At 59.5% G+C, this 115,343-nt stretch carries 88 protein-coding genes and 1 tRNA gene (2 of these 89 cut by a window edge); 49 read left to right on the top strand and 40 right to left on the bottom strand.

Translation table 11 applies throughout. From position 1 onward, the window contains the following. The 11 genes from J0G10_RS16705 to J0G10_RS16655 all read right to left on the bottom strand — a co-directional run. Nucleotides 1-400, bottom strand: the 5' portion of a protein-coding gene (locus tag J0G10_RS16705; RefSeq protein ID WP_007912129.1) for a transglycosylase SLT domain-containing protein. The gene continues 221 nt to the left of window position 1, outside the view; only the first 400 of its 621 coding nucleotides appear in the window; it begins with the start codon at nt 398-400; the stop codon falls past the left edge of the window. A 45-nt stretch (nt 401-445) separates the two neighbouring features. Beyond that, nucleotides 446-1,384: a carbohydrate kinase family protein gene (locus J0G10_RS16700; protein WP_220556270.1), complete on the bottom strand. Its 939-nt coding sequence runs from the start codon at nt 1,382-1,384 to the stop codon at nt 446-448. 13 nt (nt 1,385-1,397) lie between these two features. Next, entirely contained in the window at nt 1,398-2,894 is a 1,497-nt protein-coding gene (gene xylB / locus J0G10_RS16695) for a xylulokinase (protein WP_220556269.1), read from the bottom strand. 124 nt (nt 2,895-3,018) lie between these two features. After that, entirely contained in the window at nt 3,019-4,494 is a 1,476-nt protein-coding gene (locus tag J0G10_RS16690; protein WP_220556268.1) for a mannitol dehydrogenase family protein, read from the bottom strand. Between the two features lie 15 nt (nt 4,495-4,509). Then, on the bottom strand, nt 4,510-5,613 hold the full coding sequence (locus tag J0G10_RS16685) for an ABC transporter ATP-binding protein (protein ID WP_095050861.1): 1,104 nt from the start codon (nt 5,611-5,613) through the stop codon (nt 4,510-4,512). Between the two features lie 126 nt (nt 5,614-5,739). Further along, entirely contained in the window at nt 5,740-6,570 is an 831-nt protein-coding gene (locus J0G10_RS16680) for a carbohydrate ABC transporter permease (RefSeq protein ID WP_034154211.1), read from the bottom strand. Between the two features lie 8 nt (nt 6,571-6,578). Further along, on the bottom strand, nt 6,579-7,505 hold the full coding sequence (locus tag J0G10_RS16675) for a carbohydrate ABC transporter permease (protein WP_220556267.1): 927 nt from the start codon (nt 7,503-7,505) through the stop codon (nt 6,579-6,581). Between the two features lie 154 nt (nt 7,506-7,659). Continuing rightward, complete coding sequence (locus tag J0G10_RS16670) at nt 7,660-8,970, bottom strand: ABC transporter substrate-binding protein (protein ID WP_095126073.1); 1,311 nt, start codon at nt 8,968-8,970, stop codon at nt 7,660-7,662. 345 nt (nt 8,971-9,315) lie between these two features. Continuing rightward, nucleotides 9,316-10,221, bottom strand: a complete 906-nt coding sequence (locus tag J0G10_RS16665; RefSeq protein WP_095050859.1) for an AraC family transcriptional regulator — start codon at nt 10,219-10,221, stop codon at nt 9,316-9,318. A 68-nt stretch (nt 10,222-10,289) separates the two neighbouring features. Next, on the bottom strand, nt 10,290-11,174 hold the full coding sequence (locus J0G10_RS16660; RefSeq protein ID WP_220556266.1) for a PI-PLC domain-containing protein: 885 nt from the start codon (nt 11,172-11,174) through the stop codon (nt 10,290-10,292). 103 nt (nt 11,175-11,277) lie between these two features. Continuing rightward, entirely contained in the window at nt 11,278-12,603 is a 1,326-nt protein-coding gene (locus J0G10_RS16655) for a glycosyltransferase (RefSeq protein WP_095050857.1), read from the bottom strand. Nucleotides 12,604-12,874: 271 nt separating this feature from the next. On the opposite strand from J0G10_RS16655, the gene J0G10_RS16650 reads away from it, so the two are divergent. Next, complete coding sequence (locus J0G10_RS16650; RefSeq protein WP_220556265.1) at nt 12,875-15,214, top strand: hypothetical protein; 2,340 nt, start codon at nt 12,875-12,877, stop codon at nt 15,212-15,214. A gap of 192 nt (nt 15,215-15,406) precedes the next feature. Here J0G10_RS16650 and J0G10_RS16645 read toward each other — a convergent pair whose 3' ends face one another. Beyond that, entirely contained in the window at nt 15,407-15,766 is a 360-nt protein-coding gene (locus tag J0G10_RS16645) for a response regulator (RefSeq protein WP_220556264.1), read from the bottom strand. Nucleotides 15,767-16,029: 263 nt separating this feature from the next. Here J0G10_RS16645 and J0G10_RS16640 point away from each other — a divergent pair, with 263 nt between their 5' ends. From J0G10_RS16640 to J0G10_RS16620, 5 genes are read left to right on the top strand one after another with little or no spacing between them, the layout of a single operon-like run. Next, a complete protein-coding gene (locus J0G10_RS16640) occupies nt 16,030-19,521 on the top strand; it encodes a response regulator (protein ID WP_220556263.1) in 3,492 nt (1,163 codons plus the stop codon). Further along, nucleotides 19,521-20,354, top strand: a complete 834-nt coding sequence (locus tag J0G10_RS16635) for a CheR family methyltransferase (RefSeq protein WP_093431257.1) — start codon at nt 19,521-19,523, stop codon at nt 20,352-20,354. Before J0G10_RS16640 ends, J0G10_RS16635 begins: the two co-directional genes overlap by 1 nt. Then, entirely contained in the window at nt 20,351-20,944 is a 594-nt protein-coding gene (locus J0G10_RS16630) for a chemotaxis protein CheB (protein ID WP_220556262.1), read from the top strand. The genes J0G10_RS16635 and J0G10_RS16630 overlap by 4 nt, the downstream gene beginning before the upstream one ends. Further along, nucleotides 20,938-22,152 carry a hybrid sensor histidine kinase/response regulator gene (locus tag J0G10_RS16625; RefSeq protein WP_095050852.1) on the top strand — a complete coding sequence of 405 codons (1,215 nt, stop codon included), beginning with the start codon at nt 20,938-20,940 and terminating at the stop codon, nt 22,150-22,152. Before J0G10_RS16630 ends, J0G10_RS16625 begins: the two co-directional genes overlap by 7 nt. 44 nt (nt 22,153-22,196) lie before the next feature. Beyond that, entirely contained in the window at nt 22,197-22,574 is a 378-nt protein-coding gene (locus J0G10_RS16620) for a response regulator (protein WP_003225116.1), read from the top strand. A gap of 101 nt (nt 22,575-22,675) precedes the next feature. Here the strand turns inward: J0G10_RS16620 and J0G10_RS16615 are convergent, their stop codons facing one another. The 3 genes from J0G10_RS16615 to J0G10_RS16605 all read right to left on the bottom strand — a co-directional run bounded on the left by J0G10_RS16615 (nt 22,676) and on the right by J0G10_RS16605 (nt 27,032). Beyond that, nucleotides 22,676-24,346 carry an ATP-binding protein gene (locus J0G10_RS16615; protein WP_220556261.1) on the bottom strand — a complete coding sequence of 557 codons (1,671 nt, stop codon included), beginning with the start codon at nt 24,344-24,346 and terminating at the stop codon, nt 22,676-22,678. Then, the gene (locus J0G10_RS16610; RefSeq protein WP_220556260.1) at nt 24,343-25,845 is read right to left on the bottom strand and encodes an ATPase domain-containing protein; all 1,503 of its coding nucleotides are present in this window, start codon (nt 25,843-25,845) and stop codon (nt 24,343-24,345) included. The genes J0G10_RS16615 and J0G10_RS16610 overlap by 4 nt, the downstream gene beginning before the upstream one ends. A gap of 131 nt (nt 25,846-25,976) precedes the next feature. Next, nucleotides 25,977-27,032 (bottom strand): tetratricopeptide repeat protein, encoded by a 1,056-nt coding sequence (locus J0G10_RS16605; protein WP_220556259.1) that lies wholly within the window; start codon nt 27,030-27,032, stop codon nt 25,977-25,979. Nucleotides 27,033-27,202: 170 nt separating this feature from the next. On the opposite strand from J0G10_RS16605, the gene J0G10_RS16600 reads away from it, so the two are divergent. Genes J0G10_RS16600 through J0G10_RS16590 form a run of 3 tightly spaced genes read left to right on the top strand, consistent with a single transcriptional unit; the run spans nt 27,203 to nt 30,477 of the window. After that, entirely contained in the window at nt 27,203-29,338 is a 2,136-nt protein-coding gene (locus tag J0G10_RS16600; RefSeq protein ID WP_220558874.1) for an FUSC family protein, read from the top strand. Continuing rightward, nucleotides 29,328-29,528 carry a DUF1656 domain-containing protein gene (locus J0G10_RS16595; RefSeq protein ID WP_007914938.1) on the top strand — a complete coding sequence of 67 codons (201 nt, stop codon included), beginning with the start codon at nt 29,328-29,330 and terminating at the stop codon, nt 29,526-29,528. Before J0G10_RS16600 ends, J0G10_RS16595 begins: the two co-directional genes overlap by 11 nt. Before the next feature lie 4 nt (nt 29,529-29,532). Beyond that, on the top strand, nt 29,533-30,477 hold the full coding sequence (locus tag J0G10_RS16590; RefSeq protein ID WP_095050848.1) for a biotin/lipoyl-binding protein: 945 nt from the start codon (nt 29,533-29,535) through the stop codon (nt 30,475-30,477). A gap of 206 nt (nt 30,478-30,683) precedes the next feature. On the opposite strand, the gene J0G10_RS16585 is transcribed toward J0G10_RS16590, so the two are convergent. The 8 genes from J0G10_RS16585 to J0G10_RS16550 all read right to left on the bottom strand — a co-directional run bounded on the left by J0G10_RS16585 (nt 30,684) and on the right by J0G10_RS16550 (nt 41,806). Beyond that, nucleotides 30,684-32,105, bottom strand: a complete 1,422-nt coding sequence (locus tag J0G10_RS16585) for an efflux transporter outer membrane subunit (protein WP_220556258.1) — start codon at nt 32,103-32,105, stop codon at nt 30,684-30,686. Further along, a complete protein-coding gene (locus J0G10_RS16580; RefSeq protein WP_220556257.1) occupies nt 32,102-35,281 on the bottom strand; it encodes an efflux RND transporter permease subunit in 3,180 nt (1,059 codons plus the stop codon). Before J0G10_RS16580 ends, J0G10_RS16585 begins: the two co-directional genes overlap by 4 nt. A gap of 15 nt (nt 35,282-35,296) precedes the next feature. Next, on the bottom strand, nt 35,297-36,550 hold the full coding sequence (mexE, locus tag J0G10_RS16575) for a multidrug efflux RND transporter periplasmic adaptor subunit MexE (RefSeq protein WP_077573018.1): 1,254 nt from the start codon (nt 36,548-36,550) through the stop codon (nt 35,297-35,299). Between the two features lie 272 nt (nt 36,551-36,822). After that, nucleotides 36,823-38,562: a dipeptidase gene (locus tag J0G10_RS16570; protein WP_220556256.1), complete on the bottom strand. Its 1,740-nt coding sequence runs from the start codon at nt 38,560-38,562 to the stop codon at nt 36,823-36,825. Nucleotides 38,563-38,804: 242 nt separating this feature from the next. Continuing rightward, nucleotides 38,805-39,320 (bottom strand): hypothetical protein, encoded by a 516-nt coding sequence (locus tag J0G10_RS16565; RefSeq protein ID WP_220556255.1) that lies wholly within the window; start codon nt 39,318-39,320, stop codon nt 38,805-38,807. Further along, entirely contained in the window at nt 39,317-40,051 is a 735-nt protein-coding gene (locus tag J0G10_RS16560; RefSeq protein WP_220556254.1) for an alpha/beta hydrolase, read from the bottom strand. The genes J0G10_RS16565 and J0G10_RS16560 overlap by 4 nt, the downstream gene beginning before the upstream one ends. A 4-nt stretch (nt 40,052-40,055) precedes the next feature. Continuing rightward, complete coding sequence (locus J0G10_RS16555) at nt 40,056-40,553, bottom strand: PAAR domain-containing protein (RefSeq protein ID WP_007914923.1); 498 nt, start codon at nt 40,551-40,553, stop codon at nt 40,056-40,058. A gap of 338 nt (nt 40,554-40,891) precedes the next feature. Then, nucleotides 40,892-41,806 (bottom strand): LysR family transcriptional regulator, encoded by a 915-nt coding sequence (locus tag J0G10_RS16550; protein ID WP_093431295.1) that lies wholly within the window; start codon nt 41,804-41,806, stop codon nt 40,892-40,894. Nucleotides 41,807-42,076: 270 nt separating this feature from the next. Here J0G10_RS16550 and J0G10_RS16545 point away from each other — a divergent pair, with 270 nt between their 5' ends. The 4 genes from J0G10_RS16545 (at nt 42,077) to pgm (ending at nt 48,314) form a co-directional block, all read left to right on the top strand. Continuing rightward, nucleotides 42,077-43,099: a zinc-dependent alcohol dehydrogenase family protein gene (locus J0G10_RS16545; protein WP_007914918.1), complete on the top strand. Its 1,023-nt coding sequence runs from the start codon at nt 42,077-42,079 to the stop codon at nt 43,097-43,099. Nucleotides 43,100-43,648: 549 nt separating this feature from the next. Continuing rightward, on the top strand, nt 43,649-45,115 hold the full coding sequence (locus tag J0G10_RS16540; protein WP_220556253.1) for a hypothetical protein: 1,467 nt from the start codon (nt 43,649-43,651) through the stop codon (nt 45,113-45,115). Nucleotides 45,116-45,164: 49 nt separating this feature from the next. Next, a complete protein-coding gene (locus J0G10_RS16535; RefSeq protein WP_220556252.1) occupies nt 45,165-46,565 on the top strand; it encodes an aminotransferase-like domain-containing protein in 1,401 nt (466 codons plus the stop codon). A gap of 105 nt (nt 46,566-46,670) precedes the next feature. Then, entirely contained in the window at nt 46,671-48,314 is a 1,644-nt protein-coding gene (gene pgm, locus J0G10_RS16530; protein WP_095126062.1) for a phosphoglucomutase (alpha-D-glucose-1,6-bisphosphate-dependent), read from the top strand. A gap of 72 nt (nt 48,315-48,386) precedes the next feature. Here pgm and J0G10_RS16525 read toward each other — a convergent pair whose 3' ends face one another. After that, a complete protein-coding gene (locus J0G10_RS16525; RefSeq protein WP_220556251.1) occupies nt 48,387-49,082 on the bottom strand; it encodes a pirin family protein in 696 nt (231 codons plus the stop codon). Nucleotides 49,083-49,359: 277 nt separating this feature from the next. Between J0G10_RS16525 and J0G10_RS16520 the strand changes: the two genes are divergently transcribed. After that, the gene (locus tag J0G10_RS16520) at nt 49,360-51,834 is read left to right on the top strand and encodes a UvrD-helicase domain-containing protein (protein WP_220556250.1); all 2,475 of its coding nucleotides are present in this window, start codon (nt 49,360-49,362) and stop codon (nt 51,832-51,834) included. 49 nt (nt 51,835-51,883) lie between these two features. Here J0G10_RS16520 and J0G10_RS16515 read toward each other — a convergent pair whose 3' ends face one another. Beyond that, the gene (locus J0G10_RS16515) at nt 51,884-52,156 is read right to left on the bottom strand and encodes a DUF1652 domain-containing protein (RefSeq protein ID WP_025109621.1); all 273 of its coding nucleotides are present in this window, start codon (nt 52,154-52,156) and stop codon (nt 51,884-51,886) included. A 263-nt stretch (nt 52,157-52,419) separates the two neighbouring features. Here J0G10_RS16515 and J0G10_RS16510 point away from each other — a divergent pair, with 263 nt between their 5' ends. The 14 genes from J0G10_RS16510 to J0G10_RS16445 all read left to right on the top strand — a co-directional run bounded on the left by J0G10_RS16510 (nt 52,420) and on the right by J0G10_RS16445 (nt 74,255). Further along, on the top strand, nt 52,420-53,235 hold the full coding sequence (locus J0G10_RS16510; protein ID WP_095049085.1) for a helix-turn-helix domain-containing protein: 816 nt from the start codon (nt 52,420-52,422) through the stop codon (nt 53,233-53,235). Between the two features lie 52 nt (nt 53,236-53,287). Next, on the top strand, nt 53,288-54,694 hold the full coding sequence (locus J0G10_RS16505; protein ID WP_220556249.1) for an NAD(P)/FAD-dependent oxidoreductase: 1,407 nt from the start codon (nt 53,288-53,290) through the stop codon (nt 54,692-54,694). A gap of 42 nt (nt 54,695-54,736) precedes the next feature. Next, a complete protein-coding gene (locus J0G10_RS16500) occupies nt 54,737-55,081 on the top strand; it encodes a cupin domain-containing protein (protein ID WP_034154173.1) in 345 nt (114 codons plus the stop codon). 58 nt (nt 55,082-55,139) lie between these two features. After that, the gene (locus J0G10_RS16495) at nt 55,140-56,225 is read left to right on the top strand and encodes a polyamine ABC transporter substrate-binding protein (RefSeq protein WP_095049083.1); all 1,086 of its coding nucleotides are present in this window, start codon (nt 55,140-55,142) and stop codon (nt 56,223-56,225) included. A gap of 456 nt (nt 56,226-56,681) precedes the next feature. After that, nucleotides 56,682-58,127 carry a serralysin family metalloprotease gene (locus tag J0G10_RS16490; protein WP_095049082.1) on the top strand — a complete coding sequence of 482 codons (1,446 nt, stop codon included), beginning with the start codon at nt 56,682-56,684 and terminating at the stop codon, nt 58,125-58,127. Between the two features lie 93 nt (nt 58,128-58,220). Beyond that, entirely contained in the window at nt 58,221-58,649 is a 429-nt protein-coding gene (locus J0G10_RS16485) for an AprI/Inh family metalloprotease inhibitor (protein WP_220556248.1), read from the top strand. Nucleotides 58,650-58,852: 203 nt separating this feature from the next. After that, a complete protein-coding gene (locus J0G10_RS16480) occupies nt 58,853-60,628 on the top strand; it encodes a type I secretion system permease/ATPase (RefSeq protein WP_220556247.1) in 1,776 nt (591 codons plus the stop codon). Beyond that, on the top strand, nt 60,625-61,974 hold the full coding sequence (locus J0G10_RS16475) for an HlyD family type I secretion periplasmic adaptor subunit (protein WP_220556246.1): 1,350 nt from the start codon (nt 60,625-60,627) through the stop codon (nt 61,972-61,974). Before J0G10_RS16480 ends, J0G10_RS16475 begins: the two co-directional genes overlap by 4 nt. A 2-nt stretch (nt 61,975-61,976) precedes the next feature. Then, nucleotides 61,977-63,347, top strand: coding sequence for a TolC family outer membrane protein (locus J0G10_RS16470; RefSeq protein ID WP_220556245.1), 1,371 nt, complete (start codon nt 61,977-61,979; stop codon nt 63,345-63,347). Nucleotides 63,348-63,610: 263 nt separating this feature from the next. After that, nucleotides 63,611-66,562: an autotransporter serine peptidase EprS gene (eprS, locus tag J0G10_RS16465; RefSeq protein WP_220556244.1), complete on the top strand. Its 2,952-nt coding sequence runs from the start codon at nt 63,611-63,613 to the stop codon at nt 66,560-66,562. A 192-nt stretch (nt 66,563-66,754) separates the two neighbouring features. After that, nucleotides 66,755-69,832, top strand: a complete 3,078-nt coding sequence (locus tag J0G10_RS16460) for an autotransporter serine protease (protein WP_220556243.1) — start codon at nt 66,755-66,757, stop codon at nt 69,830-69,832. Between the two features lie 55 nt (nt 69,833-69,887). Then, nucleotides 69,888-71,576 (top strand): polyurethane esterase, encoded by a 1,689-nt coding sequence (locus J0G10_RS16455; RefSeq protein WP_220556242.1) that lies wholly within the window; start codon nt 69,888-69,890, stop codon nt 71,574-71,576. A gap of 209 nt (nt 71,577-71,785) precedes the next feature. Next, entirely contained in the window at nt 71,786-73,639 is a 1,854-nt protein-coding gene (locus J0G10_RS16450; RefSeq protein ID WP_095049076.1) for a polyurethane esterase, read from the top strand. A gap of 241 nt (nt 73,640-73,880) precedes the next feature. Then, nucleotides 73,881-74,255, top strand: coding sequence for a hypothetical protein (locus J0G10_RS16445; protein ID WP_095049075.1), 375 nt, complete (start codon nt 73,881-73,883; stop codon nt 74,253-74,255). A gap of 138 nt (nt 74,256-74,393) precedes the next feature. On the opposite strand, the gene J0G10_RS16440 is transcribed toward J0G10_RS16445, so the two are convergent. After that, nucleotides 74,394-74,618 (bottom strand): YgdI/YgdR family lipoprotein, encoded by a 225-nt coding sequence (locus tag J0G10_RS16440; protein WP_095049074.1) that lies wholly within the window; start codon nt 74,616-74,618, stop codon nt 74,394-74,396. Nucleotides 74,619-74,812: 194 nt separating this feature from the next. Between J0G10_RS16440 and J0G10_RS16435 the strand changes: the two genes are divergently transcribed. The 4 genes from J0G10_RS16435 to J0G10_RS16420 are packed head-to-tail and all read left to right on the top strand — an operon-like array spanning nt 74,813 to nt 81,319. Continuing rightward, nucleotides 74,813-76,465, top strand: coding sequence for a VRR-NUC domain-containing protein (locus tag J0G10_RS16435; RefSeq protein ID WP_220556241.1), 1,653 nt, complete (start codon nt 74,813-74,815; stop codon nt 76,463-76,465). After that, the gene (locus J0G10_RS16430) at nt 76,462-78,780 is read left to right on the top strand and encodes an ATP-dependent DNA helicase (RefSeq protein WP_095126050.1); all 2,319 of its coding nucleotides are present in this window, start codon (nt 76,462-76,464) and stop codon (nt 78,778-78,780) included. The genes J0G10_RS16435 and J0G10_RS16430 overlap by 4 nt, the downstream gene beginning before the upstream one ends. 5 nt (nt 78,781-78,785) lie before the next feature. Next, complete coding sequence (locus J0G10_RS16425) at nt 78,786-80,726, top strand: hybrid sensor histidine kinase/response regulator (RefSeq protein WP_095126049.1); 1,941 nt, start codon at nt 78,786-78,788, stop codon at nt 80,724-80,726. A 56-nt stretch (nt 80,727-80,782) separates the two neighbouring features. Next, the gene (locus J0G10_RS16420; RefSeq protein ID WP_016983364.1) at nt 80,783-81,319 is read left to right on the top strand and encodes a hypothetical protein; all 537 of its coding nucleotides are present in this window, start codon (nt 80,783-80,785) and stop codon (nt 81,317-81,319) included. Nucleotides 81,320-81,608: 289 nt separating this feature from the next. On the opposite strand, the gene J0G10_RS16415 is transcribed toward J0G10_RS16420, so the two are convergent. The 4 genes from J0G10_RS16415 to J0G10_RS16400 form a co-directional block, all read right to left on the bottom strand. After that, nucleotides 81,609-81,905 (bottom strand): hypothetical protein, encoded by a 297-nt coding sequence (locus J0G10_RS16415; protein WP_095049070.1) that lies wholly within the window; start codon nt 81,903-81,905, stop codon nt 81,609-81,611. Between the two features lie 188 nt (nt 81,906-82,093). Further along, nucleotides 82,094-83,437 carry a cation:proton antiporter gene (locus J0G10_RS16410; RefSeq protein ID WP_095126048.1) on the bottom strand — a complete coding sequence of 448 codons (1,344 nt, stop codon included), beginning with the start codon at nt 83,435-83,437 and terminating at the stop codon, nt 82,094-82,096. Nucleotides 83,438-83,527: 90 nt separating this feature from the next. Further along, nucleotides 83,528-84,385 carry a glucose 1-dehydrogenase gene (locus J0G10_RS16405; protein WP_095126047.1) on the bottom strand — a complete coding sequence of 286 codons (858 nt, stop codon included), beginning with the start codon at nt 84,383-84,385 and terminating at the stop codon, nt 83,528-83,530. A gap of 208 nt (nt 84,386-84,593) precedes the next feature. Beyond that, a complete protein-coding gene (locus J0G10_RS16400) occupies nt 84,594-85,748 on the bottom strand; it encodes a MalY/PatB family protein (RefSeq protein ID WP_220556240.1) in 1,155 nt (384 codons plus the stop codon). A 334-nt stretch (nt 85,749-86,082) separates the two neighbouring features. Here J0G10_RS16400 and fdnG point away from each other — a divergent pair, with 334 nt between their 5' ends. The 7 genes from fdnG to J0G10_RS16365 all read left to right on the top strand — a co-directional run bounded on the left by fdnG (nt 86,083) and on the right by J0G10_RS16365 (nt 95,155). Then, complete coding sequence (gene fdnG / locus J0G10_RS16395) at nt 86,083-89,148, top strand: formate dehydrogenase-N subunit alpha (RefSeq protein WP_139213394.1); 3,066 nt, start codon at nt 86,083-86,085, stop codon at nt 89,146-89,148. Continuing rightward, nucleotides 89,149-90,084, top strand: coding sequence for a formate dehydrogenase subunit beta (gene fdxH, locus J0G10_RS16390; RefSeq protein ID WP_093431371.1), 936 nt, complete (start codon nt 89,149-89,151; stop codon nt 90,082-90,084). Then, a complete protein-coding gene (locus tag J0G10_RS16385) occupies nt 90,081-90,746 on the top strand; it encodes a formate dehydrogenase subunit gamma (RefSeq protein WP_095049065.1) in 666 nt (221 codons plus the stop codon). The genes fdxH and J0G10_RS16385 overlap by 4 nt, the downstream gene beginning before the upstream one ends. Before the next feature lie 3 nt (nt 90,747-90,749). After that, nucleotides 90,750-91,676, top strand: a complete 927-nt coding sequence (gene fdhE, locus J0G10_RS16380) for a formate dehydrogenase accessory protein FdhE (protein WP_220556239.1) — start codon at nt 90,750-90,752, stop codon at nt 91,674-91,676. A 60-nt stretch (nt 91,677-91,736) separates the two neighbouring features. Further along, nucleotides 91,737-93,140 (top strand): L-seryl-tRNA(Sec) selenium transferase, encoded by a 1,404-nt coding sequence (gene selA, locus J0G10_RS16375; RefSeq protein ID WP_220558873.1) that lies wholly within the window; start codon nt 91,737-91,739, stop codon nt 93,138-93,140. Further along, complete coding sequence (selB, locus tag J0G10_RS16370) at nt 93,137-95,053, top strand: selenocysteine-specific translation elongation factor (protein ID WP_220558872.1); 1,917 nt, start codon at nt 93,137-93,139, stop codon at nt 95,051-95,053. The genes selA and selB overlap by 4 nt, the downstream gene beginning before the upstream one ends. A gap of 6 nt (nt 95,054-95,059) precedes the next feature. Further along, nucleotides 95,060-95,155: transfer RNA gene (locus tag J0G10_RS16365), tRNA-Sec, on the top strand. A gap of 156 nt (nt 95,156-95,311) precedes the next feature. Here J0G10_RS16365 and J0G10_RS16360 read toward each other — a convergent pair. The 5 genes from J0G10_RS16360 to J0G10_RS16340 all read right to left on the bottom strand — a co-directional run bounded on the left by J0G10_RS16360 (nt 95,312) and on the right by J0G10_RS16340 (nt 102,258). Continuing rightward, complete coding sequence (locus J0G10_RS16360) at nt 95,312-95,671, bottom strand: DUF6124 family protein (protein WP_220556238.1); 360 nt, start codon at nt 95,669-95,671, stop codon at nt 95,312-95,314. Nucleotides 95,672-96,290: 619 nt separating this feature from the next. Further along, nucleotides 96,291-96,650, bottom strand: coding sequence for a DUF6124 family protein (locus tag J0G10_RS16355; protein ID WP_095049060.1), 360 nt, complete (start codon nt 96,648-96,650; stop codon nt 96,291-96,293). A 579-nt stretch (nt 96,651-97,229) separates the two neighbouring features. Beyond that, nucleotides 97,230-98,525, bottom strand: coding sequence for an OprD family porin (locus J0G10_RS16350; protein WP_220556237.1), 1,296 nt, complete (start codon nt 98,523-98,525; stop codon nt 97,230-97,232). A gap of 334 nt (nt 98,526-98,859) precedes the next feature. Next, entirely contained in the window at nt 98,860-100,563 is a 1,704-nt protein-coding gene (locus tag J0G10_RS16345; protein WP_220556236.1) for an amidase, read from the bottom strand. Between the two features lie 312 nt (nt 100,564-100,875). After that, nucleotides 100,876-102,258 carry an aspartate aminotransferase family protein gene (locus J0G10_RS16340; protein ID WP_220556235.1) on the bottom strand — a complete coding sequence of 461 codons (1,383 nt, stop codon included), beginning with the start codon at nt 102,256-102,258 and terminating at the stop codon, nt 100,876-100,878. A gap of 157 nt (nt 102,259-102,415) precedes the next feature. Between J0G10_RS16340 and J0G10_RS16335 the strand changes: the two genes are divergently transcribed. From J0G10_RS16335 to J0G10_RS16320, 4 genes are all read left to right on the top strand, one after another. Continuing rightward, on the top strand, nt 102,416-103,021 hold the full coding sequence (locus tag J0G10_RS16335; RefSeq protein WP_095049055.1) for a TetR/AcrR family transcriptional regulator: 606 nt from the start codon (nt 102,416-102,418) through the stop codon (nt 103,019-103,021). Nucleotides 103,022-103,094: 73 nt separating this feature from the next. Next, nucleotides 103,095-104,210, top strand: a complete 1,116-nt coding sequence (locus tag J0G10_RS16330; protein WP_095126038.1) for an AI-2E family transporter — start codon at nt 103,095-103,097, stop codon at nt 104,208-104,210. 108 nt (nt 104,211-104,318) lie between these two features. After that, nucleotides 104,319-105,107, top strand: coding sequence for a DUF2092 domain-containing protein (locus J0G10_RS16325; protein ID WP_220556234.1), 789 nt, complete (start codon nt 104,319-104,321; stop codon nt 105,105-105,107). A 1-nt stretch (nt 105,108) separates the two neighbouring features. Next, the gene (locus J0G10_RS16320) at nt 105,109-105,714 is read left to right on the top strand and encodes a hypothetical protein (protein WP_220556233.1); all 606 of its coding nucleotides are present in this window, start codon (nt 105,109-105,111) and stop codon (nt 105,712-105,714) included. On the opposite strand, the gene J0G10_RS16315 is transcribed toward J0G10_RS16320, so the two are convergent. Continuing rightward, complete coding sequence (locus J0G10_RS16315) at nt 105,715-106,308, bottom strand: DUF502 domain-containing protein (protein WP_095126035.1); 594 nt, start codon at nt 106,306-106,308, stop codon at nt 105,715-105,717. 124 nt (nt 106,309-106,432) lie between these two features. On the opposite strand from J0G10_RS16315, the gene J0G10_RS16310 reads away from it, so the two are divergent. Continuing rightward, nucleotides 106,433-107,077, top strand: a complete 645-nt coding sequence (locus tag J0G10_RS16310) for a nucleotidyltransferase domain-containing protein (protein ID WP_095049050.1) — start codon at nt 106,433-106,435, stop codon at nt 107,075-107,077. Here the strand turns inward: J0G10_RS16310 and J0G10_RS16305 are convergent. After that, complete coding sequence (locus tag J0G10_RS16305) at nt 107,051-107,713, bottom strand: NADPH-dependent F420 reductase (RefSeq protein ID WP_220556232.1); 663 nt, start codon at nt 107,711-107,713, stop codon at nt 107,051-107,053. The genes J0G10_RS16310 and J0G10_RS16305 overlap by 27 nt on opposite strands. Before the next feature lie 99 nt (nt 107,714-107,812). On the opposite strand from J0G10_RS16305, the gene J0G10_RS16300 reads away from it, so the two are divergent. Continuing rightward, nucleotides 107,813-108,700 (top strand): LysR family transcriptional regulator, encoded by an 888-nt coding sequence (locus J0G10_RS16300; RefSeq protein WP_095049048.1) that lies wholly within the window; start codon nt 107,813-107,815, stop codon nt 108,698-108,700. Nucleotides 108,701-108,731: 31 nt separating this feature from the next. On the opposite strand, the gene proP is transcribed toward J0G10_RS16300, so the two are convergent. The 3 genes from proP to J0G10_RS16285 all read right to left on the bottom strand — a co-directional run bounded on the left by proP (nt 108,732) and on the right by J0G10_RS16285 (nt 111,461). Then, the gene (proP, locus tag J0G10_RS16295) at nt 108,732-110,234 is read right to left on the bottom strand and encodes a glycine betaine/L-proline transporter ProP (protein WP_093431427.1); all 1,503 of its coding nucleotides are present in this window, start codon (nt 110,232-110,234) and stop codon (nt 108,732-108,734) included. Between the two features lie 250 nt (nt 110,235-110,484). After that, entirely contained in the window at nt 110,485-111,144 is a 660-nt protein-coding gene (locus J0G10_RS16290; RefSeq protein ID WP_220556231.1) for a DUF3313 domain-containing protein, read from the bottom strand. Further along, a complete protein-coding gene (locus tag J0G10_RS16285; protein ID WP_220556230.1) occupies nt 111,144-111,461 on the bottom strand; it encodes a hypothetical protein in 318 nt (105 codons plus the stop codon). The genes J0G10_RS16290 and J0G10_RS16285 overlap by 1 nt, the downstream gene beginning before the upstream one ends. A 148-nt stretch (nt 111,462-111,609) precedes the next feature. Between J0G10_RS16285 and J0G10_RS16280 the strand changes: the two genes are divergently transcribed. The 4 genes in view from J0G10_RS16280 to J0G10_RS16265 are tightly spaced (at most 56 nt apart) and all read left to right on the top strand, a layout consistent with a single transcriptional unit that may run on beyond the window. Further along, nucleotides 111,610-112,332: a response regulator gene (locus J0G10_RS16280; RefSeq protein WP_095049046.1), complete on the top strand. Its 723-nt coding sequence runs from the start codon at nt 111,610-111,612 to the stop codon at nt 112,330-112,332. Beyond that, nucleotides 112,329-113,657 (top strand): ATP-binding protein, encoded by a 1,329-nt coding sequence (locus tag J0G10_RS16275; protein WP_220556229.1) that lies wholly within the window; start codon nt 112,329-112,331, stop codon nt 113,655-113,657. Before J0G10_RS16280 ends, J0G10_RS16275 begins: the two co-directional genes overlap by 4 nt. Nucleotides 113,658-113,713: 56 nt before the next feature. Continuing rightward, on the top strand, nt 113,714-115,003 hold the full coding sequence (locus tag J0G10_RS16270) for an NAD(P)/FAD-dependent oxidoreductase (RefSeq protein ID WP_220556228.1): 1,290 nt from the start codon (nt 113,714-113,716) through the stop codon (nt 115,001-115,003). 25 nt (nt 115,004-115,028) lie between these two features. Continuing rightward, nucleotides 115,029-115,343, top strand: partial view of a helix-turn-helix domain-containing protein gene (locus tag J0G10_RS16265; RefSeq protein ID WP_220556227.1) — the 5' portion only. The gene runs 243 nt beyond the window's last position; the window shows 315 of its 558 coding nt (coding positions 1-315); its start codon is at nt 115,029-115,031; its stop codon lies off the right edge, out of view.

Genomic DNA, 115,343 nt, shown 5'->3' with positions numbered 1-115,343 from the left:
AGGTCTTGTCCATGTACCAGCCGACAAAGTCGATGGCGTCGTCGAAGTCTTCGCGGTCGGCGCCGCTGCGGCCGGTGCTTTTCTGGTAATCGGCCCACACTTCATCTTTGGCTTGCGCATAACCCGAGGCGGTTGAGACGCGGCCCCACGGGATTACCCAGAGCAAGTATTTGCGCGGAGTCTTGGCGTCATAGCGGTAGCCGGATTCCTGATACATGATCGCGAAGGGCACCTGAATCGGTACGCCCCAGCGTTTTTGCGTGACTTGCGCAGCGTCGTACCAGTCGCTTTTTTCGCGGAAGATTTCACAGATGTCTTCCGGCGAACGGGGCGGCGAGGTGCCGCACCCGCTCAGTAGCGTTGCCAGTGTCAGTAGTCCAAGCGTCTGCCTGTAATTCAAAAGCCGTTATCCCGTCGTGCGCAAAAAGGCCGACAGTTTACGCGCTCAGCTCAATTGATGACGATAGGGCAGATCCGGGCCGGTCTTGCTGCAGGTCAGCGCGGCCGCTTGTACGGCGAACTTGAGCATGGCGTCGATCTGCTCGCGAGCGAGTTGCTGCACGCCTTCAACCGAATCCAGACCGTGCTCGGTCAGCCAGGTGATCAGCGCGGCCTGGAAGGTGTCACCGGCGCCAACGGTGTCGGCGATCTTTATCGAGGCTGCCGGGACTGACCATGTGCCGTGCTGGCGGCTGAACACAGTAGCGCCATCGCCGCCCCGGGTGAGGAAGACGATCTGGCAGCGATGTTCGAGCCAGCCTTCGATCACCCGTTGCGGGTCCTGTTCGGGGTAGAGCAGGCTCAAGTCTTCGTCGCTGACCTTGATCAGATCGGCCAGTGGCACCAGCGTCGCGATGCGTTCGCGCCACAGGTCGATATTCGGCTGGGGATTGAGGCGCACGTTCGGGTCGAGGGTGATCAGGCGTTTGCCACTTTCACGCTGTACCAGTGTCAGCAAGGTATCGCCGATCGGTTGCACCACCAGCGAGAACGAGCCAATGTGCAAGCCGCGCACCTCAGGACCCAGCGCTGGCAGATGCGCCAGACTCAGCTGCCGGTCGGCGCAGCCTTCACCGCGAAAGCTGTAGTGCGGCGAGCCATTGGCACCGACGGCGACCATGGCCAGTGTGGTCGGCGCGGCGAAATCCACCAGATAGTCCGGGCGCACACCTTCATCCTGCAGCACTCGCTGCAAGCGGCGGCCGAGGTAGTCGGTGGACAGCCCGCCAAACAAGGCCGAGTCCACGCCCAAACGGCGCAAACCGACGGCGACGTTGAACGGCGAGCCGCCAGCAATCGCCTTGAAATTTACCTTCGAGGCCAGACCGCTGGCGTCGTCTTCACTGAAAAAATCAAACAGGGCTTCGCCACACACCAAATACATAATTGTTTGCTCTTTATAGGGTTGCGACATGCTGTTGATAGCGTTCATAGGCCTGCTGGAACGCCGCGACGTTGGCGGCAATCGGCAGGGTTTCACTGCTTGAATCGAGTTTCACGCAGCGCTGGCACAGATCGGCGAGGGTGTCTTCGTGGCCGTTCGACCAGGATTTGCACCACGCCGCTTGAATCGCTGCGCCCAAGGCTGCGGCTTCACTTTGTTCGGTACAGATCACCGGGGTGTTCATGATGTCGGCGACGATCTGCCGCCACACCGCACTTTTCGAACCGCCGCCGATCAGGCAAATGCTGCGGCTTTGTAAACCATTCTGGCGGAGCAAATCCAGCCCGTAGCGCAAACCGAAGGTGGTGCCTTCGACGGCGGCGCGGCACAGATTGGCCTGGGTCAGGTTGTCCAGCGTCAAGCCGTGCAGGCTGCCGGTGGCGTGGGGCAAGGCGGGGACGCGTTCGCCGTTGAGAAACGGCAGCATGCTCACGCCGTCGGCACCGATGGGGGCTTGCGCGACGAGGTCGTTGAACTGTTGCAGGTCGAGGTCGAACAGCTCGCGGATCGCGCCGGTGGCGTTGGTCAGGTTCATGGTGCAGATCAGCGGCAACCATCCGCCGCTGGACGAGCAGAACGTCGCGACCGAAGCGTCCGGGCTGACTTTCGGCACCTCGGAATAGGCGCACACCGTGCCGGAAGAACCGAGGCTCATGGTGATCGCGCCGGGCTGAATGTTGCCGGTGCCGATGGCGCCCATCATGTTGTCGCCGCCACCGCTGGAGACCAGCGCATTGGGGTTGATGCCGAGGTGTTCGGCGATGGCCGGGAGGAGGGTGCCGACCGATTGATGTGCATCGATCAGCTCAGGCAGCGCCGCTTGCAGGCGTCCGCTGGCGTCGATGTCGCGCAGCAGTTGCAAGTCCCATTGGCGGGTGCGCACGTTGAAATAGCCGGTGCCGGAGGCGTCGCCGTATTCGCTGCAGGCGCGGCCGGTGAGCCAGAAGTTCAGGTAGTCGTGGGGCAGCAGAGTGCGTGCGATGCGTGAGAACACCACGGGGTGCTGTTCTTTGGTCCAGAGCAGTTTCGACACCGTGTAGCCCGGCGCGATGACCACGCCGAGGCGTTCCAGCGAGCCTTTTTCACCGCCCAGATGAGTGAGCAGACGCTCGTTTTCGGCGCTGGTTTCGGTGTCGCACCAGAGCTTGGCCGGGCGCAGCACTTCACCTTGATCATCGAGCAGGACCAGACCGTGCTGCTGGCCGGAGACGCCGATGCCGAGGATCGCCTGACCGTCGACATTCGCCGCCAGCAATGCCTGGCGGGTAGCGATGGCGAAGGCGTCCAGCCATTGCTGGGGGTCTTGTTCGCGGCGACCGTTGGCGCCGCTGATCATCGTGTGGGCGGCGGCGCCCTGGCCGAGCACTTGGCCGCTGGCGGCGTCGAGGATGATGGCTTTGGTGCCTTGGGTGCCGCAGTCGATGCCTAGGAAGAGTTGTTGTTTTGTCATTAGCACTCCAGGACCGCTCGTTCCCACGCTCTGCGTGGGAATGCCTCATTGGACGCTCTGCGTCTGCTGTTGGATGGGACGCGGAGCGTCCCGGGCTGCATTCCCACGCAGAGCGTGGGAACGATCAGGCTGCGAGAATCTTTTCCAGCGTCCGCGTCACACCTTCTTCGCGCAAGCTGTCGCAGCACCACTCAAACGCCGCGACAAACTCCGCCGAACGCGGTATCGCCGTGCCGAAAATCTCTTCGACCGCCAACAACCGCTGAGTGATTAAAGCATCGTCCGCCACCAACGCCTGACAAAACGCCGCGCGCGGATCAGGAATCGAATAGGTGTCACCATTCTCATCCACCCCCTTCAAATACAACGCCCACGCCGCCACCACCAACGCCGCACGTTTAGTCTCCTGCCCATCAGCAATCAAGCGGTTGATGGTAGGAATAGTGAACTTGGGAAACTTCGACGAGCCGTCCGAACACACTCGCTCCAACTGATCGGCAATCGCCTGATTGGAAAACCGCGCCACCAGCGTGTTTTTGTAATCCGTCAGATCAATGCCGGGCACCGGCGCCAGTTGCGGGGTCACGTCCAGATCCATATAAGCGCGCATGTAGCGCACGAACAGCGGGTCGTTCATGGTCTCGTGAACAAACCGGTAACCCTTCAAAAAGCCCAGATAGGTCAGCGCCAGGTGGCTGCCGTTGAGCAGTTTGATTTTCATCTCTTCGTAGGGCGAAACATCGTCGGTGAACTGCACACCGACCTTTTCCCACGCCGGGCGGCCATTGACGAATTTATCCTCCAGCACCCATTGCACAAACGGCTCGCAGACCACCGGCCAAGCATCGTCGACGCCGTGTTTATCGGCCAGTTGCAGGCGATGCGCGGTGCTGGTCATCGGCGTGATGCGGTCGACCATGGCGTTGGGGAAACTGACGTTGGCGTCGATCCAGCTGCACAGATTGCTGTTACGCAGCGTGGCAAAGGCCAGCAGCGCCTTGCGGGTCACGGCGCCGTTGTGCGGCAGGTTATCGCAGGACATCACGGTAAATGCCGGAATGCCCGCCGCCCGGCGCTTTTCCAGGGCCGCACACAGGAAACCGAATACGGTTTTCGGTGCGTTCGGATGGGTAAGGTCATGCTGAATTTGCGGCAAGTGCGCCATGAACTCGCCGTTGCTGTCGTCGATGCAATAACCGCCCTCGGTGATGGTCAGCGAGACGATGCGGATTTGCGGATCGGCGAGTTTGTCGATCAATGCCTGAGCGCCGTCCTCGGCCAGCAGCATGTCGCGAATCGCGCCGATCACGCGGACTTCGGTGTCGTCGCTGTCGCCGAGTTCGAACAGCGTGAACAGGTAATCCTGCTCCTTGAGATCGTCGCGGGCGCGGCGGTCTTCGGCGCGCAGGCCGACGCCGCAAATCGCCCAGTCGAGCGCTTCGCCGGTGTTCATCAGGGCATCGGTGTAATACGCCTGATGTGCGCGATGGAAGCCGCCGACGCCGATGTGGGCGATGCCCTGGCGGGTCTCGCTGAGGCTGTACGCCGGTAGTTGTACTTCGGCGGCCAGACGATGGAGATTCTGTTGGTTGAGTTTCATCGGGAATTCTCGAAGTCAGGCCGCAGCGCGCAGCGGACGGGTCAATGCGACACCTTCGGCATCGAATAAATGGCACTGGGCCGCGTCGAGGTGCAGGCTCAGTTGTTCGCCGTAACGGCTGGCCAGATCCCCGCGCACGCGCATGGTCAGGGCTTCGCCAGCGTTGGTGGTGACGTGGCAGAAGGTGTCGCTGCCCAAGCGTTCGCTAACGTCGGCGGTGACTTGCAGGCTGCAATCGCCGGGTTGCGCCAGCTCCAGATGCTCCGGGCGAATACCGAGGGTCACGGCGCTGCCGACACTCAGATTGCCGGCGTTGAACGGCAGGGTGATGCGCGTGCCGGCATCCAGCGAGACTTCGCAGCTCTGGCCATCGATGCGGGCAATCTTGCCTTTGAGGAAACCCATTTTCGGCGTGCCGAGGAACCCCGCGACGAACAGGTTCGCCGGGTTGTGATACAGGTCCAGTGGCGAGCCGACCTGTTCGATCTTGCCGCCATTGAGTACCACGACTTTGTCGGCCATGGTCATCGCTTCGACCTGATCGTGGGTCACGTAGATCATCGTCGCTTGCAGGTCTTTGTGCAGGCGCAGCAGTTCCAGGCGCATCTGCACGCGCAGCGCGGCGTCGAGGTTGGACAGCGGTTCGTCGAAGAGGAAGATTTTTGGATTACGCACGATGGCGCGACCGATCGCAACGCGCTGACGCTGGCCACCGGAGAGCTGCTTCGGCTTGCGTTCAAGCATCGGCCCGAGTTCGAGAATCCGCGCCGCTTCGCCGACTTTCTTCTCGACTTCGGCTTTCGGCACGCCGGCCAGATCGAGGGCGAACGACATGTTCTTTTTCACGGTCATGTGCGGGTACAGCGCGTAGGTCTGGAACACCATCGCCAGATCGCGCTTGGCCGGGCTGACTTCGGTGATGTCACGGCCATCCAGTTCGATGGTGCCGTCGCTGACTTCTTCCAGACCGGCGATCAGGCGCAGCAGGGTGGATTTGCCGCAACCCGACGGGCCGACGAAGACCACGAATTCCTTGTCGTTCACTTCAAGGTCGATGCCTTTGATGATGGAGAAACCTTCGAAGCCTTTTTGCAGATTCTTGATTTTCAGGTTGGCCATGATGATGGGCCTCCGCATTGTTGTTTTTTTAAGATCAAAAGATCGCAGCCTGCGGCAGCTCCTACAGGAGGACGGCATGCTTTATGTAGGAGCTGCCGAAGGCTGCGATCTTTTGCTTTTCAATGTTCATTTCACGGCGCCGAACGAGAGGCCGCGCACCAGTTGCTTCTGGCTGATCCAGCCGAAGATCAGGATCGGCGCACACGCCAGGGTCGAGACCGCCGACAACTTGGCCCAGAACAAACCTTCCGGGCTTGAATACGAAGCGATCAGCGCGGTCAGTGGCGCGGCTTTCGACGAGGTCAGGTTCAGCGACCAGAACGCCTCGTTCCAGCACAGGATCAGCGAAAGCAGCACGGTCGAGGCGAGGCCACCCTTGGCGATCGGCAGCAGCACGCGAACCATTTCCTGCCACAGCGTGGCGCCGTCGAGGCGGGCGGCTTCGAGGATGTCTTTGGGGATGTCCTTGAAGTAGGTGTAAACCATCCACACCACGATCGGCAGGTTGATCAGCGTGTAGATCACGATCAGTGCGATGCGCGTGTCGAGCAGGCCGAAGCTTTTCGCCAGCAAGTAGATTGGCATCAGCACGCCCACCGGCGGCAGCATCTTGGTCGAGAGCATCCACAGCAGCGTGCCTTTGGTGCGCTGGGTTTCGTAGAACGCCATCGAGTACGCCGCCGGCACCGCGATCAGCAGACAAAGGGCCGTAGCACTGAAAGAAATCACCACCGAGTTCCAGGCGAAACTGAAGTAATCGCTGCGCTCATTGATGTGCAGGTAGTTCTCCAGCGTCGGCGTGAAGATGAATTGCGGCGGCGTGGCGAACGCGTCGATTTCGGTTTTGAAACTGGTCATCACCATCCAGAAGATCGGGAAGAAAATCACGATCGCGATGGCCCAGGCCAGGGTGCCGAGCAGCAGGCTTTGCAGCCGGCGGGATTGTTGAAGAGTCATGGCAGGCCTCAGGCTTTGTCAGTCAGGTTTTTGCCGATCATCCGCACCAGAATGATCGCGGCGATGTTGGCGATGACCACGGCAATCAAGCCGCCCGCCGAGGCCATGCCGACGTCGAACTGCACCAGCGCCTGGTTGTAGATCAGGTAGGCGAGGTTGGTCGAGGCGTAGCCGGGGCCGCCGTTGGTGGTGGTGAAAATCTCGGCGAACACCGACAGCAGGAAGATCGTTTCGATCATCACCACCACGGCAATTGGTCGCGCCAGATGCGGCAGGGTCAGGTGCCAGAAGATCGCGACCGGCCCGGCGCCGTCAAGGCGTGCGGCTTCCTTCTGTTCCTGGTCGAGGGACTGCATGGCCGTCATCAGAATCAGGATCGCGAAGGGCAGCCATTGCCACGAGACAATGATGATGATCGACAGCAGCGGGTAGTGAGCGAGCCAATCCACCGGTTGCGCGCCGAAGAGTTTCCAGATGTAGGCGAGGATCCCCGAGACCGGATGGAAAATCAGGTTCTTCCAGATCAACGCACCGACCGTGGGCATGATGAAGAACGGCGAAATCAGCATGACCCGGACGATGCCGCGACCGAGGAATTCACTGGCCTCCAGCAATGCACTGATCAATACGCCCAACACCACACTGATCAGCAACACGCTGCCGACCAGCAACAGCGTGTTGGTAGCGCCGGGCATGAAGCCCGAGTCGGTCAGAAAATAGCTGAAATTCTCCAGCCCGACGAACTGGTTTTCACCGGGATAGAGCAGGTTGTAGCGGATCATCGAGAAGTAGATGGTCATGCCCAGCGGCACGATCATCCACAGCAGCAACAGGGCCACCGAAGGGCTGACCAGAAACCAGCCGGGATTGCGTACGCGGACTTTGCGCGCAGGCTGCGACAGGTCGATGTGGGCTTTGGCAGTTGAAGTATTCATGGCGATCACAACCGAGTCATACAGACCTATGAAGATCTAATGTAGGAGTGAGCCTGCTCGCGATGGCGGTGTGTCAGTCACCGTCTGTTTCAGATTGAAAACCGCCATCGCGAGCAGGCTCACTCCTACAAAAGGCAGGAGCGAGCTTTGCGGGTTACTTGGGATAACCGGCGCGCTTCATCTCGCGTTCAGTGGTTTGCTGTGCAGCAGCCAAGGCTTGATCCACCGTGGTCTGGCCGATCAGCGCCGCCGAGAACAGCTTGCCGACCTGCGTCCCCACTGCCTGGAACTCAGGAATGGTCACCAGTTGAATGCCGATGTACGGCACCGGTTTTAGCGTTGGCTTGCTCGGGTCAGCCGCTTTCAGCGATTCGAGCGTGACCTTGGCAAACGGCGCGGCGCTCATGTAGGCATCGCTGTAGGTCGAGGCGCGGGTGCCTGGCGGTACGTTGGCGATGCCGTCAGTTTTGGCCACCAGCTCGCCATATTCTTTGGAGGTTGCCCAGGCGCTGAATTGCTTCGCGGCGTCTTTGGCTTTGGAACTGGTCGGAATCGCCAGCGCCCACGAGTACAGCCAGGCCGAGCCTTTGTCAGTCACTTGATGCGGGGCGAAGGTGAAGCCGACGTGATCGGCAACCTTGCTCTGGGTCTTGTCGGTGACGAACGAACCGGCGACGCTGGCATCGACCCACATCGCGCATTTGCCGCTGTTGAACAGTGCGAGGTTTTCGTTGAAACCGTTGCTGGAAGCGCCCGGCGGGCCGGATTTCTTCATGGTGTCGACATAGAAGTTCAGCGCGTTTTTCCACTCAGGGCCGCTGAATTCCGGTTTCCACTGCTCATCGAACCAGCGCGCGCCATAGGCGTTGGCGACGGTGGTGATCAGCGCCATGTTCTCGCCCCAGCCGGCCTTGCCGCGCAGGCAGATGCCGTACTGTTCCTTGTCCTTTTTCGTGAGCTTTTCGGCGAAACCGGCAATCTCTTCCCAGGTCGGACGCTCGGGCATGGTCAGGCCGGCATCCTTGAACAGGTCGGTGCGGTAATAGGTGATCGAACTTTCCGCGTAGAACGGCAGGGCGTACAGCGAACCCTTGACCGACAGGCCTTCACGCACCGACGGGAACACATCGTCGAGGGCGTAACTGGCCGGCAGATCCTTCATCGGTTCGAGCCAGCCTTTGGCGCCCCACAGTGCCGCTTCGTACATGCCGATGGTCAACACGTCGAACTGACCGCCCTGAGTGGCGATGTCGGTGGTCAGGCGTTGGCGCAGGACGTTTTCTTCGAGCACCACCCAGTTGAGCTTGATGTCCGGATGCTCGGTCTCGAAGGTTTTCGAGAGCTTTTGCATGCGGATCATGTCGCTGTTGTTGACGGTGGCGATGGTCAGGGTCTGGGCGCCAAGGCTGACGCTGCTGAGGGTCATGCAGGTGAGGGCAAGCAGAGCTTTTGCAGTCGGTTGCATCGTGCACTCCTTTTCTGCACCCGGAGGGTTACAGAAGGACAGTTATTGTTTTTGTGTCTTCCTGTGCAGGAAGAATGTGCGCTGATTACAGCCTTCAATCGCAGGACTGACAAATCATCCCTAGCACTTTTATCGATACTTTTTTGCACTCGGCATTTGTGGGGCGAACGCAGGGCAGGGCTTTTCAGCGAGGGGGCGCTATCGAATGCGTACAGGTTTCACAGCATTGCGAGGTCCATTGTGGGAGCGAGCCTGCTCGCGAAAGCGGTGTGTCAGCGACAGATTTTCCAACTGATCCTCCGCCTTCGCGAGCAGGCTCGCTCCCACAGGGGGGGAATTGCGTTGTCAATGGTGGTTTTGTTCAGTCAGGCGCTGCACGGCGAGCCGTCGGTAATGCGAGGGCGTCATACCCTTGAGCTGCTGAAAGCGCCGATTGAAGTTGGAAATATTGTTGAATCCGGACTCGAAACACACGTCGGTCACCGGTTTGTCGCCATCAGCCAGCAATTCGCAAGACTTGCTGATACGCAGCCGATTGACGAACTCGATGAAATTGCGCCCGGTGGCCTGTTTGAATACGCGACTGAAATAGGTCGGCGTCATGCCCAGGTGCTCGGCGACTTCTTCCAGCGAAATGTCGCGGGCGTAATGACTGAAGATGTAATCGACGGCCCGGTTGGTGCGATCGATATTGTGTTCGTCGGCCAGTTGCGGGGTGGTGGCGCCGGACAACAGCTGGAAATCATCACTGGCGGCCAGCAGCTCCATCAGGATAAAAAAGTGCCCGAGGCGGGTGATGCCCTTACTGTCGGCAATGCGCTGCATCAGCGTCATGGCCTGGCGGATCGTGCGCTTGCAGCGAAATTCGATGCCGTACTGCGCGCGCTCCAGCAAGGGCGCCAGGGTTTTCAGTTCGGCGAACACTTGGTGGCCACTCTCGAACAACTCGTCAGTGAAGTTCACCAGCATGTCACGCTTCTCCACGACCTCGTCTTCGGCCACCTGACTGATCCAGTTATGCGGCAGGTTGGGGCCGGTGAGAAACAGGGTTTCGGGGTAAAAGTTGCCGATGTAGTCGCCGATGAACACCTTGCCTGAGCTGGCCACGATCAAGTGCAGTTCGTATTCCTTGTGGAAATGCCAGCGCACCAGTGGGCACGGAAAACCGTGCTGGCGGTAGATGATGGACAACCCGTTATGGTCATCCATCAACTCGTACGAGGGGTCGGTCACGCGGGCGGTTCGGGTCATGGCCTGAGTACTTTTTCATGATCGCCAGGTGATCATGCCTCGTTTGCCGTGTGGTGCGCCAGCCTCGTTCAAGCCGGCTGTTGGTGGAGGGGCATTCTGGACTTCTCGATGGCTTTCTCCACATTGGCCTGTTGGCAAAAAAACACCACTTTCGAGTTTTTAATGAAGTCGAAGTTAATGATATTGCACTTTTTTGCCCAGTCTGATTTTACGGGATCAAACCAGTTGTCCAGATTGTTGAGAATGCGCAAAGGGCCGCTGGCGATATAACAAGTTGCGCTCAGAGACCAAGGACGCAAGTGGCTGATGGAAGTGCCCATGACTTCTTTTATATAGCCGTGCAACTGGTGGGTGGTCACCAAGGTCTGGTTGATCCATTTATGATTGATTTGTGCCTGGAACCGGCTGTCTCGGGTTTCCCTTGTCATCGGCGCGGCAACCAGGACTCGCTGTAGTCGGCTGACTTTTTTAAGTTGGCCTAGTGTCAGGTGGCGGTTTTCGGCAGGAATCATGTGTTGGCCAAAATGCTCGAGCATCAACTGTTTGAATTCAGCGTGGTTGAATTGCGCGTTGCCATTTGTCAATTCGTGGAAGTCAAGAATGATGAACTCATCGAAGCTGCGCTCAAGAAATGCCTTGACGTCGCGGATCAGATCGCCGAGATGGCGCGAAGATGTAAAGCCGTTGTGCTGGAAGCGAAATCTCTCAAGCCCTTGTGCCTGAGCGTCGTACAGCAGGCGTACATCAAGTGCCCGGGAGCCGCGATTGAGTTGCGCATAAAAGGGGATGTCCTGGCATGCCAGCCAGAGGCTCCCGGGAAGCTGAGCGTAGGAGGCTTCCAGGTCGCAGCCTGCATTGTGTGTGCCCGGTAAGGTCAACTCATTGAGAGACAAGTTATCAATCTGTGGTGTGTTGACCATCCATTGATGGGGTTGGAAATCATGAAAGTTCATGGTGTATATCCTGCGTGGATAGTGATTTAAAGTTATATGAGTGCGCGCGCAGGATGTTTATAGAGTCAAGTTCGTATTTGGCCAATCGCTGTTTGAATGCAAGTTATGTAGAGGCCCGGTTTAAGTCTTGGTTTGCTGTGGTGTTGCGGTTTTTTGCTTCAATCCATTGCGCCATATATTGAGTGCTTTTGTGCGCGTGATGGCGCAGCATGCTGCCGGTGAAGTTGTTGTTTCTGAGTGTTTGCAAGTGCTGCTGGCAGTGCCGAAGTTTCTCAATAAGTGCCGGTCCGTGTATCGCTTGTTGGTAGCGCTCGGTGAGTAGCTGGGTTCCCGCCAGACAAGCTTCTTGCCAACGCGCCTCGTCCTTGTAAAGCGCCACGGCAGTGTTGGCGAGCTCGATTGCGCTGTTTGAAATGGAACCGGGCCAAGTGTGATCACCCTGCATTGCCTCAGCACCAACCGGCGTCGTGACGCTGGGTGTACCGCACAGCATGGCGTCGACCAGTTTGCCCTTGATCCCGGCACCAAAGCGCAAAGGCGCCAGGCACACCCGCGCAGCAGACATCACCTGCAACGCATCTTCGGCCCAGTTCATGATGTGGAAGCCTTCGCTGGCGTTATGCAGCGCCGTGGCTTTGGGCGGCGTGTAGGCGCCGTAGATATGCAATTGGGCCTGGGGCAACTGTTGGCGAATCAGCGGCCAGATGGTGCTCTTCATCCACAGCACGGCATCCCAGTTGGGCGCATGGCGGAAGTTGCCGATGCTCAAGAAGTTCGCCCGTTCTGCAAATGCTACCGGCTCAGCCGTCGGCGGGTCGATCATCAGCGGGCACCAGTGCAGCAATTGCCGAGGCAAGCCGAACTGCTCGATCAGCAGTTCGATTTCCACTTCGGAGATCATCAGGTTCAGATCGCAACGATACAACGCGGCAATTTCGCGTCTGGCCAGATCGCTCTCGGCCATCAGTTCGAACTCGTCGCGCAAGGCCGGGGCAAATACATCACTGAAATCATTCTGGTCCGGATTGACCTTGAGGCGAGACTTGAGCCGTTGGTGGCGCGCATGCCGCAGACTTTGCAGGTCGGAAGTTTCCAGCACGCGCAGTGCCTGAGGGCATTGTTTTTCAACCCGCCAGCCGAACTGTTCTTCCATCATGAACTGGTCAAACAACACAATGTCCGGCGCCAGTTCACTGATGAAGTGGTCAAAGCTGCTGTTGTTGAGTTCGATGGCCACTTCGCAGATGCCGAGTGCAGCAAGATCTGCTTTGTGCTCGCCGGGGCCGGCCGGGCTGCTGAAGGTAATGTCCCAGCCTTGTTGCAGGAAGGTTTCGAGGATCTGCATGACGTGCCCGCTCGCCGCTGAGGAGCGCGGTTCTGGCCAGACGTATCCGATGACCAGGACTTTGGTGGCGGGAGGCTGAATCATGCGAGTTTTTCCTGTGCAGCAAACGAGGGATGCGATGAAGGCGCAATTAAACCATGGCAGGGGCGGTATTTAACACTGTTATCAATATGCTTGGGCTTTACGGTAAAAATGCAGGTGAGAGGGTTGTTCTGCTATTGATTAATGTAATTGTTGTGCAAGATTTGCTAATGGTTATTAGCTTTATAAGTGTGCGGCAGTATTGATAGTTTCGCTTGCGCCACAGTCGTTGAAAGATGCGGTCCGCGTTTTAGTACTGTGCGCAGGAGACTATATGAACAATCAACTATCCGGGCTTTATGCCGGCTCCGAAGAATCGTTACTGTGGTTGCTGGACCCTTTGGCAGATGCCGATGAGACACCAGTATTGTCGAGGGCGAGAAACGCCAGTTCGGTCTTGTCGTCAGGGGATGTCGTGGAAGGCGTCAATGTAAAAGAGCTGGCTCAGGAGATACTGCAAGGGTGTGCCGCAGTTATGGATGAGGTGAGTTTTGATCCTGCTCATTTCATTCGCGAGCGTATTGATGAAACTGTATTGGAAATTGTCATTGAAGACGATGTTCGCAAGCGTATTCAGCATGATTCCGCTGTCAGCGTTAAGTATTACGAGTTGGAAGCGCCCAAGCGCAGCGACTCGCTCCAAGGAGAGAAAAAAGCGGTTGTCTGGAAAGAAAAAGCATTCACTCTCGCAGAAATCTGCACTGACTATCACGTGCGTGTTCTCAAAGAACTCTATGGAGTGACCATACAGTGGCCTTCCTATTATCCGCAGAAACTCAGGGAGGTGTTCAATGATGCGGACTATCAAGAGGACTTTAAACAGTATGTAAAAGATAACTTGCGATCGCCTGCGGTTAACGCATTTGGCCGCTTATTGAAAAAAACAGAGCTGAACAAGTTGGTCGTGGAATTCATCAAGAGTGGTGATCGCTCCCTGGATGATCAAGTCATCGCTTTCGAGTATCTCAAAGGCATGATTCCACCACGCTTGCTTAACTTGCACAGCGATCCTGATTTGAATGTAGATAACGCTGTTTTTATCGGACGAAGCAATCTGGACCGTGGCCTGGTGTTTTTCCTGGGGGAAGACAGTGCGGCCTTCGAGTTTCCCGCCGGACATGATGCCCGTGGGCGTTTTGTTGAAAATAACCAAGACTTCCAGAAGCGCCTGCTCAAGCGCGTGCCGTTACGCGATCAACAGAAACCGTATGTTCGTGATTTCAAATATCGCGGCGCAGAATTTCCCGTGTTCGTCACCCGTGCCAACTATCGGGAATTGGTATTTCGATCCAGTTCGGATATCGGTCAGGATTTGTTCGATCGTCAAATCGCGCGGGCACTTGCCGACATCGATACGCTCGTTTCAACGGAAGCCGAACGCTGGACCGATTTTGCATTGGAAGCGGCCGGTTATCTCCTGCAATGTGTTGCGTTTGCCGCCTCGTTGCCTTACGGCGGAACGGCGGCATTCGCGTCTGCTCCGATTCGCATGCTGATTCCTTTTCTCCTGGGACTCGGGGCTTCCGCGACCGATTTGATTCGTGCAGAGATATCGGATGATCCTTCCGAGACCGAGCGGTTGCGGATCAACGCCGCGATCGGTTTGCTGGCCGAACTTGCAGGCCCGATAGCCGAAAGGCTGATCGGCAAGACATTGTCGCTTGCGCTCAAGAGAGACGTGGGGCGCCGGGTGCTCCAGGCGCTCAAAAACAGCAATCGGCCTTCGGTCTTTCGCCGCTCGGCGACACGGCTGCGTCAACAGTTGGCGAGCACGACAGGAAAAGAGATTCCAGACGCGGCCAAAGGCTTGCTAGTTGCCGGTTATCTCGCCGAGTTGTCAGGCGGCCCGAACGTAGCGCAAAAGCTGGCAACGGAGACGCGGGTCATCCGCTTGTCCGGTCCCGAAAAGGGCTTTGTTTATCAGGGGTTCGTCTTTCGGGGAGACATGCGAGACCCTTCACTCATCTTTCAGAAGGGGTTTACCCAGCGCGCACCGATCAAGCACCTCGATCAGATCAACGGTTTGAAGGGGGGATATGGCGGCGCTCATGACGCACTCAGTCCTGATGGCGCGGGTATTTCCACCTCGGCATTCTATAAAAAGGACGGGGCGGGAGCCTTTGTCTATGGGGGACAGAAGGGTGGATTTACCTATTTCATCGACGCACGGCAAGTGGAAGGCTTTCATTTATACGCCAACACCGAACTGGCTTTTCGCCCCAACTCAGGCTTGAAAACCCTGCCACCGCTGGAGATCAATTATGGCGTTGACCTACCACCGGGTCTGATTCTGGGCGCCTATGACCCGGCCGGCAACTTCATCGCCAATCCCAAAGCGATCAATCGGGCCATTGCGGCGAGTGAAATCAACCCGCTGGCGGGAGCGGGCCGGGATGTGGGCAACAAATTACGTCAGCCATTTGCTGACGGAGAGTTGTTGTCACCCGTCGATTTCGGCAACGAAGCGCTGAACGCGCAGGAAGCGCTTGTGATGGCGGCTCAGTCTGCGTCGGAGGGCATGCGACCTGCGACAGGGAAGGTTGATAGCAGTGATATCAGTGCCTTCCGGGAGCGGCAGAACGCTAAACGAGATCGCTTGAACGCGAGAAACTGACACCTCAGGAAACCTCTGCCAGTTCGCGGTAAAGCATTTTGCCGATGAAGAAATGGCAATCGTGCGCCGGACTGGCATCCATGGGCTCGACAAAAACGAGTGTTGCGGGGGCACTGGCAACGGCTGAGGTAAGCAAATATCAATATGCAGAAGTCGCACAAAGCTATTCCGTGAGCGATACGCTTGATGTACCTATTGAAGAATGCTTTTGACTTTGTCGCGTAATTGATCGATGGAAAATGGCTTGCCGATAACATGCATGTCAGCAGGGGCGTCAATGTTTTCGGCATAACCACTGGCAAACAGAATCGGCAGGGCGGGGCGCAGTTTTCGTGCTTCGCCTGCCAGTTCGCGGCCATCCATGCCAGGCAAGCCGACATCGGTCATCATCAGGTCAACCTCTTTGGTGGCGTCCTTGAGAACCTCCAGAGCCTGTTCGCTCCCATCTGCTTCGAGCACCTTGAACTCCAGCTCCTCCAGCACATCGACGATCAGCATGCGCACGATGTCGTCGTCTTCTACGACAAGGATGGTGGGGGCGGGGGTAGACATATTAAGGCTCTCGAAAGTCAGTTCAGGGTCGCCGGTCGATCAAAAGTGCCGGGCTCTTTCATCAGTAAGTGGCGCAGTGCCACAAGTTCCCTGCCTGGGACAAAAAAAGCATAGCCGCAGACGGGACCGCAAGGATAACTGTTCAAGGCTGTAAAGGTGCTGGTGCATGTAGGAATTTGCGGCGAAAGATGTGAGAAAAATGGATCCACGCCGTCGTTTTGGGGCAAACTGCCGGTTTTTCAACAGTTCGACAAGGCTGCCCCATGTCCTCTCCGTCTACGGTTGATGAGCAACGGTTTCGCAAGCTCCTGAGTCGCAACATCAGTCTGCCTTTGGGCGTCGGTGTGCTCAGTGCCGTGTTCTTCGTGTCGCTGATCACTTATCTGCTGTCGGTAATCCAGTGGGTGGAGCACACCGACCGGGTGATCAATAACGCCAACGAAGCGGTGAAGCTGACCGTGGACCTTGAAACCGGCATGCGTGGTTTCCTGCTCAGCGGCGACGAGCATTTCCTCGACCCGTACGAAACGGCCAAGCCGCGCATCGCGGTGGCCCTCAGTACCTTGCTCGAACTGACCGCCGACAACCCTGTACAAACCGATCGTCTGCGCCGTCTGCAAGCCTTGCAGGTTGAGTGGTCCAATTATGCCCAGTCGATGATCGATCTGCAGCGCTCCAGTGGCGACTACCGGGGCGCGGTCAAGGCCGGACGCGGCAAACGCCTGACGGACGAGATCCGCAAGCAATTCGAAGACGTCATCGAGACCGAACAGGTCCTGCGCACCACGCGCAATGAAGACGTGCGCCGCACCACGATCTGGAGCATCAGCCTCTATCTGGTGTTCATTGCCGGTATCAGTGGCTTGCTGGCCTATATCGGCCGGCGTGATCTGGTCAACCTGTCGACCAACTACAGCGCCAACCTTGCCGCCCAACAAGCCAGTGCCGAACGTCTGGAGCAGCAGGCGTGGTTGCGCAATGGTCAGACCGAACTGGCCGAGCAGGTGCTGGGGCAACTGACGCTGAATCTGCTGGGGCGCAATATTCTGCAGTTCTGCGCGCAATATCTGGGCACCGCCGTGGCCGCACTGTATGTGCGTGAAGAACACGGCGGCCTCAAGCGGGTGGCTACTTACGGTTTCTCCCGCGAGCAGGAAGAACAAGATCAGTCGATCTACAGCGGCGAAGGCATTGTTGGCCAAGTGGCGCAGCAGGCGCGGTTGATCCGTCTGGATTCGGTGCCGTCGGACTACTTCAAAGTCAGCTCGGGGCTGGGCGAAGGCTTGCCGCACAGTGTGCTGGTGGTGCCGACCAGCGATGACGACCGCGTCAATGGTGTGATCGAGCTGGGTTTCCTGCGGCCGCTCAATGATCGCGATATCGAACTGCTGGAGCTGATTGCCGGCAACATCGGCACCTCCATCGAGGCCGCGCGCTACCGTCAACGCTTGCAGGAGGTACTGGCGGAAACCCAGCAGCTCAACGAAGAGTTGCAGGTGCAGCAGGAAGAGCTGAAAACCGCCAACGAAGAACTCGAAGAGCAGTCGCGGATTCTCAAGGAGTCCCAGGCGCATCTGGAAACCCAGCAAGTCGAACTGGAGCAGACCAACGAGCAGCTTGCCGAGCAGGCGCAGACTTTGGCCGAGCAGCGCGACGCCATGGACCAGAAGAACACCGAACTCAATCAGGCTCAGGTGCAACTCGAAGAACGCGCTGAAGAATTGCAGCGCTCGAGCAAGTACAAGTCCGAATTCCTCGCCAACATGTCCCATGAACTGCGCACGCCGCTGAACAGTTCGTTGATTCTGGCCAAGTTGCTGGCGGAGAACCCGCAGGACAACCTCAGTGCTGAACAGGTCAAGTTTGCCGAGTCGATCTACTCGGCCGGCAACGATCTGCTCAACCTGATCAACGACATTCTGGACATCTCCAAGGTCGAGGCGGGCAAGCTCGAAGTGATTCCGGAGAACACCAGCGTGGCGCGTCTGGCCGATGGTCTGCGCAGCGTGTTCGAACCTTTGGCGGCAGACAAACAGCTGACCTTCAGCGTCGATGTGCAACCTGGCGCACCGGGCATGCTCTACACCGACCGTCAGCGGCTGGAACAGGTGATCAAGAACCTGCTGTCCAACGCCGTGAAGTTCACCGAGAAGGGCGCGGTCAGCCTGACCGTCGCTGGCCAGCCGGATGATCGGGTCGCGTTCATCGTGCGCGATTCGGGTATCGGCATCGCCGCCGACCAGCAGGAAAGCATTTTCGAAGCCTTCCGCCAGGCCGACGGCACCACCAACCGCAAGTACGGCGGCACCGGTCTGGGCCTGTCGATTTCGCGGGATCTGGCGACCTTGCTTGGCGGTTCGATCAGCGTCAGCAGCACACCGGGGCAGGGCAGTGTGTTCACATTGCTGTTGCCGCAGCAGTTCAACGAGTCCAATGAAGTTGCGTTCGCACCGTTGACCTTTACCCCGCCAGCGGCGGTGGCCAGCGCGCCACTGGCGCCGGTTGTTTCGCCGTTGGCGCCGGTGCATATTCCGCGCTTCGCCGATGACCGCAACAAGGCTCCATTCGCCACGCGCTGCATTCTGGTGGTGGAAGACGAGCCGAACTTTGCGCACATCCTCTACGATCTGGCGCATGAACTGGGCTATCAGTGCCTGGTGGCCCATGGCGCGGACGAAGGTTACGACCTCGCCAAAGAGTTCGTGCCGGACGCGATCCTGCTCGACATGCGCCTGCCGGATCATTCCGGCCTCACCGTGCTGCAACGCCTGAAGGAACACGCCGGAACCCGGCACATCCCGGTGCATGTGATTTCCGTCGAGGACCGTGTCGAAGCGGCAATGCACATGGGCGCGATCGGCTATGCGGTCAAACCGACCACCCGCGAAGAGCTCAAGGACGTGTTCGCCCGTCTCGAAGCCAAGCTGACCCAAAAGGTCAAACGCGTGCTGTTGGTCGAGGACGACGATTTGCAGCGCGAAAGCATTGCCCGTCTGATCGGTGACGAAGACATCGAAATCACCGCCGTCGGCCTCGCGCAGGATGCTCTGGAGCTGCTGCGCACGACGATCTACGACTGCATGGTGATCGACCTGAAGTTGCCGGACATGCTCGGCAATGACCTGCTCAAGCGCATGTCCACCGAAGACATCTGCTCGTTCCCGCCGGTTATCGTCTACACCGGGCGCAACCTGACCCGCGATGAAGAGGCCGAACTGCGCAAGTACTCGCGCTCGATCATCATCAAGGGCGCACGTTCGCCAGAGCGCTTGCTGGACGAGGTCACACTCTTTCTGCACAAAGTCGAATCGCAGTTGTCCCATGAACGGCAGAAGATGCTCAAGACCGCGCGCAGCCGCGACAAGGTCTTCGAGGGTCGCAAAGTGCTGTTGGTGGACGACGATGTGCGTAACATTTTCGCCCTCACCAGCGCCCTGGAGACCAAAGGCGCAGTCGTGGTCATCGGCCGTAACGGGCGTGAGGCGATTGAAAGACTCAATGAGGTCGAGGACATCGATCTGGTGTTGATGGACGTGATGATGCCGGAAATGGATGGTTTTGAAGCCACCATTGAAATCCGCAAGGATCCGCGCTGGCGCAAGTTGCCGATCATCGCGGTGACGGCCAAGGCCATGAAAGACGATCAGGAGCGCTGCCTGCAGGCGGGTGCCAATGATTACCTGGCCAAGCCTATCGACCTGGATCGCCTGTTCTCGCTGATTCGCGTGTGGTTACCAAAAATGGAACGCATTTAGTGGAACGCAGTACGCCAGCCGAACGAAACAGTGAAATCGAACTGCGCTTGTTGATTGAGGCGATCTACCTCAAGTACAGCTACGATTTTCGCGATTACTCCGGCGCTTCGATCAAGCGCCGGGTGCAGCACGCGCTGAGCCAGTTCGAGTGCGCGACCATTTCGGCATTGCAGGAAAAGGTTCTGCATGACCCGACGGCGTTCATGCAGTTGCTGCAACTGCTGACGATTCCGGTCAGCGAGATGTTTCGTGACCCGTCGCACTTCCTCGCGATCCGCCGGGAAGTGGTGCCGCTGCTGCGCACTTATCCGTCGATCAAGATCTGGATCGCCGGGTGCAGCACGGGCGAGGAGGTCTATTCGATGGCGATTCTGTTGCGCGAGGAAGGCCTGCTCGATCGCACGATCATCTATGCCACCGATATCAACCCACGCTCGCTGGACAAGGCCAAGCAGGGGATTTTCTCGATGGAGAATGTTCGTGCGTACACCGCCAACTATCAGCAGGCTGGTGGCCAGCGCTCGTTTGCCGACTACTACACTGCAGCTTACGGTTACGCGATTTTCGACAAGAGCCTGTGTGAGAACGTGACCTTCGCCGACCACAGTCTGGCGACGGACAGCGTGTTCTCCGAAACTCAATTGATTTCCTGTCGCAACGTACTGATTTACTTCAACAAGAAACTTCAGGACCGCGCCTTTGGTCTGTTTCATGAATCGCTGTGCCACCGCGGCTTTCTAGTACTGGGCAGCAAGGAAACGCTGGATTTCTCCGGTTACGCGAATCAGTTCGAAGCGCTGGTCAAACAAGAACGGATCTACCGCAAAACATGAACGAGGCCGTGGATTTACCTCGCGTCGACGCAATAGTGGTCGGAGCTTCCGCCGGTGGCGTCGAGGCGCTGCTGAGCCTGCTCGGACCGCTACGCCGAGGCTACAGGTTGCCGATCATTGTGGTCCTGCACCTGCCCGAAGAGCGCCGCAGCCAATTGGCCGAGGTCTTCTCCCGGCGTGTGGAGATGCCGGTGCACGAGGCTGCCGACAAACAGGACATCGTTGCCGGCAACGTGTATTTCGCCACGCCGGGTTATCACCTGTCGGTGGAGCAGGATCGCAGCCTCTCGTTGAGCCTCGAGGAGCGCGTGCATTACTCACGGCCATCGATCGACTATCTGTTTGAGTCGGCCGCCGACGCCTACGGTTCTTCCTTGGCCGCTGTACTGCTGACCGGCGCCAATCACGATGGCGCGCGCGGGTTGGCCGAGGTCAAGCGCTGCGGCGGTTTGACCATCGTCCAGGACCCCGAAGACGCGCAAGTCGCCACCATGCCCTTGGCTGCCCTGAAGATTCAGCAGCCGGATCATGTCCTATCCATTCACGGCATCGGCCGTCTGCTTGTCGAGCTGGAACGAATCGCATGCTGAGTAATATCCAAGCCAAACTGCTGATCGTCGACGATCTGCCGGAGAACCTGCTGGCGCTCGAAGCGCTGATCAAGCGCGAAGACCGTACCGTCTATAAAGCTCTATCGGCGGATGAAGCGCTGTCGTTGTTGCTGCAACATGAGTTCGCCATGGCCATCCTCGACGTGCAGATGCCGGGCATGAATGGCTTCGAACTCGCCGAGTTGATGCGTGGTACCGAGAAAACCAAGAATATCCCGATCATTTTCGTCAGCGCCGCCGGCCGTGAACTGAATTATGCGTTCAAGGGTTACGAGAGCGGGGCGGTGGACTTTCTGCACAAGCCGCTGGATATCCATGCGGTCAAAAGCAAGGTCAATGTCTTCGTCGATCTGTACCGCCAGAGCAAAGCGCTCAAGCAACAGCTCGAAGCCCTGGAGCAGGCCCGTCGCGAGCAGGAAGCGCTGCTGCAACAACTGCAGAACACTCAGCTGGAACTGGAGCAGGCCGTGCGCATGCGTGATGACTTCATGTCCATCGTTGCCCACGAAGTGCGGACGCCGCTCAACGGCCTGATCCTCGAAACCCAGTTGCGCAAGATGCACTTGGCTCGGGACAACGCTGCGGCGTTTACCCTCGACAAGATGCACGCCATGGTCGACCGCGATGAACGGCAGATCAAAAGCCTGATCCGCCTGATCGAAGACATGCTCGACGTGTCGCGCATTCGCACGGGCAAATTGTCGATCCGACCGAGTCGTTTCGATCTGGTGCAACTGGTTAGCAACCTGCTGCAAAATTTTGCGCAACAGATCGAAGCCGCTGAAACCGAAGTGTCGTTTACCGCGCCAGTACCGGTGGAAGGCCATTGGGACGAGTTCCGCATCGAGCAGGTAGTCACCAATCTGCTGACTAACGCTCTGCGTTACGGCGGTCGCAGTCCGATCCAGGTGCGGGTTTACTGTGAAGGTGATGAAGCGCGGATCGAGGTGCAGGACCGTGGCATCGGCATCAGCCAGGACAACCAGAAGCGTATTTTTCAACAGTTCGAACGGGTTTCCGCCAAGACGGTAGTGGCCGGGCTCGGGCTGGGTCTGTTCATTTCCGAGCAGATCGTCGCCGCCCATGGCGGCTCCATCGTCGTCGAGAGTGAAATCAACGAAGGCGCCCTGTTTCGCGTTTGTCTGCCAATCCAGGAAAACGGCAAATCCGACGCAACCTCTGAGTGACCACACGGTCGTATCAGCAGCTATTGACCGAACAAAGGCTTCCCATGAGCGTAGATGCACAAGATGTAGTACTCGTCGTCGAGGACGAACCGGTTATCTTGATGGTCCTGACGGATTATCTGTCAGGGCAGGGGTATCGCGTGTTGCAGGCCGAAAACGGCGAGCAGGCGTTCGAAATTCTTGCGAGCAAGCCACATCTGGACATGTTGATCACCGATTTCCGCTTGCCCGGCGGGATCTCCGGTGTGCAGATCGCCGAGCCGGCCGTTAAGCTGCGCCCGGACCTTAAAGTGATTTTCATCAGCGGTTATCCGCAGGAAATCCGCGAAACCGGCAGCCCGATCACGCGCAAGGCGCCGATCCTGGAAAAGCCGTTCGACCTGGATGTGTTGCAGGAAAAGATTCAGGAATTGCTCGCCTGATATCTGTGTAGGAGCTGCCACAGGCTGCGATCTTTTGATCTTTTTTAACGATCAACATCAAAAGATCGCAGCCTGCGGCAGCTCCTACAGTTTCAGTATTATCAGCTTTTGATCATCTCCCGCACCTTGGCGGTCAGCAGGTCAAACGTGAACGGTTTGGTGATCATCTGCATCCCCGAATCGAGGAACCCGCCACGCACTCCCGCGTGCTCGGCGTATCCGGTGATAAACAGGACCTTCAGACCTGGCCGATATTGTCGACCAACCTCCGCCAGTTGCCGGCCGTTCATGCCCGGCAGACCGACATCACTGATCAGCAGATCGATGCGCTGCGTCGAGTTCAGAATCGGCACCGCGCTGTCCGCATCCCAGGCCTCGACGAAGGCATAACCCAACTCACCGAGTACCGCGCAAACCAGCACGCGCACGGCCGGGTCGTCTTCGACGATCAGCACGGTTTCGCCGTCAAGCGCATCCGGCAATTGCGGAATATCGGCGACGGGGCTGGCCAGTTCTTCGCCGCGAAAGCGCGGCAAGTACAGTCTCACTGTGGTGCCTTCATCGATCTCGCTGTCGATCGAGACATGGCCGCGTGACTGCTTGCTGAAACCGTAGATCATCGACAGGCCCAGTCCCGTGCCCTGGCCGATCGGTTTGGTGGTGAAAAACGGATCGAACGCACGGTTGATGACACTTTGTGGCATGCCACTGCCGTTGTCGGTGACGCTGAGCATCACGTAATCACCGGGTTCGAGGTTGTTGTAAGCCTCGGTGAATTCGCGCTTGAGCACCTGGTTGCTGGTCTCGACCACCAGTTTGCCGCCGTCGGGCATCGCGTCGCGGGCATTGATCACCAGGTTGAGCAGGGCGCTTTCCAGTTGATTGGGATCCGCCTCCGCAACCCACAGATTGTCGTTGAGGCGCATGTCCAGCTGAATGCTTTCGTTGAGGCTGCGTTGCAGCAACTCGCCCATGGACTGCACCAGGGTGTTCATCTGCACGGCTTTTGAATCGAGCGACTGCCGACGGGAAAATGCCAACAGGCGATGGGTCAGGCCGGCGGCACGGTTGGCCGAAGTCACGCCCAGATCAATCAGGCTGTCGAGGTCATCGGTGCGACCACGGGCCAAACGTCGACGCAACAACTCAAGACTGCCGATGATGCCAGTGAGCATGTTGTTGAAGTCGTGGGCGATACCACCGGTGAGTTGGCCGACCGCTTCCATTTTCTGTGATTGGCGCAGCGCTTCTTCGTTGTGGCGCAGTTGTGCGGTGCGCTCTTCGACCTGTTGCTCAAGGGTTTCCAGGGTCGACTGCAGGCGCCGTTCGCTCTCACTCAGATCGATCAGCCGGTCGCGGGCTTCGTATTGTCGTCGGCGGCCGCGCAATGCGGCGGAAACCATACTGACCAGCGTCGCCGGATGAAACGGTCGCTCAAGGAACGTCACGTTGCCCAGCAGATCGCTGAGGCGTGAGGAGGGGCCTTGTTCCTGGCCACCGTGATGAGTCAACAGCACAATGGGCAGATCCGACCAGGCCGGTTGCTGTTCGAGGTGCAGGAACAACGCCTCCAGTTCCGGCCCGCGCAACGCTTCAGCGGCAACCAGCACCAGGCCGGCACCCAGCTCCAGTTCGGTACACAGCGAGCCCAGACCGGGGGTGACCAGCCCTCCGTAACCGGCCTCGTTGAGGATCATCAGCGCAATCTGGCTGTCGCGACCCACAGGCGCCAGAATCAGCGCCCGTTCGGCCAGCGGCACCTGGACCGTCACAAGTTTTCTTCCCGAAGCAACGGATTACTCGCACCGAGGTAGGTGGGGACGCCACGCAGTACGCCCTGGAAGGCCTCGAGCGGTTCGCCGATGGTCATGCCTTGCGTGGAAATACGGTATTCACGAATGGTCGATTCGTGGCTGCCGGTGCGTTTCTTGATGATCGAGATCGCGCGGCGGACTTTGCCCAGTGCTTCGAAGTAGCGCAACAGAATCACCGTGTCAGCCAGATAAGTAATGTCGACCGGCGCTTGCATGTCGCCAACCAGACCATGCTGGGCGACGGTCATGAAGGTCGCCGCGCCTTTGCGGTTCAGGTACAGCAGCAACTCGTGCATGTGCAGCACCAGCGCGTTTTCTTCCGGCATTGCGGCCTGATAGCCGTTGATGCTATCGATGACCACGGTTTTGATTTGACCTTCATCGACGCAGCGGCGCACGCGATGGGAGAACTCGCCCGGCGACAGTTCAGCGGCGTCGACTTGTTCGATCAACAGATTGCCGGTGGCCTGCAAGGCTTTCAGGTCGATGCCGATGTTTTTCATGCGTTCGAACAGCAGGCCGAGTTCTTCATCGAAGATAAACAGCGCGGCTTTTTCCCCGCGTAGTACGGCAGCGGCAGCGAAGATCATCGAGATCAGCGATTTACCGGTACCGGCAGGGCCGAGAATCAGCGTACTGGAGCCGGTCTCGATGCCGCCGCCGAGCAGCGCGTCCATTTCCGGGATGCCGCTGGACAGCTGCAAACGCGCATAGTCGCCGCGATGTTCAGCCGCCACCAATCGCGGGAACACATGCACGCCATCGCCCATGATGGTGAAGTCATGGAAACCACCGCGATACTTCTGGCCACGGTACTTGACCACCCGAACGCGACGGCGCTCTGCACCGTAGTTAGGCGTCAGCTCTTCGAGGCGGATCACCCCGTGGGCCACACTGTGCACGGTTTTGTCGAGGGATTCGGTGGTCAAGTCGTCAAGCAGCAGTACCGTGGCGTTGTAGCGCACGAAGTAATGCTTGATGGCCAGAATCTGCCGGCGATAACGCAAAGAGCTTTGTGCCAGCAAGCGGATCTCCGACAGGCTGTCGAGCACCACACGCGTGGGCTTGAAACGTTCGACCGCTTCGAAAATCTGCTTGGTGGCTTCGCCCAGTTCCAGGTCGGAGGAATACAGCAGGCTCTGCTGGTGCTCAGCATTGAGCAGGCTTTCCGGGGGCGTCAGCTCGAAGATCTTGATGTTGTCATCCAGCGTCCAGCCGTGGGACGACGCCCCTTGCCTCAGTTCGCGCTCGGTTTCCGAGAGCGTGATGTACAACGAGCGTTCGCCGGCTTTCGCGCCGGCCAGGAGAAAATGCAAAGCGACCGTGGTTTTGCCGGTTCCGGGCTCACCCTCCAGCAAAAAAACATGACCGCGAGACAAACCACCGGCCAGGATGTCATCCAGACCCACAATGCCGGTAGCGGCTTTCGCACTGATCAACTCGTTAGAAGTAGACAAAAAATGCCCTCTCATGACTAAGGGAAGCGAGGCCGCCAACTAATTGAGCGGCCTGATTAACTTGACCCTATGGCGTGATGGCAGTTCCGAAATTCCTTGCCGGATGTGTCCAACGAGCGGTCAAAAGTACTTCAGAGGCCTTGCTGTAACGCAGGATCATCGGGGTTCAGCTGTTCCAGTTGCGCCAGCAGGATCTGCACATTCTGCAGTTGTCCGCTTTCCTTCCAGTAATTGATCAGCAAGACCCGCGCCTTGCGGTCGGCGGGGTGGCGCTGGACGATTTCCTGCAACTGCTTCTGCGCCGCTTCCAGTTCTTCGGCGCTGTGCAGGGTGGTGGCGAGGTCGTAGCGATAATCCTTGTTGTCCGGCTCAAGCTCCACCGCTTTGGACAAACCGAGCAGGGCGTATTCGCGCTGATCGTGGTGCAACAGCCAAAGGCCCAAGGCATGTTGCAGATAAGCCGAGTCAGGTTGTGCCTTGAGTTGCTGGCCCAGCAATTGGCGGGCGGCATCGGTTTGGCCCTGGCGATCGAGGACATCGATCTGCATCACCAGCGCCTGCAGATTGCCGGGTTCCATGCGCAGGGTATTCTCAAGCGCGACCTGTGCCTCCTTGAGTTCGGCGTTGTGTAGATGCAGTCGGGCCAGTTGCGCGTAGTTGGCAGCGCTTTCCGGCAGGGCCTTGAGCGTTTGCTCCCAACCGTCGATCGCTTGTTGCAGCGGCGCGAAATACAGCCCCAGCTCATCCGGGGTCAAGCCAAGCAGGGCGTTGATCGCGGCGAAGCGAACAGTTTGATCCTCATCCTCGAGCATTGGCCCGAGCAACAGGCTTCGTTGCCCGCCTGGCACCAGTCCGACCACGCTTTTGATCGCCGCCAGGCGCACGGCGGGGGATTCGTTTTGCAGGTCTGTGTCGGCCAGCTTCAACGCCTGTGGACTCGGATAGTTAGGCAGCTCGCCATGCAGCCACACGCGGCGCTTGACCGAAATGTCCGGACGGCCCAGTTGTTGATACAACTGACGCGCCGCGCCCGGTTGCCCCTTGCGCGCGGCATCCAACGCCTCGCTATAGCCGTGTTTGATCGCATCGGGTATGACCGGCACGGTGCTGCGCACGGACAACCACGCGACAATGACGATAAGCACAAGGCCCAGGCTGATAAGCAAGTAGCGGCGAGACTGAGGCATGCAGGTTTCCGAAACAGGCGTTCTTGAGCAGAGCGGCAAGCTTCGGTCAGCTTCGGCCATGAGTCAAACTCTTGCATGCGAATCGCCCTACAAACTGCGTCGACTCAGTTACCCGTCAGGCTTTCGTTGCAGTGTCTACGCTTGCAGAAGTTGCTTCGATGAGTCTACCCATGCAAGCCCTGTTCAATTACTTCAAGGCCGTGATCCACCCCGGTCAGGCCGTCCTGCTGTTTGCCCTGCGGACCATTGCGGCGGGGTTGCTGACGCTGTATCTGGCGTTTCTGTTCGATCTCGATCAGCCCAAGTGGTCGATCATGGCGGTGGTCATTGTCAGCCAGCCGTTGGCCGGAATGGCGCTGGCACGCAGTTTCGGCCAGGTGATCGGCACGACGCTTGGGGCAGCGGTGGCGGTAGTGATCATGGCGATCTTTCCCCAGGCCCCGCTGCCATTCATTACCACTCTGGCCCTGTGGCTGGCGCTGTGCACGGCCGGCGGCACGTTGCTGCGCTACACCAGCTCGCAAGCGTTTGTGCTGAGTGGTTACACCGCTGTGGTCGTGGCGCTATTGGCAATTCCCGACCAGGACGGCACGTTTCTGTTGGCGGTAACCCGCGTCACGGAAACCTTGCTGGCCGTGGCGTGTGTATGTGTGGTCAGTCTGCTGACGGCGAGGCCGCAAGCGGTGGCCAAGGGGTATTTCGCCAAAGTCGATCAGGTGATCAAACTGGCCGCCAGCCATGCCGCCGCCGTGCTTCGTACGGAAGAAAGCGAAGCGGAGTTCCAGCGCCGGCAAATGCAACTGCTCGGCGAGATCAGCGCCCTTGAAGGCCTGCGGCGGCACTTGTATTTCGATGCGCCGCGCTTACGCAGTGCCAGCCATCTGGTGCTGCTGTTGGGCAACCAACTGATGCTGCTGACCTCTCGGTTGACCGCATTACGTCATCAGCGCGAACTGCTTACCGAACGCTGGGAAGGCGATCTGCCGCTGGATATCCAGCGCTTGCGCGCCGAAGAGCTAGCGCTGCTCGATCAGTTGGCAGAGCAAGGGCGAGCGCTACCCGAACCCGCACGCCAGCACTTCGTCAAGCTGCAACAACAGTTCGAGGCGTTGGCGTATCAGGCCGAGCAGTTGACTGAAAACATGAGCGCCACCTTGCGCTCGCTGGCCTGGGCGCTGCGCTGGGAACAGGCGCGGCTATTGCAGCAACTGGAGCAAATCCTTGAGCTGAGCGATGCGATTCAGGAAGGGCGTGAGGCCAGTTGTCTTTATCGCGGTCAGGTCAGCCCTCTGCATCTGGATTTCACCCTGGCGTCGATGAATGCGATCCGTGCGTTCACCGCGCTGCTGGTCGCCGGATTGATCTGGATCGAAACCGCGTGGGACGGCGCGCGGGGCGGGATGATTCTGGTGGGAATCCTCTGCTCGCTGATGGCGACGTTCCCGCGTCCGCTGATGGCCGCGCAGAGTTACGCCCGTGGCCTGGGGCTGGCGCTGGTGGTCTCGGCGTTCTACCAATTCATGCTGGTGCCGGCGATCAGTGATTTCGAGCTGCTGGCAATGCTGCTGGCGCCGCTGCTGTATGTGATCGCAATCAGTCTGGCCAGCCCGGCGACGGCAGGCATCGGCATGGGGCTGGGGTTGTCGAGTTTCCTGATGCTCGGCCCGCAGAATGTCGGTACCGGGCAGAACACGGCGATTCAATGGTTCGAATTTGCTGGCGCCTATGTCAGTGCGGCCATGCTTGCCCTGATCGTTTATGCGTGGATTTTCCCGTTTCGCCCGGCGTGGCGCCTTCGCCGTTTGTATAACGAAGCGCGCGAGCAGGTGTATGCGCTGACCAAAACGCCCGCGACCGATGAGCAACAGTTTGCCTTTGAAAGCCGCATGGTCGATCGCCTGACCAGCATGCTCGGCCTGCTGCCGGCGGTGAACAGCCGGCCCATGCAGCAACTGTATGAAATCAGCCTGGCTTGCGTAGCTCTGGGTGTAGCGATGCATCAATTGAGGCAGCAGGCACACAACAATGCATTGCTGACGGACGCTTTCAATCAGCGTCTCGCTTCGGCCGTGCGCAAGACCGGGCGCTTTGTCGCCGGGCGGCAGGACGTTCAACTGGCGCCATTGCTGGCCACCCTGCACACATTGGGCGACGAGCTGGATGAACTGCACGTCGCCAGCCATGAGCATGTGTGGTCGCTGTTTCGTATGCGTGTGGCCCTGCTGATCGTGGTGTCATTCCTGCAGCGCCACGGTGACGCCATCCAGCATTCTGTTCCGGAAGGAGAAGCAGCCCTTGCCCATTGATTTCGAGATTGGCGGTGTCTATCTGCCGCCCATTGCTCAGGCGTTATTGTTGGCCATTCCGATATTCATGCTGCTGGACTGGGGATTGCGGCGTTTGGGCGTGTTGCGTCTGGTCTGGCATGAGGCGCTGTTCGAGGGCGCCTTGTATGCCTGTGTGTGTGCCACGCTGATTTTGCTGATGGGAGCCTGATGCCTTGAAAGTGCTATTCACGCGATTGATCACGTTGGCGGTGGTGCTGCTGGCGATCGTCCTCGGCTGGTTTGCCTGGGAACATTACACGCGCGCGCCATGGACTCGCGATGCCCGGGTCAGGGCAGACGTGGTGACGCTGTCGGCGGATGTGTCGGGGCGTATTGTCAGTCTGGCGGTGCAGGACAACCAGCATGTGCAGAAGGGGCAACTGTTGATGGAGATCGACCCGGCGCGCTATCGCCTCGCGGTGGAGCACTCGCGGCGTTCGGTGGAAGTGGCGAAGGCAACGCTGGGGCAGTCGCAAGCGGCCATTGTTGCCAGCGAAGCCTTACTCAAGCAGCGGCAAAGCGAAGAACGTCGACGGCGTACGCTCAAGCAGGGTTTTGCGATTTCCGGGGAGGAGTGGGAGAAGTCCAGTACCGATGTGGCGGTGGCCCAGGCGGATCTGCTGCGCAATCAAGCCAATCTCGGCCTCGCTGAGGCCAACGTGCAGTTGGCGATTGCCGCACTGACCCAGGCCGAACTGGATTTACAGCGCACCCGCGTCGAGTCGCCAGTCAGCGGTTACGTGACCAACCTCCTGACCCGTGAAGGTGACTACGCGGTGAGCGGCGGTGCTTTGTTGGCGCTGGTCGACAGTGACTCGTTCTACATCAGTGGTTATTTCGAAGAAACCAAACTGCCACGAATCGGCGAGGGCGATCGGGTCCGCGTGCAATTGATGAGCGGGGAGATTTTCGGCGGCACGGTGCAGAGCATTGCCTTCGCCATTGCCGACCGCGAAAACGCGCCGGGCAGTCGGCTGCTGGCCAACATCAACCCGAGTTACACCTGGGTGAAACTGGCGCAACGGGTGCCGGTGCGGATCGACATTGATGGCGACTATGCCGGCAAGAACCGCCTGCGTGCGGGCACCACAGCGACCGTCACTGTGCTGGAAAACTGATCCCTGTAGGAGCTGCCAAAGGCTGCGATCTTTTGATCTGCTCTTTTAAAGGCAAGTCAAAAGATCGCAGCCTTCGGCAGCTCCTACAGGGGAACAGTGGCGTTCGGGTGATGTGGCGAGGCATAAAAAAGCCCCGCGACCGAATGATACGCGGGGCAAAAAATTTGGTTGGTTGCGGCCAACCAAAGGAGCTCTTTAACAATCGATTACTTGCTGGCGACAGTCTCCGGTTGCCAGCCGCCGCCAAGGGCTTTGTAGATCGCGACAATGCCGCGATACAGGTCAACTTCGGCCTGGGCCTGACTGTCTTCGGCGTTCAGACGTTCACGCTGAGCGTCGAGCAGCACTAGGAAGTCCGTGGTGCCTTCGCGATAGCGGATTTCAGCCAGGTCAGCCGCCTTGCGGCTTGATTCACTCTGACGGATCAACGAGATCAGGCGTTGCTGACGCTTGCCGTAATCGCTGAAGGCGTTTTCCGATTCTTCCAGTGCCAGCAGCACTTGTTGCTCGTAAGTCGCCAATGCGCCTTCGGCTTCAGCATCGGCGCCACGCAAACGCGCGCGTACGCTGCCAAGGTCGAACGCGGCCCATGTGATGCTCGGGCCAAGTGCCCAGGCGTTGGCCGCCGAGGAACCGATTTGCGAACCACGCCCGGCTGTCCAGCCTAGGAAGCCGCTAAGGCTGACCCGTGGGAACAGATCGGCTTTCGCGACGCCGATGCGCGCTGTGGCCGAAGCCAGGTTGTGTTCCGCGCTGAGGATGTCCGGACGACGTTGCAGCAGTTCGCCCGGGTCACCGATCGGCAAGGCTTTGGCAATCGCTGGCAAGTCTTTTGGACTCAGATCAACGGTCAGCTTGTCCGGACGCTCACCGAGCAGGGTGGCGATGCGGTTTTTCTGCCGAACCTGTTCCGCCTGCAACTGCGGCACGGTGGCTTCAACGTTGGCCAGACGCGCATCGGCGCGCTCGACATCGAGCTGATCACCGACACCGGCGTCTCTCAGGCTGATGGTGATCTTGCGCGACTCTTCTTGGTTTTTCAGGTTGGCCACGGCGATCTTTTCGCGCAGTTGCGCACCACGCAGTTGACCATAAGCGTCCACCAGTTCGGCAATCATGGTGACTTGCAGTTGGTACAGATCGGCCTCGGCCGCTTGCTGGTCGGCGTCGCTGGCTTCCAGATTGCGCTGGATGCGGCCAAACAGGTCCAGCTCCCAGGCCATGTCCAGACCGAGGTCATAGCGTTCGCTATTGACCCGGTCGGTGGTCTGGCCAGGGATTTGCCCCTTGGCCAGATCACTGCTGGCGCGGCTGGTGATGGTCGGCATCGCATCGTTGCTGGCGTCGTCGCGGATCGCCCGGGCGGCTTTCCAGCGCGCGAACGCCACACGCAGTTCACGGTTGCCTTGCAGTGATTGGGTCACCAACTGGTTGAGGGTCGGATCGTCGAATTGCTGCCACCAGATGCCTTCGAATTTAGAACGGTCGAAGTTCTTTTGCCCGGCGGCGCCGTCGGTGGCGGCCGTGATATTGGCCGCCTCCGTGGCTGGGGTCTTGTAGTCGGGGCCGACGGCGCAGGCACTGAGGGCCAGCACCAGCAGACTCGGCAGGAAGACTTTCAGACTCATTGTTGCGCCTCCAGTTTCATGGCCTTGGCCGCTTTGCGGGCCTCACTGCGTTCAACGAAGTTACGGATCAGTACGTAGAACACTGGCGTCAGCAACAGACCGAAGAAGGTCACCCCGAGCATGCCGGAGAACACCGCCACACCCATGGCGTGACGCATCTCGGCACCGGCACCGCTGGAGAACACCAGTGGCACCACACCCATGATGAACGCGAAGGAAGTCATCAGGATCGGCCGCAGACGCAGACGGCAGGCTTCGAGTACCGCCGCGAGCGGATCGAGACCTTCTTCCTGTTTGTCCTTGGCGAACTCGACGATCAGAATCGCGTTCTTACAGGCAAGTCCCACCAGTACGATCAAGCCGATCTGGGTGAAGATGTTGTTGTCACCGCCCGAGATGATCACACCGGTGATGGCCGACAGTAGGGTCATCGGTACGATCAGGATCACCGCCAGTGGCAGGCTCCAGCTTTCGTATTGAGCGGCGAGCACCAGGAACGCCAGCAGTACGCAGAGCGGGAACACGAACAGCGCGGTGTTGCCGGACAGGATCTGCTGGTAGGTCAGGTCGGTCCACTCGTAGGTCATGCCGTTTGGCAGTTCATCCTTCAGCAGTTTCTCGATGGCTTTCTCGGCCTGGCCGGAGCTGTAGCCCGGGGCAGCCGCGCCGTTGATTTCTGCAGTGATGAAGCCGTTGTAGTGCATCACGCGATCCGGGCCCGAGGTGTCGCTGACCTTGATGAAGGTCGCCAGCGGGATCATTTCGCCTTTGTTGTTGCGTACTTTCAGTTGACCGATCTGATCGGATTCGAGGCGGAACTGTTGCTCGGCCTGAACGTTGACCTGATAGGTGCGCCCGAAGCGGTTGAAGTCGTTGGCATACAGCGAACCCAGGTAGATCTGCAGGGTGTCGAAGATGTCGCTGACAGCCACGCCGTGAGTCTTGGCTTTTTCACGGTCGATGGCGGCATCGACCTGAGGCACGTTCACGGTGTAGCTGGTGAACAGCCCGGCCAGTTCCGGCACGCTGTGGCTCTTGTTGATGATGTTCATGGTTTCTTTGTACAGCTCGTCGTAGCCCAGGTTGCCCCGGTCTTCGATTTGCAGGCGGAAACCACCAATGGTGCCCAGACCTTGTACCGGCGGTGGCGGGAAGATCGCCATGTACGCCTCTTGAATGTTCGCGTACTGGCCGTTCAAGGCCCCGGCAATCGCACCGGCGGACATGCTCGGGTCTTTACGCTCGTCGAACGGTTTCAGCGTCACGAAGACGATGCCGGCGTTCGGGCTGTTGGTGAAGCCGTTGATCGAAAGGCCCGGGAACGCTACGGCGCTTTCCACGCCTGGCTGTTTCAGCGCCATTTCAGACATGCGCTTGATCACGTCTTCGGTGCGATCCAGGCTAGAAGCGTCTGGCAATTGCGCGAAAGCCACCAGGTATTGCTTGTCCTGGCCGGGTACGAAACCGGTCGGGGTGCTGGAGAAACCGAAGAAGGTCAGCACCATCAGGCCTGCGTACAGCAGCAGGGCGATGCCGCTGCCACGGATAACCCGGCGCACGGTGCCGACATAGCCATGGCTGGCACGGTCGAAGAAACGGTTGAACGGACGGAACAACCAGCCACCGAAGATCTTGTCGAGCACTTTGGAGAAGCGGTCTTTCGGTGCGTCATGGCTTTTCAGCAACACGGCGGCCAGTGCTGGCGACAGGGTCAGCGAGTTGAACGCCGAAATCACGGTCGAGATTGCAATGGTCAGTGCGAACTGCTTGTAGAACTGCCCGGTGAGGCCGGAGATAAACGCTGCCGGAACAAACACCGCACACAGCACGAGCGCCGTCGCGATGATCGGGCCGGTCACTTCACGCATCGCCCGTTTGGTTGCTTCGACCGGTGTCAGTCCGAGTTCGATGTTCCGTTCGACGTTCTCCACCACCACGATGGCGTCGTCCACTACGATACCGATTGCCAGCACCAGGCCGAACAGCGAGAGCGCGTTGAGTGAGAAGCCAAACAGGTGCATCACCGCAAACGTACCGATCAACGACACCGGCACTGCCACCAGCGGAATGATCGAGGCACGCCAGGTTTGCAGGAACAGGATCACTACCAGCACCACGAGAATCAGCGCTTCGAAGAGGGTGTGAACCACCGCCTCGATCGAGCCTCGCACGAAGATCGTCGGGTCATAGACGATGCTGTAGTCCATGCCTTGCGGGAAGTTTTTCTTCAGCTCGTCCATCTTGCCGCGAACTTCGTTCGAGATGTCGATGGCATTGGAGCCTGGGCGCTGGAAAATCGGAATGGCCACTGCCGGCTGGTTGTCCAGCAACGAACGCAGCGCGTATTGGCTGGAGCCCAGCTCGACGCGAGCGATGTCTTTGAGGCGAGTGATTTCACCGTTGTCGCCTGCGCGAATAATGATGTTCTCGAACTCTTCCTCGCTGACCAGTCGGCCCTGAGTGTTGACCGACAGCTGGAAGCTCTGGGCATTCGGGGCAGGGGGCGCACCGAGTTGACCGGCCGCGACTTGACGGTTCTGTTCACGAATTGCCGTGACCACATCAGTCGCCGTCAGATTGCGCGAAGCGGTCTTGTTCGGGTCAAGCCAGACACGCAGCGAGTAGTCGCCCATACCGAACAGCTGTACGTCGCCGACACCGTTCAGACGAGCGAGCTCATCCTTGATGTTGAGGATTGCGTAGTTGGACAGGTAGAGCATGTCGTAGCGCTTGTCCGGGGAGGTCAAGTGCACAACCATGGTCAGGTCGGGCGACGCTTTGTCGACGGTGATACCGATGCGCGTCACTTCCTCGGGAAGCTTCGGCTCGGTGCGGGTCACCCGGTTTTGCACCTGCACCTGCGCATTGTCCAGGTCAGTGCCCAGAGCGAAGGTAATGGTCAGGGTGATCTTGCCGTCGGCGGTCGACTGCGAGGACATGTACAGCATGTTCTCGACGCCGGTGATGGCTTGCTCCAGCGGAGCGGCCACGGTTTCACCGATGACTTTAGGGTTGGCGCCCGGGAAGTTGGCACGCACCACCACGGTCGGTGGCACGACTTCCGGGTATTCGCTGATCGGTAGCTGGAACAGCGAGATCGCACCGGCGATCAGGATCAACAGCGACAGCACCGCTGCGAAGATCGGCCGTGAAATGAAGAATTGGGAAAAATTCATCGGAGTTGTCGTCCCTTAACCGCGTGGGGTCGTAGCAGCCAGCTTCACAACCGAACCGGACGCGCCTTTGGCAGGGGCGACTTTGGGCAGGTTGCTGGCTTCCAGCGCTTGACGTTGTTGAGCGAGTGCCGCGATGGTCTGTTCGCTGGCCATCGGCACCACTTCAGGGGTAACCGGGGAGCCAGGACGAACCCGTTGCAAACCCTTGACGATGATCGTGTCGTCCTTGTTCAGGCCGTTACGGACGATGCGCAGGCCTTCGATCTTCGGACCCAGTTCAACGGCGCGGTATGCGGTTTTGTTGTCCGCATCCATCACCAGTACGAACTTCTTGCCCAGGTCAGTGCCGACCGCTTCATCGTTGATCAGCATGGCGTTGTAGGTGCCGCTGCCGACCAGTTTCAGGCGTGCGTACAGGCCCGGGGTGTAGGTGCCATCGCTGTTGTCGAACACCGCGCGACCACGGATGGTGCCGGTTTTCGGGTTGACCTGGTTATCGACGAAGTTCATCTGACCGAGGTGCGGGTTGCCGTCTTCGTTGGACAGGCCCATGTACACCGGGGTGGTCGCGCCGCGCTGACCGTTACGGGCGAGTTGGGTGTATTTGAGGAACACACGCTCGTCGGCGTCGAAGTAGGCATAAACACGGTCGGTGGAAACCACACTGGTCAGCGGCGTGGTGTCGGCGGTCACCAGGTTACCGGCGGTGATCTCGGCACGGCTGACGCGGCCACTGATCGGCGCGGTGACACGGGTGAAGCTGAGGTTCAGTTTGGCCAGATCCAGTTGCGCTTGCAGGGCACCGACGGCGGCGCGGGCTTCTTGAGCGGCGCTGGTGCGCGAGTCGGCCAGTTCGGCGGAAATGGCGTTGCTGGCACGCAGGCGTTCACCACGACCGGCTTCGTTTTCACTGCGGGTGGCGTTGGCGCGGGATTGAGCAACCAGGGCTTCGAGGCGGCGTACCTCAGCCTGGAATGGACGCGGATCGATCTGGAACAGCAGGTCGCCTTTCTTGACCAGTGCGCCTTCAGTGAAAGCGACGTCATCAATCTGGCCGGAGACCCGTGGACGGATTTCAACGGTTTCCGGCGCTTCTAGGCGCCCGGTGAATTCGTCCCACTCGTTGACCGGTTGTTCCAGCACCTTGGCCACGCTGACTTTCGCAGCGGGCATAGTGGCGGCAGTCTCCGGAGTCTTGCCGCAGGCGCTCATCACCAGTACGGCCAACATGGCCAACGGGAAGCGCAAATGTTTGAGTGACTGTTCCATGGATGCATCCGCCAATGTATTGAAGATGGGCGGATGATGCTCGGCGGGGTGTGATGGCACGAATCGAATGAAGCAAAGGTAACTATCATTCGGAATGATATAAGGCCCGAACGAGCCCTCTAGCATGCACCTTTCGTTAGGTGGCTATCAATCTCTCTGAGGGCAATTCTGTGTTGCCCGGTGTGCAAAAGTCAGGAGAGAAGCTGCGCGGCGGGGATTATGCGCGGATTAAATATGCCGAACCCGCCACGGCGGCGGGTTCGACAATGCGGTCAGAGTTTCGGCAACTGGCCGATGCGTCCGATCATTTCAGTCACGATCTGCAGATCCAGCTGGAATTGCTCCACAGTCTTGAACTCGCCATCGGTGTGACCGGTGTATTTCACGTTCGGCATGGCCAGACCAAACTGCACACCGTTCGGCAATTCATGCACCGAGGTGGCGCCAGCGGAGGTGCCGAACTCGTGTTTCATGCCCAGATTTTCAGTCGATACCGCCAGCAGCGCCTTGACCCACTCACCTTCAGGGTTGCGGTACATCGGCTCGGCGATCGAATAGTCGAAGGCAACGGCTACATGGCTCTTTTTGCTCCACGCCGCCAGTTTCTCAGCGATTTCAGCTTTGAGCTTCTCCGGCGACTTACCTTTCGGAACGCGCAGGTTGACTGCGAGTTTGAAAGCTTTTTCGTCCATGCCGACGTAGGTCAGCGAGGTCGTCAGCGGCCCCATGAAGGCATCGGAGAAACCGACATTCAACTTGTTGCCCAGGTAATCCAGACCCCAATTGTCGGCAGCGTAACGCGCGGCATCGGTGATGTGGTTGTGCTTGAACGCGACTTTGCCATCAAGGCTATTGATAAAGACCAGCATCCGCGCGACCGGGTTGACCCCGGATTCGGGCTCGGAGGAGTGTGCGGACACACCGGTCACGGTCAGTTTGACGTCTTTGCCGTCGACTTTAGCGTTCACCTGGAAATCGCCGCCATTGCGTTTGGCGTAGTCATCGCCGGCCTTCTGCAGGCTGGCAGCCAGTTCCGCAGGTTTGTCGGTGACGATCGTGGCGACCGACGCCGACGGAATCTGGTTGGTTGCCAGGCCACCGGTCATCGAGATGATTTCCGCGCCTTTGCCTTCACCTTTGCGCTTGGCAAAGTTGGCCATGACGGTGCCGTAGCCTTTCTCGGCAATCACCACCGGGTAACCACCGTCCAGCGCCAGGTTGTAGTTTGGCGTCGGGTTGCGTTCGAAGTAGTAAGGGATCGCGTCGCCCGTGGTTTCTTCGGTGGTGTCGACCAGCAACTTGAAGTTGCGCACCAGCGGCAGTTTTTCTTCCTTGATGACTTTCATGGCATACAGCGTGACGACGATACCGTTCTTGTCATCCTCGGTGCCGCGACCGTACATGCGATCGCCGATCAGGGTGATCTTGAACGGGTCGAGGCGGGTGCCATCCTTGAGCACCCAGTTTTCCGGCGTCACCGGCACCACGTCGGCATGCGCGTGAATACCAACCACTTCATCGCCACTGCCATCGAGGGAAATCTCGTAGACGCGGTTGTCGATGTTGCGGAATTTCAGATTGAACGACTCGGCGAGACTTTTGATCTTCGCCGCTATCTTGATGAATTCCGGATTGTCGTGCTGCTCAACGCCGTCCTTGCGAAAGGTCGGGATTTCCACCAGTTCGCGCAGGGTTTCAGTGGCGGCAGCGCTGTATTTCGCTCGCGTGTAGATACCCAGCAGACGATAGATTTCGTTCTGCTGCTCGGCGTTTAAAGTCTTGTTATCGAGATAGGCGCCAATCGCCGGACCAATGTCAGCGATTTTCGCCAGATCGCTCTTGCCCAAGTTGCCGAGGAACTGGCGGAAGTCTGTGGCTTTGTCTGCACTGTAAGTCTTGAGAATTTCAGCGCTCTGCTGCGGGGTGATATTCGCTTGCGCGGGCGCCGTGAACACGGCAAGACCGGCCAGCATCAACGTGGTGGCAGCCAGTTTTTTGAAAGGGACATTCATTACGAAGGGCATTCCTTTGCAGGGCAGTGAGTTAGGCGTGCCTCAAGGTTGAGACACATACGCTTACAAGCTAACACCGTGCCAGAGCCTTGCGGGAGTCCTGAAAGGGGATGTGTCGCACAAAAATGCAAAAGAGGCGCACAAATGAAAAAGCCCGGGGAAGGTTTCCGGGCTTTTTTATGGGGGCTCACCTGACGACCAGCGCTTCTCCAAATCCTTGCGCCAGGTTCAGCAAAGCGCGGCTATCTGAAGATCTGTTCAATCATGATCCTGGAGGGGATGAATAACGTATTCGTGTAATAGGCCTCATACCCATAGGCGGTTATGCGAACTTTGCACGGGATCGAAGTTTGCGACGTCAGCAACGGTTTGATGGCGTCGTAGTCATTCAAGTCGCGTTGCGTACCATCCGGATTGGTGTAGTAGAAGATCAGGTCGGAGGAAAACTTGTAATTGGGCCTGGCTTGATCGCTTGCGTTCACTCGCCCTTCAGCTTTTACCGCGATTGAATGCTCGGATGAGAACTCCATGTCGCGATTGAGAGAGCAGATCAGGGTAGGGTTGAGCTGGTTGGAGTTTTCGTAATCATTGAATGCGTTCTGCAAATCCACAGTGGAGTTGAAGTGTGCCGTGAACAGATTGGCGGGGCCGAGCTCAAACGACGATAGCGTGAGGTCGGCGGGCGGAATGCTGGCCGTTTTTACGCAGCCGGTGCAGAGTAGAACACCGAGGTATATGACCGCGCGGAAGCTGTTCATTGGCCGAAAATACCGTTGATTGAGTCAAAAATCAGATCGCAGGCGGACTTCGTCCCTTGCACAGGTTCTATAAACATCCAGTCAGCAGATGCATGGTGCCTATCAATGGTCTTGTTGATGGTCGGACCAGACTCGATCATCCAACGCTCCCCGAATTCTGCGACACCGTCAGATTGGTCAGGTGTACTGGCGTTGGCCCGGATGTTGATCCATGTTTCAGCGACAGGCGTTGGCTCCGAAAAATAGATGTCGGAACCCAGCCATACCAGGAATCCTTCACCCACTGGATCGAGTGTCACCAGATATTTGATGGTGTAACCGGCTTCGGAAAGAATCTGTGACAGATGTGCGCCGTTCCATCCGCCGAGGCTGTGGCCGACGATGTAAACCGGACAGGATTTGCTGGGAATGTTGTCGATGAAGTGAGTCTGGATATCGCCGGAACCCCTTGCATCCTTATAACTTTTAGGGAGCCCCGTGTATTTCGCCGGCAGCTTGGCGCTGCCCGCAATTTTGCCGTCGAGCTGTTTTTTTGCGTCGTCGATATTGTGGAACGCGCCTTGAAAATAGTATTTCTCTTGGTCGGCAGCCCCACCAATGAAAAAAACGATCGCCTTCTTTACGGGAACGGGAGCCGTCTTTACCGACTGATCCTTCACGAGTGTTAACGTCGGCGTGACGGCCAGACTCGCGGTATTTCCATTGGGAAGCTGGATTTGCTCTGCCGGCATGTTTTCAATCTTCCAGAAATAGTTTGAAGGTTTCTGCCACGTGTGAACTCACGACGTGAGTGAACCCCAGCGAATCACTGGTGCCGTACTCGAAACTGCCGTCCGCGCGCTGAATCGCGTAGGCATGATTAGGCATGGGCTCACCGGTGCTTTCGTCGATCAATTTGATCTTGTCGCTGAAGTGCACCGGCATCGGCAGCAGACCGCTGAAAGGTGCCGAGACGAAGGTGTCGCCGATGATGACTGTTCCGGAACCGCCCACAACGATGTTGCCGTGTCCGCCCGTGCTGTCGATCGTCGCAGCATTCAAACCATTGATGAAAACGGTCGAGCTGACGCCTCCCGTGATCGGACTGCCACAAGCGGATTTGTCGGTCATCCGGGCGGCAGCAAGCCCGTCAAAGTTCACATTGGGCGAGCCACTGGCAATGGGATTCGTGCCATGTCCCGGAAGAGGGCAGCTAGTGGGGTCCGTGAGGCGTGCAGCAGGTTTTCCGCTCATGCGAAGTTCCGTTTCAAGAGGTCAGATCGGGCAGCCGTGATGAATAGCCGTATCGTAGAACAGCCAGGGCTGTTCGCTGGATCGACAGCCTTGGTGGTCGTAGTAATCGGGAATGGTGAGGATGTGGTGTCAGCTCTGCGAGACATTGACCCCATGTGCATCCGGACGGATGCGAGTGTTCGCCTTCAATCACACCGGTGGTGTTTGAAGAGGCGAGGGGCACAAGCGCTTGCATACGTGAAGTACGCATCAAATTTTACCGTCCCTGGAAATTTCGTTGCGAAGAATGCCGCAAGCTACGCTTGCGTTCAATAATATTCAGAACTGCCAGCGCGGATTCACAGGCTATCTGGATCGCCAAAAAACATCTGAATCCGCGACCGCAACCACCGCTCACCCGGATCATTATCCTGCGACCCACGCCACGCCATGTGCAGTTCAAATGTGCGCGTCGGCAACGGCGGATCTTCCGCCCGAACCCCACCAGCCGCCGTCAACGCGTCCGCCGTGTAATCCGGCACGGTCGCAACGATGTCAGTGCCCGCCAGCAACGTACTCAATCCGTTGAACTGCGGCACGGCCAGCACTACATGGCGTTTGCGCCCCAGTTTCTCCAGCTCTTCATCAATAAAGCCACTGAGATCGCCAGCAAACGACACCAGCGCATGCGGACGCGCGCAGTAGTCATCAAGGCTCAACGGCCCCGGCACGGTATCGGCGCGCAGCAATTTTGGCGCGCTGCGGCGCAGGACCTTGCGCTTGGCGTTGGCCGGCAGGTCTGTGGTGTAGCTGACGCCAATGGATATCTCGCCGGAAGCCAGCAGGCCCGGCATCAATATGTAATTGACGCGACGGATCACCAGCACGATTCCCGGTGCTTCCGCGCGCAGGCGCTTGAGCAGCATCGGCAGCAGGGCGAATTCGACGTCGTCGGATAGGCCAATGCGAAATACCGAGGTGCTGGTCGCCGGGTCGAATTCGGCCGCACGGCTGACGGCGGTCGAAATCGAATCGAGGGCCGGCGAGAGCAGGGCGAAGATTTCCACCGCGCGGGCGGACGGTTCCATGCTGCGCCCGGTGCGCACAAATAGCGGGTCATCGAACAGGCTGCGCAGGCGCGAAAGGGCCGCACTGATTGCTGGCTGACCGAGAAAGAGCTTTTCTGCCGCCCGGGTCACACTGCGTTCGTGCATCAATGTTTCGAATACGATCAACAGGTTCAGGTCGACACGACGCAGGTCATTACGATTCATCTGGAGTCCTGGCAGAGTCATCAAGCTTGACGAGAGCGGCCATATGAGAACAATGGCCGGCATGAATCTTACGGGGAAAGGCTGGTACTCTGCACCGGAAAATTCAGCTTGAGTGAGACGTTGGCAGCAGTTTTTTCATGGATTTTGCCAATGCCGCCCCTGGTGCGGAATCAATGACAGGCATGTCGACTATTAATAGCCACTGATAGTCTTGGGTCAAAAGCCCAGATAGAGTTCAGGGCATTAGAGGTTACTTTGACGAGGTTTGCGATGTCCCGCACGATCCGTTTTCACAAGTTTGGTCCGGCCGAGGTGCTCAAATGCGAAGAGCATGCGGCCGCTCAGCCAGGTCCTGGCGAAGTGCAGGTGCGTGTCGAGGCGATCGGCATCAGCTGGTACGACACCCTCTGGCGTCAGAACCTGGCTTCGTCCCAGGCACGTCTGCCATCGGGCCTCGGCCATGAAATGGCCGGTGTCGTCACTGCTGTCGGTGCCGATGTCGAGGACCTGTCCGTTGGTGACAAGGTTGCCAGTTTCCCGGCTGAAAGCCCGAACGACTACCCGGTTTACGGCGAGTCGATCGTACTGCCACGTACCGCGCTGACCCGTTATCCGGATGTGCTCAGCCCGATCGAAGCCAGCGTGCACTACACGCCGCTGCTGATCGCCTACTTTGCCTACGCCGATCTGGCGCGGGTCAAGCCGGGGCAGTTCGCACTGGTTACTGACGCCAGCCATTGCGCCGGTCCTTCGTTTGTCCAGTTGGGCAAGGCGATGGGCGTACGGGTGATTGCCGCGACCAAGGAAGCCGAGGAACGCGAGTACCTGCTGTCCCTTGGTGCGGAAAAGGTCATCGTCACCGAAGAGGAAGATCTGTTGATGCGAATCAACAAGATCACCGACAACCGTGGTGTCGACGTGGTGTTCGACGGTCTCGGCGGCCCGCAGATGTCGCTGTTGGGCGATGTGCTGGCGCCACGTGGCAGCCTGGTGTTATACGGCTTGCAAGGCGGCAACCAGACGCCGTTCCCAGCCTGCGCAGCGTTCCAGAAGAACATCCAGTTCTTTGTGCACTGCATCGGCAACTTCACCGGCAAACCGGAATTGGGCATCACTCAGGATCACGTCGCTTTGCAACGTGCCTTGCGTGACATCAACCAGTTGACCGCTGACCGCGTGCTGCTGCCGCTCAAGACGCGTGTATTTCCGTTCAACGAGTTCGTCGAAGCGCATCGTTACATGGACGAATGCCCATGCCGCGAACGGGTCGCTCTGCAGGTCGAACCGGCGTAAGCCCCTTTAATCAGAGTCCGTGGCCCCACGGACTCTTGTGCGTTTACCTTCCCCCTGAAAAACCGAGCTCCCTGGCGCTATGCCCGGGCCCGTTCAGCAACTGAACTGGTTTTTGCTCTCTATCTGTATCTTCTAATCACAATATAAGCCCTGATAATTGAATGATTACTTTCATCTCAAGGAATGAGCCATGTCTGTGCATTCAATTTGTCCTGTTCGATATAACGCGTCGAAAACCGTTGATCGCGGCAACTTCTGTTTAATTGTTGTAGGGCTATTCGGAAACTGCTTCTCTTTTTCTTGTGCTCACTTGGCGTGGGACCCTGTGGGAAATTTCCTAGGACTGCGTTCCGAAAAAAATATTCCAACAATTACAGTGGTTTGAGGCTGTTTTTGGACGACTGAAGGCGCTTTGTCAGTTCAAGTGTTTCAAATAACTTCAAACTTGTAAGTGTTAGCATCTGAGCGTCTATTACTTATTGATCAATTGTCGCTTGGCTGATGTGTCAGTCTGCGCGGCATGAAACTTTTTATACCGGGTAAATACCGATGAGCACGATCCATGATCAGGCAATGAACTATGTCTACCAGCAAGTATTGCAACGTTTGCTGAGTTTCTTCTCGCGCGCAGAACGCACGGCGCTGCAGCTGCTGATCCAGCGACTGGCAGTGGCCGCCGGCGGCATGGAGAACATCGGTCATTTCAAGGTGCTGGTGAACCAGTCAGGGTCGCGCGACAGTTGTTACACGCTGGCGTTACTGCGGGCGGCGCAGTTGACCATCGCTGGCCGTTCACCCGCGACCTTTCAGTTGCGGGTGGCCAATCTGCGCTGGAACGGCAGCAGCCAGGTGTCCCTGCAAAACATGCATCGCAGCTACAGCGCACTGTTTCTGTATGACGATCCCCGGGTAGAACTGGTGATGGTCGACCACCGCGAGGTATTGCCGTTTGATCACCAGTTACCCATAAGCGAAGCCGGTCGCGAGGCCAACCGTATCAACCTGCTGCTGATCGGGCATCGCAGAACCTGGAATGAACCGCTTGAGCTATGGGATGACGCTTATCTGGCAACTGCCGAGTTCTATGGTCAGGTGGCCCGCTGGAACAATGGCGTCGATGCCATGGTCGGCAGTGAGTCCCCGCGTCGACAGAGCATCTTCCTCGAAGGGCTGGGGCGTGCCGCGCAGAAGGCTGAGATTGCCGCCCCACCGGTGAGTTCTTGCGGCTTTGAAATGCTGTTTACGCTGCTCGACGGGCTGGGTGGTGATTATTACCGTGAGTTTTATCCCGAAGAGGAGCGGGTGGCGTGGCGTCCGGAGGGGCAATTCGAGGCCTGTCGGCGTACCAGCTTTATCAGTATCAACGACATGATTGTCGGCAAACTCGAAGAGCGCTGGCCTTTGTTGAGTGATTTTCTGGGGTTTCAGGTTGACGATCTGACGCTTTATCAAGGTGATGACGAACACGTAGAGCCTAAGGTGGCTGCGCATTTACGAGGTTTGCAGGCGCAAATCATCGAGGAGCGAAACTATGAGGACGGCGTCGGTGATTACCTCAAAAGCAGCCTGATAACGATGCGGCAAAAACAGGTCCCTGAACCGGTATGCGAACAGTTGCTGGTCAGCTTCGACAATCTGCAGGAGCCCGGGAATCTGCGCGCCCAGGCGGAAAGCTCTCTGCTGGCCAGTTTTGAACTGAATGAAATCCAGCTGACGTGCCTGTTGTTTTCACCGTTCATTAATGCGGGGGCCGGACTTGAGCGATTCTTGCGCAATTGTCACCCCGGCATGTTGGTGGCATTGCCGGATCTGCACCGGGCGATGCAGGGCCTGCATGCGCCGGAACAGGTCATGAAATGGATGACGGATGTCAGTGGGCTGCCGGTCAGGTTGATTGTGCGTTTGTATGCAATGGGGCCGGTTCGTATGTCTGCGCCTGGAGAATCGGCCGCGCAGAGCGTCGATGCGGTTGACGCGGCGGCCGAGCCGACCGCTGATCGATCGGCGGAAGGTTGATCGTGAGCCGCTTGCCTGGAGATGAACCCATGCCCACGGATACGGGGTTGTGAAGGGGTCGAGGGAGAATGACTTCGTTTATCAGGCGGTTTATCGATACCTGACGCTGCTGATAGATGAGGCGGGGAACAGCGGGGCGGTGCGCCTGCCCTCACTCCGGCAATTGTCTGACCGGCTCAATGTGTCGATCTCGACCGTCCAGTACGCCTACTCGCTGCTGGAAAAGGAAGGTCGAGTTTATTCAATTGCCAAGTCCGGGTACTACGCGCAAGCGCTGCACATGATGGATTCGCCGGATAGCGGCAGTGATCTGCTGGAAACCGTTTACGTCAATGCCAGGCGCCCGGGCATGTGCGTGCTGAGCGCCGATGAGCCGGCCTCGCTACAGCCACTGGACAGCCCGTTATTGATGTTGGAGCGGGAATTGCTGCGTCAATATCCGCGTCAGCCACATGCGTTGGTGCAACCTTGTGGAGAGCTGGAGTTGCGCACGGTGCTGGCCGCCCGCTACACCTCATCCACGGCCAATTACTGGCGTGCGGATGACGTCTATATCGGCGCAGACCTGCGCGGTGTATTGGAAATTCTGATTTCCGTGCTTGAGTTGCGTCGGGCCACCGTGGTCGTCGAATCGCCCTGTGACTGGGTGATCCTGCGTCTGCTTGAGGCCGCCAAAGTACGGGTCATCGAGTTGCCGTTGCTCCCCGGGGGCATGATTGATCTTCAGCGGCTGGAGTCGGTGCTCAAGAGCGAGACGGTGCGTTTGATGCTTTTGTCGTCAGTGTTGAGCATGCCCCGGGGCAGTCTTCTACCGCTGAGCAACCAGCAGGCAGTCGCGCATTTGCTTGGACGTCATGGTACCTGGGTGCTGGAAAACGATTGTTACAGCGAACTCCATGAAGGCAATGACGCGCAACGGATGCGCGACTGGCTGGACCCCGATCGTTTAGTGGTGTTTTCCACGTTCGAAAAGTTCGTCGGGGCCGAGGCGCCTTTCGGTTATGTGCTGTCGCGTCATTGGCGCAGTGAGTTGCAGCGGCATTTCCTGTTGCGCGCGTTTCGGTTGTCGCCGATTCGCCAGAAAGCCATTGCCAGGTTGTTGGGGGGCGGCCGACTGGATCAGCATTTATTGGTATTGCGGCGAATGCTCAAGGAGCGTCGTACGCAATTGATCGAGTTGTTGCGCGAACGTCTTGGCGATGCGATGCAGGTTGTCGAGCCCGAGGGTGGCGCGACCGTGTGGGTACATTCGCTGCGACCAGTGAACATGGCGCAGGTCTTCCAGCGATTGCTCAGGCAGCAGATCGTTATTGCACCTGGCGAGCTATTCAGCCTGCAAAGCCTGCATGCGCATCATCTGCGGTTGAGCCCGCTGAGCCATGGTGACCATGACCTGGCCAGTGTGGTCGGGCTAATCGGTGACGCCTTGCGCCTTGCACCTGCTGACTAACGTTAAAAAACATCGGGAGAGTCCCGGATAGATCGCATCGCACTGCGGTCAAACTGCCAGTAAACTGCGCTCTATTCCTGAACCACTCTATTTCAGAGGTTTTGCATGACACTCAGTCCTTTTGCGGGCAAACCGGCACCGGCAGAATTGTTGGTCGATATCCCGCGACTGGTAACGGCTTACTACACTGGACAGCCCGACGCCTCGATTTCCACTCAGCGTGTGGCGTTCGGTACGTCCGGGCACCGGGGCAGCTCGTTCGACTTGAGTTTCAACGAGTGGCACGTTCTGGCCATCAGCCAGGCGATCTGTCTGTACCGCGAAGCCCAAGGGATCACCGGGCCGCTGTTTGTCGGCATCGACACCCACGCATTGTCGACTCCGGCCGGCGCCAGCGCGCTGGAAGTCCTGGCCGCCAACGGTGTGACCGTGATGATTGCCGAAGGTGATGAGTACACGCCGACACCCGCCATTTCCCACGCCATTCTGTGCTACAACCGTGGCCGTACTTCGGGCCTGGCTGACGGCATCGTCATCACGCCGTCGCACAACCCGCCACAAAGCGGTGGGTACAAGTACAACCCAACCAACGGCGGGCCGGCCGATACCCACATCACCAAGTGGATCGAAGCCAAAGCCAATGAATTGCTGGCCAACAAGCTGGCCGGTGTGAAGCGCATCAGCTACGAACAGGCGCTCAAGGCCAGCACCACGCATCGTCATGACTACGTGAACACCTACGTCGCCGACCTGATCAACGTGATCGACTTCGACGCCATCCGTGACGCCAAGCTGCGTCTGGGCGTTGATCCGCTGGGTGGAGCAGGGGTGCGCTACTGGTCGGCGATTGCCGAGCATTACCGCCTCGATCTGCAAGTGGTGAACAAGGAAGTCGACGCGACGTTCCGTTTCATGACTGTCGACTGGGATGGCCAGATTCGCATGGACCCGTCGTCCAGCCACGCGATGCAAGGCCTGATCGGTCTCAAAGAACGTTTCGACGTGGCCTTCGCTTGCGACCCGGATCACGATCGCCACGGTATCGTCACGCCGTCCGGTGGGCTGCTTGCGCCGAACAACTATCTGGCCGTATCGATCGATTACCTGTTCCAGAACCGCCCGCAATGGCGTGCGGATGCCGGCGTGGGTAAAACCGTGGTCAGCAGCGGTCTGATCGATCGCGTGGCCAAGCGCTTGGGGCGTCGTCTGTACGAAGTTCCGGTCGGTTTCAAATGGTTCGCCGACGGACTGTTCGATGGCTCGCTCGGCTTCGGTGGCGAAGAGAGCGCGGGCGCATCGTTCCTGCGCAAGGACGGTGGCGTGTGGAGCACCGACAAGGACGGTCTGATCCCTGCGTTGCTCGCCGCTGAAATGACCGCACGCACCGGTCGCGATCCGAGCCAGGCCTACAAGGCTTTGACCGATGAGCTGGGCGAGCCGTTCTCGGTACGTGTCGACGCCAAGGCCAATCCGGAGCAGAAAGCGTTGCTGAGCAAGTTGTCGCCTGCACAGGTCACTTCGACCGAACTGGCTGGCGAGAAGATCCAGAGCATTCTCAGCCATGCACCGGGCAACGATCAGGCGATTGGCGGTCTGAAAGTGATGACGGAAAATGGCTGGTTCGCCGCGCGTCCGTCGGGCACTGAAGACATCTACAAGATCTACGCCGAAAGCTTCATCGGTGACGACCACCTCAAGCAATTGGTCGTCGAAGCGCAGGCGCTGGTGGATGGCGCAATCGCCGGCTGATGATGTTGGCGAGCGCATGAAAAAAGGGGCAACCGTGATGGTTGCCCCTTTTTTTGCCTGCCATTCAAGCCATCAGGCCAGATCCACCAGGACGATTTCGCTGTCCTCAAGGGCCGTAACGCTCAGCACCCGTTCCTGCGCTACCGCCACGCCGTCTCGAGCTTGTGCGCGCAAGCCGTTGACTTCAATCAGGCCAGTGGCCGGCACCAGGTAGGCGCGACGGCCTTCATCCAGATAATATTCGGCAGTTTCGCCCGCCTTGAGGTTGGCTGCGACCAATCGCGCATCAGCGCGAATCCGCAGGCTCTGGTCATCGCCGTCCTTGCCGCTGGCCAAGGTGACAAAACCTTCGCGCTGGCCTTTCGGGAACGGTTTGGCACCCCAGGAGGGCGGTGCGCCGGTTTCCGTTGGCAGGATCCAGATCTGGAAGATCTTGGTGTCCTTGGCTTCCAGGTTGTATTCGCTGTGAGCGATGCCGGTACCCGCGCTCATTACCTGCACGTCGCCAGCTTCGGTGCGGCCCTTGTTGCCCAGGTTGTCCTGGTGAGTGATAGCACCTTCACGAACATACGTGATGATTTCCATGTCGCGATGCGGATGCTGGGGAAAGCCAGTGCCGGCTGCGATCACGTCATCGTTCCACACCCGCAGGTTGCCCCAGCTCATGCGCTGCGGGTCGTAGTACTCGGCGAACGAAAAGTGGTGATGGGCATCCAGCCAGCCGTGATGGGCGCCGCCCAGCGAGCTGAAGGGTCTGAGTTCAAGCATGATCGTCTCCTCAAAAGGTTCGACGCGAGGTGTGAAGGGCGCACCCGACGCGGGACCGGTGGTTTATGACGGCCATCATCTATCAGTCAATAATCGATAAAAAGCGTAAAAAGTGCGGCGTTATAATCGAAATACTCGATAAGAAAATAGTTGTGAAGCATCTCATCCCACCTTCAGTTCATCGCCTAAACCAATGACCTGAAAGCATTTCGCTAGAACTGAGCGGCAAATACAGACACCATAGCCGCAACAGCCTCACACACTGGAGCCCGTCAGCGTGGCGCAACACACCCCCGATCTTCCTCCCGAACTTCGCCCCTTGGCCGAGATGCCATGGTTCAAACGCCTGGCTGCACGCTTCTTCGGCCACGGTTTGACCCGACTGCGCGCGCAGCACCGTGCGTCGTGGTTGCACGGTCAGGCCGATGGTTTCCGCAGTGGCCATACCGCTGGCGTCGAATATGGCTTTAAGGAAGGCAAGCTTGAGGGGCTGGAAGAGGGCCGGCAGGTGCTGCTGATCCGTGACAGTCGCAACACCGAGCATCGCCCGCCCAACGTCGACAATCATCTGTTCGATGATTGGCGCCTGCCGTTGACGGCCGAGCTGAAAAAACGCATGAAGGCCGATGTTGCCCGTTTGTTGCCTGAGCATGCTCAGCCAAGTACCGCGCAATGGAAGATGATTTTCAGCGAAACCCCGTCAACCTCAGTGGTTGCCGGCGCGGGCGCGGGTAAGTCCACCACGCTGGTTCTGCGTATTCTGTTGCTCAACCACTATCTGGGTTTTGAGCTGGATTCGATGACCGTAGTGACCTTCACCCGCGAGTCGCGCAAGGATTTCATCAACAAACTGATCGAGCTGTTCGCGCTCTGGGGGCACGCGCTGAACCTGCGCCAGGCACGCGAACTGGTGCGTACCTTCCACTCGCGCATTCTGCCGATGGTGCGCAGCTTGCCGGGTTTCGAGCGCTTGCAGGCCTTTGAAAACCTCAGTCATCGAGTTCAGGGTGCTGAGGAGGAGGTCGACAGTAATCCGTTCGACCTGCGCATCAACGATGCGCAACGTCAGCAACTCAACGCCTGCTATCACCGCTTGTTCAACGAGGACGAGCGTTTTCGACATCTGATTCAGCCACTGTCGCGCGCGGGTTTGCAGCTCAAGGAGCTGGAGCGTGATCACCCGGATGTGCAGAAGCGCGTCGCGGTAACGGAGCTGGCATCCCAGCGCGACGAAGAGCTGTGCGACGCCATCGAAGATCTGTGGTTCCGCGCGGGTGCTTGGCCGATCAAGGGCATTGAGCCGAATCGGCAGAGTTTCGATATCAACGGCGCGAAATTTCATTGTCATGGTTACATTCCGAGCTTGGATGCGTGGGTGGTGCTCGGTTTCGATCCGCGGGAAAACCCGCAGGTCAGTCGGCCAAACGCCAAGCTCAGCGTGCGCGCAGAGTGGGCAGTCAAGCGCACCCTGTTTCAAGCTTTCTGTCGTAAGCCTTTGATTTGGCTTGATAGTTATGAGTCATCAAAACGTGTTCTGGCTACTTTGGCAGGCGATGCCAGTGCCGGGCCGGGCTTCGATTACAAGGTCAAGGGTGAGCTGGCTTCCGCGCCATTGCTCGACTGTTTTGTGGCGGCGGCAGGCTTCATCGAGAACCTCGGCCTGGATGTGCCTGACGCGGTCGGTCGCATGAGTTTCGCCAAGGACGACCCGGATCGTTTCTTCTTTGAAGCCTTGAGTCTGTTCTGGCGCGCCTTTGAAGATCATTTGCTCGATCAGAAACCGCCGATCATGACCTACAACCGCATGTTCGCGCTGTTCAGCGAGCATTCGCCGGAGAACCTCAAGCTGTTGAGCGACGAGTTACTCAGGCCGTTGTCGCACTTGATGATCGACGAATTTCAGGACGTTTCGCCACAGATCGTCTCGTGGATTCGCGCAAGTCTGACGGAAATCCGCAGTCGTGGCCCGGCCATGCACGTCGGGCGGGGCGCGCAGCGTTCGTCGTTGCTGTGCGTCGGTGATGACTGGCAGTCGATTTACGGTTGGCGCGGCAGTTCGCCGAGTTATTTCATGGCGTTCGACAAGGAGTTCCCGTCGCCGAGCACTACGCGGGTAATGCTCAGTGATAACTACCGCAGTCACCAGCACATCATTGATGCCGCCGAACATATCGTTCGCGCGGCACCGGCGATCCCGGGCAAAAAAGCCAAGGCCAGCGGCGCACCCAAGCCGTTGCAACCGGTCAATGTGCTGGAGCGCGACGATCAGGGCTTGGGCCAGCGCCTTGCCGAACATTATCGTCAAGGTCACTCAATCTTGATGCTTTATCGAAAAAGCAGCGATAAGTTATTGATAGAGGAGCATATTCAGTCTGTAGTTAATGTTGATTCGAGCTTGCCGTACGAAGCGCGACGCCTGAAGCAGCTGACCTACCACAGCGCCAAAGGCTTGCAGGCTGACGCGGTGTTTCTGCTCGGCGATTGCCAGCATCTGACCAGTTCGCCCTACAAGAATCAGGTCTATCGCATGGCGGGCCTAGGCAAGTCGGGCGACAGCGAGCCCTACGACACGGCGCAAAAAGACGAAATCCTGCGCTTGGCGTATGTCGGCATCACGCGGGCGGTCAGCCATTGCTACTGGTATGTCGAACCGCAGGAAGCGCAAGCGGTGAACATGCCCCGGGCGTCCGACCGGGTGGCCAAAGGCAAACCGTTCTTCGTTGATCACCGCGCCGCCAAGCAAACCGCGTAAGCACAAAAAAGCCCGCATCGCTGCGGGCTTTTCGTTTTAAATCATAAACTTATGCGTAACTCTTGAGAGACTCCGGAGGAATGAACGCTTCCAGCTCGTCCTCCACAGCCTCGATGATTCGCTCGACATCCGCTGCATTCATCACCGTCGCGCACGGGATCCCGGCGATAGCGATCATGGTTTCGCCGCTGGCACGATCGAACAGTCGGGCGATCATACTGCCCGGTGCGTCCATCGTTGCCTCGAAACCCATCGGATGGAAATGCCAGCGCATCAACTGGCATGCGTTGGGAAACGTGACTTTGCTTGACCCTTTATTCATATGTTGCCCGCCTTCTTCATCGAGCGCTTCCGTTTGCTCATGTTAGGTGGGAAGAGCCTTCATTGGCTCAACCGGTGACTGACATTAAAAGTAGCATCCGCATGTGAAATTCCTGTGAGATTTTTCAGTTCATTTTGCGATTGCTTCGCATTTTTTGATGTAAGTCACGGCCTACGCAATCATCGCCAAAACGCCACTATGGATTAGTCATTGAAGCCTGTGGCGAACTTGGGCAAGCTCGGGTTTTTTGCGCCGAGCCCTTTATGCACGCCGACGACGACGGCCCTGAACAGACCCAAGCCACGGCTGCAACGGTCATGCGCTATCACCTGAGCTGGAAACACCGCGACCTCGACAGCGTCATGGCGCTGTACCACCCGGACATTCAGTACAACGATTTTTTCCAGAACCGCGTGCTCGGCCTCAACGAGTTACGCGAGTACGTGCGCGTCAGTATGCCGCGAGAATCCGACGAACTGCTTGAGCATTGCGACCGCATTCGCGTCGACGGCAACACCGCATTCATCCAATACGAAGTGACCTTGCGCGGCGGCGACGGTCTGGTGTCGTTTCGCTCCAGCGAGGCGCTCACGGTCAGGGACGGGCTGATCTGGCGCGTCAACGAATACGCTTCGCTGGTGCGCACGCAAACTGCTGGCAAGGCCTCGTCAAGTCAGCGCCCGGCAGTCAGTCGCCTGGGCTTGTCGCCGCGTCAGTTGAGCTTTATGGCCGAAGACCTGCAGCAGTATTTCGAAAAGCAACAGCCGTATCTTGATCCCGAACTCGATTTGCAGCGGGTGGCGAAGGAGTGCGGGTACAGCCGCAATCAGATTTCCTATCTGCTCAACCAGGTGCTCGGGCAAAGTTTCTATCGCTACGTCAATCAGGCGCGCCTGCAACATCTGCTGCGCTCGCTCGATAACGCCGCGCCGCCGGTGCGCATCGATGAACTGGCTTTCGCTGCGGGTTTCAATTCGTTATCGGCGTTCTACAGCTGTTTCCGTCAGCACACCGGTCAGTCGCCCAAGGCTTACGCGAAACAAATTTCTTTGCGGGCACGCGCGCAAGACATCCACTGAGCACAGCCACTAGGATCGACGCCATCGAAGGTTTTCAGTGGCGGAGTCTTGCATGCCGGCGTGGCGCACTATCAGTTTGTGGATGGACCAACTCGATGAGCCGCTGACCGCGCGGCCCGAGCTTGAGCGTGATCTGGACGTCGACGTGGCGATCATCGGCGCCGGTTACACGGGCCTGTGGACCGCGTACTACCTGAAGAAACTCGCGCCGGGACTCGACATCGCGATTGTCGAAGCACAGACCGCCGGTTTCGGCGCTTCCGGTCGCAATGGCGGCTGGTTGATGGGCAACCTGCTCGGCGAAGATCGGTTGTTGGCCGGCCTCTCGCCGGAACAGCGCCGCGCTTCCTTTGATCTGCTGCACAGCATTCCCGATGAAGTGGACGTCGTCCTCGAACGCGAAGGCATCGATTGCGATTACCGCAAGGGCGGCGTGTTGTACTGCGCGGCGCGTTATCCGGAACAAGAAGCCTCTCTGCGCGAGTACTTGGGCAAACTGCACGCCCAAGGCCTGACCGACGACGATTATCGTTGGCTCAGCCCCGAGCAACTGGCGCAGCAGATCCGCGTCGCCAAGCCTTATGGCGGGATTTACGCGCCGCACGTGGCGACCATCCACCCGGCGAAACTGGTACGCGGCCTGGCGCGCACCGTGCAGAGCATGGGCGTGAAGATCTACGAAAACAGCCCGGTTACCCATTGGCAGTCGGGCAGTCTACGCACGGCGAAAGCCTGCGTGCGCAGTCGCTGGATCGTGCCAGCCGTCGAAGGTTATTCGGTGACCTTGCCACCGCTGGGCCGCTATCAGCTACCGGTGCAAAGCCTGATTGTCGCCACCGAGCCATTGTCTGCCGCGACTTGGGACGAAATTGGCCTCAGCCGGGGTCAGGCGTTCAGCGAATTCAGCCGTCAGGTCACTTATGGCCAGCGCAGCGCCGACAATCGGCTGATCTTCGGCGCCCGTGGCGGTTACCAGTTCGCTGGCAAGCTGCGCCATAACTTTGATCTGACTCGTGATGAAGTCGAGTTGCGCCGTTATCTGTTCGGCGAACTGTTCCCGCAGCTGAAAAACGTGCAGATCACCCACGCCTGGGGCGGCAACCTCGGGATGTCCCGGCACTTCAAACCGCACATGCTTTGCGATCGCGCCAATGGCATCGCGCTGTCCGGCGGTTATGGCGGGGAGGGCGTCGGCGCGAGCAATCTCGGCGGGCGCACCCTGGCGGACTTGATTCTTGAGCGCGACAGCGAACTGACCCAGCAACCGTGGGTGCTGCCGGATGGTGGCATTCATGCGCTGCGCGCTTGGGAGCCGGAGCCATGCCGCTGGTTGGGCTACAACGCGATCATCAAAAGTTTCGTCCACGAAGACCAGACCCTGGCCAACCCGGCGACCGCGCCTTGGCGGCGCAAACTCGCCAGCCAAGTGGCGGGTTTCATGGAAGGCTTCATGCATTGAACGTCGATTTACTTTAAGAAAGCCCAAAAGACAGGTCAGACCATGAGCATTACCCAGTTCAAAAACACCGCGACATTGCAACTTGACGAGTCCAACCCGGTGGCCGTGCCCCTCGGCGAGCCGGTGGCGATTGCTTCGACCACCAGCGTCGAGCGCGATGACGGCGTCGAAACCGGCGTCTGGGAATGCACGCCCGGGCGCTGGCGTCGGCAAATCACCGCGCAAGAGTTCTGCCATTTCATTTCCGGGCGCTGCACGTTCACCCCCGACGGTGGCGGCGAAACCCTGCACATACAAGGTGGCGACGCACTGATGTTGCCGGCCAACACGCTCGGTGTCTGGGATATCCAGGAAACCGTGCGCAAGAGCTACGTGCTGATTTTCTGATTGTTTGATCCTTTGATTGCCTGCCAACAAAAAAGAAAACCCACACAGGAATCGATCCATGATCCGCAAGACCCTCGCTCTGGCACCGCTGATGCTTGCTGTTTCCCTTGCTCAGGCAGCGGAAACGGTCAAGGTTTACAACTGGTCCGACTACATTGCGCCGGACACCACCAAGAACTTCGAAAAAGAGACGGGCATGGGGGTCACCTATGACGTCTACGACAGCAACGAAACCCTCGACGGCAAGTTGATGACCGGTAAATCCGGTTACGACGTGGTGTTTCCGTCCAACCACTTTATGGCCCGGCAGATTCAGGGCGGGGCGCTGAAGAAGCTCGACAAGAGTCAGCTGCCGAACTGGAAGAACCTCAATCCGGTGCTGCTCAAAGCGCTGCAGACCAATGACCCGAACAACGAACACGGCTTCCCCTATCTGTGGGGCAGCACCGGCATCGGCTACAACATCGCCAAGGTCAAAGCGGTGCTGGGCGAGAACGCACCCGTGGACTCCTGGGACCTGATCTTCAAGCCCGAGTACATGGAAAAACTGCAGAAGTGCGGTGTGGCGATCCTCGACAACGGCCCGGAATTGCTGCCGGCGGCGCTCAACTACCTGGGTCTGCCACACCACAGCAAAAATCCCGAAGACTATAAAAAAGCTGAAGCACTGCTGATGAAAGTGCGGCCGTACGTCAGCTACTTCCATTCCTCGAAATACACCAGCGACCTGGCCAATGGCGACATCTGCGTGGCGGTCGGTTTCTCCGGCGACATCCTGCAGGCCGAGAACCGCGCCAAAGAAGCGAAAAATGGCGTCGACATTGGCTACGCAATTCCCAAGGAAGGCGCGGCGATCTGGTTCGACATGGTCGCCATGCCTGTCGATGCGCCGGACGAGAAGGCCGGTTATGCGTTCATGAACTACCTGCTGCGCCCGGACGTAATGGCCGGCATCAGCAACTATGTGCACTACGCCAATGGCAATGAGCAGGCGGACAGCCTGATCGACCCGGCGATCAAGAACGACACCAAGGTTTACCCGAGCCCGGAGATGATGGGCAAACTGTTTGCGCTGGAGGCGATGCCGTTGAACATTGACCGGATCCGCACGCGGGTGTGGAACAAGATACGCACTGGTAGCTGACCCGCTTTTCCCCTGTAGGAGCTGCCGCAGGCTGCGATCTTTTGATCTTGCTTTTGAAAGGCAAAGGCAAAAGATCGCAGCCTCGTTTCACTCGTCAGCTCCTACACTTTGGGCGAGCAATCTGGTTGATATCAATACACTGGCATTGCACTAATAAAGTGCAGAAAAGTGAGACGCGCCTAACAAAAAACAACTTACCCATATTTAATATTTAAATAGAAAATCGTCAGACAATTAGGCAAAAGCTTCGCAACTAAAACATTCTTCCACCTCCGCACGCTTTGTTTACGGCAGTTTTACGAAACAGCCCGATTTGATCTCAAAAAAATCCTTTACGGCAGATTTCAAATTGTGTCAGGTTTCTTACGCCTTCATTGGGCGAGTGATAGGACGATCTCGCCAGAGAGAGTCCTATCGGACAAAAACTGTTCCATTGCTAAACAAGGAAGTGTGTTTATGTCGAAAGTTAAAACGAATGCTATTGATACCGCCGAACAGGCTTTCCAGCTGTCAGCCTTCAGCTCGGCGTACAACCAGATCAATAGCTTCAGCCATCAATACGATCGTGGCGGCAACCTCACGGTCAATGGCAAACCCTCCTTTTCCGTCGATCAGGCCGCAACCCAGTTGCTGCGCGACGGCGCTGCCTACCAGGACAAGGACGGCAGCGGCAAGATCGAACTCACCTATACGTTCCTGACCTCGGCATCGTCCAGCACGATGAACAAGCATGGGATCACTGGGTTCAGTCAATTCAGTGCACAACAACAAGCTCAAGCCAAGCTCGCCATGCAATCCTGGGCTGACGTGGCCAACGTGACCTTCACCGAGAAAGCCTCGGGCGGTGACGGCCACATGACCTTCGGTAACTACAGCGGTGGCCAGGATGGCGCTGCAGCGTTCGCCTACCTGCCAGGTACCGGCGCCGGTTATGACGGCACCTCGTGGTACCTGATCAACAGTGGCTACACGCAGAACAAGAATCCGGATCTGAACAACTACGGTCGTCAGACCCTGACTCACGAAATCGGCCACAGCCTGGGCCTCGCTCACCCTGGTGACTACAACGCCGGGAATGGCAATCCGACCTACAACGACGCGTCCTACGGCCAAGACACCCGCGGCTACAGCGTCATGAGCTACTGGAGCGAAAGCAACACCAGTCAGAACTTCAGCAAGGGTGGTGTCGAAGCGTATTCGTCCGGCCCGCTGATGGACGATATCGCTGCCATCCAGAAGCTCTACGGTGCCAACACCACCACCCGTACCGGTGACACCACCTACGGCTTCAACTCCAACACTGGCCGTGATTTCCTCAGCGCTTCGTCGTCGAGTGACAAAGTGGTGTTCTCGGTGTGGGACGCGGGCGGCAAGGACACTCTGGACTTCTCGGGCTTCACCCAGAACCAGAAGATCAACCTCAAAGACGCCTCGTTCTCCGACGTTGGTGGCATGGTGGGTAACGTATCCATCGCCAAAGGCGCGATCATCGAGAACGCTATCGGTGGTTCCGGCAACGATCTGTTGATCGGCAATAGCGTGGCCAACGAACTCAAGGGCGGTGCCGGCAACGACATCCTCTGGGGTGGCGGTGGTGCTGACAAGCTGTGGGGCGGTGCCGGTTCGGACACGTTTGTGTTCGCTGCCAGCTCTGACTCCAAGCCAGGTGCGATCGATCAGATCCTCGATTTCGTCAGCGGTCTGGACAAAATCGACCTGACCGGTATCACCAACGGTGCCGGCCTGCACTTCGTCAGCAGCTTCACCGGTTCTGCCGGCGACGCCATTCTGACTTCGTCGGGTGGCAATAGCCTGCTGTCGGTGGACTTCTCCGGGCACGGCGTGGCGGACTTCCAGGTCAGCACCGTTGGCCAGGCAGCGACCAGCGACATCGTGGCGTGATGTAGAAGTGGAAAGCGGCGTGTGATACGTCGCTTTCTCCACTTGCATCGTGTTGCTCTGTAAGCAAGGCTACACGCCGGAGCGAATATTCCTATGATCTGTAAAGCTTTTACCTACAAGGCAATGGCGTGGCTCTCGGCGGCGCTCATCATGATTTCAGGAGAAACCGGTATGGCAAGCAGCCTCAGACTCGAAGAACCCTCGGCGTTTGCCGGTCACTGGCAGGCAACTTTGTCGACTCAAGGCGAAGATCCAAAAGCGCAAAAGCAGCAGGACAAGCCTTCGAACACTTGCTTCTTGGATCTGGCTAAAAACCAAACCCTGGGCCAAGGCGCCGACTGCCTGGGTGCCTGGCTTGAAGCAACCCCGATCGGCTGGTTTCCCGACCCCGACGGCCTGTCGATCACCGGCAAGGAAGGTTCAAGAATCCAGTTTTTCAGTCGACAACGTGACGGGTTTTATCAGACGACTTTGAAGTCTGGCTTGGTGATTACCCTTGAGCGCGTGGCGCAACAACCTTGATTATCCAGAACGCGACAAAGTTTTAATATAAAGCGCCACGCTATGGTTATAAGAAGCGCGAACTGACAACTGCGCCGCAATTAATTACGCAAGTTGTTATGAAAGTGTAAGCGGGTACTTGCAAGTCATCTTTCGCAGGTAAGCGGAACATTAATTGAAGCCTCGCCCAAGTGCGGCGGGACCCATCATTTCAGGAAGAATCGATGAAGATGGCGAAGGCCCCAGCCACCGCTCCCTTATTCAAGGCATTGGCTGACTATAAAAGTATTCTGATCAGCGTCGGCTGCTTTACCGCACTGATTAACGTGCTGATGCTGGTGCCCTCCATCTACATGCTCCAGGTCTATGACCGGGTGCTGTCGTCGCAGAACGAAACGACCCTGGCGATGCTCTCGCTGATGGTGGTCGGCTTCTTCGCCTTTATTGGCCTGCTGGAAGTGGTGCGCAGCTTTATCGTGATCCGCATCGGCAGCCAGTTGGAGCGCCGCTTCAACCTGCGGGTTTACCAAGCGGCGTTCGAGCGCAACCTGTTCAAGGGCGAGGGCAACGCCGGGCAGTCACTGGGCGATCTGACGCACATTCGCCAATTCGTCACCGGCCCGGCGCTGTTCGCGTTTTTCGATGCGCCATGGTTCCCGGTCTACCTGTTTGTGATTTACCTGTTCAACGTCTGGCTCGGTGTGCTCGCCACAGCAGGCGCACTGCTGCTGATCGGCCTGGCCTGCCTGAACGAATACATGACCAAAAAGCCGCTGGGCGAAGCCGCCGGTTATTCGCAACAGTCCAGCCAGTTGGCCACCAGCCATTTGCACAACGCCGAAACCATTCAGGCGATGGGCATGCTCGGTTCCCTGCGCAAGCGCTGGTTCCAGGTGCACTCGCGCTTCCTCGGCCTGCAAAACCAGGCGAGTGACACCGGTGCGGTGATCAGCTCTGTGAGTAAAACCCTGCGCCTGTGCCTGCAATCGTTGGTGTTGGGGCTGGGTGCGTTGCTGGTGATCAAGGGTGATATGACCGCCGGGATGATGATCGCCGGTTCGATTCTGATGGGGCGTGTACTGAGCCCGATCGATCAGTTGATTGCCGTGTGGAAGCAGTGGAGCGGGGCGAAACTGGCTTACCGCCGTCTCGATGCGCTGCTGCAAGCGTTCCCTCCCAGCGACGACGCCATGGCGCTGCCGGCGCCGAAAGGCCAGATCACCTTCGAACAGGTCAGTGCCGGCCCACCGGGGCAACGTGCGGCGACCCTGCAAATGGTCAATTTCAATCTGAATGCCGGCGAAGTGCTCGGCGTGCTCGGTGCTTCCGGTTCCGGCAAATCGACCCTGGCCCGGGTACTGGTCGGTGTCTGGCCGACCCTTGGCGGCACCGTGCGTCTTGATGGCGCGGATATTCATCGCTGGAACCGCGACCAACTCGGCCCGTACATCGGTTATCTGCCGCAAGACATCGAGCTGTTCAGCGGCAGCATCGCCGAGAACATTGCGCGTTTCAGTGAGGCCGATCCGCAGAAAGTCGTCGCCGCCGCGCAACAGGCCGGTGTGCACGAAATGATCCTGCGTCTGCCGCAAGGCTACGACACGCAACTGGGCGAGGACGGCAGCGGTTTGTCCGGCGGCCAGAAACAGCGTGTGGCCCTGGCGCGTTCAATGTATGGCACGCCGAGTCTGGTGGTGCTGGACGAACCGAATTCCAACCTCGACACCGTCGGTGAAGCCGCTCTAGCCAGCGCCATCGCCGCGCTCAAAGCCCAAGGCACCACGGTGGTGCTGGTGACGCACCGTTCTTCGGTGCTGGCCCAGGCTGACAAGCTGCTGGTCCTCAATGACGGGCGTCTGCAAGCTTTCGGCCAGAGTCAGGACGTGCTTAAGGCGCTTTCCGGCCAGCAAGAACAACAACGGGAAAAACCTGCACAGGCACCGGGCGGGCTCAGCATGAGCCGTCAGTACCAGCCCTCGACAAGGAATTCGGGTGTATGAGCAGCGCAAGCATGAACACTGAAAACGAAGCAACGATGGAACACGCCTACATCACTGAACGCCCGGAGCGGGATGCGAAGTTTTTCGCGCGCATGGGCTGGGTTCTGGCGATCGTCGGCGCCGGCAGCTTTTTCACCTGGGCGGCGTTGGCGCCGCTGGACCAAGGCATTCCGGTGCAGGGCACGGTGGTGGTGTCGGGCAAACGTAAAGCCGTGCAGTCGATGAGCAGCGGTGTGGTCAGCCGGATTCTGGTGCGCGAAGGTGAAATCGTGAAGCAGGGCCAGCCGCTGTTCCGCCTCGACCAGACGCAAGTCGCCGCTGACGTGCAGTCGCTGCAAGCACAATACCGCATGGCCTGGGCCAGCCTTGCGCGCTGGCAGGCCGAGCGCGACAACCTCAAGCAAGTGACCTTTCCGGCTGAGCTGAGCAATGACCCGGATCCGCGCCTAGCGCTGGTGCTGGAAGGTCAGCGGCAACTGTTCAGCAGCCGTCGCGAGGCTTACTACCGCGAGCAGGCCGGACTGCGTGCGAGCATCGAAGGCGCCACCGCACAACTGGCCGGCATGCGCCGCGCCCGTACCGATCTGAATGCCCAGGCCGACTCGCTGCAACAGCAGTTGAGCAACTTGCAACCGCTGGCCGACAACGGTTACATCCCGCGTAACCGCTTGATGGAGTACCAGCGGCAACTGTCGCAAGTGCAGCAGCAACTGGCGGAAAACACCGGCGAAAGCGGCCGGGTCGAGCAGGGCATCCTCGAGTCGCGGCTGAAACTGCAACAGCACGCCGAGGAGTATCAGAAGGAGGTCCGTACGCAACTGGCCGACGCGCAGCTGAAAAGCGTGACTCTGTCGGAGCAACTGACTTCCGCCGGTTTCGATCTGCAACACAGCGAAATCATCGCCACTGCCGATGGCGTGGCGGTCAATCTCGGCGTGCATACCGAAGGCGCGGTCGTGCGTCAGGGCGAAACGCTGTTGGAGATTGTCCCGCAAGGCACCACGCTGGAAGTGGAAGGGCACTTGCCGATCAACCTGATCGACAAGGTCGGCGCGCATTTGCCGGTGGACATCCTGTTTACCGCGTTCAACCAGAGCAAAACCCCGCGTGTACCGGGCGAAGTCAGCCTGATTTCCGCCGACCAAATGGTCGATGAGAAAACCGGCGTGCCGTACTACGTGTTGCGCAGCAGTGTCAGCGATCAGGCCATGGAAAAACTCAACGGTCTGGTGATCAAGCCCGGCATGCCGGCAGAAATGTTCGTGCGTACGGGTGAGCGTTCACTGCTCAACTATCTGTTCAAACCGCTGCTTGACCGGGCCGGCTCTGCGCTGACCGAAGAATAAGGATGTTCGGCTGTATGAATAAGCTTTCCACGCTCGCAGCAGCATTCTTGCTGCTCGCGAGTCACTCGGCAGTGGCGGCCATGGGGCCGTTCGAGATCTACGAACAGGCGTTGCGCAATGACCCGGTGTTCCTCGGCGCGATAAAGGAACGCGATGCCGGCCTGGAAAACCGCGCCATTGGCCGCGCCGGCCTGTTGCCGCGCATCGGTTACACCTACAACAAGGGGCGCAACTCGTCGAAAGCGACGTCTCTCGATGAGCGCGCGCGTAACCGTACCGACGATCGTAACTACAGCAGTTACGGCTCGGCGCTGACCCTGCAACAACCGCTGCTCGATTACGAGGCTTATGCCGCGTATCGCAAAGGTGTCGCGCAGTCGTTGTTTGCCGACGAGAACTTTCGCGGTAAGAGCCAGGAGTTGCTGGTTCGCGTACTGGACAACTACACCAAGGCACTGTTCGCGCAGGACCAGATCGACATCGCTCAGGCGAAGAAAAAGGCGTACGAGCAGCAGTTCCAGCAGAACGAACACATGTTCAAGCAAGGCGAGGGCACGCGTACCGATATTCTCGAGGCTGAGTCGCGTTATGAACTGGCGACTGCCGAGGAGATCGAGGCGCGCAACGAACAGGACGCCGCGCTGCGTGAACTGGGTGCACTGGTCGGCGTGCCGGCGGTGGACATCGGTGATTTGGCGCCGCTCGATCAGAACTTCCAGACCTTCGCGCTGATGCCTGCCAATTACGACACCTGGCATGAAATGGCGGTGAGCAATAACCCGAATCTGGCTTCGCAACGCCAGGCCGTGGAAGTCGCGCGTTATGAAGTGGAGCGCAATCGCGCCGGGCATCTGCCGAAAATCAATGCCTACGCCTCGATGCGCCAGAACGAATCGGAAAGCGGCAACACCTACAACCAGCGCTACGAAACCAACACCATCGGTTTTGAAGTCAGTGTGCCGCTGTATGCCGGTGGCGGGGTGTCGGCGTCGACGCGTCAGGCCAGCCGCACTATGGAGCAGGCCGAATACGAACTGGACGGCAAAACGCGTGAGACGCTGATCGAACTGCGGCGGCAGTTCAGCGCCTGTTTGTCCGGGGTGAGCAAATTGCGCGCTTATCAGAAGGCATTGAGCTCGGCGGAAGCGCTGGTGGTGTCGACCAAGCAGAGCATTCTCGGTGGTGAGCGGACCAACCTCGACGCGTTGAACGCCGAGCAGCAGTTGTTCACCACGCGCCGTGATCTGGCGCAGGCGCGGTACGACTATTTGATGGCCTGGACCAAGTTGCATTACTACGCCGGGACCTTGAACGAGCAGGATCTGGCGCGGGTGGATGAGGCATTTGTGGTCGCTCAACAGCCCTCACCCTAACCCTCTCCCAGAGGGAGAGGGGACTGATCCGGGGATATTGCAGAAGTACACCGACTTGAACGAGCGGCACCGAATCCAACATCGAGCCGGTTTTTCAGGTCGATGCGAGACCAGCTGAATCCACAATCGACGCGGTTTTTCACGTCGATGCATGAGGCAAGACACCTCGGTCAGCTCCCTCTCCTGGGGGAGAGGGCTGGGGTGAGGGGAACAGGCGACACCGCAAAAGAACCTGCATAAAACAATAAAAGTGAGTGGTGAACATGGACGTACGCATCAAGCCAATTTCGGTCGGTACCCTGCTGCTTGTGATTTCCGCAACACAGGTTCAGGCGCAATATCTCGAAACCGGCCAACCCGGCGATCCCGGCAGTTGGCGCAGCGCCGAATTCCTCCGCGACTGGGGCCTGAGCCGGATGCAGGCCGAGCAAGCCTACGCCGCCGGCATCACCGGTAAAGGCGTGAAAATCGGCGCCCTCGACTCCGGTTTCGATGCCGCCCACCCGGAATTCGCCAGCGACCGCTATCACCCGGTACTGGCCAGCGGCAGCTACATTGACGGTTCACTGTTCAACGTCAATGGCACCCTCAACCCCAACAACGACTCCCACGGCACGCATGTCGTCGGCACCATGGGCGCCTCACGCGACGGTACCGGCATGCACGGCGTGGCGTACAACGCACAAATCTACGTCGGCAACACCAACAAAAACGACAGTTTTCTCTTCGGCCCCAACCCCGATCCGCGCTATTTCAAAGCGGTATACGACGCCCTCGCCGATGCTGGGGTGCGCGCGATCAACAACAGTTGGGGCAGCCAGCCGCCGGATGTCAGCTACCGGACACTGGCTGATCTGCACGCCGCGTACGCTCAGCACTGGAATAAAGGCACCTGGCTCGACGCGGCAGCGGATGTTTCCCGGCGCGGCGTGATCAACGTATTCAGCGCCGGCAACAGCGGCTATCCGAACGCCAGCGTGCGTTCCGCGCTGCCGTACTTTCAGCCGGATCTGGAGGGCCACTGGCTGGCCGTGTCGGGCCTCGATCAAAGCAATCAGCAAAAGTACAACCAGTGCGGCCTCGCCAAATACTGGTGCATCACCACGCCGGGGGCGAAGATCGACAGCACCATTCCCGGTGGTGATTACGCGATCAAGTCCGGCACCTCAATGTCGGCGCCGCATGCGACCGGGGCACTGGCGCTGGTGATGGAACGCTACCCGTACATGACCAATCAGCAGACGCTCGAAGTGCTGCTGACTACCGCAACGCAACTGGATGGCTCGGTCACCGCTGCGCCGACCGAGCGGGTCGGCTGGGGCGTGGCCAACCTGAACCGGGCGATGCGCGGGCCAGGGCAATTGCTCGGTGCGTTTGATGCCAACTTGGGGGCAGGGCAGCGCGATGTCTGGAGCAATGACATCTCCGACAAGGCGCTGATTCAGCGGCAGGCTGAAGACCTTGCTGAGCACAGTGCCTGGCAGCAAACCCTGCAAGACAAGGGCTGGCAGAACGGCGTTGCTGCCGGTGCCAGTCAGCAGGATCAGACCGATTACGCGGTCGGCACTGCCCGTGATGCGGCAGCGGCGAGCAGGATTTATCAAGGCAGCCTGATCAAGTCCGGCGGCGGCCAGTTGATCCTCACCGGCGACAATACCTATCGCGGTGCGACCACGGTCAATGGCGGCTTGCTCACGGTCAACGGCTCGCTGACTTCCGCTGTAACGGTGAATGACAGCGGCAGCCTCGGCGGTTCCGGCCGGATTGGCGCGTTGACCGCCAATAGCGGCGCTCGCGTGGCGCCGGGCAACTCCATCGGCACCTTGAACGTGGCCGGTGACGTGATCTTCGCGCCCGGTTCGACTTACGCCGTTGAACTGTCGCCGACCAGCAGTGACCGCATCGTTGCCGGGGGCACAGCCACTATCAGCGGCGCCACGTTCAGCCTGTCGCTGGAAAACAGCCCGACGCTGCTTAGCACCAGCGAGGCGCAAAGCCTGCTCGGTCGCCAGTACGACATTCTGCAAGCGGCTGGCGGCATTCAGGGCCAGTTCGGTGCGGTGCTGCCGAATTACCTGTTTATCGGCGGCAGCCTCGACTACGCCGCCAATGGCATTCAACTCGATATCGAACGTAACTCGACGACCTTCGCCAGTGTCGGGCAAACGCCGAATCAGCGCTCGGTGGCCGCTGCCGTCGAAGGCCTGGGCGCGGGCAATTCGGTCTACGAAAGCCTGTTGCGTTCACCCGATGCGAGTTCCGCACAACAGGCGTTTCAGCAGTTGAGCGGCGAGATCTACCCGGCGTTGAGTTCAATGCTGATCAACGACAGCCGCCAGTTGCGTGACGCAGTAGGCGAGCGTCTGCACGATACCAATGCTGCGCAAAGCAATGGCTGGGTCAAGGCGCTCGGCGCCTGGGGCACGACCGATTCGAGCCACGACACGGCGGGCTACAACACCTCGATTGGCGGGCTGCTGGCCGGTGTCGATGGCGCGCTGGACGAGCAAACGCGCATCGGTCTGGTCAGCGGTTACAGCGACAGTTCGCTGAGCATGGGTTCGGGCACGCATTCCTCGGCCAAGGTCGACAGCTATCACCTCGGCGCGTACGCCGGCCGTGAACTCGGCGCCTGGCGCTTGAGCACGGGCGCGGCTTACAGCTGGCATCGCGCCGATGTGAAACGCGATCTGCAATACGGCGATGTCAGTGGCAAACAGAAAGCCAAAGTCGACGCGGCGACCACGCAAGTGTTCGGCGAAGCGGCTTATCGCCTGCACCTGCAACCGCTGGCGCTGGAGCCGTTCGCCAATCTGGCCTACGTGCATCTGGACACTGAAGGTTTGACCGAGAAGGGCGACGCTGCGGCGTTGAAAAGCTCCGGCGATCAACGTGACGCGGTGCTGAGCACCCTCGGTGTGCGGGCGATCAAGACGTTCAATCTTTCGCCCGCGCAATCACTCGACGTGAGTGGCCATCTCGGCTGGCAGCACAGCCTCAGCGACATCGATTCCGAGCAGCATCTGCGCTTTGCCAGCGGTGGCACGCCGTACGCGGTGGAAAGCTCTGCGCTGGTGCGCGACGCCGCACTGGTCGGCGTGCAGGCCAGCCTGGCGCTGAGCCGCGATGTACGGGTCAACCTTGATTACAACGGACAACTGGCCAGTCGCGAAAAGCTGCATGGCGTTGGCTTGAGCCTGAACTGGCAGTTCTAAGCAAGATAACCCGGCTTCTGGTGATCGTTCCCACGCTCCGCGTGGGAATGCCTCTAGGGACGCTCTGCGTCCAGTGACGCGGAGCGTCACGGGCTGCATTCCCACGCGGAGCGTGGGAACGATCAACGACGATCATCGCCCTCAGTGGCAACGATCAGGATTTTTCGCAACATCACTAAGGAAGGTCGCTGGATGAATAACAACAATACCCCCGCGCAAACGGGAGGCCGCTTTGCCCTGAAAACCCTCACGCTCGCCGTGCTCTGTGCCATTGGCACCGCCCACGCCGCGCCCTACGTGGAGAGCGGTCGTACGGGCGATCCGTCGAGTTGGCGCAGTGCCGAATTTCAGGCCGATTGGGGCCTGGGCGCGATCGGTGCCGATCACGCTTATGCCGCCGGCTATACCGGCAAAGGCGTGAAACTGGGGATCTTTGATCAGCCGGTGTATGCCGCGCACCCGGAGTTCTCCGGCAGCAATAAAGTCGTCACCCTGGTCACCAGCGGGATTCGCGAATACACCGACCCGTACATCCCGGTCAAAGCCGGCGATGCGTTCCGCTATGACGGTTCGCCCTCGGTCGGTTCCGACGGCAAACTCGGCGCCCACGGCACCCACGTCGGCGGTATCGCCGCCGGCAGTCGCGACGGCGGGCCGATGCACGGCGTGGCATTCGGTGCGCAGATCATCAGCGCCGACAACGGTGACCCGGGCCCGGAGGACGGCATCGTTCGTGGCAACGACGGCGCGGTGTACAAGGCCGGTTGGGACGCACTGATCGCCAGCGGCGCGCGGATCATCAACAACAGCTGGGGCATCGGCATCACTGACCGTTTCGACCTCGGCGGCCGCGATCCGGCGTACCCGCACTTCACCGTCAATGACGCGCAAGTGCAGTTCAACGAGATCCGCACGCTGCTCGGCACCAAGCCCGGCGGCGCCTACGACGGTGCGATTGCCGCCGCGCGCAGTGGCATCGTGACGATCTTCGCCGCCGGCAATGACTACAACCTCAACAACCCGGACGCCATCGCCGGCCTCGGCTATTTCGTCCCGGACATCGCGCCGAACTGGATCACCGTCGCTGCGCTGCAGAAGAACCCGGATCTGGCCAGCGCCAACCCGTACATCATGAGTACGTTCTCTTCGCGTTGCGGCTACACCGCGAGTTTCTGCGTCTCGGCGCCGGGCACAAAGATTTTCAGCGCGATCATCGAAGGCACCAACGCCGACAACCTGACCACCGGCTACAAAAACTACAACGGCACCTCGATGGCCGCGCCGCATGTCGCCGGTTCCATGGCGGTGCTGATGGAACGCTTCCCGTACATGAGCGGTGATCAGGTCGCCACGGTCTTGCGCACTACGGCCACCGACCTCGGCGCACCGGGCATCGACGCCTTGTACGGCTGGGGCATGATCAACCTGCGCAAAGGCATCGACGGCCCGTCGATGTTCGTCACCGAGCAGGACATTCCAGCGGAATTCCGTATCGACGGCGCGTATGGCTCCGGCCAGTTCGTTGCCGATCTGCCGGGTATCGGCGCGATCATCGATCAAGGCAAACCGACCGAGCGCGTGTGCACCGACATCACCTGCGGCCTCGACACTTGGCGCAACGACATTTCCGGCCACGGCGGTTTGACCAAACAAGGTATCGGCACGCTGGTGCTGACCGGCAACAACACTTACAGCGGCCCGACCCTGGTCAATCAGGGGCGCCTGGCCATCAACGGTTCGCTGCAATCGGCGGTGACGGTGAATGACGGCGGTATCCTCGGCGGCAACGGCCAAATCGGCGCGCTGTCGGTGAACAGCGGCGGTACGGTGGCGCCGGGTAACTCCATCGGCACAATGAATGTGGCCGGTGACGTGACCTTTGCACCGGGTTCGACTTACGCCGTAGAGCTGTCGCCCACCAGCAGCGATCAGATCATCGCCACTGGCAAAGCGGTCATCGAAGGCGCGACGGTGAGCCTGTCGCTGGAAAACAGCCCGACGCTGCTGACCACCAATGAAGTGCAAAGCCTGCTCGGCACGCGCTACAACATCCTGCAAGCGGCGGGCGGTATTGAAGGGCGCTTTGGTCAGGTGTTGCCGGATTACGCCTTTCTCGGCGGCACGCTGGCGTACTCGGCCGATGGCATCCAGTTGGCGGTCGGGCGTAACGACGCTCCGTTCGCCAGCGTCGGTTTGACGCCGAACCAACGTGCGGTCGGTGCGGCGGCTGAGCGTCTGGGCGCTGGTAACGCGCTGTTTGAAACCCTGTTGCTGTCGCCGAATGCGGCGTCGGCGCAGCAAGCCTTCCAGCAGTTGTCCGGCGAAATCCATCCGGCCATTGGCACGATGCTGATCAACGACAGCCGTTACCTGCGTGAAGCCGTTGGCGAACGTCTGCGCGAGCGTGATCTGTTCAACGCTGGCGCACCGACCGATGACCGCAGCAACGCCTGGGTCAAGGTCCTGGGTTCGTGGGGCAAAAGCGATGGCGGGCATGACAATGCCGACTCCAACAGCTCTATCGGTGGCTTGCTCGCCGGTGTCGATGGCTTGATCGCTGAAGATACCCGTCTCGGTTTCGTTACCGGTTATAGCGACAGCTCATTGAGCATGGGCAGCGGCACGCATTCGTCGGCATCAGTCGACAGCTACCACTTGGGTGCGTACCTGGGCCATCAGATCGACGCGCTGCGTCTGACCGTCGGTGGCGCCTATAGCTGGCACCGTGTCGACGTCAAACGTGACCTGCAGTTCGGGGACGTCAGCGGAAAACAAAAGACCAAGCACGATGCCGCAACCACTCAAGTGTTCACCGAGGCCGCCTATGATCTGGGCCTGCAACCGATGAACCTGGAGCCGTTCGCCAATCTGTCCTATGTGCACCTGAACACCGAAAGCTTCACCGAAAAAGGTGACGCCGCCGCGCTGAAGGGCGGTGAGGACAACCGCGATGTGGTGCTGTCGACCCTCGGCGTGCGCGCCAAGCGCAGCTTCGCGCTGTCGAATCAGCATCAGTTGGAACTCGGCGCGAGCCTCGGCTGGCAGCACAACCTGAGCAACGTTGATGCCGACAGCCATCTGGCGTTTGCCAATGGCAACAGCGCGTTCACCGTGCAGAGCGTGTCGATGGATCGCGATGCGGCGGTGGTCGGTGTGCGTGCGGGTCTGGCGCTCAATCGCGATGTGCGGGTGAACCTCGATTACAACGGACTGATCGGCTCGAACGAGAAGGACCACGGTGTGGGTCTGACCCTCGACTGGCAGTTCTAAGGCGTACCGGCAGTTCTGCGGAGCTGCCGGTTTTTGAAGGAAGAGAGAGCACAACATGGGACTGTTCGATTATAAAAATGCCGATGGCAAAGCGTTGTACAGCGACGCCATCGCTCTGACGCTGTACGCCTACACGCCGACCGGCAAGCCTCTGCCGGCCACCGCTTGGGCACCGCTCACGGCAACCGCGCTGGGCTATCAGGGCAAGGTCGGGCCGCAGGGCACGTTCTTCGGCGAGAAGGACGGCTTCACCAGTGCCGAGGCCGAAGTGCTCGGCAAATACGACGCTGCCGGCAAACTGATCGGCATCGGCGTGGCCTTTCGTGGCACCGGCGGGCTGGGTTACAGCGACACCTTCGGCGACCTGAAAAACAACCTGCTGGCCGCCATCGGGCCGTCGGATTACGCGAGTAATTACGCTAAAAACGCTTTCGACAATTTGCTCAAGGCGGTCGCCACATTCGCCATTGCCAACGGCATTGCCGCCAAGGACGTGCTGCTCAGCGGTCACAGCCTCGGTGGGCTCGGGGTCAACAGCGTGGCCGAACTGAGCGCGAGCAACTGGGGCGGCTTTTTCAAGGATGCCAACTACATCACCTTCGCCTCGCCGACTCAGAGCAGCACCGGCAATAACGTGCTGAACATCGGGTTCGAAAACGACCCGGTTTTTCGCGTGCTCGATGGCACCACATTCAGCAGCGCCTCGATGGGCAAGCACGACAAGCCGCACGATTCGACCACCGACAACATCGTCAACTTCAACGACAACTACGCGTCCACCGCTCAGAACCTGGTGCCGTTCAGCATCGTCAATCCGCTGAACTGGTCGGCCCACAGCTCGTTGGGCTATGCCGATGGCTTGAATCGGGTCATCGATTCCAAGTTTTACAACCTTACGCATAAAGACTCGACGATCATCGTCTCCAATCTGGAAGAAGCTTCTCGCGGCAAGACCTGGGTCGAAGATCTCGGCCGCAGTGGCGAGCCGCACACCGGCAGCACGTTCATCATCGGCACCCAGAGCAGCGACTGGCTCAAGGGCGGCGCGGGCAACGACTTCCTTGAAGGCCTGGGCGGTGATGATCGGTTCCGTGATGACGGCGGTTACAACATCCTGCTCGGTGGCCAGGGCCACAACACCTTCGAACTGCAGAAACCGTTGCAGAACTTCAGCTTCGCCAACGACGGTGACGGCACGCTGTACGTACGCGATGCCTATGGCGGCATCAGCATGACCCGCGACATCGGCGCGCTGGTGAGCAAGGAGTCGGGTTCGTGGTGGGGCAGCAAGGAAATCACCTGGGGCGTTACGGCCAAAGGTTTGACCAATGGCAACGAACTGACCCAGTACAACCACTCGCTCAGCGGCGATGGCTACGGCAATGCGCTGCACGCCACGGCTGACGGTGACTGGCTGTTCGGCCTCGGTGGCGATGACAAGTTGATCAGCGACAAGGGCCATGTGACCTTCGTTGGCGGTGCTGGCAACGACGTGATGACGGCGGTGGGTGGCAACAACACCTTTCTGTTCAGCGGCGCGTTCGGTTTTGATGCCATCAACGGTTATCAGGGCAGCGACAAACTGGTGTTCATGGGCGTCGAGGGCGCGGGGCAGGGCTATGACTACAAACAGCACGCGGCGCAGACCGGCAACGACACCGTGCTGAAGATTGGCGACTATGCCGTGACCCTGGTCGGGGTTGGAGTGGCTAACCTGTCGGACTCGGCGTTCGTGTTCGCCTAAACAGTAATCCTGTAGGAGCTGTCGAGTGAAACGAGGCTGCGATCTTTTGATCTTGCTTTTAAGAGGCAAGTCAAAAGATCGCAGCCTTCGGCAGCTCCTACAAATGTCGCGTTAAAGAAGTGTTGTATCGAAATGCTCCGGGGCGTCCCCGTGGGGCGCCCTGGCTGTGAGCTATCTCTAACAATTCCAACAAGAGAGAGGCAATAGCAATGGGTGTGTATGACTACAAGAACTTCGGCACAGCCGATTCCAAGGCGTTGTTCAGCGATGCCATGGCGATCACGCTGTATTCCTACCACAACCTCGATAACGGCTTTGCCGCCGGTTATCAGCACAACGGCTTCGGCCTCGGCCTGCCCGCCACGCTGGTCACGGCACTGCTCGGCGGCACCGATTCCCAGGGGGTGATCCCCGGCATTCCGTGGAATCCCGACTCGGAAAAACTCGCCCTCGACGCGGTGAAAAAGGCCGGCTGGACGCCCATCACCGCCTCGCAACTGGGCTACGACGGCAAAACCGATGCGCGGGGTACCTTCTTCGGCGAGAAGGCCGGTTACACCACCGCCCAAGTGGAAATCCTCGGCAAGTACGACGCCCAAGGCCATCTCACCGAACTCGGCGTTGCCTTTCGCGGCACCAGCGGCCCGCGTGAGAACCTGATCCTCGACTCCATCGGTGACGTGATCAACGACTTGCTCGCCGCCTTCGGCCCCAAGGATTACGCGAAGAATTACGTCGGTGAAGCCTTCGGCAATCTGCTCAATGACGTGGTGGCGTTTGCCAAGGCCAACGGCCTCAGCGGCAAGGACGTTCTCGTCAGTGGCCACAGCCTCGGTGGCCTGGCGGTCAACAGCATGGCCGACCTGAGCGGTGGCAAGTGGGGTGGTTTCTTTGCCGACTCCAACTACATCGCCTACGCCTCGCCAACGCAAAGCAGCACCGACAAAGTGCTCAACGTCGGCTACGAAAACGACCCGGTGTTCCGCGCCCTCGACGGCTCGACCTTCACCGGAGCTTCGATCGGCGTGCACGATGCGCCCAAGGTCTCGGCCACCGACAACATCGTCAGCTTCAACGATCACTACGCCTCGACCGCGTGGAATCTGCTGCCGTACTCGATCCTCAACATTCCCACCTGGATCTCGCACTTGCCGACCGCGTATGGCGACGGTATGAATCGGGTGATCGACTCAAAATTCTACGACCTGACCAGCCGCGACTCGACGATCATTGTCGCCAACCTCTCGGACCCGGCGCGGGCCAACACCTGGGTACAGGATCTCAACCGCAACGCCGAAACCCATAAGGGCAGCACGTTCATCATTGGCAGTGACGCCAACGATCTGATCCAGGGCGGCAGCGGCAACGATTACCTGGAAGGTCGCGCCGGCAATGACACCTTCCGCGATGGCGGTGGCTACAACGTCATCCTTGGCGGGCAGGGCAACAACACCCTCGATCTGCAAAGCGCGGTGAAGAACTTCGACTTCGCCAACGACGGCGCCGGCAATCTGTACATTCGCGACGCCAACGGCGGGATCAGCATCACCCGCGACATAGGCAGCATTGTCACCAAGGAACCGGGCTTTCTCTGGGGGCTGTTCAAGGACGATGTGACCCACAGCGTCACGGCCAGCGGCTTGAAGGTCGGCAACAACGTCACCGCGTACGAGTCCAGCGTCAAAGGCACCAGCGGCGCCGATACGTTGAAGGCGCATGCCGGTGGCGACTGGTTGTTCGGGCTGGACGGCAACGATCACCTGATGGGTGGCGCGGGCAATGACGTGTTTGTTGGCGGCGCAGGCAATGACCTGATGGAGTCGGGGGGCGGGGCGGATACGTTCCTGTTCAACGGTGCGTTCGGTCAGGACCGGGTGGTCGGTTTCACGTCCAATGACAAACTGGTGTTTCTTGGTGTGCAGGGTGTGTTGCCGGCGGAGGATTTCCGGGCTCATGCTGCGACCGTCGGGCAGGACACGGTGCTGACGTTTGGCAATGATTCGGTGACGTTGGTCGGGGTGTCGCTCAACAGCTTGAGTGCTGACGGCGTTGTGATCGCCTGAGGTTGATGGGGCGCCGGTAAGGGCCTCTTCGCCAGCAGGCTGGCTCCCACACTGGATCTGTTTCGTTTATAAATCCCCTGTGGGAGCTAGCCTGCTAGCGATTGGAGTCAACTCGGTTTCAAAAGTGACTCGATGGCCACGACCAGACTCAAACCCCTGCGAAAACAGGAAATGCGGCCTAAAGCCAGCACGTGAGCACACGTTCTATAGCTAGCCGCCATTGAGTACAGGAGATTCAAACGTGAAAGGTTTCAAGGGGTATGTCGGGTTCGTCGCACTGGCGCTGTGTTCGGCCAATGCCTGCGCCGATCTGCCTCAAAGCTCGATTCTGAGCCGTTACGGCGTCACCACCGACCAACTGCCGAGCCCGCCGAAAACCGCGGAGGTCGAACCGGTCGAAGAGAAGAGCCGCTTTCAGATTCAGCCCGAACAACCGTTCGTGACCCTGCGCCTGGGTGACGGCAAGCCGCCGCAAACCACCGGCAATCTGAGCATTGATCGCATGGCGCAGCAGGATCTGGAACGCTGCCGGCGCTTGCAGGGGGAAGTGGTCAAGCGGGGTGGCACGTACATGCCTTGCGACGGCAGCATTCCGGGTATGCCTACCTTCGAATAAAAAAGCTGCTTTGATGATCGTTCCCACGCTCCGCGTGGGAATGCCTCAACGGACGCTCCGCGTTCGGCTCTGGATGGGACGCGGAGCGTCCCGGGCTGCATTCCCACGCAGAGCGTGGGAACGATCGATCGCCGTGAGTCAGTCTTCCTCGCGCACTGTGGCCACTTCATCAGCGCGAACCTTCACCTTGGCCCCGGAAATATCCTCGAACTCATAGAAGCCGTCCTTGGTTTTGGTCTTCGGCATGTCCTTGGTCAGGTACTGGGTGCCGTTCTGCAGGGTGACCACCGTCGGGGTCGAGCAACCGGCCAGTGCCAGCGCGGCGGCGATGGCGAAAGGGATGCCCAGTGCTTTGATTTTCATACCCACCTCTAAATCCTCATTCGATGTGATGCCGAGCATTGTCGGCCCTCTAACGCGGTTGGTGCCATCCCCGGGGGAAAAGTTCGATAGCCCGGCGAAAAAATGCCATTGATCATTTTCCGTTTGCACCGGGTGGGGCACAGCTGGTATCTGTACGCATAACCAGTACTCGCTTGCCATGGCCCAGAATTCCCGTGACTGCCAATCCCCTCGACGACCCGTTCTATTACCTTAACAACTTTCGGCAAGTGCTTGATTGGCTTGAGCTTCGTTATGCCGATGTAATGAGCGAGCCGGAACACGCATTCATCCGCGACTTCAACGCGTTGCCCCGCCCGAGTCAGGGGCTGCTGGTGCGGATGGTGATGCGCAAGGGTGTGCATTTTCGTGCCGGCAAACTCAATTACGTGGAAATCGGTGACATCGCCGAGGCCGCGCAGCCCTTGTTGGAGCACGGCTGGATCGACGAACACGCGCCGCTGGTCCTCGCCGAGTTGTTCGATGTGTTGCTCAAGGCCGAGATCCTGCAAGCGTTCGCAGCCTTTATCGAGCAACCCAAGGGCCGCAAGGACGATTGGCTGCCGCTCCTCGCCGAGCAGTTTGCAGACGCTCGCAGCCTGCGCGACTGGGCTCCGCTGCTCGATGATCGCTTGTTCAGCCTGACCATCATGGACCTGTGCGATCGCTTGCGGCTGATGTTCTTCGGCAACCTGTATCAGGACTGGTCGGAATTCGTCCTCGCCGACCTTGGCATCTTCACTTATGAAAAAGTCGAATTCTGCGCCGACTCGCGGGGCCTGCGCAGTCGCGATGACGTCGATGCGTGCCTGTTCCTGCACAACTGTCAATTGCGTTTCGAGGCCGGTGAGCCACTGGACACCATTGTTGCGCAGGTCAGCGCCTTGCACTTCGACAACCCGTGGCTGCAACGCCGGCGTGGCAAGGTGCTGTTCCAGATCGGCCAGTATTGCGAGCGCATCAGCGAGTTTGCCCTGGCCCTGAGCATTTATCGCGACTGCGCCTATCCCGGCGCCCGTTTACGCATGATCCGCGTGCTGGAGCGCAGCGGCGAATACTCGTTTGCGCTGGAGCTCGCCACGCTGGCGGAGCAGGCGCCGGAAAGCGCTGCCGAGCAGCAAGGCCTGCAACGGATATTGCCAAGGCTGCGGCGCAAACTCGGCGGCCCGCCACTCAAGCGCACAACGGCCAGACCGGTCGAGCGGCTGGATCTGCAATTGCCGCGCACCGACCCAGCCTTGTCCGTGGAGTTTTACGTGCAGGCGCATCTGCACGATGACGATGGCCCCGTGCATTACGTGGAAAACAGCCTGATCAACTCGCTGTTCGGTTTGTTGTGCTGGCCGGCGATCTTCGCGCCATTGCCCGGGGCATTCTTTCACCCGTTCCAGCGCGGCCCGGTGGACCTGCTCAACGAAGATTTCCAGCAACGCCGCGCCGAGCTGTTCCAGGCGTGCCTGAGCGAACTCGACGACGGCCGCTATGCCGCGACCATTCGCCAGCGCTTTGTCGACAAATGGGGTGTCCAGTCGCCATTCGTATTCTGGGGCGCGGTGAATGAACTATTGCTTGAGCAGGCATTGGCCTGTCTGCCCGCCGAACATCTCAAGCACTGGTTCAACCGTTTGCTGCTCGACATCAAGGCCAACCGCGCCGGCATGCCCGACCTGATCCAGTTCTGGCCGCAGCACAAAACCTACCGAATGATTGAAGTGAAAGGCCCCGGCGATCGCCTGCAGGACAACCAGTTGCGCTGGCTGGAGTTCTGTCATCAACACCAGATGCCAGTAGCGGTGTGTTACGTGCAATGGGCGGAGCAGAGCGCTTGAGCTACAGCATTGCCGTGCGCGCACTGTGCGAGTTCACCGCCAAGACCGGCGACCTCGACCTGCGCTTCACCCCATCGCCCACGGCGCTGGAAGGCATCGCCGGCCACCGCACTGTGGCCTCGCGGCGCAGCGAAAAGTATCAAAGCGAAGTGGCGCTCGAAGGCGAGTTTCTGCAGTTGAAGGTCAAGGGCAGGGCGGACGGCTACGACCCGGCGCAAACCTGCCTGGAAGAAGTCAAAACCTACCGTGGCGACCTGAGTAAGCAACCGGCCAATCACCGCCAGTTGCACTGGGCACAGGCGAAGATCTACGGCTGGTTGATGTGCCGCAAACTCGAACTTGAGCAAATCAATCTGGCGCTGGTGTATTTCGATATCGTCAGCGAGAAGGAAACCTGCCTGGTCGAGGCCTTCAGCGCCGAAACCCTCAAGGCCTTTTTCGAGCAGCAATGCACGCTGTTCCTGCAATGGGCCGAACAGGAAATGGCCCATCGCGAGGCGCGCAATCTGGCCGCGCAGCAACTGGCGTTTCCCCATGCCGATTTTCGTCCCGGTCAGCGGCACTTGGCGGAATCAGTGTTCAAAGCCGTCAGCACCGGCCGTTGCCTGATGGCCCAGGCACCGACCGGCATCGGCAAAACCCTCGGCACGCTGTTCCCGATGCTCAAGGCCCTGGCGCCGCAGCAACTGGACAAGGTGTTCTTCCTGACCGCGAAGACACCGGGGCGCAAACTGGCGCTGGATGCCAGTCAGGTGTTGTTCGATCAGTCACCAGCCTTGCCCTTGCGGGTGCTGGAAATGGTCGCCCGGGACAAGGCCTGCGAACATCCGGACAAAGCCTGTCACGGCGAATCCTGCCCGTTGGCCCAGGGCTTTTATGATCGCCTGCCGGCCGCGCGGGAAGCGGCCAGCCGAATCCGCCTGCTCGATCAAGCCGCCATGCGCGAGGTCGCTGCGCAACACGCGGTGTGCCCGTATTACCTGAGTCAGGAGATGGCCCGTTGGGTAGACGTGGTGATCGCCGACTACAACTATTACTTCGACTTCAGCGCCATGCTGTTCGGTCTGGCCCAGCTTAATCAATGGAAAGTCGCGGTGCTGGCGGACGAGGCGCACAACCTGGTCGAACGCGGCCGGCAAATGTACAGCGCCAGTCTTGATCAGTTCACCCTCGGCAGCGTGCGCAAAACCGCGCCGGCACCGCTGAAAAACTCCCTGCAACGGATCAACCGTGAATGGAACGCGCTGCATGCGCCGCAACTGGCGGCGTATCAGGCTTACGACAAGGCCCCGGAAAAACTCCTGCAAGCGATCTCGTTGTGTTGCGCGGCCATTGGCGATTACCTCAATGACCATCCGCAGGGTCTCGACAGCGCCGTGCAGAACTTCTATTTCGACCTGCTGCAATTCGCCCGGGTGGCAGAACTGTACGACGAGCATTACCTGTTCGACATCAGCAAGCGCGACCTCGACCGCAAAAAGCCGCTGTCGCAGTTATGCCTGCGCAACGTGGTGCCGGCCGCGTTCATTGGTCCGCGCCTGAAAGCGGCGCGCAGCAGCGTGCTGTTTTCCGCGACCCTCAGCCCGCGTCACTATTACGCCGATTTGCTTGGCACGCCCGCCGACACCGTGTGGATCGACGTCGAATCGCCGTTTTGCGCCGAGCAGTTGCAGGTGCAGATCGTCAGCCGCATTTCGACACGCTTCAATCATCGTCAGGCCTCGCTGGAGCCGATCGTCGAATTGATCGCGCAGCAGTTCAGCGAGCGTCCGGGCAACTATCTGGCGTTTTTCAGCAGCTTCGATTATCTGCAACAAGTGGCGTCGTTACTCGCTGAGCGTTACCCGCACATCACCCTGTGGCAGCAATCGCGGGGCATGCTCGAAGGGGCGCGGCAGGCCTTTCTCGATCAGTTCACCGCGCACAGCCAAGGCGTCGGCTTTGCCGTGTTGGGCGGTGCGTTCGGCGAAGGCATCGATTTACCCGGTGCGCGGCTGATCGGGGCGTTCATTGCCACGTTGGGGCTGGCGCAGTTCAATCCGGTCAACGAACAACTTAAACACCGCATGGCCGCCATCTTCGGCGCCGGTTACGACTACACCTACCTGTACCCCGGCGTGCAGAAAGTGGTACAGGCCGCCGGGCGAGTCATCCGCACCCGTGAGGATAGCGGCGTGGTGATGCTGATTGACGATCGCTTTGCCGAGAGCCGGATCAAACAGCTGCTGCCGCGCTGGTGGGCAATCAATCACGAGACGGACGCTTCCCAATTTGCCGGATTACCGCATACTTCTGCTCATGACAATGGCTGGTGAGTGTGATGAGCGAGAAAAACAAGACCGCGGCGATCGAAGAGATGCGTTTTCGTCTGCTGATCGATGCGGTGGTCGACTATGCGATCTACATGATCGATCCCGACGGCATCATCACCAGTTGGAACTCCGGCGCCAAACGCTTCAAGGGCTACGAAGAAGCGGAAATTCTCGGCGAACATTTCTCCCGCTTCTATACCGCTGAGGATCGCGCCGCCGGTCTGCCGCAACGTGCGCTCGATACGGCGATCCGTGAGGGACGTTTCGAAGGCGAGGGCTGGCGGGTGCGCAAGGACGGCACCAATTTCTGGTCGCATGTGGTCATCGATCCGATCATTGATCCCGACGGCAAATTGCTCGGTTTCGCCAAGATCACCCGCGACCTGACCGACCGGAAAATGGCTGAAGAAACCCTCAAGCAAAGCGAGCAGCAGTTCCGCTTGCTGGTGCAGGGCGTCACCGACTACGCGATCTACATGCTCAGCCCCGAAGGCCGGGTCAGCAACTGGAACCAGGGCGCACAGCGGATCAAAGGCTATCTGCCGGAAGAAATCATCGGTCAGCATTTTTCGCTGTTCTATACCCCCGAAGACCGCGAACTCGGCGAGCCGCAACGGGCGCTGGAAATCGCCACCCGCGAGGGCCGCTTCGAGAACAAGAGCTGGCGCATGCGCAAGGACGGCACGCGGTTTCTCGCTCATGTGGTGGTCGATGCGATTCGTGGTGACACCGGCACATTGCTCGGTTTTGCCAAGATCACCCGCGACATCACCGAAGCCCACCAGGCGCAACAGGCGCTGGAGAAAACCCGTGAAGCGCTGTTCCAGGCGCAGAAGATGCAGGCCATCGGTCAGCTCAGCGGTGGCATCGCCCATGACTTCAATAATCTGCTGACGGTGATTCTCGGTAACCTCGAGATCGTGCAAAAGCGCGTGGGCGACGATGCGAAAATCAGCCGCCTGCTGGAAAACGCCACCCAAGGCGCCTTGCGTGGCGTCTCGCTGACCCAGCGCATGCTGGCATTTGCCCGCCGTCAGGAATTGAAGACCGAGTCGGTCGATATCGCGCAATTGGTTCAGGGCATCAGCGGTTTGCTGCGTAGCTCCCTCGGGCCGGGTATCCTTGTCGACACGCGGTTTCCCGACGATCTCGAGCTGGTGCTGGCGGACACCAATCAGTTGGAATTGGCCTTGCTCAATCTGGCGACCAACGCCCGCGACGCCATGCCCGATGGAGGTACGGTGAGCATCAGCGCTGAACCGCAAGTGGTGCTAGAACTGGGGCATTCGGACCTGCCTGCGGGGCGTTACGTCTGCCTTAGCGTAATCGATACCGGGGAGGGCATGGATGATCACACGCTGGCGTCGGCCAGAGATCCGTTCTTCACCACTAAAGGCTTGGGCAAGGGCACCGGGCTGGGCTTGTCGATGGTCCACGGCTTCATGGAACAACTCGGTGGCCGTTTCATTCTCAAGAGTGCAAAGGCCCAGGGCACCACGGCAGAACTGTGGATTCCGGTGGCCGGCGAGGGTACCGTCAGCAATTCGCTGCAGCCACACGCCGAGCCCGTGGTGGTACCAAGACTCAGCGTGCTGGTGGTGGATGACGACTCACTGGTATTGAACAGCACCAGTCTACTGCTCGAAGACCTCGGCCATCGGGTGGTCAGTGCGACGTCCGGTGCGCAAGCGCTGGCGTTGTTCGATCAGGGCGAGGTCATCGACCTGATGATCACCGACATGGCCATGCCGAAAATGAGCGGCGCGCAACTGGCCCATGCCGTGCGCGTGCTCAAACCGGATCTGCCGATCATCCTGGCCACCGGCTACGCCGAACGCCTGGAAGGCTTTGCCGCGCAACTGCCACGATTGCCCAAGCCGTTTACGCAGATGAATCTGGTGGCAATCATTGCCCAATCGATGAAACAAGGCGTCGGTCAATCCGTCTGAACTTGGGCGCCAACGGGGACTTCTAAACGTTTTCCCCACCCCGGAGCGTGCATCTTTTGTCTCGCATACTGACTGAGCCCACCGCTGAAGAAACCCTGACCGAACATGACGCCAAGATGTTTGGCTCACCCAAGGAACGGCTGGATTTCTATCGGCGGGAGATCCAGTACGAAACCAGCATCCTCGCCAACCGTACCGACGCTTATCTGGCGGCGCAGTCGTTTCTGGTGATTGCCTTTGCCTCGTGCATGGCCAACCTCAACCCGGAGTGGGGCAAGTTGTTCACGCTGGTGGTGCCACCGTTTCTGGCACTGCTCGGGCTGCTCAGCTCGCTGAATGCCTGGCCGGGGATTCGCGCGGCGTACGACATCATCGATCACTGGCATTTCAAGCAGAGCCACTTGCTGCACAGCGAACCGCTGATGGGCCTGGCGTATGACGAATCGCCGCTGTTCAGCGAGATGGAGTCGAGCCACAAGGGCTATCGCAAGTCGCTGCTGTTTTCGGTGCGTACGCCGTGGATCTTTGCGACGTTCTGGGTGTTGCTGGGGAGTTATGCGGTGTTTATTCAGGTGACCAATCCGGGCGGGTGATTGGCAGGTAGGGAAAAGCCCGGCTTATGTAGCCGGGCTTTTTTATTCGCGTGGATTTTGTGGTGCTATTCAGACCGATCCCCCTCACCCCAACCCTCTCCCCCAATGGGGGCGAGGGGGAAGGGAGCAGATCTTCGTTGTACTCAAAATCTGCGTTCGACTCGGTATCTCAATATCGTGGTCAGAATCTGCGTTCGACTCGGTATCTCAGGTCGGCGTACCTCGACCATTCACCTCGGTCAGTTCCCACTCCCTCTGGGAGAGGGCTAGAGTGAGGGGCTGTTCTGGCTCATTCCACAGTTTCAAGCTCTCGACGCAATGCCGACGAGTTCTGCGAGGACATCGGGATCGGCGGGAAGTCTTCGTTCAAGACGCACAAATGGTCGATGGCATCTTCAAACATCGAATCGGCTTTCTTGCGCAGCGCGCGGTATCGCTCAAACTGTTCAATGTCCAGATCGGCCACGTCGAGCAGCGCATTGGCTGCGCGGTTGAGGGTGTGGGCGTTATCAAACAATTGACGATTGCGTTCCAGAGCCAGTGCTCTGCAAGCCTTGATTTGCGCAGGAGTCGAGCATTCTTTCATGACCGTGACCTTAATCTTCAAGGATTCCGTTTCATAGGCGTAGCGCCGCAGGGGAACCGAACCTGCCGGGCCCCGCCGGACATATCCGGCGAGGGGTTATGCTTGTGACTGCCGGCCATTAATCAGGGATCCATTTTTATATAGAAAAAAATTCGATCAATTCGCCGAATAAATTCGCAAATCAAAAATCAGTTTTTTTGTTTTTTGCGCTGTTCGTAACGGGCGAGGATCGGTTGCGTGCTGATGCCATGGAGCAAGATGCTCAGCGCCACCACCGACAAGGTCAGATCGGTACACAGGCTGGCCACCGTGTCGGTCAGCCCGTGGTTCAAGGCATAAAACAGATAGAACAGGCTGCCGATACCGCGAATGCCAAACCAGCCGATCAACAGCCGTTGCCTTCCTTTGAGCAGTGCGCCCCAAGGCATCAGCGCGACGCAGGCCGGGCGGATCAGGCAGAACAGCAAGCCGCCCACCAGCAACGCCCGCCAGTCCCAGTGCGCCACCAGCACCACGCCGAGCAGGGTCACCAGAAATACTTCCATGGCGCGCTCGACCAGACTGCCGAACGACAGCATGTCGCCCATCATGATCCCGGCGGCGACCTGGCTGCTTTCCAGCCGTTCGGTGTCGCCGTGCACCGCGTGCTGCGGTTCGACGTTCTGATGACCGACCACCGGCTGCACCAAGTGCTCGGCGGGCGGTTGCCCGGCGCCGGTGGATTTGACTTCGACCTGACGCAGGCCCAACCCGGCAGCGAACACCGACAGAAAACCATAGCCGCCAATCGCTTCGGCAACGACATACGCCAGGGCAATCAACGACAACGCTAGATAGTCGTTCGGGCTGAGCGTGCTGTCGTCATTGTGAATACGCAGCGACAGGGTCACGCGGCCGATACCTCGGCCCATCCAGTAACCGGTGAGCAGACCTGCGGGCACCGCCCACAACAAACTGCGCAAGACCCAGCCCTGCCACTCGGCGGCAGAGCCATCACCGTGAATCAACAACAAGCCGAGAATCACAAACGGAAAGGCTACCCCGTCATTCAACCCGGCCTCACCCGACAGGCCGAAACGCACGCTGTCGACATCCCGCGCATCATTGACCTGCACCAACGCCGCCAGCACCGGGTCGGTGGGCGCCAGCATCGCGCCGATCAACAACGACGGCCCCCACGGCAAGCGCAAAGCAAAATGCAGCAGCAGGCACACCCCGGCGATGGTCAGCACCATTACGGGGCCGGCGAGGCCGAAGGCGATTCGCCAACGCTTGTCGCGCAGCGGCAGGCGCAATTTCAGGCCGCAGACGAACAGAGAAAACAGCACCGCGACTTCTGTCAGGTGCTCCATCCACAGCGAGGCGTCTTCCAGGGATAGTTTCAGCAGATCAAGGCCACTGGGGCCAATGCCAATTCCCAACAGCAAACAAACCGCCGAGGTGGTCACCGGCATCCAGCGCAGGTATGACGACGTCAGTGCCAGGGTCAGCAGCACGGCGCCGAGTACGGCGACCCACACGATAAAACTCATGATCTGCCGCCCTCAAATGTTTGATGTGACGGCAATCGCACCGTGTTCAATGGGCCTTCAGTTTTACTGTAGGCGTTGGCGAAGGCGTCATCACAACATCGGTTTACCACCGGTCACGCCATAGCGCTGGCCGGTGATATAACTGGCTTCGTCCGAGGCCAGCAACACGTAGATCGGCGCCACTTCCACCGGTTGGCCGGGGCGGCCGAGCGGGGTGTTGCCGCCGAAGTTCTGCACTTCTTCATCGGGCATGGTCGAGACGATCAGCGGCGTCCAGATTGGCCCCGGTGCCACGCAGTTCACGCGGATTTCCTTCGGCCCGAGCATCTGCGCCAGACCGCCGGTGAAATTGGCGATCGCGCCTTTGGTGGTGGCGTAGGCGAGCAGGGTGGGTTTGGGCATGTCCGAGTTAATCGAGCTGGTGTTGATGATCGACGAACCGGCGCGCATGTGTTTTATCGCGGCCTGACACAAGCGGAAGATCGCGGTGATGTTGACGTCGAAGGTCATCACCCATTCCTCGTCGGGGATTTCTTCGAAGGTTTCGTGGGTCATCTGGAACGCGGCGTTGTTGACCAGCACATCGATTCGGCCGAAGCGTTCCACGGTCTTGTCGACCAAGGCCTGGCAATGGGCCTTTTGCGCGATATCGCCCGGCAGCAGCAGGCACTGGCGCCCGGCCTGCTCGACCCAGCGCGCGGTTTCCTTGGCGTCCTCGTGTTCATTCAGATAGGCGACCGCCACGTCAGCGCCTTCACGGGCGAAAGCAATGGCCACGGCGCGGCCGATACCGCTGTCAGCGCCAGTAATCAGAGCGATCTTGCCGGCTAGTCGTCCGGAGCCGACATAGCTTTGCTCGCCGCAATCGGGATAGGGTTCCATCTTGCGTTGCGAACCGGGAACGGTCTGGGCTTGTGCGGGGAAGGGTGGTTTTGGATAGTCGGTCATCGCGGGTCTCCGAGGTCTCATGGCTGGTATGGGCGGTTGACCCGGGGTGTTTGCCGTGAGTTCGATCGGATTTACGCCGGTCTTCAGACTCGATACAGAACCTGTGGGAGCTGGCTTGCCAGCGATAGCTATGTATCAGTCGACATTAATGTTGAATGTCAGACCGCTATCGCTGGCAAGCCAGCTCCCACAGGGTTTAGTGGTGGTTTCAGGTGTGGCGTTGTGTCAGGGCGCGCTCCATGCGGGCGATACCTTCTTCCAGCAATGAACGCGGGCAGCCGAAGTTCAGACGGACGAACTGCTGGTGTTGATCGCCGAAGTCCAGACCGGCGCTGAGGCCCACCTTGCCCTGCTCAAGGAAGAACTGCTGCGGGTTGTCCAGGTCCAGCGCCGAGCAATCCAGCCACGCCAGATAGGTGCCCTGCGGAACGTTGATGGTCACGCCCGGCAAGCGCTTGCGCACCGCTTCTATCAGCCAGTCGCGATTGGCTTGCAGGTAGGTTTTCAGCTCGGCCAGCCACGGCCCGCCTTCGCTGTAAGCCACGCGGGTGGCTTCCATGCCCAGCGGGTTGACGCTGTCGACCATGCCGCAACGGGCGTGATTGACGCGTTCGCGCAGGGCAGCGTTCTGAATGATCATGAACGAGGTCTTGAGGCCGGCGATGTTGTACGCCTTGCTCGCCGACATCAGAGTGATGGTGCGCTCGGCGATCTCCGCGCTCAGCGACGCGGTCGGAATGTGCACGCGACCGTCGAAGCACAGCTCGGCGTGGATTTCGTCGGAGATGATCCACGCGTCCTGCGCTGTACAAATGTCCGCCACCGCTTGCAGCTCTTCACGGCCAAACACCTTGCCAATCGGGTTGTGCGGGTTGCTGAGCAACAGCGCGCCACCGCCGTTCAGCGATTCACGCAATACGTCCAAGGGTGTCAAGTAAGTGCCGTCAGCCTGCGCGACGAACTCCAGTTCAACCTTGTTCAACCCCCAATTCCCCGGCGCATGGCGCAGTGGCGGGTAGTTGGGCACTTGCACCACGACGTTCTGCTGTGGCTGCACCAACGCTTTCAAAGCCATGTTGAAGCCCGACTCGACGCCCGGCAGGAAAATCAGCTCCTGCGGTTTGACCTTCCAGGAAAACTTGTTCCAGAGGTCGGCGACGATGGCTTCACGCAGGTTGTCCTGCGCCACGCTGTAACCCACCAGCGGATGCAGCAAGCGTTGTTGCAGCGCCTCGATCACCACCGGCGGCGCGGCGAAATCCATATCAGCGACCCACATCGGCAACACGTCGGCCGAATAGCGGCTCCACTTGGTGCTGCCGGTGTTGTGGCGGTCGAATACCTGATCAAAATCGAAAGTCATGCGCGGTCTCGTGAAGGCGGAATGGTCCTGCGGGGCATGATAAACCCTTGTCCCTTTGGAAACACACTCAAACCCTGTGGGAGCTGGCTTGCCAGCGATAGCGGTGGGTCAGTCACCATCATTGTTGGAGGAGCCGACGTCATCGCTGGCAAGCCAGCTCCCACAGGGTTTGCGGTTGTTAGTAGGAGTGCCGACAAACGGCCGACGGTCGGTTTTCACACAGATCGTGTGGTCATTGTCTACAGTGAAAAAGTCGGCAGACGTTTGCCGCAACCGTGATTGTCCAGATAAAACCCGGCACCAGTACCGGGTTCCACCTGATCAGGAGTGCACGATGGATCTCAGCCGTCGTCAGTTCTTCAAGGTCGCCGGTATCGGCCTTGCAGGCTCTAGCCTGGGCGCGTTGGGCATGGCCCCGACGCCAGCCTTCGCCGAGCAGGTGCGCCACTTCAAGCTTGCCCACACCCATGAAACCCGCAACACCTGCCCGTATTGCTCGGTCGGTTGCGGGTTGATCATGTACAGCCAGGGCGATGCCGCGAAGAATGTCGCGCAAAGCATCATTCACATTGAGGGCGACGCCGACCACCCGGTCAATCGCGGCACCCTCTGCCCGAAAGGCGCAGGCCTTCTCGACTTCATTCACAGCCCCGGTCGTTTGCTCTACCCGCAAACACGCAAGCCCGGCAGCAGTGAATGGACGCGAATCAGTTGGGACGAAGCGCTTGATCGCATCGTCGACCTGATGAAAGCCGACCGCGATGCCAATTTCATCGAGAAGAATGCCAACGGGCAAACGGTGAATCGCTGGCTGAGCACAGGGTTTCTCGCCGCATCGGCGGCGTCCAACGAAGCCGGCTACATCACCCAGAAGGTGATTCGCAGTCTTGGCATGCTGGGGTTCGATAACCAGGCGCGTGTCTGACACGGCCCGACGGTGGCAAGTCTTGCCCCGACGTACGGCCGTGGTGCCATGACCAATACCTGGACCGATATCGCCAACGCGAATCTGATCCTGGTGATGGGCGGGAACGCAGCAGAAGCGCATCCGTGCGGCTTCAAATGGGTGACCGAGGCCAAGGCGCACAACGCTGCGCGGCTGATCGTGGTTGATCCGCGTTTTACCCGGACCGCGTCCGTGGCCGACTATTACGCGCCGATCCGCACCGGCACCGACATCGCCTTCATGGGCGGGTTGATCAATTACCTGCTGACCGAGGACAAGATCCAGCACGAATACGTGCGCAACTACACCGACATGTCGTTCATCGTCAGAGCAGGCTACGGCTTCGAAGACGGGATCTTCAGCGGCTACGACGCGGAGAAACGCAGCTACACCGACAAATCCGGCTGGGGTTACGAGATGGGCGACGACGGTTTCGTCAGAGTCGACCCGACCCTGCAAGACCCGCGCTGCGTCTATCAACTGATGAAGCAGCATTACAGCCGCTACACCATCGACCTCGCCAGCCAGATCTGCGGCATGCCGGTCGATGCCATGCAGAAAATCTGGGAAGAGATCGCCACCTGCTCGACACCGGGCAAGACCATGACGATTCTCTACGCCCTCGGCTGGACGCAGCACTCGATCGGCGCGCAGATCATTCGCAGCGCGGCGATGGTGCAATTGCTGCTGGGCAACGTCGGCATGCCCGGCGGCGGTGTGAACGCCTTGCGCGGTCACTCGAACATTCAGGGCTTGACCGACCTTGGCTTGCTCTCCAATGCGCTACCGGGCTACCTGACCCTTGGCAGCGACACCGAGCAGGATTACGCCCAGTTCATCCACAAACGCACGCAAGTCCCGCTGCGGCCGGGGCAATTGTCCTATTGGCAGAACTACAGCAAATTCCACGTCAGCCTGATGAAGTCGTGGTACGGCGCAAACGCCACTGCCGAGAACAATTGGTGCTACGACCATTTGCCGAAGCTCGACATCCCCAACTACGACGTCCTGAAGATGTTCGACTTGATGAGCCAGGGCAAGGTCAACGGCTACTTCTGTCAGGGCTTCAACCCGATCGCCGCGCTGCCGGACAAGAACCGCGTGATGGGCGCCTTGGCCAAGCTGAAATGGCTGGTGGTGATGGATCCGCTGGCCACCGAAACTTCGGAGTTCTGGCACAACGTCGGACCGTACAACGATGTGAAAAGCGCGGAGATCCAGACCGAAGTCATTCGCCTGCCCACCACCTGTTTTGCCGAAGAGGACGGCTCACTGGTCAACAGCAGTCGCTGGCTGCAATGGCACTGGAAAGGCGCCGATGGCCCGGGCGAAGCGCAGACCGACATTCGCATCATGAGCGAGCTGTTCCTGCGCCTGCGCAAGCGCTATCAGGCCGAGGGCGGCAAATTCCCTGATCCGCTGCTGAAACTGACGTGGCCGTACAAGATCCCCGACGAGCCTTCGCCGGAAGAGTTGGCCAAGGAAATCAACGGCAGTGCCGTGGCCGATTTCACCGATGCCACCGGCGTCGCGGTCAAGGCCGGCTCACAACTGGCAGGTTTCGGCTTGCTCAAGGATGACGGCAGCACCGCGTCTGGTTGCTGGATCTTCGCCGGCAGCTGGACCGAGGCCGGTAACCAGATGGCCCGCCGCGACAACGCCGATCCGTACGGCATGCATCAGCATCTCGGCTGGGCGTGGGCCTGGCCGGCCAACCGGCGGATTCTCTACAACCGCGCTTCGGCGGACGTCGCCGGCAAACCGTGGGACCCGAAAAAACGTCTGGTGTGGTGGAACGGCAAGGCCTGGGGCGGCACCGACGTGCCGGACTACAAGGCCGACGTGCCGCCGGAAGCCGGGATGAACCCGTTCATCATGAACCCCGAAGGCGTCGCGCGGTTCTTCGCCGTCGACAAGATGAACGAGGGGCCATTCCCTGAGCACTACGAGCCGTTCGAAACGCCGATCGGCATCAACCCGCTGCACCCGCAAAACAAGAAAGCCACCAGCAACCCGGCGGCGCGGATCTTCGATTCGGTCTGGGAAACCCTCGGCGAGGCCAAGGACTTCCCGTACGCCGGCACCAGTTACCGGCTCACCGAGCATTTCCACTTCTGGAGCAAGCATTGCAAGTTGAACGCGATTGCCCAGCCTGAGCAGTTCGTCGAAATCGGTGAAGTGCTGGCGAAAGAGAAGGGAATCGCTGCCGGTGATCGTGTGCGCGTCAGTTGCAAGCGCGGGTTTATCGAAGCGGTGGCGGTGGTGACGAAAAGGATTCGGCCGCTGCAGGTCAACGGCCAAGTCGTGCATCAGATCGGCATCCCGCTGCATTGGGGGTTCACCGGCCTGACGCGTCACGGTTACCTGACCAACACCCTGGTGCCGTTCCTCGGCGATGGCAATACACAGACCCCGGAATCCAAGTCATTCCTGGTCAACGTGGAGAAACTGTAAATGGCCAGCCAAGACATTATTGCCCGCTCGGCCACCACCACGGTGCCGCCATCGGTGAGGAATCAGGAAGCGGTAGCGAAGCTGATCGACACCACCAAATGCATCGGCTGCAAAGCCTGCCAGGTCGCCTGCTCGGAATGGAACGAACTGCGCGACGAGGTCGGCCACAACCACGGCACCTACGACAACCCGCAAGACCTGAGCGCGGAAACCTGGACGTTGATGCGCTTTACCGAGCACGAAACCGACGCCGGCAACCTCGAATGGCTGATCCGCAAGGACGGCTGCATGCACTGCGCCGAACCCGGTTGCCTGGCGGCGTGCCCGAGTCCCGGGGCGATCATCAAGCATGCCAATGGCATCGTCGATTTCGATCAGGATCACTGCATCGGTTGCGGTTATTGCATCACCGGTTGCCCGTTCAACATTCCGCGCATTTCGCAGAAGGATCACAAGGCCTACAAGTGCACCTTGTGTTCGGATCGCGTGGCGGTAGGGCTGGAACCGGCCTGTGTGAAAACCTGCCCGACCGGCGCCATCGTCTTCGGCACCAAGGAAGACATGAAGGAACACGCCGCCGAGCGCATCGTCGACCTGAAAAGCCGTGGCTTTGAAAACGCCGGTCTGTATGACCCGGCAGGTGTTGGCGGCACGCACGTGATGTACGTGCTGCACCACGCCGACACGCCGAAAATCTATGCTGGTTTACCGCAAGATCCGGCAATCAGTCCGTTGGTGGGCCTGTGGAAAGGCATCAGCAAACCCTTGGGCCTGCTGGCCATGGGTGCGGCGGTGCTGGCCGGGTTCTTCCATTACGTGCGCATCGGCCCGAATCGCGTCGAAGAAGATGAACATCCGACGCCGCCCGACACCTCGGTGCATGTCGTCGATCCGGCGGTGCACACCTTCGATCCACGCGGGGAGGACCGGCCATGAGCAACAAGACGATCCTGCGTTACACCGCCAACCAGCGCACCAATCACTGGCTGGTGGCGATCCTGTTTTTCATGGCCGGGTTGTCCGGGCTGGCTTTGTTTCACCCTTCGCTGTTCTGGCTGAGCAACCTGTTTGGCGGCGGGCCGTGGACGCGGATTCTGCATCCGTACATGGGCATCGCCATGTTCGTGTTTTTCCTCGGTCTGGTGCTGAGTTTCTGGCGCGCGAACTTCTTTATCAGCAACGACGGCAAGTGGATGCGCCGCATTGATCGCGTGCTGGTCAATGACGAAGAAAGCGTGCCACCGGTAGGCAAATACAACGCCGGGCAGAAGTTGCTGTTCTGGACTTTACTCCTGTGCATGCTGGGTTTGCTGTTCACCGGACTGGTGATCTGGCGCGCCTGGTTCAGTGCGTATTTCGGCATCACCGTGATTCGCTGGGCAATGCTGCTGCATGCGCTGGCCGGGTTCATTCTGGTGCTGAGCATCATCATTCACATCTACGCCGGGCTGTGGATCAAGGGTTCGGTGGACGCGATGATGCATGGCTGGGTCAGCCGCGCCTGGGCGAAGAAACACCATGAACTCTGGTATCGCGAGATCACCCGCGATGAGCGCCAACCGGACGTGCCGGAGCGACCGATCACCAAAAAGGGCTGACTTTTGCCAACCATTCTTGAACCTGGGGAAATCGAAGCGGCGGCGAGTTCGCCGCCGTTTCTGCATCTGCCGCCTTCGAACCTGTTTGCGCTGCGGGCTGATCGACTGGAACAACTGGCCGAGGGGCATGCGCTGGCAGAGTATCTGCGACTGATTGCCGGATTGTGCCGGGTGCAGCAGCAGGTGTTTGATGATCCGCCGCTGACGGCGCCGTTCGATCAGCAGCGGATCGAGGCTTGTCAGCAGCATGGTTTGCCGCCGTTCGCGGCTGATACCTTGGTGCGCGAAGAGGGCTGGCAGGCTTATCTCGAAGCTTTGCTGCAGCGTTATGAACCTGATGAACAGCCCGCCGTCATTGAGGCGGTGACAACGTTGCGGGTCGCCAGTCCCGGTCAGTTACGTGCATGGGCCGTGGCGTTGGTCAGTGGCCAATACTCAATGGTGCCGGCGCAACTGGTGCCGTTTCTTGGCGCAGCGCTGCAAGTGGCCTGGAGTCACTGGCTGCTCAGCGCGGCGAATCTGCAACTGAAACCCGGCGACAGCCTCAGCCAATGCCCGGCGTGCGGTTCACCGGCGATGGCCGGGGTGATCCGCCATCGCGGCAAACACAACGGTTTGCGTTATCTGGTCTGCTCGCTGTGCGCCTGCGAATGGCATGTGGTGCGGGTCAAGTGCGTGTATTGCGAGTCGAGCAAGGGTCTGGATTATCTGAGCCTTGAGGACGATCGCCATGCTGCCAATCAGGCGCCGCTTAGGGCGGAAGTCTGTCCGGGCTGCAACAGCTATCTGAAACTGGTGTATCTGGAGAACGATGCCGATGCCGAGGCGTTGTCGGCGGATCTCGGCAGTTTGCTGCTCGATATGCGTCTGGCTCAGGATGGTTTTCAGCGGCTGGCACCGAATCTGTTGCTCGCACCGGGAGACGAATGACCTCAAGGTCTACACTCTTGTTTTTCACTGCGGGGCGCAGTGAACTGTCTCCAGGAGTGACTGATGTCCCTGCGGTTACCTTCCATTGATGGTGTGTTGCGTCATCCGGCCTGTGTGCCTTTGCTTGAGCGTCATGGGCGTGAATCACTGCTGGCGGGTTTGCGCCAGTTGCTCGATGAACTGCGCCCCGGTGTGTTGAACGGGCAATTGTCAGCCGTCGAAATCAGCCCTGAAGTGCTCGCTGGCCGCGTCAGTGAACGCCTGCTCCAGAAACAACGCAGCCACGTGCGCCGGGTCTTCAACCTCACCGGCACGGTGCTGCACACCAACCTTGGTCGCGCCTTGTTGCCCGAAGAAGCCATCGACGCGGTGCAAATGGCCGCGCGTTATCCGCTCAATCTGGAGTTCGATCTGGCCAGCGGCAAACGCGGTGATCGCGATGACCTGATCGAAGGCCTGATCCGCGAACTGACCGGCGCCGAGGCCGTTACCGTGGTCAACAACAATGCCGCCGCCGTGCTGCTGACGCTCAACAGTCTGGGCGCGCGCAAGGAAGGCATTATTTCCCGTGGCGAGCTGATCGAGATCGGCGGCGCCTTCCGCATCCCCGACATCATGGCCCGCGCCGGCGTGCGCCTGCATGAGGTCGGCACGACCAATCGCACCCATGCCCGCGACTATGAAGCGGCGATCAACCCGCGCAGCGGTTTGATCATGCGTGTGCACGCGAGCAATTACAGCATCGAAGGGTTTACCGCTCGCGTGCCGACTGCGGAATTGGCCGAGTTGGCCCATCGGCATGGTTTGCCGTTGCTGGAAGATCTGGGCAGCGGCAGCCTGTTGGATCTGACCCGTTGGGGATTGCCGGCGGAACCGACTGTGCGGCAGGCGCTGCTGGATGGCGCGGATATCGTCACCTTCAGCGGCGACAAGTTGCTCGGCGGCCCTCAGGCCGGGTTGATCGTCGGGCGCAAAGAGCTGATCGCGAAGATCAAGAAGAACCCGTTGAAACGTGCGCTGCGGGTGGACAAGTTGACCCTGGCGGCACTGGAGGCGGTGCTCGGGTTGTATCGCGATCCCGATCGCCTGGCCGAACGTCTGCCGAGCTTGCGTCTGCTCACCCGGCCGCAGGCAGATATCTTTGCGCAGGCCTCACGCTTGAAGCCCTTGATGGCTGAAATCTTGGGATCGGTTTGGCAGGTTAGCGCAGTCAAGGCCTTGGGCATGATCGGCAGCGGCAGCCAACCGGTGGCGCGTTTGCCGAGCGCGGCGTTGTGTATGCGCCCGCAAGTCTCCAAGCGTTTGCGCGGGCGTTGCCTGCTGAATCTGGAAGCGGCGTTGCGTGCCTTGCCGATCCCCGTGCTTGGGCGGATTGACGACGATGCCCTGTGGCTGGATCTGCGTCAGCTCGACGATGAGCCGGCGTGGCTCGCGCAATTGCCGCAGTTGCAGGTCGACCCGTGATCGTCGGCACGGCAGGGCACATCGACCACGGCAAGACTTCGCTGTTACAAGCGCTGACCGGACAAACCGGCGACCGCCGCCCGCAGGAACGTGCACGCGGCATGACCATCGACCTCGGTTATCTCTACGCTGAACTGGAACCCGGCGCGGGGCTGACCGGGTTTATCGACGTGCCCGGTCACGAGAAATTCACCCACAACATGCTCGCCGGTGCGCAGGGCATCGATCTGGTCTTGCTGGTGATCGCCGCAGACGATGGCGTGATGCCGCAGACCCGCGAGCATCTGGCAATTGTCGAATTGCTCGGCATCCCGCGCGCCGTGGTGGCGATCAGCAAATGCGACCGGGTCGAGGCGGGCAGGGTGGAGGAGGTTCAGCGGCAGGTGCTGGATTTGCTTGAGGCCGGGCCGTTTGCCGAAGCGCCGATCGTGCTTGTGTCGAGCGTGACCGGGCACGGCGTTGATGAACTGCGCGAGACGTTATTGCAGACGCAACGTGAAGTACTGGAGCGCAGCCGCGAAGGTGGTTTTCGCCTGGCCATCGACCGCGCGTTCAGCGTCGCCGGTGCGGGGATTGTGGTTACCGGGACGGCGTTGTCGGGCACAGTTGCCGTCGGCGACAAGCTCACCCTCGGGCCATCCGGAAAATCGGTCAGGGTTCGCGGCTTGCATGCACAGAATCAACCCGCCGAACTTGCTGTTGCCGGCCAGCGGGTGGCGTTGAACCTGACCGGCGAACGCCTCGAACTTGCGCAGATCCATCGCGGCCAGTGGCTGCTCAGCGAATGGCTGCACGCGCCAACACAACGGGTCGACTTCGACTTTAAACTGCTGCCCGGCGATCGCACGTTCGAACACTTTCACCCGGTACATGTGCACCTCGGTACGCAGGACGTCATCGCTAGGGTGGCTTTACTTGAAGGCCCGCGGCTGAGTCCCGGCGAGCGCATGTTCGCGCAACTGCTGATCAATGCGCCGGTGCATGCGGTGAAGGGCGATCGCCTGATCCTGCGCGACCAGAGCGCGCAACGCACCTTGGGTGGCGGTCAGGTCCTCGACCCGTTCGCCCCGGCGCGACAACGGCGCAGCCCTGAACGTCTGGAGCAACTACGCACCTTGGCCTCCGGCGGCGAACTCGAACACGTCTTGCCCGTGCTGCTCAACTACAGCGCCGGCGGCCTCGATCCGCAAAGGCTGGAGCGCCAGTTCAATCGCCCGCGCGCGTCGTGGTCGTTAGCGAAAAACGTCCGCCTGATCGACACCCGCCAAGGCCCGGTGCTGTTCAACGTGCAACGCTGGGCGCAGTTGAAATTCACCCTGCTGGAACAACTCACACAGTTTCATGAACAGGAGCCCGACCAGATGGGCCCCGACCGCGATCGCCTGCGCCGCTTCAGTGGTCTGATGCTGGAGCGTCCGACGTTCGTGAGTTTGCTGGATGAATTGCTGGCGGCCGGCTCGATTCAGGCGAGCGGCCCATGGCTGCATTTGCCGGATCATCAGGTGCGCCTGAATGCCGAGGATGAAAGTCTCTGGCAGGCATTACAGCCGCTGTTCGAAAACGCTGGATTTGACCCGCCGTGGGTACGCGACATCGCGAAAATGCTCGGTCAGGACGATGCCGTCGTACGCCTGCTGCTACGCAAACTGGCGCGTTTGGGTTTGATGCATCAAGTCGTACGCGATCTGTTTTTGAGTGACGCGCAACTGCGTCAAATGGCCGACGTGTTGTTAAAACTGGCCAAGGAAAATCCGCAGATCCAGGTGACAACCTTCCGCGATGCGCTAGGCTTGGGACGCAAACGCTGTATTCAGTACCTCGAATATTTCGACCGCGTCGGCCTGACCCGACGCCTCGGCGAATCCCGCCAGATCCGCCCCGACAACGCGCTGGCCAACGCCTGCGCACAATGAGTTCAAGGAAGGCAATCGCGCCCGGTGGCGCGGCCGGGCTTCAAACCCGGTTGGGGACGGCATCCGTTCCCGGGCAGGTTCGACTCCGGCTGCCTTCCGCCAGTTTCCAACAAGCCAAAGAACGGCTGCCGTAGATTGATCGTTCCCACGCTCCGCGTGGGAATGCAGCCCGGGACGCTCTGCGTCCCATCCAGAGCCGAACGCGGAGCGTCCGTTGAGGCATTCCCACGCAGAGCGTGGGAGCGATCTGTATCCCCGCTACTGCGGCAACTCCAGATTATCCATCACCCGATTCACCGCTAGCTCCCCGAGCATGATCAATTGCGCGATGCCCAACAGCGTCCGTCGCTGCGACGCGGGTACGAGATGGGCGAAGTCATGGGCGATGGTTCTGGCTGAGGCGAGTGTTTCGCTGGCATCGGCCAGCAGTTCTTCGTTTTTGAAGTCGGCGGTCACGGCGTACATCCGGCGGGTTTTCCGTGGCGGCGGGGTGGAACCGGGTGGGCAGAGGTAGTGATCGAGCGCGCGTTCGGCGGCGTCGTTGAGCTTTCTTGAATCGAGGGATTCGTAGGGGGAAGCGAGGTCAGTTTCGGGCGGGTTGGGTGTTGGTTTTATCATGGTGAAGCTCCTTGAGATGTGGAGCCGTCATTCCATCGCTGCTAAACGGATAGGGTGGCGGCTGTACGCGGGTTAGCAGACCAGGCTCAAGGATCCCGGCGCACCGAAGTGCCCCACGCAAAGCCGCCATAACGTAATGGCGATACTCGCGTGCCTTGAAATTTGCCGAGCTGCTAAACCCGATCGCTGATTCGTCAGCGACGGCACCACAATAGAACCCGCCCCCAAGGCGCACAAGCCGGCGGATTCTGGCGTAGCTGTAGGCAATGGCGCAAGAATTTGTAGCCTTGAAGGCGTGTCTGGAGGTGTCTTTTAAACACTGAAGTTTAAAAGACGAAAAGTCGGGCAAAGGTCTGGGGGCAAACGGGGTTTGTCCCTGATACCTGATAACGCGTTCCGCCAGTTTGCCAAAAGCAAAAGATCGCAGCCTTCGGCAGCTCCGACACCGATCTATGTAGGAGCTGCCGAAGGCTGCGATCTTTTGATCTTGCCGGTGTTGATCGTTCCCACGCTCTGCGTGGGAATGTAGCCCGGAACGCTCTGCGTCCCATCCAGAGCCGAACGCGGAGCGTCCGTTGAGGCATTCCCACCCAGAGCGTGGGAACGATCTGTACCCGAACTAATTCGGCAATTCCAGATTATCCATCACCCGATTCACCGCGAGTTCGCCGAGCATGATCAGTTGCGCGATCCCCAACAGCGTTCTGCGTTGCGATGCCGGTATGAGGTGGGCGAAATCATGGGCGATGGTTCTGGCGGAGGCGAGGGTTTCGCTGGCGTCGGCCAGCAACTCCTCGTTTTTGAAATCTGCGTTAACGGCGTACATCCGGCGGGTTTTACGTGGTGGTGGGGTGGAGCCAGGTGGGCAGAGGTAATGATCGAGGGCGCGTTCGGCGGCGTCGTTGAGTTTTTTGGAATCGAGGGATTCGTAGGGGGACGCGAGGTCTGTTTCGGGTGGGTTGGGTGTTGGTTTTATCATGGTGAAGCTCCTTGATTGCTGGAGCCGCCACATTTCGCTGCGAAACGAAGAGAGGTGGCAGCTGTACGCAGGTTCGCAGACCGGGAATCAAGGAACCCGGCATACCCGAAGGTATCCCGCGCACAGCCGCCATGAAGCATCATTGCCATTAATCTTGATGGCAATGCACTGGAGCGCTGTGCGCCTTGATTGATCCGGGCTGCGAAACCCGACCGCTGATTCGTCAGCGACCGCACCACAATAGAACCCGCCCCCAAGGCGCACAAGCCGGCGGATTCTGGCGTAGCTGTAGGCAATGGCGCAAGAATTTGTAGCCTGAAAGGCGTGTCTGAAGGTGTCTTTTAAACGCCTGAGTTTAAAAGGCGATTTGCGCTGACTTCACTGGCCCCTTCGCGAGCAAGCTCGCTCCCACAGGTTCGGCGGTGTAAACACAGCCTGGTGATCGCCGCAGAAACCTGTAGGAGTGAGCCTGCTCGCGATAACGGTGTATCAGTCAGCATGAATGTTGCTGAAAAGACGCTATCGCGAGCAGGCTCACTCCTACAGGGGAAAGTGTTTCAATTCGGGATGGGCGGTGGGTTAGAAACCCAGTGGGTACTGGATCACCACGTAGATACGGTCAATGTCATCACCGGCCTGCGCCTCGTTGGCCCGGTGTGAAACATGCGACACCTGCACCGACAGATCCTTCGCCGCGCCCGATTGCACGACGTATTTCAAATCGATATCGCGCTCCCAGTGTTTGCCGCCGTCACCTTGCTGCGGCTGGTAACTGCCGCTGTCAGGATCGAACGGGTTGTACGCGCCACCCTTGGGCGCGTGGGTGCCGTCGATGTGGCTACCGGAAACATAGCGGGTCATGAACTTCAGGCCGGGGATGCCGAAGGCGCCGAGGTCGAGGTCGTAGCGCGCTTGCCAGGAGCGTTCGTTGGCGCCGTTGAAATCGGCGTATTTGATCGAGTTGGCGAGGTAGATCGAGTCGCCGCCGACGAAATCGAACGGTGTGTCGCCATTGATCTTTTGCCAGCCGAGCATCACCGCGTGCGGGCCGAAGGCGTATTTGCCGGAGAGGCTGAACGCGGTGTTGTCGATGGCGCCGGCCAGCGCTCGGCCGGTGTCGCGGGTGTGGTAGAGGTTGGCGTCGAGCAGCACGCCGGACTGCTTGAAGTGCAGATTGCCGTAGTACTGATGCCAGGTGTCGCTCAGGTCGGAGGCATACAGCGCGCCGCCCACTGGGCTGTCGGTGAACAGATCGGCGCCGAGAAAACTGATCGCGCCGGCCTCGGTATTGGCGCCGTAGCCGTAGAAATCGCCTTTGCCGGATGAGCTGTCCTGGTTCTTGAAAGCGGTGAAATGCCCGGCCATCAGGTTGATGTGGTCGAACTCGGCGCTGTTGAGCAGGAAGCCTGTGGCGTACTCCGGTTGCAAGCGTTTGTCGGAGGTGTCGAACACCGGGGTTTCGACGGTCATTTCACCGAAGGCGAGGGTGGTGCGCGAGGCTTTCAGCTTGAGCGCACCGCCTGCGCTGGAGTAATCGTTTTCGCTGCGGCCATCGCTGTCGACCGGCAGCAGACCGGTCCCGGAATGGCCTCTGCCACCGTCGAGTTTCAGCCCGGCGAAGGCGTGGGCATCGATGCCGAAACCGACCGTTCCGGCGGTGAAACCGGATGAGAAAGTGCCGATAAGGCCTTGAGCCCATTCTTGTTTGTAGTTTTTGCCGGACGGTGAGGGGGAGCGATAGTCGTTGCTCAAGTAGAAGTTACGGGTGAGCACTTCGCTTTTGGCATCGTCGAAAAAGCCGCTGGCTTGGGCGGTTGAGTTCAGACCGCAGAGCAGCGCGAGGAGGGTGAGGCGTGAAGAGGCGCGGTCGATCATGGTCGGTGGCCAGCGGCAATTAAGATGGCTGGGATGATCGCGGGAATGTAGGGCAGGGGATTGAGCGGATGTGCTCAATGAACGGCATCACACAACCCCCTGTAGGAGTGAGCCTGCTCGCGATAGCGGTGTGTCAGTCTCGATAAATTTAACTGACAGACCGCCATCGCGAGCAGGCTCACTCCTACAGGGTTTTGGGTTGAATGAGGGTTTTGTGGCGGGAGCGGAAATCTGTGGGAGCTGGCTTGCCAGCGATGGCAGTGTGTCAGCCAAGTTTATCCAAGCTGACACATCGCTATCGCGAGCAGGCTCACTCCTACAGTTTTAACCGCGTTTACGCCAGCGGCGGCGTGCGTGGCGGGATCTGGCGTTTGCTGCCGGTTGATTCAAACGCGGCGGCGAAACGCAGCAGGTTCGAGTCGTCGTAGGCGCGGCCGGCGAAGGTTAAGCCCACCGGCATGCCGATGTCGGCCATCACGCCCATCGGCACGGTGACGGTCGGCACGCCGAGGTGACGGATCGCCAGGTTGCCGTTGGCCACCCAAATGCCATTGCTCCAGGCGATGTCAGCCGACTCCGGGTTGACGTCCGCGTCCGCCGGGCCGACGTCGGCAACAGTCGGGAACAGCACGGCGTCGAGGCCAAGCGTGTCCATCCAGTCTTCGAGGTCGATGCGTCGGGTTTGCTCCAGGCCGCGCAGGCCGTCAGGCACGGTGCTGATTTCATTCCACGGGGTGATGCCACGCTCGGCCATGCGCACGTACTCATCCATGCCGGCAGCCAGATCGCCTTCACGGTTGGGCAGGGTGCCCGGGTCGTGCGGGAAGATTTTCGGCCCGTCGACGTCGACCAGACGATTGAGTTTCGGATCGCCGTTGGCTTGCAGGAAGTCGTCGAACGCCCACGCGGTCAGGTCCCACAGTTCATGGTGCAGGAACTCTTTGGAGACCAGCCCCCGAGTGAACACGGTTGGCGCGCCGGGGCGATCGCCTTCGCAGTTGGAGACCAGCGGGAAATCGGTTTCGATGACTTCGGCACCGGCCGCTTCGAGGGCCTGACGCGCTTGCTTCCACAAGTCGATCACCGAGGCGCGGGTGTTGATGCGTTGGCCGGTCGGGCCTCCGATGCCCGGGGCTTCGCTGGTACCGGCCTCGGGGTCGGCATTGATAAACATGCGCGGCACGGCGAAACGCTTGCCGGCCAGCGCTTGGCTGTTGGCGGCCAGATCGGCGTAGGCGGCGGGGCGCACTTCGCTGACGCTCGGGATCGGCACCCACGGTTGCAGACGCCAGAGGTCGCCACGGGTGTCCGGGTCTTCGGCGACGACGATGTCGAGGACTTCGAGCAGGTCGGCCATGGTGCGTGCGTAAGGCACGACGACGTCCATGGTCGGCGTCAACGGCCAGTTGCCACGCACCGAAATCACGCCGCGCGACGGGGTGTAGGCGCACAAGCCGTTGTTCGACGCCGGGCCACGCCCGCTCGACCAGGTTTCTTCAGCCAGACCAAACGCGGCAAAACTCGCGGCAGTGGCGGTACCGGCACCGTTCGACGAACCGGAGGCAAACGGCGCGGTGAGGTAATTGGCGTTGTAAGGACTTTCGGCGCGACCGTAGACGCCACGTTGCATGCCGCCATTGGCCATCGGCGGCATGTTGGTTTTGCCCAGGCAAATCGCCCCGGCCGCGCGCAGACGTTCAATGGTGAAGGCGTCGCGATAAGCGACCAGATCGGCGAAGGCCGGGCTGCCGGACGCTGCCGTGAGGCCTTTGACCAGATAGCTGTCTTTGGCGGTGTAGGGGATGCCGTCGAGCGGGCCGAGGGTTTTGCCTTCGGCACGACGGGCATCGGACGCCCGGGCTTCATTCAACGCTTCAGGGTTACGCACGACCACGGCATTCAGCGCCGTTGGGGTGTCGGCGCCATCGTAGGCATCGATGCGTGCGAGATATGCCTGTACCAGTTCGACTGCGGTGGTTTGGCCGGACTCGAGCGCGGCGCGCAGTTGGGCAATGGAAACTTCGGTGACTTCGATCATGCGCTCACCGCTGTTTGAATTTGGGTGTTTTTCCTGGAGTGGGTGTTCATATCGGTTCTCGTTGCACAGCTATAAGCGACAAGGTTAAGACTGGCGCCTATTTAACACCAAGCGGCGCATGGAGTAATCGGCGGGATTGATCTCCAACCGATTTTCCCTTTCAGGCTTACACCATTCCCTGTGGGAGCTGGCTTGCCAGCGATGGGGCCAGCCCATTCGATAATGATGTGTCTGAACTATCGCCCTCGCTGGCAAGCCAGCTCCCACAGGGATTTTATGGTGTTCACAGACGGCAGGTATGACCGCAGTCGATCACAGCACCCCGTACTCCCGCGCCGTCCGATCCACCGCAATCCGCGTCTTGTCGATCAACTCATCCAGCTCCGTGCGCGTGGCGACCAGCGCCGGGGCCATGATCATCCGTCCCAATGTCGAGCGAATGATCAATCCCTCCTCAAAGCCAATCGTGCGGCAACGCCAGGCGATGTCGTTTTCATTGGCAAAGCGCTTGCGGCTGGCCTTGTCCTCAGCAAACTGCAACGCCGCCACCAAACCAACGCCCTGAATCTCACCCACCAAAGGGTGATTGCCAAACACTTCGCGCAGGCAATTCTGCAGATACGGCCCGGTGTCGGTTTTCACCTGGGTGACCACACCTTCATCACGCAACGCCTTGAGGTTGGCAATCGCCACCGCGGCCGCGACCGGGTGCCCGGAATAGGTCAGGCCGTGGGCAAATACGCCACCTTTCTCGACCAATGCTTCAGCCATGCGCCGCGACAGAATCAAGCCACCCATAGGGATGTAACCCGAGGTCAGGCCCTTGGCGATCGATAATGTGTCGGGCTCAAAACCAAATGCCTGATGGGCGAACCATTCACCGGTGCGACCAAAACCACCAATCACTTCATCCGCACACAACAACACATCGTATTTACGGCAAATACGCTGGATTTCCGGCCAGTACGTCGCCGGCGGAATGATCATCCCACCCGCACCCTGAAACGGTTCTGCGACGAACGCGGCGACCTTGTCGGCGCCTAGCTCTAGAATCTTGTCTTCCAGTTGCCGCGCCGCTTGCAGGCCGAATGCTTCCGGGCTGAGGTTGCCTTCGTGAGCGAACCAGTACGGCTCATCAATGTGCGCGACATCGGGAATGGTCCCGCCCATCTCATGCATGAATTTCATCCCGCCCAACGCCGTCGCGGCCAGGGTCGAGCCGTGGTAGCCGTTCCAGCGGCCGATCATGATTTTCTTCTCGGGCTGGCCCATCACCTGCCAGAACTTGCGCACGGTGCGGATCAGCACTTCGTTGGCTTCGGAGCCGGAGTTGGTGTAGATCGCGTGGCTGTAGTGCTTGGGCAACAGACTGAAGAGCAGTTCGGACAGCTCGATCACCGCGGGGTGAGTGGTGTGGAAGAACATGTTGTAGTAGGGCAGTTGTTCCAGCTGTGCGGTCGCGGCGGCCGCGAGATCCTTGCGCCCATAGCCGAGGTTGGTGCACCACAGGCCGGACATGCCATCCAGATAACGCTTGCCGTCGTTATCCCACAACGCCAGCCGATCACCGCTGACCATCACCCGCGGACCTTCCTCGTTGAGCGCCTTCTGATCGACGAACGCGTGGATGTGGTGAGCGGCGTCAGAGGCTTGGTAATCGCGGGTACTGCGGGTCGAATCGAGTTCGGCGGACATGGCGGATCTCCAGAGCAAAGGGCAAGTGAGTGAGCTCGTTGCAGCGCTGCACGGAGAAAGTTTTGTCATCTAAAAATATTTTTGTAAAGAAAATATTTGTCGGTGAAAAAAGATCTCCGTAGGCTGAGGGCCATTGGCAAGGATCATCAGAGGCAACATGAGCGGACTCAGAGAACGGCAGAAGGAACAGCGCCGGCAGGTGATTGCCGAGGCGGCGCTCGAGTTGTTCAAGCGCAACGGTTTTGCGGCTACCACGCTGGACCAGATCGCCGTGCAGGCGGGGGTTTCCGCCCCCACCGTGGTCAACTATTTCGGCGGCAAGCAGGAGATTCTGCTGGCCTTGCTCAAGCAACCCGACGAGCAAGCCATGCGCGAGGCGCGGGCGAATCTCGACGATGCCAGTGATCCGCTGGAAGCGCTGTGCGAGTTCGAAGGGCTGATGACCGATTACCAGCTACAAGCGATGCCGGCTTCGTTATGGCGAGAATTGGCGCCGTTCCTGCTGACCGGTGAGTTGGCTGAGGCGATGAGCCCGTGGAATGCCGCCGTGATCGAAGAGACCAAAGCGCTGCTTCTGCATTTTCAGCAGGCCGGCAAAGTGCGCGAATTGATCGATCTCGACGTGGTGGCGACGCTGTTCAACCAATACGCAAACATGGCGTTCATTCGCCTCGCCACGCAGGAGGTGCCGGATCGCCCCGCGCACGCCTTGCACATGCGCGGGGTTCTGAATCTGTTGTGTCACGGCATGCTGGAGCGCTAAGGCTAAAAGACGATGAGCTGGAAGTGGACTAGGCTCACAGCGGTTCAACGCTGGCCCAATCAGGAGAGCCGACATGGAAGACAAACCGCTGATAACGTTTCAGAGTTCCAGAGCATTGCTCGACGTGCTCATTCGAGCCGGCCTGATCACCGTTCTGGTGCTGTTCTGCTACGACATTTTCCATCCGTTTCTCAATGTCATGCTTTGGGCGCTGATCCTGGCCGTCACGCTGTATCCGCTGAATCAGGCTCTGGGCGCCAAACTCGGTAATCGCTACGGTTGGGCGGCAATCATTCTGGTGCTGCTGGGCCTGGTGATTCTGATGCTGCCGTTGAGCCTGCTGGGTGCTTCGATCGCCGATTCGATCAAGGGCAGCATGCACACGTTCGAAGCGGGGCAGTTCGAGATACCGCCGCCACCGGCCAGTGTTGAAGGCTGGCCGTTGATTGGCGCGCCGCTTTACGGCATCTGGATGCATGCGTCACAGGATCTGAGCTGGGTGTTTCAGGAACTGGCGCCACACCTCAAGGACTGGAGCAAAGTGGTGTTGCATCAAGCCGCCGGCGTCGGCGCAGGCATCGTGGTGTTTGTGATTGCCTTGATCGTTGCCGGGTTGATCATGCACCACGGCGAGCGCGGCCACCGCACAGCGGTTGCAGTCACCACACGTATTTCCGGGCCGGTGCGCGGCCCGCAGATTGCCCAACTGTGCACGGCAACCATCCGCGCCGTGGCACAGGGTGTGGTCGGCATCGCCTTTATTCAGATGCTGCTGGTCGGCGTGGCACTGGTGGTCATGGGCGTACCGGCGGCCGGTGTTCTCGCCTTGATGGTGCTGCTGCTGGGCATCACCCAATTGCCGGTGTTGCTGATCACGCTGCCCATCGTGATTTATGTCTTCGCCGTGGACGGGGTCAGCGCCGGCACGATTATCTTTGCGGTGTGGATGGCGATTGCCGGGCTTGCCGACAACGTGCTCAAGCCGATGCTGCTGGGACGCGGCGTCGCGGTGCCGATGCCAGTAGTCCTGATCGGCGCGCTAGGGGGCATGGTCACCAGCGGCATTATTGGTTTGTTCACCGGGCCGGTGATTCTGGCGGTTGGCTATGAATTGTTCATCGGCTGGGTCTATCAACCGGCCGATATCACCGAGCTTCTGGAGAGCCAGCGCAAAGAAAATCTACCGTGACACTCATCCCTCTCGCTGACGCATTGGCGTACACCTTAGCGGACGTCTAGGCTGGTCAGTCAGTCGCCCTTCGGGCGCAACGCCCACGCAGGGACAGGAGCGGAACCGATGAAAGCCCCAGCCAGTATTGTCTGCCTGATGTTCACACTGGTTCTCGCGCCGGGAGTCCGCGCCGAAGACCCGCCGGCGGCGCCCCCTCACGCGGCCACCGATGATGCGCCGTTGATCAACCCGCAAGTGGTCGACAAGCTCATCGATATGGGCGATTACCTGCGCAGCCTGCCGAAATTCCAGGTCGACGCCCAAGTCTCGCGCGACACGGTTCTGGAGTCCGGGCAGAAGATCAAGACCGAGTCCGCCAACACCCTGAAAGTGGTCGGCCATGATCGCCTGTATGCGAAAAGCGAAGGCGATGTGCGCACCCGCGAGTTTTTCTATAACGGCAAAAAACTCACCCAGTATTCGCCATACCTGAAGTACTACACCACCGTCGACGCCCCGGCCACGGTGGCGGAAACCCTGCACAAGGTCGAAAACTTCTACGGTGTGCAGGTACCGATGGAGGACCTGTTTCTGTTCGGCAGTGATCAGGCGCAGATCGATGCCTTGAAAGCCGCGTTGTACGTGGGCCCGTCGGTCATCAGAGGCCAGCTCTGCGACCATTTGGCGTTTCGCCAAGAGGGCATCGACTGGCAATTGTGGCTGACCCGCTCCGACAAACCCTTGCCGTGCAAGCTGGTGATCACCACCACCGACGATAAGAGCTTCCCCGAGTACAGCGCGGTGTATCAGTGGAACCTCAAGCCGACCATTCCGGACACGCAGTTCACCTTCAAACCGGGCAAAGGCGATGTGGCGATTGCGTTCAAACAAGCCAGCGATCAGGGAGGGCAGTGACATGAACAAGTCGATGACGTGGAGTTTGTTGTTGTCGCTGGCCGCCGCCACGCTGCTGACCGCCGGTTATGTCGCCGAAGCCGATGCCCGGGGGCAACGCGCCCAGGGGCATGCCCGCGCCAACGTCAACCGCGCGCCGGCGCCGAATGCGCAACGGGCGCAGCGGATCAATGCGCCGCAGCGCACCAACAATGTCAGTGCCGGTAACCGGGTCAATTCGGGCAATCGGGTCAATTCGGGTAACCGGGTCAATGCCGGCAACAACGTTGGTAACCGTACGAACGTCAACAACGGCAACCGAAACGTCAACAACGGCAACCGAAACGTCAACATCGACAACAGCCGCGATGTCGATATTGATGTCGACGGCCATGGCCGTTATGGCTACGACGATCACTACCATCCGGTGGCGGCCGCAGTGGCGGTAACGGCAACCGTCGCGGCCACTGCGGCGGTGGTAGGGGCAATCTTTACCCCGGCGCAAATGCCCAGCAGTTGCGTGCAGGTGATTCAGTACAACGTCGCCTACATGCAATGCGGCTCGACCTGGTACCAGCCGCAGTATCAGGGCAGTGATGTGACGTATGTGGTGGTCAATGCGCCTTGATCAGGCTTTCGGCACCCACGCTTGCATCTGCGCCAACATGCCACGGCCGCCTCGGCGTAACCCGGTAGCCAGGGTCAGCCACGACAGCTCAGTAACGATGACGTGTGCGGCAGGCACCAGTCGCACTTCACCGGCAGTGCTGCCCGCCGGGCCACCGTCGGGCATGAAAATCGTCAGCCAGTCATCCACGCTCTCAACGATCAGGCACAGGCGAAAGCCTTCGCCCTCGGCAATCAGGCCGACCTTGGAACCGTCCTCGTTTTCCAGCCCGGCAAACCGCGCCGTGGTGTCCTTGAACAACTGGTAACCGGGCAGGTTGCTGAGCAGCTTGTTTTCCGTGGCCTCCAGCGCCCGCGCCGCCGCAGACGTGCGTGCCAGCAGCCCGGCGAGAAAACACAGGACGATCAGGCCCAGCAACGTCGCCACACTCACCAGCGTCACGCCCGCCACGTCATAGCCTTTGAACATCGGCAACAACTTCTCCATCGGCCCGCGCAGCAGGTGGATGGCTTTTTCGATCAGCACGACAATCAGCACCAGCGGCAGGATGAACAGCAGCCCGCCGATCACGGTGGTCTTGATGAACTTGAACATGACGGCTCCTTGAATGACGTGCGATCCGTTTCAAGGCTAGCTGATAAAAATCTTGAGCCGGGTGGTGAAAGCGGTTCGAATGGCGCACTCCCGTTATACATCAATAGAACAACGAGCCTGAGACATGACGACAGCCCGGCCGCTGGTGCCCGATCAAGAGCAATGGCAACCCTGGACACCTGACGAATTGGCCCGACGTCTGAGCGCGGTAAACTACCCGTGGTGTGTGGTCGGCGGCTGGGCGCTGGACTTGTGGCACGGGCGGCAAACCCGGACTCACAATGATCTGGAGTTCACGGTGTTGCGGGCGGATTTTGCGTGTTTTCGTCAGGCGCTGAGCGATCTCGACTTCTACGCGGTGAAGGACGGTACGTTCCAGGTTTTGTCAGCGATTTGCTTGCCCGCCGCAGACATTTTTCAGGTCTGGGGATACGACCGCGCCGCACAGGCCTGGCGCGTGGATGTGATGATCGAACCAGGCACGCCGGACACCTGGGTTTATAAACGCGATCCGTCGATTGTCTGTTCACGCGCCGACATGGTGATGCGCAGCACGGCCGGCATTCCGTATCTGCGACCTGCTGCCGTTCTCTTGTTCAAAGCCAAGCACACGCGCGCCAAAGACCGCAGCGATTTCGCCATGGCTTTACCGCGGATGTCGGTGCAGGAACGCGTGTGGCTGGTTCGACATTTGACGCTGTTGCACCCGGAGCACGACTGGCTGGACGCTGTTCAGGCTTTATCAGCGCCGCCAACTGCCCAAGGGTAACTCGACCTCGCGCTCGGCAGCAGCCAGGGCTATCTCCAGCCCGGACTTGTCCAGCGGCGCGCAGTAAGCCGGTTTCGCCCGCTCGAATCGCCAGCTCTCATCGAGGCCTCCGGCGTCGACCGCATCGAAGCCGAGTTCGTCCAGCAAACCCACGACCAACGCCTTGGCGTCAGCGTCATCTGCGGCGACGGGCAGGGCGCGCCGCTCGCTGGAGCCGTGCGGGCGGGCATCGGTGAGCAAGTCCGCGGCGAGGATGGCATTGAACACCTTGACCACGGTGGCGCCCTGCAGATGCTCGGCGAGCAAACGGCTGGTGGTGGTCTGGAAGGTGTCGAGTACGGCGATGTGTCCGTCGCGATCGGGGTAATAGTTGTTGGCGTCGAGCACGATTTTCCCTTCGAACCAGGCTGACGGCAGGCTCGGGATGTGTTCGTAGGGGATGGCCAGCAACACCACGTCGGCAAACTGTGTGGCCTGTTCGGCCGTGCCGATCTGGCAGCCGGTGATGCCGGCGAGCACGCTGCTCATGGTCTTCGGGCCGCGTGAGTTACTGAGCATTACTTCGTGCCCGGCGGCGAGGGCGATTTGCGCGACGGCGCGCCCAATGAATCCGGCTCCAACGATTCCAATTCGCATGGTGTGTTCCTCTGTCAGGTGGGGAGCCACTATGATGATTCATGACCAGATGCAGATAAATTGCACTCTGTTACTTACTTTCGCTAACAGGAGTTTCGAATGGATCGGCTGACCAGCATGGCGGCTTTCGTGATGGCGGCCGAAGCGGGCTCCTACGCCAGTGCCGCGCAACGCCTCGACATGTCGGCGCAAATGGTTGCCAAACACGTGGCCGCCCTTGAACAGCGGCTGGGTGCGCGGTTGCTCAATCGCACCACGCGCCGGCAGAGCCTGACCGAACTGGGCCAGGCCTACTACGAGCGCTGCAAGCACATCGTCACTGAGGCAGAGACCGCTGATTCGCTGGCGCAAATCATGAATGACACGCCGCGCGGCAAGCTCAGGATCAGCGCGCCGGTAACCTTCGGTTCGTACAGCCTGATGCCGTTCATGACCGCGTTCTTGCGCGAATTCCCTGAAGTGGAAATTGATCTGCACCTGACAGACCGTGCGGTGGATCTGGTGGAGGAGGGGTTTGAGGTGGCTTTCCGGATCGGCCCGTTGGCCACGGCTAGCCTCACCGCCAGGCCCTTGGCCGCGTATCGCTTGATTGTCTGCGCGGCGCCACGCTATCTGGCAGAACACGGCACGCCGCAAGTGCCCGCCGATCTGCAACAACATGAGTGCCTGGGTTATGCCTATTGGTCACGGCCTGCCGATCACGAGTGGTCGTTTTTCAACGGTGCGCAGGTCGAGCGCGTGCCGGTGAGCAGTCGCTTGCACGTCAACGAGAGCAAGGCGTTGTTGTCAGCGGCGGTGGATGGTTTCGGGATTGTGCTGGGGCCTGCCGACTTTCTTGAAGCGGCATTGCGCAGAGGCGAGTTGGTGAGGTTGTTGGAGGGGTTTGAGGCGCCGAGCAGAGCGATGCATCTGCTGTACACGGCGCATCGGCAGAAGACCGCGAAAGTGCGCCAGTTCATCGATGCCGCGGTCAGCCGATTTGGCTGACCGGGCGATTTGGATGAGTGAATAAAACGACTCAGTTAATTCGCGGATGCTGCTGCACCAGTTCCTTGCGCTTGGCTTCCAGCGCGGCGATTTCGGCGTCGATGTCTTCGATCTTCTGCTCGATGTTGTCGTGGTGCTCTTGCAGCAGTTCCTTGGCTTCCTCGAGGTCCGAGGCTGCCGGCGCGGCACCGCGCAATGGCTTGTTCGCGGTTTCCTTCATGGTCACCCCGGTGGCCAGACCGATCACGGCGATGACCATCAGGTAATACGCCGGCATGTACAGATTATTGGTGCTCTCGACCAGCCACGCGACCACGGTCGGAGTCAGGCCGGCAATCAATACCGAGACGTTGAAAGCTGCCGCCAGCGCGCTGTAGCGAATGTGCGTGGGAAACATTGCCGGCAGGGTGGAGGCCATGACACCGATAAAGAAGTTCAGCAGCACGGCCAGCATCAGCAGGCCGGCGAAGATCAAACCGATCTTGCCGCTGTTGATCAGCATGAACGCCGGAATCGCCAGAATGAACAAACCGATGCTGCCAACCACGATGAAAGGCTTGCGGCCGATCTTGTCGCTGATGAAGCCAATCGCCGGTTGTACGAAGAGCATGCCGACCATGATCGCGATGATGATCAACACGCCACGGTTTTCGCTGTAGTGCAGATTGTGCGAGAGGTAACTCGGCATATAGGTGAGCAGCATGTAGTAGGTGACGTTGGTCACCGCCACCACGCCGATGCAGGTCATCAGGCTGCGCCAGTGTTTGGTCGCGACCTCTTTGAACGAGACTTTCGGCCCACCGGCGAGGCCTTCGCGATCGCCTTGCTCAAGCTTTTCGACGTGCTGCTGGAACGCCGGGGTTTCTTCCAGGGCGTGACGTAAGTAGAGGCCGATCATGCCCAGCGGCAAGGCGAGGAAGAACGGCAGACGCCAGCCCCATTCCTCGAACTTCGCTTCGCCGAGCGTAGTGGAAATCAACACCACCACGCCGGCACCGAGGACGAAACCGGCAATCGAGCCGAAATCCAGCCAACTGCCGAGGAAGCCACGCTTGCGGTCCGGCGCGTATTCGGCGACGAAGATCGACGCACCGGTGTATTCACCGCCCACTGAGAAGCCTTGGGCCATTTTCGCCAGCAACAGCAGGATCGGCGCCCAGATGCCAATCGAGGCATAGGAGGGGATGAGGCCAATGGCGAAGGTGCTCAGCGACATGATCACGATGGTCGCGGCGAGGACTTTCTGTCGCCCGTACTTGTCGCCCAAGGCGCCGAAGAACAAGCCGCCCAGCGGCCGGATCAGGAAGGGCACCGAGAACGTCGCCAGCGCGGCGATCATCTGGGTGCCGGGGTCGGCGCCGGGGAAGAACACTTTGCCGAGCACATAGGCGACGAAGCCGTAGACACCAAAGTCGAACCATTCCATGGCATTGCCCAGGGCGGCAGCGGTAATCGCTTTGCGCATCTTGGCGTCGTCGACAATGGTGATGTCGTTCAGGCCGATCGGCTTGACGGTTTTCTTGCGTGATTTCATCCGGGTCTTCTCTTTGCTGATCCATCGTGCCGCGTAGATGCCATCTTTTTGATGGCGCGTACTCTTTGGCTCAGATACATGAGGACACGAAATAATTCACTGCTCGGCGCTTTTTTTCCTTGCACACCTGTGTAGGAGCTGCCGAAGGCTGCGATTGATCGTTCCCACGCTCTGCGTGGGAATGCAGCCGGGGACGCTCCGCGTCCCAATAAGATCGCAGCCTTCGGCAGCTCCTACAGGGGATATGTGTTTACCGGCGGATGGCCGTATACGATTGCCGCAGGTCGCTGGCCCAGCCATCCAGCACAACCTTGACATCATCGGCGGTCAACACCTGCTTGTCGTTCTCCAGCGGCACACCGGTGCCTTTGCGCACCACTTCGGCAATCACCTCGCCGGTCGAACCGTCCTCGAACGACACCTCGGTGGCGACTTGGCTGTCCTGATCGCGGATGCCGGTCGCCGTGCTCACACCGGCAGCGACGAGGGTGACCGGCAGCCACTCATAAAAGCGCAAACCCTGAGTGCTGGTCGCCACTTGGGTGATGGCGGGGCGCACCACCAACGTGTTCGGCCCCGGTTGGTTGACCAGATGCATCACCTTGCCTAATTCCAGTCGCAGCGCCGCATCGTAGTAGTCAGTGACCCCGGACAGCGTGCTCAGCGGAATCCGCGACGTCGGCTCGGCACTTGGGTAAAACTGGCTTGGCGCCAGGTAAACCTGGGTATATCGGCCCCGGGCGAGTGCCGGGCTGACCCACGCCAGGACAGGCTGGCCGGACGGCGACTGGCGCTCGGCCAAGACGCTGTAGTCATGCAGAAAACCGCTGTGTTCGACCTTGTTACTGCTGCAGGCGGACAGGCTCAGGGTGGTGGCGAGGGCCAGCCACAGCGAATGCGTGCGGGTCATTAACGGGTTTCCTTGTGAGGTTGCGTGGCGATGCTGTCCGAGCATTCGATGTGCAACTGGCCGTGGCTCATGATCCATTGGATCAGGTCGGCGGCAGCAATGCTGTGGACGTATTCGACGCAGTGCGCATTGGTCGGGCTGAACTGCTCGAAGTAGCGGCGCAGGACGATGCGGCTCTGATCGCTGGAAACGCTCAGGCACGACTCCTGAAACACAATCGGCGTGTCGGGGCCGAGCGCGGCGGTGCGCTGGCTGAGGATCAAGGGACGATTGCTGTTGTGCCCCTCGGCGCAATGGTTGTCGTTCAATAGCTTCATGCGAACCCCCTTGGATTGGAATGGCCGCAGAATGCCCGCGAGGTTTTGCCAGAGAATGTCCGCTTGATGTCTGCTGCGTAGAAATGTTGCTCGATTGAAATAAATGACCCGGGCGCCGAAATGGCTTTAGATTGGCTTTTTTTGGTGCATGGATTCTGTAACTGTGAGCAGATTGCTGTTCGTCGACGACGACGTGGAAATTCTCGCGCTGCTGAAGAAGTTCTTCGTGCAGCACGCCTATGAAGTCGACGTGGCGCCGCACGGCGAGGCTATGTGGGCGGCGATCGCACTGAACCGGCCGGACACGATCATTCTTGATGTGATGATGCCCGGCGAAAGTGGCCTGAGCCTGTGCCAGAAGGTGCGCGCGCAGTTGGGCATTCCGATCATCATGCTCACCGCCATGGCCGAACTGAGTGATCGCATTGTCGGGCTGGAACTGGGCGCGGACGACTATCTGACCAAGCCGTTCGCCCCACAAGAACTGCTCGCTCGCGTACGTGCCTTGCAGCGTCGCGCCGCTGAACAGCGCAACCCGGTCGAGCCTTCCCGCCCGGTGATCGCCTTCGCCGGTTGGCATCTGGACATCACCTGTCGTGAACTGCGCTCACCGGAAAACGTGATGATTCCGCTGTCCGGCGGCGAGTTCGATTTGCTCGTGGTGTTCCTCGATCATCCACAGCGCATACTCACCCGCGAGCAGTTGATCGACCTGACCCACGGCCATGGTCACGACGCTTTTGATCGCAGTATCGATGTGCAAGTCAGCCGCCTGCGGCGCAAGATCGAGCCGGACAGCAAGCGCCCGGACCTGATCCGTACCGTGCGCAACGGCGGTTATCTGTTCACCGCCAAGGTCAGCCGCTCGTGATTCGCCGACTGTGGCGTGGCGACACCCTGCGCCGGCGCATCGCCCTGACGATCATTGCGGCAATGGTCGCGTCGCTGGCGTTGAATGCACTGTTCGTGCAAGTCGCCGGGATCTGGGCGCGGCCACCGATTGAACGCACCGGCCTGCTCGAGCAAATTGCCGCGACATCCCGGGTGATCGAGGCAGCCCCGGCCAACCTGCGCCCGCAACTGGCCGCTGCGGCGAGCAGCGCCATGCTGCAAGTGTCGTGGAAAGCGCAGCGCGCGGACTTCGATCTGCCCAATGACGGCCTTCGCCTGCCAGCGAGCAGGGTGCCGGTGCTGCAGCAACTGCTGGGCAATGATCGAAAAATCGAGGTGTTCAGCCCAGGCGACTGGCCGAACGGCAGTGCCCAGGCGCATTACGCCGCCGTCGTGCAATTGGTCGATGGCAGTTGGTTATCCTTTATCCCGCCTGAGCGCAGTTGGGGTCTGGAATTTGGCGTGCGTATCGTGATCGTCATCGCGTTGGGACTGATTGCCACATTGCTCGTCGCCTGGGTCGCCACCCGGCAACTGGCCAATCCGTTGCAGCGCTTCACGCGTGCCGCCAGAAGATTTGGCACCGACCTGCGCGCACCGCCGATCAAGCTCGAAGGCCCCGACGAAATTCGTCAGGCGATCATTGCCTTCAACACCATGCAGGCGCAGATCCAGCATTTCATCGCCGAGCGCACGCACATGCTGGCGTCGATCTCCCATGATTTACGTGCGCCGCTGACGCGCATGCGCTTGCGCAGCGAATTTATGGAAGATCTCGATCATCAGGGCAAACTGATTCGCGACGTTGAAGAGATGCAGTCGATGATCAACGCCGCGCTCGCGTTCTTCCGCGAAGACACCCACCGCGAGCAGACCACGGCGTTCGATCTGTCGGAGCTGCTGCAAACCATCGTCGATGATTACCGCGATCAGCAGATCAATGTCGACTTCGGCGGCCCGGCGCATCTGGTGTATGAAGGCCGGCCACTGGGGATCAAACGGGTGGTCGTCAATCTGTTGGAGAATGCGCTGAAGTATGCGCAGCGTCCGGTCATTGCGTTGAAGCGTGACGAGTATTCGATTCGCATCGAGATCAGCGACGAAGGCCCCGGCATTCCCAAGGTGGCGTTGGAGCAGGTCTTCGATCCGTTCTTTCGGCTGGAGACTTCGCGCAATCGTGACACCGGCGGTGTGGGTCTGGGTCTTTCCGCAGCGCGAGCCATCGTCCGTGAGCAGGGCGGTGAATTGACGCTGAGCAATCGCAAGAGCGGAGGGTTGATCGCGAAGGTCGAGTTGCCTGTGTGAAATTTCTTCTGTAGATTTTCATGAAATTACAAGAAACAAATTTCATGGGGTCGTGAATGTTTCAGCAATCCAGCCAGCACGTCGACAGCTATTACGCCCACAGTTGCGCCGATATTCTGCGCCATCGGCCGGCGCTGGAAGGCGAACATGACGTCGACGTGGTGATCATCGGCGCCGGTTTCAGTGGCCTGCACACCGCGCTGCGTCTGGCCTTGGCGGGCAAACGCGTGATCGTGCTGGAGGCCAGTCGCGTGTCGTGGGCGGCCTCGGGGCGTAATGGCGGGCAGGCGATTCTTGGCTGGTCGTGCGATATGCCGCCGCTGGAAGCCGCGCTCGGTTATGAGCGGGCCAGACGGCTTTGGGATGGCATGCGCTGGGCTGCCGACGAATTGCGCGAATTGCCCGGGCGCCATGGTTTCGATTGCGACTATCGCCCCGGGCATTTGTGGACGTCGGTGATGCCACGGCGGGTCAGCTTGCTCAGCGAATGGCAACACGAGGCCAGTCACAAGTGGGGCCACGATGCCTTGCAGTTCATTCCTCGTGATCAATTGCCCGAATGGGTGGCCACTGATCGCTATCAGGCCGCGCTGTACGACCCGCAAGGCGCACACCTCAATCCGCTGAAACTGGCGCTTGGCCTGGCGGCCGCCATCGAGCGGGCCGGCGGGCGTATCCACGAGCAAAGCAAGGCGTTGAGTTATCAGGAGGAGGGCGACGGTTTCCGGGTCAACACCGCGCGCGGCTCGGTGCGCGCCGATGTGCTGGTGCTGGCGTGCAACGCTTATCTCGATGAACTCGACCCGCAACTGTCCAGTTGCATTCTGCCGGTGGGCACTTATCAGGTCGCCACCGCACCGCTGACGCCTGAGCAGGCCAAGGCGCTGTTGCCGCGCAATGTCTGCGTGACCGACAACCAGTTCGTCCTCGATTACTTCCGCCGCACACCGGACAACCGCTTGTTGTTCGGCGGCGGCTGCACTTACCTGGGCGGCATGCCCAAGGACATCGCGGCGGCGACGCGGCCGTTTCTTGAGCGAGTGTTCCCGCAGCTCCAGGGTGTCGGCATCGAGTTTGCCTGGGGCGGGCATATCGACCTGACGATCAACCGCACGCCGGACGTTGGCGGCGAGGGTAACCGTTATTGGCTGCAAGGCTACTCGGGGCACGGCGTCCTGCCGACATTGGCTGCCGCACGTGCGGTGTCCAATGCGATCCTCGGCGATAGCGATGAATTGGCGTTGTACCAGGGCCTGAGCAATGGCCGTTTCCCCGGTGGCAAACATTTCGCTGCACCGCTGGAAGCCATCGGCAAGGCCTGGTATCGACTGCGCGACAGCATTTGATGAGACTTTTTTTGGAATCGCGGCCATGAACAAGCAAGAAGAAATCGCCGCGCTGGCGATCCTCATCCACGATCTGCGCAAGCACAAGAAGTGGACCCTGAAGGAACTGGCCGACAAGATCGGTCGTTCGGTGGGCTTCCTGTCGCAGGTCGAGCGCGGTTTGTCGCGGCCTACTGTGGCGGACCTGACTGCAATCAGCGAAACCTTCGGCGTGCCGACCACGTATTTCTACAGCCTGCCCAAACCCAAGGAATTGCCGTGGGTGACGCGCCCGGACGAGCGTCGCACGCTGTATTACGCCAATGGCATCACCGACATTCTGGTGTCGCCGCAGATCCGC

Origin of the sequence: Pseudomonas germanica (assembly GCF_019614655.1) — a bacterium.
GTDB lineage: Bacteria > Pseudomonadota > Gammaproteobacteria > Pseudomonadales > Pseudomonadaceae > Aquipseudomonas > Aquipseudomonas neuropathica.
This window is presented reverse-complemented; position numbering and strand designations above follow the sequence as displayed.

Excerpts from the sequence above, each read along its gene's own strand:
- J0G10_RS16565 (WP_220556255.1), bottom strand. The coding sequence starts at position 39,320 with ATGAACAGCTTCCGCGCGGTCATATACCTCGGTGTTCTACTCTGCACC.
- J0G10_RS16630 (WP_220556262.1), top strand. The coding sequence starts at position 20,351 with ATGAACGAGGCCGTGGATTTACCTCGCGTCGACGCAATAGTGGTCGGA.
- J0G10_RS16475 (WP_220556246.1), top strand. The coding sequence starts at position 60,625 with ATGAGCAGCGCAAGCATGAACACTGAAAACGAAGCAACGATGGAACAC.
- J0G10_RS16500 (WP_034154173.1), top strand. The coding sequence starts at position 54,737 with ATGAGCATTACCCAGTTCAAAAACACCGCGACATTGCAACTTGACGAG.
- J0G10_RS16325 (WP_220556234.1), top strand. The coding sequence starts at position 104,319 with ATGAAAGCCCCAGCCAGTATTGTCTGCCTGATGTTCACACTGGTTCTC.
- J0G10_RS16345 (WP_220556236.1), bottom strand. The coding sequence starts at position 100,563 with ATGATCGAAGTCACCGAAGTTTCCATTGCCCAACTGCGCGCCGCGCTC.
- J0G10_RS16450 (WP_095049076.1), top strand. The coding sequence starts at position 71,786 with ATGGGTGTGTATGACTACAAGAACTTCGGCACAGCCGATTCCAAGGCG.
- J0G10_RS16460 (WP_220556243.1), top strand. The coding sequence starts at position 66,755 with ATGAATAACAACAATACCCCCGCGCAAACGGGAGGCCGCTTTGCCCTG.
- J0G10_RS16685 (WP_095050861.1), bottom strand. The coding sequence starts at position 5,613 with ATGGCCAACCTGAAAATCAAGAATCTGCAAAAAGGCTTCGAAGGTTTC.
- J0G10_RS16470 (WP_220556245.1), top strand. The coding sequence starts at position 61,977 with ATGTTCGGCTGTATGAATAAGCTTTCCACGCTCGCAGCAGCATTCTTG.
- J0G10_RS16355 (WP_095049060.1), bottom strand. The coding sequence starts at position 96,650 with ATGATAAAACCAACACCCAACCCACCCGAAACAGACCTCGCGTCCCCC.
- J0G10_RS16300 (WP_095049048.1), top strand. The coding sequence starts at position 107,813 with ATGGATCGGCTGACCAGCATGGCGGCTTTCGTGATGGCGGCCGAAGCG.
- J0G10_RS16505 (WP_220556249.1), top strand. The coding sequence starts at position 53,288 with ATGCCGGCGTGGCGCACTATCAGTTTGTGGATGGACCAACTCGATGAG.
- J0G10_RS16700 (WP_220556270.1), bottom strand. The coding sequence starts at position 1,384 with ATGTATTTGGTGTGTGGCGAAGCCCTGTTTGATTTTTTCAGTGAAGAC.
- J0G10_RS16625 (WP_095050852.1), top strand. The coding sequence starts at position 20,938 with ATGCTGAGTAATATCCAAGCCAAACTGCTGATCGTCGACGATCTGCCG.
- J0G10_RS16290 (WP_220556231.1), bottom strand. The coding sequence starts at position 111,144 with ATGACCCGCACGCATTCGCTGTGGCTGGCCCTCGCCACCACCCTGAGC.
- J0G10_RS16515 (WP_025109621.1), bottom strand. The coding sequence starts at position 52,156 with ATGAATAAAGGGTCAAGCAAAGTCACGTTTCCCAACGCATGCCAGTTG.
- proP (WP_093431427.1), bottom strand. The coding sequence starts at position 110,234 with ATGAAATCACGCAAGAAAACCGTCAAGCCGATCGGCCTGAACGACATC.
- J0G10_RS16585 (WP_220556258.1), bottom strand. The coding sequence starts at position 32,105 with ATGAGTCTGAAAGTCTTCCTGCCGAGTCTGCTGGTGCTGGCCCTCAGT.
- J0G10_RS16315 (WP_095126035.1), bottom strand. The coding sequence starts at position 106,308 with ATGTTCAAGTTCATCAAGACCACCGTGATCGGCGGGCTGCTGTTCATC.
- J0G10_RS16560 (WP_220556254.1), bottom strand. The coding sequence starts at position 40,051 with ATGCCGGCAGAGCAAATCCAGCTTCCCAATGGAAATACCGCGAGTCTG.
- J0G10_RS16545 (WP_007914918.1), top strand. The coding sequence starts at position 42,077 with ATGTCCCGCACGATCCGTTTTCACAAGTTTGGTCCGGCCGAGGTGCTC.
- J0G10_RS16270 (WP_220556228.1), top strand. The coding sequence starts at position 113,714 with ATGTTTCAGCAATCCAGCCAGCACGTCGACAGCTATTACGCCCACAGT.
- J0G10_RS16320 (WP_220556233.1), top strand. The coding sequence starts at position 105,109 with ATGAACAAGTCGATGACGTGGAGTTTGTTGTTGTCGCTGGCCGCCGCC.
- J0G10_RS16415 (WP_095049070.1), bottom strand. The coding sequence starts at position 81,905 with ATGAAAGAATGCTCGACTCCTGCGCAAATCAAGGCTTGCAGAGCACTG.
- J0G10_RS16670 (WP_095126073.1), bottom strand. The coding sequence starts at position 8,970 with ATGCAACCGACTGCAAAAGCTCTGCTTGCCCTCACCTGCATGACCCTC.
- J0G10_RS16405 (WP_095126047.1), bottom strand. The coding sequence starts at position 84,385 with ATGACCGACTATCCAAAACCACCCTTCCCCGCACAAGCCCAGACCGTT.
- J0G10_RS16580 (WP_220556257.1), bottom strand. The coding sequence starts at position 35,281 with ATGAATTTTTCCCAATTCTTCATTTCACGGCCGATCTTCGCAGCGGTG.
- J0G10_RS16510 (WP_095049085.1), top strand. The coding sequence starts at position 52,420 with ATGCACGCCGACGACGACGGCCCTGAACAGACCCAAGCCACGGCTGCA.
- J0G10_RS16600 (WP_220558874.1), top strand. The coding sequence starts at position 27,203 with ATGCAAGCCCTGTTCAATTACTTCAAGGCCGTGATCCACCCCGGTCAG.
- J0G10_RS16280 (WP_095049046.1), top strand. The coding sequence starts at position 111,610 with ATGGATTCTGTAACTGTGAGCAGATTGCTGTTCGTCGACGACGACGTG.
- J0G10_RS16310 (WP_095049050.1), top strand. The coding sequence starts at position 106,433 with ATGACGACAGCCCGGCCGCTGGTGCCCGATCAAGAGCAATGGCAACCC.
- J0G10_RS16440 (WP_095049074.1), bottom strand. The coding sequence starts at position 74,618 with ATGAAAATCAAAGCACTGGGCATCCCTTTCGCCATCGCCGCCGCGCTG.
- J0G10_RS16305 (WP_220556232.1), bottom strand. The coding sequence starts at position 107,713 with ATGCGAATTGGAATCGTTGGAGCCGGATTCATTGGGCGCGCCGTCGCG.
- J0G10_RS16410 (WP_095126048.1), bottom strand. The coding sequence starts at position 83,437 with ATGAGTTTTATCGTGTGGGTCGCCGTACTCGGCGCCGTGCTGCTGACC.
- J0G10_RS16495 (WP_095049083.1), top strand. The coding sequence starts at position 55,140 with ATGATCCGCAAGACCCTCGCTCTGGCACCGCTGATGCTTGCTGTTTCC.
- J0G10_RS16335 (WP_095049055.1), top strand. The coding sequence starts at position 102,416 with ATGAGCGGACTCAGAGAACGGCAGAAGGAACAGCGCCGGCAGGTGATT.
- J0G10_RS16285 (WP_220556230.1), bottom strand. The coding sequence starts at position 111,461 with ATGAAGCTATTGAACGACAACCATTGCGCCGAGGGGCACAACAGCAAT.
- eprS (WP_220556244.1), top strand. The coding sequence starts at position 63,611 with ATGGACGTACGCATCAAGCCAATTTCGGTCGGTACCCTGCTGCTTGTG.
- J0G10_RS16525 (WP_220556251.1), bottom strand. The coding sequence starts at position 49,082 with ATGCTTGAACTCAGACCCTTCAGCTCGCTGGGCGGCGCCCATCACGGC.
- J0G10_RS16605 (WP_220556259.1), bottom strand. The coding sequence starts at position 27,032 with ATGCCTCAGTCTCGCCGCTACTTGCTTATCAGCCTGGGCCTTGTGCTT.
- J0G10_RS16480 (WP_220556247.1), top strand. The coding sequence starts at position 58,853 with ATGAAGATGGCGAAGGCCCCAGCCACCGCTCCCTTATTCAAGGCATTG.
- J0G10_RS16650 (WP_220556265.1), top strand. The coding sequence starts at position 12,875 with ATGAACAATCAACTATCCGGGCTTTATGCCGGCTCCGAAGAATCGTTA.
- J0G10_RS16425 (WP_095126049.1), top strand. The coding sequence starts at position 78,786 with ATGAGCGAGAAAAACAAGACCGCGGCGATCGAAGAGATGCGTTTTCGT.
- J0G10_RS16690 (WP_220556268.1), bottom strand. The coding sequence starts at position 4,494 with ATGAAACTCAACCAACAGAATCTCCATCGTCTGGCCGCCGAAGTACAA.
- J0G10_RS16360 (WP_220556238.1), bottom strand. The coding sequence starts at position 95,671 with ATGATAAAACCAACACCCAACCCGCCCGAAACTGACCTCGCTTCCCCC.
- J0G10_RS16570 (WP_220556256.1), bottom strand. The coding sequence starts at position 38,562 with ATGAATGTCCCTTTCAAAAAACTGGCTGCCACCACGTTGATGCTGGCC.
- J0G10_RS16640 (WP_220556263.1), top strand. The coding sequence starts at position 16,030 with ATGTCCTCTCCGTCTACGGTTGATGAGCAACGGTTTCGCAAGCTCCTG.
- J0G10_RS16620 (WP_003225116.1), top strand. The coding sequence starts at position 22,197 with ATGAGCGTAGATGCACAAGATGTAGTACTCGTCGTCGAGGACGAACCG.
- J0G10_RS16485 (WP_220556248.1), top strand. The coding sequence starts at position 58,221 with ATGATCTGTAAAGCTTTTACCTACAAGGCAATGGCGTGGCTCTCGGCG.
- J0G10_RS16330 (WP_095126038.1), top strand. The coding sequence starts at position 103,095 with ATGGAAGACAAACCGCTGATAACGTTTCAGAGTTCCAGAGCATTGCTC.
- J0G10_RS16675 (WP_220556267.1), bottom strand. The coding sequence starts at position 7,505 with ATGAATACTTCAACTGCCAAAGCCCACATCGACCTGTCGCAGCCTGCG.
- J0G10_RS16540 (WP_220556253.1), top strand. The coding sequence starts at position 43,649 with ATGAGCACGATCCATGATCAGGCAATGAACTATGTCTACCAGCAAGTA.
- J0G10_RS16660 (WP_220556266.1), bottom strand. The coding sequence starts at position 11,174 with ATGAACTTTCATGATTTCCAACCCCATCAATGGATGGTCAACACACCA.
- J0G10_RS16400 (WP_220556240.1), bottom strand. The coding sequence starts at position 85,748 with ATGACTTTCGATTTTGATCAGGTATTCGACCGCCACAACACCGGCAGC.
- J0G10_RS16385 (WP_095049065.1), top strand. The coding sequence starts at position 90,081 with ATGAGCAACAAGACGATCCTGCGTTACACCGCCAACCAGCGCACCAAT.
- J0G10_RS16665 (WP_095050859.1), bottom strand. The coding sequence starts at position 10,221 with ATGACCCGAACCGCCCGCGTGACCGACCCCTCGTACGAGTTGATGGAT.
- J0G10_RS16645 (WP_220556264.1), bottom strand. The coding sequence starts at position 15,766 with ATGTCTACCCCCGCCCCCACCATCCTTGTCGTAGAAGACGACGACATC.
- fdxH (WP_093431371.1), top strand. The coding sequence starts at position 89,149 with ATGGCCAGCCAAGACATTATTGCCCGCTCGGCCACCACCACGGTGCCG.
- J0G10_RS16550 (WP_093431295.1), bottom strand. The coding sequence starts at position 41,806 with ATGAATCGTAATGACCTGCGTCGTGTCGACCTGAACCTGTTGATCGTA.
- J0G10_RS16490 (WP_095049082.1), top strand. The coding sequence starts at position 56,682 with ATGTCGAAAGTTAAAACGAATGCTATTGATACCGCCGAACAGGCTTTC.
- J0G10_RS16655 (WP_095050857.1), bottom strand. The coding sequence starts at position 12,603 with ATGATTCAGCCTCCCGCCACCAAAGTCCTGGTCATCGGATACGTCTGG.
- J0G10_RS16340 (WP_220556235.1), bottom strand. The coding sequence starts at position 102,258 with ATGTCCGCCGAACTCGATTCGACCCGCAGTACCCGCGATTACCAAGCC.
- J0G10_RS16680 (WP_034154211.1), bottom strand. The coding sequence starts at position 6,570 with ATGACTCTTCAACAATCCCGCCGGCTGCAAAGCCTGCTGCTCGGCACC.
- J0G10_RS16350 (WP_220556237.1), bottom strand. The coding sequence starts at position 98,525 with ATGATCGACCGCGCCTCTTCACGCCTCACCCTCCTCGCGCTGCTCTGC.
- J0G10_RS16455 (WP_220556242.1), top strand. The coding sequence starts at position 69,888 with ATGGGACTGTTCGATTATAAAAATGCCGATGGCAAAGCGTTGTACAGC.
- pgm (WP_095126062.1), top strand. The coding sequence starts at position 46,671 with ATGACACTCAGTCCTTTTGCGGGCAAACCGGCACCGGCAGAATTGTTG.
- mexE (WP_077573018.1), bottom strand. The coding sequence starts at position 36,550 with ATGGAACAGTCACTCAAACATTTGCGCTTCCCGTTGGCCATGTTGGCC.
- J0G10_RS16555 (WP_007914923.1), bottom strand. The coding sequence starts at position 40,553 with ATGAGCGGAAAACCTGCTGCACGCCTCACGGACCCCACTAGCTGCCCT.
- xylB (WP_220556269.1), bottom strand. The coding sequence starts at position 2,894 with ATGACAAAACAACAACTCTTCCTAGGCATCGACTGCGGCACCCAAGGC.